At 62.7% G+C, this 111076-nt stretch carries 114 protein-coding genes, 2 tRNA genes and 1 pseudogene (2 of these 117 cut by a window edge); 62 read left to right on the top strand and 55 right to left on the bottom strand.

Annotation, left to right across the window (positions count from 1 at the left end; translation table 11 throughout):
* The 3 genes in view from QM694_RS11040 to QM694_RS11030 are tightly spaced (at most 22 nt apart) and all read right to left on the bottom strand, a layout consistent with a single transcriptional unit that may run on beyond the window.
* Positions 1–599: the 5' portion of an amino acid ABC transporter ATP-binding protein gene (locus QM694_RS11040; protein ID WP_415006984.1), read on the bottom strand. 157 nt of this gene lie to the left of the window's left edge; 599 of the gene's 756 nt are visible here — the first part of the coding sequence; its start codon is at positions 597–599; its stop codon lies beyond the left edge, outside the window.
* The gene (locus QM694_RS11035) at positions 596–1318 is read right to left on the bottom strand and encodes an amino acid ABC transporter permease (protein ID WP_415006983.1); all 723 of its coding nucleotides are present in this window, start codon (positions 1316–1318) and stop codon (positions 596–598) included. Before QM694_RS11035 ends, QM694_RS11040 begins: the two co-directional genes overlap by 4 nt.
* Positions 1319–1340: 22 nt before the next feature.
* On the bottom strand, positions 1341–2195 hold the full coding sequence (locus tag QM694_RS11030; protein ID WP_415006982.1) for a transporter substrate-binding domain-containing protein: 855 nt from the start codon (positions 2193–2195) through the stop codon (positions 1341–1343).
* Between the two features lie 214 nt (positions 2196–2409).
* Between QM694_RS11030 and QM694_RS11025 the strand changes: the two genes are divergently transcribed.
* Together QM694_RS11025 and QM694_RS11020 are read left to right on the top strand one after the other, a co-directional pair.
* On the top strand, positions 2410–3588 hold the full coding sequence (locus QM694_RS11025) for a mandelate racemase/muconate lactonizing enzyme family protein (protein WP_415006981.1): 1179 nt from the start codon (positions 2410–2412) through the stop codon (positions 3586–3588).
* A gap of 35 nt (positions 3589–3623) precedes the next feature.
* Complete coding sequence (locus tag QM694_RS11020; RefSeq protein WP_415006980.1) at positions 3624–4412, top strand: FadR/GntR family transcriptional regulator; 789 nt, start codon at positions 3624–3626, stop codon at positions 4410–4412.
* A gap of 1 nt (position 4413) precedes the next feature.
* Here the strand turns inward: QM694_RS11020 and QM694_RS11015 are convergent, their stop codons facing one another.
* Positions 4414–5199, bottom strand: coding sequence for an IclR family transcriptional regulator (locus tag QM694_RS11015; RefSeq protein WP_415006979.1), 786 nt, complete (start codon positions 5197–5199; stop codon positions 4414–4416).
* Between the two features lie 153 nt (positions 5200–5352).
* Between QM694_RS11015 and QM694_RS11010 the strand changes: the two genes are divergently transcribed.
* On the top strand, positions 5353–6450 hold the full coding sequence (locus QM694_RS11010) for an ABC transporter ATP-binding protein (protein WP_415006978.1): 1098 nt from the start codon (positions 5353–5355) through the stop codon (positions 6448–6450).
* Here QM694_RS11010 and QM694_RS11005 read toward each other — a convergent pair.
* From QM694_RS11005 to QM694_RS10980, 6 genes are read right to left on the bottom strand one after another with little or no spacing between them, the layout of a single operon-like run.
* Positions 6435–7370 (bottom strand): hypothetical protein, encoded by a 936-nt coding sequence (locus tag QM694_RS11005; RefSeq protein WP_415006977.1) that lies wholly within the window; start codon positions 7368–7370, stop codon positions 6435–6437. The genes QM694_RS11010 and QM694_RS11005 overlap by 16 nt on opposite strands.
* Positions 7370–8203 (bottom strand): carbohydrate ABC transporter permease, encoded by an 834-nt coding sequence (locus QM694_RS11000; RefSeq protein ID WP_415006976.1) that lies wholly within the window; start codon positions 8201–8203, stop codon positions 7370–7372. Before QM694_RS11000 ends, QM694_RS11005 begins: the two co-directional genes overlap by 1 nt.
* Positions 8200–8508 (bottom strand): ABC transporter permease subunit, encoded by a 309-nt coding sequence (locus tag QM694_RS10995; protein WP_415008612.1) that lies wholly within the window; start codon positions 8506–8508, stop codon positions 8200–8202. Before QM694_RS10995 ends, QM694_RS11000 begins: the two co-directional genes overlap by 4 nt.
* The gene (locus QM694_RS10990) at positions 8441–9070 is read right to left on the bottom strand and encodes a carbohydrate ABC transporter permease (RefSeq protein ID WP_415006975.1); all 630 of its coding nucleotides are present in this window, start codon (positions 9068–9070) and stop codon (positions 8441–8443) included. The genes QM694_RS10995 and QM694_RS10990 overlap by 68 nt, the downstream gene beginning before the upstream one ends.
* Positions 9071–9127: 57 nt before the next feature.
* Complete coding sequence (locus tag QM694_RS10985) at positions 9128–10459, bottom strand: ABC transporter substrate-binding protein (protein WP_415006974.1); 1332 nt, start codon at positions 10457–10459, stop codon at positions 9128–9130.
* Positions 10460–10507: 48 nt separating this feature from the next.
* Positions 10508–11284, bottom strand: coding sequence for an SDR family NAD(P)-dependent oxidoreductase (locus tag QM694_RS10980; RefSeq protein WP_415006973.1), 777 nt, complete (start codon positions 11282–11284; stop codon positions 10508–10510).
* Between the two features lie 252 nt (positions 11285–11536).
* Between QM694_RS10980 and QM694_RS10975 the strand changes: the two genes are divergently transcribed.
* The 4 genes from QM694_RS10975 (at position 11537) to QM694_RS10960 (ending at position 16027) form a co-directional block, all read left to right on the top strand.
* Entirely contained in the window at positions 11537–12403 is an 867-nt protein-coding gene (locus tag QM694_RS10975) for a Ku protein (RefSeq protein WP_415006972.1), read from the top strand.
* Positions 12404–12409: 6 nt separating this feature from the next.
* Positions 12410–14839, top strand: a complete 2430-nt coding sequence (gene ligD, locus QM694_RS10970; RefSeq protein ID WP_415006971.1) for a DNA ligase D — start codon at positions 12410–12412, stop codon at positions 14837–14839.
* A gap of 95 nt (positions 14840–14934) precedes the next feature.
* Positions 14935–15396, top strand: a complete 462-nt coding sequence (locus QM694_RS10965; protein WP_415006970.1) for a hypothetical protein — start codon at positions 14935–14937, stop codon at positions 15394–15396.
* Positions 15397–15436: 40 nt separating this feature from the next.
* On the top strand, positions 15437–16027 hold the full coding sequence (locus QM694_RS10960) for a general stress protein (RefSeq protein WP_415006969.1): 591 nt from the start codon (positions 15437–15439) through the stop codon (positions 16025–16027).
* 37 nt (positions 16028–16064) lie between these two features.
* On the opposite strand, the gene QM694_RS10955 is transcribed toward QM694_RS10960, so the two are convergent.
* The 4 genes from QM694_RS10955 to QM694_RS10940 are packed head-to-tail and all read right to left on the bottom strand — an operon-like array spanning position 16065 to position 19772.
* Positions 16065–16817 (bottom strand): N-formylglutamate amidohydrolase, encoded by a 753-nt coding sequence (locus QM694_RS10955; RefSeq protein WP_415006968.1) that lies wholly within the window; start codon positions 16815–16817, stop codon positions 16065–16067.
* On the bottom strand, positions 16817–18148 hold the full coding sequence (locus QM694_RS10950) for a glutamine synthetase (protein ID WP_415006967.1): 1332 nt from the start codon (positions 18146–18148) through the stop codon (positions 16817–16819). Before QM694_RS10950 ends, QM694_RS10955 begins: the two co-directional genes overlap by 1 nt.
* The gene (locus tag QM694_RS10945; protein WP_415006966.1) at positions 18145–18792 is read right to left on the bottom strand and encodes a cysteine hydrolase family protein; all 648 of its coding nucleotides are present in this window, start codon (positions 18790–18792) and stop codon (positions 18145–18147) included. The genes QM694_RS10950 and QM694_RS10945 overlap by 4 nt, the downstream gene beginning before the upstream one ends.
* Positions 18789–19772: a MurR/RpiR family transcriptional regulator gene (locus QM694_RS10940; RefSeq protein ID WP_415006965.1), complete on the bottom strand. Its 984-nt coding sequence runs from the start codon at positions 19770–19772 to the stop codon at positions 18789–18791. The genes QM694_RS10945 and QM694_RS10940 overlap by 4 nt, the downstream gene beginning before the upstream one ends.
* Positions 19773–19880: 108 nt before the next feature.
* Between QM694_RS10940 and QM694_RS10935 the strand changes: the two genes are divergently transcribed.
* Genes QM694_RS10935 through QM694_RS10910 form a run of 6 tightly spaced genes read left to right on the top strand, consistent with a single transcriptional unit; the run spans position 19881 to position 28829 of the window.
* Positions 19881–21674, top strand: a complete 1794-nt coding sequence (locus tag QM694_RS10935; RefSeq protein WP_415006964.1) for an ATP-binding cassette domain-containing protein — start codon at positions 19881–19883, stop codon at positions 21672–21674.
* A 17-nt stretch (positions 21675–21691) separates the two neighbouring features.
* Positions 21692–22849 carry an ABC transporter substrate-binding protein gene (locus QM694_RS10930; RefSeq protein ID WP_415006963.1) on the top strand — a complete coding sequence of 386 codons (1158 nt, stop codon included), beginning with the start codon at positions 21692–21694 and terminating at the stop codon, positions 22847–22849.
* A gap of 30 nt (positions 22850–22879) precedes the next feature.
* Positions 22880–23581 (top strand): ABC transporter ATP-binding protein, encoded by a 702-nt coding sequence (locus tag QM694_RS10925; RefSeq protein ID WP_415006962.1) that lies wholly within the window; start codon positions 22880–22882, stop codon positions 23579–23581.
* Between the two features lie 4 nt (positions 23582–23585).
* Complete coding sequence (locus QM694_RS10920) at positions 23586–24473, top strand: branched-chain amino acid ABC transporter permease (RefSeq protein ID WP_415006961.1); 888 nt, start codon at positions 23586–23588, stop codon at positions 24471–24473.
* Positions 24473–25780: an aspartate aminotransferase family protein gene (locus QM694_RS10915; RefSeq protein WP_415006960.1), complete on the top strand. Its 1308-nt coding sequence runs from the start codon at positions 24473–24475 to the stop codon at positions 25778–25780. The genes QM694_RS10920 and QM694_RS10915 overlap by 1 nt, the downstream gene beginning before the upstream one ends.
* A gap of 25 nt (positions 25781–25805) precedes the next feature.
* Positions 25806–28829, top strand: coding sequence for an aminotransferase class III-fold pyridoxal phosphate-dependent enzyme (locus tag QM694_RS10910; protein ID WP_415006959.1), 3024 nt, complete (start codon positions 25806–25808; stop codon positions 28827–28829).
* Positions 28830–28858: 29 nt separating this feature from the next.
* On the opposite strand, the gene QM694_RS10905 is transcribed toward QM694_RS10910, so the two are convergent.
* A tRNA-Ala gene (locus QM694_RS10905) sits at positions 28859–28934 on the bottom strand.
* A 107-nt stretch (positions 28935–29041) separates the two neighbouring features.
* Between QM694_RS10905 and QM694_RS10900 the strand changes: the two genes are divergently transcribed.
* From QM694_RS10900 to folD, 3 genes are read left to right on the top strand one after another with little or no spacing between them, the layout of a single operon-like run.
* On the top strand, positions 29042–29332 hold the full coding sequence (locus tag QM694_RS10900) for a YggT family protein (protein ID WP_415006958.1): 291 nt from the start codon (positions 29042–29044) through the stop codon (positions 29330–29332).
* Entirely contained in the window at positions 29329–29670 is a 342-nt protein-coding gene (locus tag QM694_RS10895; RefSeq protein ID WP_415006957.1) for a DUF167 domain-containing protein, read from the top strand. The genes QM694_RS10900 and QM694_RS10895 overlap by 4 nt, the downstream gene beginning before the upstream one ends.
* Positions 29654–30532, top strand: a complete 879-nt coding sequence (folD, locus tag QM694_RS10890; protein ID WP_415006956.1) for a bifunctional methylenetetrahydrofolate dehydrogenase/methenyltetrahydrofolate cyclohydrolase FolD — start codon at positions 29654–29656, stop codon at positions 30530–30532. Before QM694_RS10895 ends, folD begins: the two co-directional genes overlap by 17 nt.
* Before the next feature lie 20 nt (positions 30533–30552).
* On the opposite strand, the gene ppa is transcribed toward folD, so the two are convergent.
* The gene (gene ppa, locus QM694_RS10885) at positions 30553–31083 is read right to left on the bottom strand and encodes an inorganic diphosphatase (protein ID WP_415006955.1); all 531 of its coding nucleotides are present in this window, start codon (positions 31081–31083) and stop codon (positions 30553–30555) included.
* Between ppa and QM694_RS10880 the strand changes: the two genes are divergently transcribed.
* Together QM694_RS10880 and QM694_RS10875 are read left to right on the top strand one after the other, a co-directional pair.
* Positions 31082–31714 carry a hypothetical protein gene (locus QM694_RS10880; protein WP_415006954.1) on the top strand — a complete coding sequence of 211 codons (633 nt, stop codon included), beginning with the start codon at positions 31082–31084 and terminating at the stop codon, positions 31712–31714. The genes ppa and QM694_RS10880 overlap by 2 nt on opposite strands.
* On the top strand, positions 31711–32319 hold the full coding sequence (locus QM694_RS10875; RefSeq protein WP_415006953.1) for a hypothetical protein: 609 nt from the start codon (positions 31711–31713) through the stop codon (positions 32317–32319). The genes QM694_RS10880 and QM694_RS10875 overlap by 4 nt, the downstream gene beginning before the upstream one ends.
* 156 nt (positions 32320–32475) lie before the next feature.
* Here the strand turns inward: QM694_RS10875 and typA are convergent, their stop codons facing one another.
* Positions 32476–34308, bottom strand: coding sequence for a translational GTPase TypA (gene typA, locus QM694_RS10870; protein WP_415006952.1), 1833 nt, complete (start codon positions 34306–34308; stop codon positions 32476–32478).
* A 122-nt stretch (positions 34309–34430) separates the two neighbouring features.
* Between typA and QM694_RS10865 the strand changes: the two genes are divergently transcribed.
* A complete protein-coding gene (locus QM694_RS10865) occupies positions 34431–34889 on the top strand; it encodes a J domain-containing protein (protein ID WP_415006951.1) in 459 nt (152 codons plus the stop codon).
* Here QM694_RS10865 and QM694_RS10860 read toward each other — a convergent pair.
* The 3 genes from QM694_RS10860 to QM694_RS10850 form a co-directional block, all read right to left on the bottom strand.
* Positions 34886–35830: an alpha/beta fold hydrolase gene (locus tag QM694_RS10860; protein WP_415006950.1), complete on the bottom strand. Its 945-nt coding sequence runs from the start codon at positions 35828–35830 to the stop codon at positions 34886–34888. The genes QM694_RS10865 and QM694_RS10860 overlap by 4 nt on opposite strands.
* 62 nt (positions 35831–35892) lie before the next feature.
* On the bottom strand, positions 35893–36495 hold the full coding sequence (locus QM694_RS10855) for a hypothetical protein (RefSeq protein ID WP_415006949.1): 603 nt from the start codon (positions 36493–36495) through the stop codon (positions 35893–35895).
* A 106-nt stretch (positions 36496–36601) separates the two neighbouring features.
* A complete protein-coding gene (locus QM694_RS10850; RefSeq protein WP_415006948.1) occupies positions 36602–37042 on the bottom strand; it encodes a hypothetical protein in 441 nt (146 codons plus the stop codon).
* 239 nt (positions 37043–37281) lie between these two features.
* Here QM694_RS10850 and QM694_RS10845 point away from each other — a divergent pair, with 239 nt between their 5' ends.
* Positions 37282–37740 carry an Hsp20 family protein gene (locus QM694_RS10845; RefSeq protein ID WP_415006947.1) on the top strand — a complete coding sequence of 153 codons (459 nt, stop codon included), beginning with the start codon at positions 37282–37284 and terminating at the stop codon, positions 37738–37740.
* 236 nt (positions 37741–37976) lie between these two features.
* Here QM694_RS10845 and QM694_RS10840 read toward each other — a convergent pair whose 3' ends face one another.
* A complete protein-coding gene (locus QM694_RS10840; RefSeq protein WP_415006946.1) occupies positions 37977–38684 on the bottom strand; it encodes a glutamine amidotransferase in 708 nt (235 codons plus the stop codon).
* A gap of 5 nt (positions 38685–38689) precedes the next feature.
* Entirely contained in the window at positions 38690–40783 is a 2094-nt protein-coding gene (locus QM694_RS10835; protein WP_415006945.1) for an FAD-dependent oxidoreductase, read from the bottom strand.
* 259 nt (positions 40784–41042) lie between these two features.
* Between QM694_RS10835 and QM694_RS10830 the strand changes: the two genes are divergently transcribed.
* From QM694_RS10830 to QM694_RS10785, 10 genes are all read left to right on the top strand, one after another.
* Positions 41043–41984: an ABC transporter substrate-binding protein gene (locus QM694_RS10830; protein WP_415006944.1), complete on the top strand. Its 942-nt coding sequence runs from the start codon at positions 41043–41045 to the stop codon at positions 41982–41984.
* A 53-nt stretch (positions 41985–42037) separates the two neighbouring features.
* A complete protein-coding gene (locus QM694_RS10825; protein ID WP_415006943.1) occupies positions 42038–42844 on the top strand; it encodes an ABC transporter permease in 807 nt (268 codons plus the stop codon).
* On the top strand, positions 42841–43629 hold the full coding sequence (locus QM694_RS10820; protein WP_415008611.1) for an ABC transporter ATP-binding protein: 789 nt from the start codon (positions 42841–42843) through the stop codon (positions 43627–43629). Before QM694_RS10825 ends, QM694_RS10820 begins: the two co-directional genes overlap by 4 nt.
* A gap of 1 nt (position 43630) precedes the next feature.
* Entirely contained in the window at positions 43631–44401 is a 771-nt protein-coding gene (locus QM694_RS10815) for an SDR family NAD(P)-dependent oxidoreductase (protein ID WP_415006942.1), read from the top strand.
* A gap of 9 nt (positions 44402–44410) precedes the next feature.
* Positions 44411–45724 (top strand): histidinol dehydrogenase, encoded by a 1314-nt coding sequence (gene hisD / locus QM694_RS10810; RefSeq protein ID WP_415006941.1) that lies wholly within the window; start codon positions 44411–44413, stop codon positions 45722–45724.
* Complete coding sequence (locus tag QM694_RS10805; protein ID WP_415006940.1) at positions 45721–46713, top strand: zinc-dependent alcohol dehydrogenase; 993 nt, start codon at positions 45721–45723, stop codon at positions 46711–46713. The genes hisD and QM694_RS10805 overlap by 4 nt, the downstream gene beginning before the upstream one ends.
* Positions 46714–46848: 135 nt before the next feature.
* Entirely contained in the window at positions 46849–47916 is a 1068-nt protein-coding gene (locus QM694_RS10800) for an ABC transporter substrate-binding protein (RefSeq protein WP_415008610.1), read from the top strand.
* 55 nt (positions 47917–47971) lie between these two features.
* Positions 47972–48856 (top strand): ABC transporter permease, encoded by an 885-nt coding sequence (locus QM694_RS10795; protein ID WP_415006939.1) that lies wholly within the window; start codon positions 47972–47974, stop codon positions 48854–48856.
* Positions 48853–49641: an ABC transporter permease gene (locus QM694_RS10790; protein WP_415006938.1), complete on the top strand. Its 789-nt coding sequence runs from the start codon at positions 48853–48855 to the stop codon at positions 49639–49641. Before QM694_RS10795 ends, QM694_RS10790 begins: the two co-directional genes overlap by 4 nt.
* On the top strand, positions 49641–50705 hold the full coding sequence (locus tag QM694_RS10785; protein WP_415006937.1) for an ABC transporter ATP-binding protein: 1065 nt from the start codon (positions 49641–49643) through the stop codon (positions 50703–50705). Before QM694_RS10790 ends, QM694_RS10785 begins: the two co-directional genes overlap by 1 nt.
* On the opposite strand, the gene QM694_RS10780 is transcribed toward QM694_RS10785, so the two are convergent.
* Entirely contained in the window at positions 50706–51134 is a 429-nt protein-coding gene (locus QM694_RS10780; protein WP_415006936.1) for a BLUF domain-containing protein, read from the bottom strand.
* A 4-nt stretch (positions 51135–51138) separates the two neighbouring features.
* Positions 51139–51837: a GTP cyclohydrolase I gene (gene folE / locus QM694_RS10775; protein ID WP_415006935.1), complete on the bottom strand. Its 699-nt coding sequence runs from the start codon at positions 51835–51837 to the stop codon at positions 51139–51141.
* A 112-nt stretch (positions 51838–51949) separates the two neighbouring features.
* Between folE and QM694_RS10770 the strand changes: the two genes are divergently transcribed.
* From QM694_RS10770 to infB, 7 genes are all read left to right on the top strand, one after another.
* Entirely contained in the window at positions 51950–52441 is a 492-nt protein-coding gene (locus tag QM694_RS10770; protein ID WP_415006934.1) for a DUF6252 family protein, read from the top strand.
* Positions 52438–52875 (top strand): hypothetical protein, encoded by a 438-nt coding sequence (locus QM694_RS10765; RefSeq protein ID WP_415006933.1) that lies wholly within the window; start codon positions 52438–52440, stop codon positions 52873–52875. The genes QM694_RS10770 and QM694_RS10765 overlap by 4 nt, the downstream gene beginning before the upstream one ends.
* Positions 52876–52901: 26 nt before the next feature.
* Positions 52902–53324, top strand: a complete 423-nt coding sequence (locus tag QM694_RS10760) for a hypothetical protein (protein WP_415006932.1) — start codon at positions 52902–52904, stop codon at positions 53322–53324.
* A 131-nt stretch (positions 53325–53455) separates the two neighbouring features.
* A complete protein-coding gene (gene rimP, locus QM694_RS10755; RefSeq protein WP_415006931.1) occupies positions 53456–54055 on the top strand; it encodes a ribosome maturation factor RimP in 600 nt (199 codons plus the stop codon).
* Positions 54048–55652, top strand: coding sequence for a transcription termination factor NusA (nusA, locus tag QM694_RS10750; RefSeq protein ID WP_415006930.1), 1605 nt, complete (start codon positions 54048–54050; stop codon positions 55650–55652). The genes rimP and nusA overlap by 8 nt, the downstream gene beginning before the upstream one ends.
* A gap of 38 nt (positions 55653–55690) precedes the next feature.
* Positions 55691–56263, top strand: coding sequence for an RNA-binding protein (locus QM694_RS10745; RefSeq protein ID WP_415006929.1), 573 nt, complete (start codon positions 55691–55693; stop codon positions 56261–56263).
* An 18-nt stretch (positions 56264–56281) separates the two neighbouring features.
* Positions 56282–58891 carry a translation initiation factor IF-2 gene (gene infB / locus QM694_RS10740; protein ID WP_415006928.1) on the top strand — a complete coding sequence of 870 codons (2610 nt, stop codon included), beginning with the start codon at positions 56282–56284 and terminating at the stop codon, positions 58889–58891.
* Between the two features lie 123 nt (positions 58892–59014).
* Here infB and QM694_RS10735 read toward each other — a convergent pair whose 3' ends face one another.
* Positions 59015–59626 carry a demethoxyubiquinone hydroxylase family protein gene (locus QM694_RS10735; RefSeq protein WP_415006927.1) on the bottom strand — a complete coding sequence of 204 codons (612 nt, stop codon included), beginning with the start codon at positions 59624–59626 and terminating at the stop codon, positions 59015–59017.
* Positions 59627–59670: 44 nt separating this feature from the next.
* Between QM694_RS10735 and rbfA the strand changes: the two genes are divergently transcribed.
* Both rbfA and QM694_RS10725 read left to right on the top strand, forming a co-directional pair.
* On the top strand, positions 59671–60054 hold the full coding sequence (rbfA, locus tag QM694_RS10730; protein WP_415006926.1) for a 30S ribosome-binding factor RbfA: 384 nt from the start codon (positions 59671–59673) through the stop codon (positions 60052–60054).
* Positions 60055–60112: 58 nt separating this feature from the next.
* Complete coding sequence (locus QM694_RS10725; RefSeq protein ID WP_415006925.1) at positions 60113–60280, top strand: hypothetical protein; 168 nt, start codon at positions 60113–60115, stop codon at positions 60278–60280.
* 32 nt (positions 60281–60312) lie between these two features.
* On the opposite strand, the gene QM694_RS10720 is transcribed toward QM694_RS10725, so the two are convergent.
* Positions 60313–61068 (bottom strand): hypothetical protein, encoded by a 756-nt coding sequence (locus tag QM694_RS10720; RefSeq protein ID WP_415008671.1) that lies wholly within the window; start codon positions 61066–61068, stop codon positions 60313–60315.
* On the opposite strand from QM694_RS10720, the gene truB reads away from it, so the two are divergent.
* The 3 genes from truB (at position 60998) to pnp (ending at position 64551) form a co-directional block, all read left to right on the top strand.
* Positions 60998–61936, top strand: a complete 939-nt coding sequence (gene truB / locus QM694_RS10715; RefSeq protein ID WP_415006924.1) for a tRNA pseudouridine(55) synthase TruB — start codon at positions 60998–61000, stop codon at positions 61934–61936. The genes QM694_RS10720 and truB overlap by 71 nt on opposite strands.
* A 21-nt stretch (positions 61937–61957) precedes the next feature.
* Positions 61958–62227, top strand: a complete 270-nt coding sequence (gene rpsO / locus QM694_RS10710) for a 30S ribosomal protein S15 (RefSeq protein WP_415006923.1) — start codon at positions 61958–61960, stop codon at positions 62225–62227.
* Between the two features lie 167 nt (positions 62228–62394).
* Positions 62395–64551: a polyribonucleotide nucleotidyltransferase gene (gene pnp, locus QM694_RS10705; RefSeq protein WP_415006922.1), complete on the top strand. Its 2157-nt coding sequence runs from the start codon at positions 62395–62397 to the stop codon at positions 64549–64551.
* A 54-nt stretch (positions 64552–64605) separates the two neighbouring features.
* Here the strand turns inward: pnp and QM694_RS10700 are convergent, their stop codons facing one another.
* The 3 genes from QM694_RS10700 to QM694_RS10690 are packed head-to-tail and all read right to left on the bottom strand — an operon-like array spanning position 64606 to position 68109.
* Complete coding sequence (locus tag QM694_RS10700; protein WP_415006921.1) at positions 64606–66126, bottom strand: hypothetical protein; 1521 nt, start codon at positions 66124–66126, stop codon at positions 64606–64608.
* A 4-nt stretch (positions 66127–66130) separates the two neighbouring features.
* Positions 66131–67132 carry a carbohydrate kinase family protein gene (locus QM694_RS10695; protein ID WP_415006920.1) on the bottom strand — a complete coding sequence of 334 codons (1002 nt, stop codon included), beginning with the start codon at positions 67130–67132 and terminating at the stop codon, positions 66131–66133.
* A complete protein-coding gene (locus QM694_RS10690; protein WP_415006919.1) occupies positions 67129–68109 on the bottom strand; it encodes a hypothetical protein in 981 nt (326 codons plus the stop codon). The genes QM694_RS10695 and QM694_RS10690 overlap by 4 nt, the downstream gene beginning before the upstream one ends.
* An 84-nt stretch (positions 68110–68193) precedes the next feature.
* On the opposite strand from QM694_RS10690, the gene QM694_RS10685 reads away from it, so the two are divergent.
* The 3 genes from QM694_RS10685 to QM694_RS10675 all read left to right on the top strand — a co-directional run bounded on the left by QM694_RS10685 (position 68194) and on the right by QM694_RS10675 (position 70864).
* Complete coding sequence (locus tag QM694_RS10685; RefSeq protein WP_415006918.1) at positions 68194–69321, top strand: pyridoxal phosphate-dependent aminotransferase; 1128 nt, start codon at positions 68194–68196, stop codon at positions 69319–69321.
* Positions 69314–69961: a uracil phosphoribosyltransferase gene (upp, locus tag QM694_RS10680; protein WP_415006917.1), complete on the top strand. Its 648-nt coding sequence runs from the start codon at positions 69314–69316 to the stop codon at positions 69959–69961. The genes QM694_RS10685 and upp overlap by 8 nt, the downstream gene beginning before the upstream one ends.
* A 123-nt stretch (positions 69962–70084) precedes the next feature.
* Positions 70085–70864: a response regulator gene (locus tag QM694_RS10675; protein WP_415006916.1), complete on the top strand. Its 780-nt coding sequence runs from the start codon at positions 70085–70087 to the stop codon at positions 70862–70864.
* A 12-nt stretch (positions 70865–70876) separates the two neighbouring features.
* Here QM694_RS10675 and QM694_RS10670 read toward each other — a convergent pair whose 3' ends face one another.
* Positions 70877–71002: a hypothetical protein gene (locus tag QM694_RS10670; RefSeq protein WP_415006915.1), complete on the bottom strand. Its 126-nt coding sequence runs from the start codon at positions 71000–71002 to the stop codon at positions 70877–70879.
* A gap of 283 nt (positions 71003–71285) precedes the next feature.
* Here QM694_RS10670 and QM694_RS10665 point away from each other — a divergent pair, with 283 nt between their 5' ends.
* Both QM694_RS10665 and QM694_RS10660 read left to right on the top strand, forming a co-directional pair.
* A complete protein-coding gene (locus QM694_RS10665) occupies positions 71286–71744 on the top strand; it encodes a c-type cytochrome (protein WP_415006914.1) in 459 nt (152 codons plus the stop codon).
* An 85-nt stretch (positions 71745–71829) separates the two neighbouring features.
* A complete protein-coding gene (locus QM694_RS10660) occupies positions 71830–72660 on the top strand; it encodes a c-type cytochrome (protein WP_415006913.1) in 831 nt (276 codons plus the stop codon).
* Here QM694_RS10660 and QM694_RS10655 read toward each other — a convergent pair.
* The 7 genes from QM694_RS10655 to QM694_RS10625 all read right to left on the bottom strand — a co-directional run bounded on the left by QM694_RS10655 (position 72653) and on the right by QM694_RS10625 (position 79041).
* A complete protein-coding gene (locus tag QM694_RS10655; protein ID WP_415006912.1) occupies positions 72653–73348 on the bottom strand; it encodes an alpha/beta fold hydrolase in 696 nt (231 codons plus the stop codon). The two genes, QM694_RS10660 and QM694_RS10655, sit on opposite strands and share 8 nt — an antisense overlap.
* Before the next feature lie 144 nt (positions 73349–73492).
* Entirely contained in the window at positions 73493–73840 is a 348-nt protein-coding gene (locus QM694_RS10650) for a hypothetical protein (RefSeq protein ID WP_415006911.1), read from the bottom strand.
* A gap of 112 nt (positions 73841–73952) precedes the next feature.
* A tRNA-Arg gene (locus QM694_RS10645) sits at positions 73953–74029 on the bottom strand.
* Between the two features lie 89 nt (positions 74030–74118).
* Positions 74119–75036 carry a CarD family transcriptional regulator gene (locus QM694_RS10640; protein ID WP_415006910.1) on the bottom strand — a complete coding sequence of 306 codons (918 nt, stop codon included), beginning with the start codon at positions 75034–75036 and terminating at the stop codon, positions 74119–74121.
* Between the two features lie 369 nt (positions 75037–75405).
* Positions 75406–75744, bottom strand: a complete 339-nt coding sequence (fdxA, locus tag QM694_RS10635; RefSeq protein ID WP_415006909.1) for a ferredoxin FdxA — start codon at positions 75742–75744, stop codon at positions 75406–75408.
* A gap of 31 nt (positions 75745–75775) precedes the next feature.
* Complete coding sequence (locus QM694_RS10630) at positions 75776–76102, bottom strand: RNA-binding S4 domain-containing protein (RefSeq protein WP_415006908.1); 327 nt, start codon at positions 76100–76102, stop codon at positions 75776–75778.
* A gap of 2 nt (positions 76103–76104) precedes the next feature.
* A complete protein-coding gene (locus QM694_RS10625; RefSeq protein WP_415006907.1) occupies positions 76105–79041 on the bottom strand; it encodes a helicase-related protein in 2937 nt (978 codons plus the stop codon).
* A 608-nt stretch (positions 79042–79649) separates the two neighbouring features.
* Between QM694_RS10625 and rpmB the strand changes: the two genes are divergently transcribed.
* Both rpmB and QM694_RS10615 read left to right on the top strand, forming a co-directional pair.
* Positions 79650–79949, top strand: coding sequence for a 50S ribosomal protein L28 (rpmB, locus tag QM694_RS10620; protein ID WP_415006906.1), 300 nt, complete (start codon positions 79650–79652; stop codon positions 79947–79949).
* A gap of 70 nt (positions 79950–80019) precedes the next feature.
* Positions 80020–80667 (top strand): DapH/DapD/GlmU-related protein, encoded by a 648-nt coding sequence (locus QM694_RS10615; protein WP_415006905.1) that lies wholly within the window; start codon positions 80020–80022, stop codon positions 80665–80667.
* A gap of 231 nt (positions 80668–80898) precedes the next feature.
* Here the strand turns inward: QM694_RS10615 and QM694_RS10610 are convergent, their stop codons facing one another.
* Positions 80899–82011, bottom strand: coding sequence for an iron-containing alcohol dehydrogenase (locus QM694_RS10610; RefSeq protein ID WP_415006904.1), 1113 nt, complete (start codon positions 82009–82011; stop codon positions 80899–80901).
* Between the two features lie 67 nt (positions 82012–82078).
* Between QM694_RS10610 and QM694_RS10605 the strand changes: the two genes are divergently transcribed.
* From QM694_RS10605 to QM694_RS10595, 3 genes are read left to right on the top strand one after another with little or no spacing between them, the layout of a single operon-like run.
* Entirely contained in the window at positions 82079–82846 is a 768-nt protein-coding gene (locus tag QM694_RS10605) for a GntR family transcriptional regulator (RefSeq protein WP_415006903.1), read from the top strand.
* On the top strand, positions 82830–84377 hold the full coding sequence (locus tag QM694_RS10600; RefSeq protein ID WP_415006902.1) for a GMC oxidoreductase: 1548 nt from the start codon (positions 82830–82832) through the stop codon (positions 84375–84377). Before QM694_RS10605 ends, QM694_RS10600 begins: the two co-directional genes overlap by 17 nt.
* A gap of 52 nt (positions 84378–84429) precedes the next feature.
* On the top strand, positions 84430–86127 hold the full coding sequence (locus QM694_RS10595) for an alpha/beta hydrolase (protein ID WP_415006901.1): 1698 nt from the start codon (positions 84430–84432) through the stop codon (positions 86125–86127).
* A gap of 3 nt (positions 86128–86130) precedes the next feature.
* On the opposite strand, the gene QM694_RS10590 is transcribed toward QM694_RS10595, so the two are convergent.
* The 7 genes from QM694_RS10590 to QM694_RS10560 are packed head-to-tail and all read right to left on the bottom strand — an operon-like array spanning position 86131 to position 91451.
* Positions 86131–86310, bottom strand: a complete 180-nt coding sequence (locus tag QM694_RS10590) for a hypothetical protein (protein ID WP_415006900.1) — start codon at positions 86308–86310, stop codon at positions 86131–86133.
* A gap of 51 nt (positions 86311–86361) precedes the next feature.
* On the bottom strand, positions 86362–86877 hold the full coding sequence (gene hutX / locus QM694_RS10585; protein ID WP_415006899.1) for a heme utilization cystosolic carrier protein HutX: 516 nt from the start codon (positions 86875–86877) through the stop codon (positions 86362–86364).
* Complete coding sequence (locus tag QM694_RS10580; protein ID WP_415008609.1) at positions 86874–87209, bottom strand: antibiotic biosynthesis monooxygenase family protein; 336 nt, start codon at positions 87207–87209, stop codon at positions 86874–86876. The genes hutX and QM694_RS10580 overlap by 4 nt, the downstream gene beginning before the upstream one ends.
* A gap of 17 nt (positions 87210–87226) precedes the next feature.
* Positions 87227–88357, bottom strand: coding sequence for a TonB family protein (locus tag QM694_RS10575; protein WP_415006898.1), 1131 nt, complete (start codon positions 88355–88357; stop codon positions 87227–87229).
* A complete protein-coding gene (gene tolR, locus QM694_RS10570; RefSeq protein WP_415006897.1) occupies positions 88354–88785 on the bottom strand; it encodes a protein TolR in 432 nt (143 codons plus the stop codon). The genes QM694_RS10575 and tolR overlap by 4 nt, the downstream gene beginning before the upstream one ends.
* Positions 88782–89456, bottom strand: a complete 675-nt coding sequence (locus tag QM694_RS10565) for a MotA/TolQ/ExbB proton channel family protein (RefSeq protein ID WP_415006896.1) — start codon at positions 89454–89456, stop codon at positions 88782–88784. Before QM694_RS10565 ends, tolR begins: the two co-directional genes overlap by 4 nt.
* 12 nt (positions 89457–89468) lie before the next feature.
* Positions 89469–91451 (bottom strand): TonB-dependent receptor domain-containing protein, encoded by a 1983-nt coding sequence (locus tag QM694_RS10560; protein ID WP_415006895.1) that lies wholly within the window; start codon positions 91449–91451, stop codon positions 89469–89471.
* Between the two features lie 209 nt (positions 91452–91660).
* Between QM694_RS10560 and hemP the strand changes: the two genes are divergently transcribed.
* From hemP to QM694_RS10540, 4 genes are read left to right on the top strand one after another with little or no spacing between them, the layout of a single operon-like run.
* Entirely contained in the window at positions 91661–91858 is a 198-nt protein-coding gene (gene hemP / locus QM694_RS10555; protein WP_415006894.1) for a hemin uptake protein HemP, read from the top strand.
* A 10-nt stretch (positions 91859–91868) separates the two neighbouring features.
* Positions 91869–92780 carry a heme/hemin ABC transporter substrate-binding protein gene (locus QM694_RS10550; protein WP_415006893.1) on the top strand — a complete coding sequence of 304 codons (912 nt, stop codon included), beginning with the start codon at positions 91869–91871 and terminating at the stop codon, positions 92778–92780.
* The gene (locus QM694_RS10545; RefSeq protein WP_415006892.1) at positions 92777–93826 is read left to right on the top strand and encodes a FecCD family ABC transporter permease; all 1050 of its coding nucleotides are present in this window, start codon (positions 92777–92779) and stop codon (positions 93824–93826) included. The genes QM694_RS10550 and QM694_RS10545 overlap by 4 nt, the downstream gene beginning before the upstream one ends.
* 4 nt (positions 93827–93830) lie before the next feature.
* Positions 93831–94673, top strand: a complete 843-nt coding sequence (locus QM694_RS10540; protein WP_415006891.1) for a heme ABC transporter ATP-binding protein — start codon at positions 93831–93833, stop codon at positions 94671–94673.
* Here QM694_RS10540 and QM694_RS10535 read toward each other — a convergent pair.
* From QM694_RS10535 to QM694_RS10515, 5 genes are all read right to left on the bottom strand, one after another.
* Positions 94657–95181 carry a GNAT family N-acetyltransferase gene (locus QM694_RS10535; RefSeq protein WP_415006890.1) on the bottom strand — a complete coding sequence of 175 codons (525 nt, stop codon included), beginning with the start codon at positions 95179–95181 and terminating at the stop codon, positions 94657–94659. The genes QM694_RS10540 and QM694_RS10535 overlap by 17 nt on opposite strands.
* Positions 95178–96152: an esterase-like activity of phytase family protein gene (locus QM694_RS10530; RefSeq protein WP_415006889.1), complete on the bottom strand. Its 975-nt coding sequence runs from the start codon at positions 96150–96152 to the stop codon at positions 95178–95180. Before QM694_RS10530 ends, QM694_RS10535 begins: the two co-directional genes overlap by 4 nt.
* Positions 96149–98044, bottom strand: coding sequence for a cobaltochelatase subunit CobT (cobT, locus tag QM694_RS10525; protein WP_415006888.1), 1896 nt, complete (start codon positions 98042–98044; stop codon positions 96149–96151). The genes QM694_RS10530 and cobT overlap by 4 nt, the downstream gene beginning before the upstream one ends.
* 11 nt (positions 98045–98055) lie before the next feature.
* A complete protein-coding gene (gene cobS, locus QM694_RS10520; RefSeq protein ID WP_415006887.1) occupies positions 98056–99045 on the bottom strand; it encodes a cobaltochelatase subunit CobS in 990 nt (329 codons plus the stop codon).
* Between the two features lie 71 nt (positions 99046–99116).
* Positions 99117–99719, bottom strand: a complete 603-nt coding sequence (locus QM694_RS10515) for a J domain-containing protein (protein ID WP_415006886.1) — start codon at positions 99717–99719, stop codon at positions 99117–99119.
* A 60-nt stretch (positions 99720–99779) separates the two neighbouring features.
* On the opposite strand from QM694_RS10515, the gene QM694_RS10510 reads away from it, so the two are divergent.
* On the top strand, positions 99780–100049 hold the full coding sequence (locus QM694_RS10510; protein WP_415006885.1) for a BolA family protein: 270 nt from the start codon (positions 99780–99782) through the stop codon (positions 100047–100049).
* A 168-nt stretch (positions 100050–100217) separates the two neighbouring features.
* Here the strand turns inward: QM694_RS10510 and QM694_RS10505 are convergent, their stop codons facing one another.
* From QM694_RS10505 to QM694_RS10495, 3 genes are read right to left on the bottom strand one after another with little or no spacing between them, the layout of a single operon-like run.
* The gene (locus QM694_RS10505) at positions 100218–101510 is read right to left on the bottom strand and encodes an HlyC/CorC family transporter (protein WP_415006884.1); all 1293 of its coding nucleotides are present in this window, start codon (positions 101508–101510) and stop codon (positions 100218–100220) included.
* Positions 101507–102634 (bottom strand): 3-dehydroquinate synthase, encoded by a 1128-nt coding sequence (aroB, locus tag QM694_RS10500; protein WP_415006883.1) that lies wholly within the window; start codon positions 102632–102634, stop codon positions 101507–101509. The genes QM694_RS10505 and aroB overlap by 4 nt, the downstream gene beginning before the upstream one ends.
* Positions 102627–103217, bottom strand: coding sequence for a shikimate kinase (locus tag QM694_RS10495; protein WP_415006882.1), 591 nt, complete (start codon positions 103215–103217; stop codon positions 102627–102629). The genes aroB and QM694_RS10495 overlap by 8 nt, the downstream gene beginning before the upstream one ends.
* 108 nt (positions 103218–103325) lie before the next feature.
* Between QM694_RS10495 and QM694_RS10490 the strand changes: the two genes are divergently transcribed.
* From QM694_RS10490 to QM694_RS10480, 3 genes are read left to right on the top strand one after another with little or no spacing between them, the layout of a single operon-like run.
* Complete coding sequence (locus tag QM694_RS10490) at positions 103326–103469, top strand: histidine kinase (protein WP_415006881.1); 144 nt, start codon at positions 103326–103328, stop codon at positions 103467–103469.
* Positions 103447–104394 (top strand): site-specific tyrosine recombinase XerD, encoded by a 948-nt coding sequence (locus QM694_RS10485; protein ID WP_415006880.1) that lies wholly within the window; start codon positions 103447–103449, stop codon positions 104392–104394. The genes QM694_RS10490 and QM694_RS10485 overlap by 23 nt, the downstream gene beginning before the upstream one ends.
* A 56-nt stretch (positions 104395–104450) precedes the next feature.
* Positions 104451–105404 carry an acetyl-CoA carboxylase carboxyltransferase subunit alpha gene (locus tag QM694_RS10480; protein ID WP_415006879.1) on the top strand — a complete coding sequence of 318 codons (954 nt, stop codon included), beginning with the start codon at positions 104451–104453 and terminating at the stop codon, positions 105402–105404.
* On the opposite strand, the gene QM694_RS10475 is transcribed toward QM694_RS10480, so the two are convergent.
* Entirely contained in the window at positions 105401–105580 is a 180-nt protein-coding gene (locus tag QM694_RS10475) for a Flp family type IVb pilin (RefSeq protein ID WP_415006878.1), read from the bottom strand. The genes QM694_RS10480 and QM694_RS10475 overlap by 4 nt on opposite strands.
* A 150-nt stretch (positions 105581–105730) precedes the next feature.
* Between QM694_RS10475 and QM694_RS10470 the strand changes: the two genes are divergently transcribed.
* Entirely contained in the window at positions 105731–107176 is a 1446-nt protein-coding gene (locus QM694_RS10470; protein ID WP_415006877.1) for a multicopper oxidase family protein, read from the top strand.
* 275 nt (positions 107177–107451) lie between these two features.
* On the opposite strand, the pseudogene secA reads toward QM694_RS10470, so the two are convergent.
* Positions 107452–110176: pseudogene (gene secA, locus QM694_RS10465) on the bottom strand (preprotein translocase subunit SecA).
* 323 nt (positions 110177–110499) lie between these two features.
* Here secA and QM694_RS10460 point away from each other — a divergent pair.
* Positions 110500–111076: the 5' portion of a peptidylprolyl isomerase gene (locus tag QM694_RS10460; RefSeq protein ID WP_415006876.1), read on the top strand. 419 nt of this gene lie beyond the right edge of the window; only the first 577 of its 996 coding nucleotides appear in the window; its start codon is at positions 110500–110502; its stop codon lies beyond the right edge, outside the window.

Genomic DNA, 111076 nt, shown 5'->3' with positions numbered 1-111076 from the left:
ACCATGGTCATCCCCTCGTCGCTCAGGGTTTTCATGACATCGAGCACTTCGCCCACCAGCTCGGGGTCCAGCGCGCTGGTCGGCTCATCGAACAGCATGGCCTTGGGCGACATGGCGAGCGAGCGCGCGATGGCCACGCGCTGCTTTTGCCCGCCGGAGAGTTCATCGGGATAGTGACTGGCACGGTCGGCAAGGCCAACCCGCGCCAGCATTCTGGCGGCGATGCCGTTCGCCTGATCCTTGCTCATGCCCAAAGCGTGGATCAATCCTTCCGTGACATTGCCTGTCGCGGTCAGATGCGGAAACAGCGCGAAATCCTGAAACACCATGCCGAGCTTGCGGCGGACGGCGGCAATGCGTGACTCTGCATGCAGGCGAATGCGGCCATTGACGATATCGTAGTAGGCGCGCGCACCCTCGATCTCGATTTCACCGCTGTTTGGATGTTCGAGAAAATTGATGCAGCGCAGAAGCGTGGATTTGCCGGAGCCTGAAGGCCCGATGATGCAGGTCACTTCGCCCGCGCCAAAACTTTCGCTGATGCCGCGCAGCACCTCATGGGGGCCGAAGCTCTTGTGGATGTCCGTCAGCCTGATCATGGCCGCCGCCTCGCGCCATAGCCGCGCGCCACGCGCTTTTCCAGCCAGCGCACAAAGAGGGCGGCGGGATAGCCGACTGCCAGATAGAGAATGCCGGTCACCGTATAGACGGTGAAATACTGATAGGAGCGGGCGGAGATGATCTGCCCGGTGAAGGTCAGTTCCTGCACGGTGACAACGGAGGCGAGCGCCGTGTCCTTGAACAGGGAGATGAAATAATTGCCAAGGGTCGGCGTGATGAGGCGCAGCGCCTGCGGCAGGATGATGCGGCGGAATGCCGTTGCGCGGCTGAGGCCGATGGTGGCTGCCGCCTCCCACTGGTTCTTCGGCACCGCGAGAATGCCCGAGCGGTAGACCTCGCTCATATAGGCTGTGTAGTTCAGCGTGAGGCCCAGGATCGCGGCTGTAAAAGCGTTGAGGTTGATGCCGAAGCTCGGCAGCACGAAGTAAATGTAGACAAGCTGCAGCAGCAGGGGCGTGCCACGCATCACTTCCACATAGATTGACGACAGGGTGCGGACGGCGAGATAGGGCGACATGCGGCAGAGCGCCACCGGAATGGCCAGGACGAGGGCCAGTGCGATGACGATGAAGGTAAGCACCACCGTCAGCAGCAGCCCGTGAAGCAGCGCGCCGCCATAGGTGTTGATCACGTCGAGATTGAAGAACTCCATCGCCCGCCGCTCAAAAACCTGCGATGGCCGGATCAGCCCGGCCATCGCAATGCTGGTTGAATGTAGCCTAGTTCAGCGGGAAATAGGTGAGGTTGCGGTTGCTCAGGCCATATTTCTTGAGAATGGCCGACACGACGCCGGCGCCCCACAGCTCATGCAATGCAACGCCATAAGCCATGCGAAGCTGGCAATCCGCCGGCCGCACGGCGTAGCGGGCATAGCCATAGCCATATTTGAAGATCAGGTCTTCCGGCACCGCCACGCCGCCGACGATTTCAATCGGCGCACCGGCATTGGCTTTCACGAAGTCCAGCACCTTCACATCGTCTTCGAGAATGACGTCAACCTTGCCGGTGCTGATGCCGGCAAACTCCGCCGCATCTTCCTGGAAGGGCGTCACCTCGATGCCGATGGTGCGGAGATATTCGTCCGCGGCAGAGCCGGCAATCGCACCCACCTTCTTGCCCTTGAGATCGTCAAAGGACTTGATGCCGGCGGGATTGCCCTTCTGCACGACAAGCGCGGGTCCATACCACCAGGCGGGCCCGGTGAAGGTCACGACCTTCAGGCGGTCCGGCGTTTGGTGAATGTTGGAGGCCACCACGTCAATGCGGTTGGAGACCAGCATGGGGATGAGCTGGCCGAAGGGCGCCACTTCATACTTGATCTTGTCGATGCCCAGCCAGTGCAGCGCGGCTTCATTGATCTCGACATCAAGGCCGTCGGCCTTCTGCGTGTTGGGATCGAGGTTGGAATAGGGCGGGCTGGGGCTGATCCCCAGCGTGATGCCGTCTGTCTGCGCCTTGACGAGCGATCCATCGGTGCAATTCTGGAAATCGGCCTTGCCTTCGATCTGCTGCGCGAAGGCAGGCGCCGCGATCATCATGAAAACGGCCGCGAGCAGGCTTCTCCTGTTGGTCATGGTCTTCTCCCTGTGCTGCATTTTGCGGACCATGCGCGCGCGCAGCGGCCGGTCTTGAAGGCGGGCTGGCAGCATTCAGTCTCGTCCCCTTGCCAAATTATCATATTTTTTGGAACTAGCAATAAGTTCTGTTGCCGATTGCAAAGTGCTGATCCTTCAATTATCGTATTTTTGAAAAGATGAGGCCCCTAGAGTGGCCAAGAAGGACAGTCAGATGAAGATTGAAGCTGTTGATTTCTTTTATGTCGCGATGCCGCAGATCACCACCGAAGGCGATGGCAGCCAGGATGCATTGCTGGTGCGCGTGTCGGCGGGCGGCTTTACCGGCTGGGGCGAATGCGAGGCCTCGCCGCTTGCATCGATCGCCGCCTATGTCGCGCCCATGTCGCATGGTGCTTGCCGCCCGGTGAAAGTATCGGTCGAGGGCCAGGAGCTTTCCTCGCCGAAGGACATCGAGCGCATCGCCCATACCATTGCCTGGGACAGCATGGATCTGCTGCAGGCGCCGCACACCTGGTCGGGCATTGAGATGGCGCTGTGGGATATTCTCGGCAAGGCGCGGGGCGAACCGGTGTGGAAACTCCTGGGATATCGGAAAGCAGCGAAAAAGCTGCCCTATGCCTCGGTGCTGTTCGGCGATACGCCGCAGGACACGCTGAACCATGCGAAGAAAATCCGCGCCGCCAATTACCGCGCGGCGAAATTCGGCTGGGGCCCCATCGGCCGCGGTTCGGTGAAGGATGATGCGGACCAGTTTGCCGCCGCGCGTGAAGGCCTCGGCGCGGAAGGTGTGCTGCTTGTCGACACGGGGCAGATCTGGGGCGAGGACGTTGATGCCGCCGCGGCACGCCTCCCGGCCCTTCGCGAGGCAAAGGCGCATTGGCTGGAGGAGCCTTTTCACGGCAGCGCCTATGAAGCCTATGCGGCCCTTGCCGCGCAATCCGGGTCTCTTCGCCTGGCGGGCGGCGAGGCGGCGCATAATGTGTTCATGGCGCGCCATACCATTGACTATGGCAAGGTCGGCTTCATCCAGATCGATTGCGGGCGGATCGGCGGCATCGGCCCCGCCAAATCCATTGCCGATTATGCGGTGGCGCGGGGCGTCACCTATGTGAACCATACCTTCACCTCGCACCTGGCGCTGTCGGCATCCCTCCAGCCCTATGCAGGTTTGGCCGAGCATGTGATCTGCGAATATCCGGCGGCGCCCAAGCAGCTCGCCATCGACATTGCCGCCAATCCCATCCTGCGCGAGTCATCAGGCGAGATTTCGGTGCCCGACAGGCCGGGCCTCGGTATCGACGTGAACGGCGCGGTGCTGGAAAAATATCTGGTGGATGTGAACATCACCGTCAAAGGCGTGCCCCTGTTCGCCTCCAAGCATTTTGTCTAGGGTCTGGAGCGTTCACCCTGACATAGCGAATCCCAATGCCCGTTTCCGCCAAGAAGAAAGCCTCTCCCGCCAGCCGTTATAAAGGCTCCCACGGCGATCTGGTGGGCCTCAAGCCCAAGGGCATCCAGGGCCGGGTGATCAACAGCTTGGGCGAAGCCATTGTGCGGGGGCTCTACCCGGAAGGCAGCCTGCTGCCGCGCGAGAGCGAGTTGATGCGCTCCTTCGATGCCAGCCGCACGTCGATCCGCGAGGTCATCAAGGTTCTCTCTGCCAAGGGGCTGGTGGAAACGCGGCAGAAGATCGGCACGAGGGTTCTGGAGCGCGGCAACTGGAACACATTTGATGCCGACGTGCTGCTCTGGCATCCGTTTGACAACAGCAGCCACGACATCCTGCGCGACCTGATCGAAATGCGTCAGCTGGTGGAGCCGCCTGCGGCGCGTTTCGCGGCCACACGCGCGACGCTGGATGATATCGAACTGATCCGCGCCAGCTGGGAGGCGATGCATGACTCGATGGACGACATGCAGAGCTATGCGAAAGCCGATGTCCAGTTTCACCTTGCGGTGTTCCGCGCCTCGCACAACACCATGCTGCACCGCTTCGGCCATATCGTTGCGAATTTCCTGCAGATCAGTTTCCGCATCCAGCAGGAAGCGCTGGATACGAAGAAAAACCTGATCGAGGACGACTGCGCCAATCACCGCAGGATTTACGAAGCCATCAACCGCAGCGATGCCGTTGCGGCGGAGGCATTGATGCTGGAGGTGGTGCTGCACGGCAAAGCGTCGCTCCAGAAGGCGCGACGGCAGATCAGGATTTAGTTCAGCCAACCAGGCCTGAAAGTTTCCGCGCAGCGTTGATCACGCTGGCCATCAGCACATCGCGGTTGGGCCTTGCAAGCCGCTGCTCCGGCACCACCACGCTCAGGGCGGCGATGCAGCGGCCTGATGCGTCGATGACGGGCGCGGCAATGCAGCCCGCATGTTCATTGGTTTCGTTCAGTTCGGTGGCATAGCCCTGTTTGCGGAAACGCCGGATTTGCGCGGACAGCTTGTGAACATCGGTGATTGCCCTGCCAGTTGGCGACTGGCGGACGGTTTTTTTCAACAGGTCCTCCAGCGCCGCGTCGTCGAGATCAGAAACGAGAAGCCGTCCTGCCGCCGCCCAGTTCACCGGCACGCGGGAGCCGGCATTGCTGATGATGCGCAGCGAGTGAACGCCCTCTTCTTTCAGCAGCACCACCATCAGATCATCTTCGAGCACCGAGAGCTGCACGGTTTCACCGGTTTCATCGCGCAGTTCCCTGGCAATGCCGCGGCCATCGCGCAGCAGGTCGATGCTGTTGTGGTAGGCCATGCCCAGTTCAAACAGCATGCGGCCCAGAAAAAAGCCGTTGCCTGCGGGTGCTATGTATCGGGCGTCCGCCATGGTGCGCACCAGTTCATAAGCCGTGGATTTGGGAATCGACAGGCTGGCGATGATCTGCGCCACGGTGAGCGGCTTTCCTTCGCGCAGCATCAGGCCGAGGATGTCAAAGGCCCGCCGCAGGCTGCGGGAGCCGTTTGTATCATCGCCCGATGCGGGGGTTTTTGCGGTTCTGGCAGGCATCGCGTCTCCGGGTCTGGATCTTGTTCTTACGACACTTTTACAAATTCCGAAATACAGGACTTTGGTGCGGGTTTGTGGAATTTCCCCGTGAATGGCATTGACCGTCGAGGGGTGCCGCCATACGGTGTCCGGAGATCATTTGCAGGCGAATAGATGAGCTACGTCGAACTCAATGCCGTGCGCAAAAGCTACGGCGACACCGAAATCATCCATGGCGTCGATCTCAAGCTGGAGAAGGAAACCTTCACGGTCTTTGTTGGTCCCTCGGGGTGCGGCAAGTCCACCCTTTTGCGGATGATCGCCGGGCTTGAAGACATCAACAGCGGCAGCATCCACATCGGCGGCGAGCGGGTGGACCAGCTTGAGCCCGCCGAGCGCGGCATTGCCATGGTATTCCAGAATTACGCGCTCTACCCGCACATGACGGTATTCGACAACATGTCCTTCGGGCTTCGCATCGCCAGGGAATCTGCGAAAGACATCCGCGCCAAGGTGGAGCGGGCCGCCGACATTCTCCAGATATCAGAAATCCTGCAAAGGCGCCCGCGTGAACTTTCGGGCGGGCAGCGCCAGCGCGTCGCCATCGGCCGCGCCATCGTGCGCGAGCCCAAAGTGTTTCTCTTCGATGAGCCGCTCTCCAATCTCGATGCCAAGCTGCGCGTACAGATGCGGCTGGAACTTACGCGGCTCCGCCATCAGCTGCGCGCCACCATGATCTACGTCACCCACGATCAGGTGGAGGCGATGACCATGGCCGACCAGATCGTGGTGCTGAACAAGGGAAAAGTGGAGCAGGCGGGCCGCCCGCTCGATCTCTACCATTCCCCCGCCAATAAATTCGTCGCCGGGTTCATTGGCTCTCCGGCCATGAATTTTCTCGATGCAACACTGATTGCCGCCGCGGAAAAGGGCGTTCGGCTTGCGTTGAAGAATGGGGCGGAAATCGCAGTACCGCGCCGGCCCGGAACCGCGAAGGCGGGTGATCCCGTCACGCTCGGCATCAGGCCCGAAGATGTGCAGATCGGCGGCGGCGATGCGCGGGTTGAAGGCACCGTTGTTGCTGTCGAACGGCTGGGCAATGAAAGTTTCATCTATCTCGATCTTCCCGGCAGCACGGAATTTGCCGTCCACGCGGCCGGCGATGTGGCGGCAGCCGTGGGCAGCAAGATCGACGTTGGGCTGATTGCCTCTCGCTGTCATGTCTTTGACAGCGCGGGGCAGGCACTGTCTTCGCTTCAGGCGGGAACGTAAACCTTCAGCGAGATCTCCGTGCTGATTGTTTGCCCCGGTGTCAGGCGCAGCAATGTGCCGCCGCGCTCCACGGATTTGACAAGGCCGTAAGCAGGCCGCGTCGAGTTGGGTTCTATGCCGATCAATTTTGTCTGGCCATTCCAGGGCTGATTTTGATGGCCGCAGAGTTCAACCCACAGCCACGCCGTCGGGAACAGGGTATCATCCCAGCTCAGCCGCGCGGCGATGGCCTTGTCCCGCCTAGTGATGCTGATCCACGGCACCTTGAGATCATGCAGATAGGCGAGTGACGACATGCCGGGCACGGGATGGCGCAGATCGAAATCGCCGTTTCTTCCGGCAACCACAGGCCAATCCGCTTCGCCACCGGGAACCAGCGGATTGGCAGGCGAAATGACGTAGGAATCGACGGTCACCCGGCCGCCTGCGCAATCAATCTCGACCGGGCCTGCCAGGAGATCCGATCCGAACGTCGGATGATGGCCCCACATCACATCGGCAGGCTCACGGCCATGATAGGTCATGGTCTCGCGGATGGTCAGCACATCGCCGTCCAGCGCCATGATGCGCGTCATATCGGCGGCGATGGTCCGGAACGTACGATGAAGATGCAGTTGCCTATCCTTCATCCCGCTTTCCCACGGTGTGATCGAGGCCTCGCCATGAAAGCCGTGGAATACGCCGTTCACCGTGCAGGCGTCACAGGCGTTGGGAAAGAGAAGCGGCCAGCCGCCGGAGTAACGCGTCAGCCATTCCGGCTCGTCAATGGCTGCACCGGAGGGCAGCGGGTCCGCGCTGGTTTCCCACGGCACGCTGCCCAGCACCGAAAGCCCGCTTGGCTTGTGCACAATAGTTTGCACTGTGCCGCCCACAGCCGGGCTGATTTCAACATGCAAGGCATCATTTTCAAGAATAACCATCACTTGATCGCCCCGGCCATCAGGCCGCGAATGAACTGCTTCTGGAACAGGATATAGAGAATGAGCATCGGCGCACTGGCAATCACCATCCCCGCCATGGTGAGCGGCACCTGATTGTTGTAGCGGCCCTGAAACACGCTGATCCCCGCCATCAGCGTGCGCTTGGCATCATCCTGCAGGAAGATGATGGCGATCAGCAAGTCATTCCAGACGTAAAGTGAGTTTACAACCACCAGCGTCAGCAGCGCGGGCAGCGACAGCGGCAGCACGATTTTCGACAGAATCAGAAAATGCCCCGCGCCATCCATGCGCGCGGATTCAAACAACTCCTTCGGCACGGTGCGGAAGAAGGTGGCGAGAAGATAGACGGAGAAGGGCGTGATCAGTCCGGCATAAATGAAGATCGCGCCCTGATAGGTGCTGATCAGGCCAAGCTGGCTGTAAAGCACGAAGAGCGGCACGATCATCACCACCGGCGGCACCGCCATGAGGGATGTGGAAAGCGCCAGCAGCGTCTGCCGCCCGCGGAATTCCATGCAGGCGATGGCATAGGCGGCAAGGCAGGAGACGGCAATGCTGAGGAGCACGCTGCCCGCCACCAGAAGCGCGCTGTTGGCCATCCAGGACAGGAACGGGCTGTCGACCAGCACGGCGCGGAAATTGTCGATCACCGGATGGCTTGGCAGCCCCAGCTTGTCGGCGGCGTAATCATCCTCGCTCTTGAGCGCCGTCATGATCATGAACATCGTCGGCACGATGGCGAGAAAAGCCGAGAGAAGCAGAACACCCTGCTTCAGCGCGTCACCGGCCTGAAACCGTTTGGTGCGCATCATGCCTCCAGATCGCGCCGGGCGCGGAACAGCGGGAAAATCAGCGCCACCGAGACGAGGAACAACAGCACGGAAGCCGCCGCGGCAATGCCGGGCAGGCTGCTGCGAATCAGCGCGTTGAAGATATAAAGCTCGACCACCGTCGTCGATGTGCCCGGGCCGCCGCGGCCGCCGCCCATGATGTAGACATAGGAGAACACGGCGGCGAGCATGGTGATGACGCTCACCACCACATAGAATTCAATCACGCCGCGCATCTGCGGCAGGATGATGTGCCACAGCCTTTGCCACCAGTTGGCGCCTTCGATCTTGGCCGCCTCGATCAGCGATTCGTCGAGCGCCAGCAGGCGAGCGAGGAACAGGATGATGCCGAGGGCCGACTTCGCGCCAGATGATGAGGATCATGACCGTCCACAGCGCAACGTCGGATGAGCCGATCCAGTCCAGCGCCAGAAAATCGAGGCTCAGCCAGCGCAGCACTTCATTCACCGGGCCGTTGAACTGGAACATGCGCTTCATCACCACCGCGATGATGGGAATGGCCAGCACGAAGGGAATGAATACGATGATGCGATAGAGCCGCCATCCGGCGATCCTGTCGTAAAGCAAAACCGATACGAACAGCGAGATCGCCACCATCGCCGGAATGGCGAGGAGAAGCTGGAGATTGTGCAGCACCGCTTCCCAGAACACATCTTGGGTGAGGATCAGCTGATAATTGCGCAGGCCGATCCATGGCCCGTCAATGCCGCGCACCATCTTGAAGCTGAATTCAAAATTGCGCAGCAGCGGATAGCCGAACACGAATCCGAGCAGCAGCACAAGCGGCGCGACATAAAGATAGGGTTCGATCCACGTCTTGCGCTGCAAATCACACTCCCCGGAAGAAGAGGGGGAGCTTCGTGGCGAAGCTCCCCCAAGGCTTCATCAGCCAGCCAGATCGGCCGCCCATTTCTTGTAGTTCTCGACGATGTCGGGGTTGAAGTCCCGCCACTCCTTGGCAACCTTGTAGGCGAGGTCGCCCGCTTCTGCGCCGGTGATCTTGCCGCCCACCACCTGCTGCGCCGTTGGCAGCAGCGCCTGCTCGTAGAACTGGCCGGGCACGAGATTGGAGAGATAGGGAATGTTCTCGGACAATCCCCAGCGCTTCCACATGTCGAGCACCGCCGGGTCGGTGATCGCCGCGGTATCGAATGTGGTGTTGGCGGGAATCCAGCCCGTGGCCTCGTTCAGCGCCTTCAGCCGTTCCGGCGAGTTCAGATATTCAAGGAAGGCAGCGGCACCCTTGGCGTTCTTCGCCTTGGCCGGAATGCCCAGCCCTTGCGAGTCGAAGATCGGCTTTCCGGCCAGCTTGCCCTTGCCATAGACCGGCATCACCATGGTGCCGATGCGGCCCTTGCTGGTCTTGCTGTCGGCGGGCATGCGGCCGCCAACCGAAAGGCCCGACGCCACCTTGCCTGCCACGATCAGGTCAATGCCGGGATAGAGTTCGGTGGAGGACATTTCGGAATTGAGGAAGCCCGCCTTCTTCAAATCCTCAAGCTTCACCCAGTGCTCGTGATATTTGGGATCGCGGAAATCGCGCTCGCCGGTGAACAGGCCGATCACCTCCGCCGCGTTGTCGACATTCTGGCCCAGCGCATGGCCGAAATACCATTCGCCCCAATAGCCGTCCTGAATGCCGCCGCCCACTGGCGCGATGCCCGCGGTCTTCAGCTTGTCGCAATGGCCGAGGAATTCGTCCCAGGTCTGCGGCGCCTTGTCGGGGTCAAGCCCGGCTTTCTCATACAGGTCCTTGTTGTAGATCCAGATCATCGGCAGCGGATACCAGCCGAGGCGGTAGTTCTTGCCGCCGAAGACGCTGAGCTGCGTGGCGTTGGAGGCCTTGATGGTGGCGTCGCTGACGAGGCCGTTGAGCGGCTGCAGATAGCCCAGCCACACGCTTTCCATGTGATAGATGCCGTTCCACAGGAACTGGATGTCCGGCGGATTGCCGGCGGCGGCCGCCGTCTGGAACTGCGAGATCACCACCGCCGTGTCCTGCAGCATCGGCTTCACGGCGGCATCCTTGTAGCCGGCCACCGAAGAGTCGACGAACTTCTGCAGGCCCGGCAGTTCCTGCTCACCCCACCACCACATGTCCAGCGTATCGGCGGCGTGGGCGCCTTCCGGCATCAACCCGGTCAGCACCGTGCCCGCGCCCAGGATCATCGACAGCCGCAGCATGTCGCGGCGCGAGATCGTCAATCTGTTATCCATCGTCACTTCCTCCCTGTTCCTCCTCGCATCATGCGTGAGGCTTATCCGTCAGAACGTACTCATCAAACCACCGTCCACCACCAGAAGCTGGCCGGTCATGTAGCGGCAATAGTCAGACGCCAGAAAAACCACGGTGCCCGAAACATCCTCCGGCAGGCCGCTGCGGCCAAGCGGAATCTTCCGCCTTGTGATGTACCAGTCGACGAAATCCGGAGTTGTCGTTTCGTCTACGCCGTTGATGACCGACATCGGCGTCACCATGAAACCAGGCGCCACGGAATTGACGAGAATGTTGTAGCGCCCAAGTTCCACCGCCATGGACTTGGTGTAAGCAAGGATGCCGCCCTTGGCCGCATTGTAAGAGCCGACATCGCCGCTTGAGGCAAAACCCTGAATGGAGGCGATGTGGATGATGCGGCCGGAATTCTGCTTCGCCATGTGCGGCGCCACGAGCTTGCTGCCCATGTAGACCGCTTCGAGATTGACGGCGATGGTGCGCCGCCAATCTTCCAGCGTGTCAGTCAGGATCGTGGCCGGCTTTGGATTGATGGCTGCATTGTTCACGAGAACGTCAATGCGTCCGAATTCCTGGACGACGCCCGCGACGGCCTCTGCATAGGCGTCATAGTCGGTGACATCGAGGCTGTATCGCACCGCGCGGCCGTCGGCCGCGCCGATCTCATCGCAAACACGCTGTGCGGCCTCGGCATTTCTCTCGATCAGGACAGTAATTGCGCCTTCAACCGCCATTTCGAGGCTGACGGAGCGTCCCAACCCCTGGCCTGCGCCAGTGACGATACAAACCCTGCCGTCGAGCAACCCCATGCTTCCGCTCCGCACGCATCGCCACCCGCCTTGGTTCGATATGGAATTCCGAAATGGCGGACAATGATCTGGATAGGTGGACAACACTACAGGGAGGGTGAGAATTTGGTCAAGCAACTTGCGCCCGGCAGGCTAACTCTACGCTTGCAGTGCTATTCGTGACGCTGCGGAAAATTATGCCCCTCCGGGAACAAATAGCCATCACGCGCAGTTGAGTTGCGCTTATTTACGTTTGCACGCGAGGGGATGGTTATGCGCGAAAGTGTGAGGACATTCTGGAAAGGGCATCTCCGGCTTGCGCTGGTCAATATTCCAATCCGGCTCGTCAGTGCCGAGCGCGCCGATGCGGAAATACATTTTCACCAGGTTGACCGGAAATCGCACCAGCGCATCAAATATGTGAAAATGGCGCCCGGGCGCGGCGAGGTGGCGAAGGACGACATCGTCATGGCCTATGAAGTCGAGCCGGGAAACTATGTTTTCATGGAAGACAAGGATCTGGACTCGCTCAAACTCTCCAGCCGCCATACGGTTGAACTCACGCAATTCGTGGATCAGGATGAAATTGACCCGCTCTATTTCGAGCGGCCCTATTACGTGTTGCCGGATGGAGACGTGGCCGAGGAAGGCTATTCCGTCATCCGCGATGCGCTGAAGGCCAGCAAGAAAATCGGCATCGGGCAGCTCACCCTGCGCGGCCGCGAAAATCTGGTGGCGCTCTATCCTGGCGGCAATGGCATGGTGCTCGATACGCTTCGCTACGAGAGCGAGTTGAAAGACGCCGATGATGTGTTCGCAGGGCTTGGCAAGGCCTCCGTGTCGAAAGACATGGAAGAGATGGCGCAGGAGCTGATCGCCAAGAAGTCAGGGCCCTTTGATGCCTCGCGGTTCAAGAACCACTATGCCGATGCGCTGCGCGAACTCGTGTCGCGCAAACTGTCCAAAGGGCAGAGCGTGGCGGTGGAAAACGACGAAGAGCAGGGCGGCAAGGTCATCGATTTCATGGATGCACTGAAGCGCTCCCTGGGCAATGGGGAGCCGGGAGAAAAGCCAGCGCGCAAAGCCGCCCCAGCCGCGCCGAAAAAACCCGCAAAAAAGACCGTGAAGCGCCGGGCTTGAGCGTCCATGGCGCGCCGCACGGATGCACTTGAGCCTTATCTCCAGAAGCGGAATTTCGCCAAGACGCCCGAGCCTGCGCCAAAGCCCGCGCGGGCCAATCGCCAGCTTGTCGTGCAGCATCATCTGGCCGCGCGCGATCACTATGACCTCCGCCTCGAAATCAATGGCGTGCTGGCAAGCTGGGCGGTGACGCGCGGTCCATCCGCCGACCCGCATGACAAGCGCTTGGCGGTGCGTACCGAAGACCACCCGCTCTCATACCAATCGTTTGAAGGTGTCATTCCGGACGGAAACTATGGGGCAGGCGTGGTGCAGCTTTGGGAGTATGGCACCTATGTCCCGCTCAATGGCGATCCCGCCGAAGCCCTCAGGAAAGGCGAGATCAAATTTGAAGCCCGAGGCCAGCGCATGCACGGGCGCTGGGTTCTGGTGCGGATGAAAGCGGAGGGCAAGCGCGAGAACTGGCTGCTGATCAAGGAGCGGGATGAATACGCCGAAGGGCCCTCAACGCTTCTCGCGCGTTATCCGGGAAGCGTGTCCACCAACAGAACCCATGCCGAGATCAGGACGGGAGCGCCAGGCATTCCCGCCATTCCAAAGAGCGCAGATTTTTCCTTTCCCCAATTCATTGCCCCGCAATTGTGCGGAACGGCGGACACGCCGCCCGATGGCGCCGGCTGGCTGTTTGAAATGAAATATGACGGCTACCGCCTGATGCTGGCTTCGGCTGATGGCGCGGCGCGTCTCTACACGCGCAGCGGCCTTGACTGGACCGCAAAGTTCAAGCCCATCGCCGATGACGCAAAGCTCCTGTCATGCTCATCCTGCCTCATCGACGGCGAGGCTGTGGTGCTCGATGGCAAAGGCATCTCCGATTTCCCCGCGCTCGTCGCGGCGCTGGAAGCAGGCAAGGCTGGCAACATCATATTCATGGCGTTCGACGTCCTGATGATCGACGGAGCGGATCTGCGGCAGTTGCCGCTGATGGAGCGGAAAAAACGCCTTGCTGGCCTCGTGCCTGCCGGAAAGAATGGCCATATCCATCTCGCCGGAGACTGGCGGGGGGAGGGCCAGGCCTTTTTTGACAAGGCGGTTGCCGCAGGGGCCGAGGGCATCATCGCCAAGCGTGGCAATTCACCCTATCGCAGCGGGCGGTCCGGTGACTGGCTGAAGATCAAGGGCGACAGGCGCACGGATGCCATCATCATCGGCTACATGCCGTCGGACAAACATGAGAGCTTCGCCTCGCTTCTCGCCGCGGATGAAAGCCAAGGCACTCTGCGCTACATCGGGCGCGTCGGCACGGGCTACAATCAGAAAACCCGCGCTCTGCTTGCGCCTTTGCTGAAGCCTGCGCGCAAGACTCCGCCTGCCCTTCGGAACAGCGAACTTCTGCCGTCAGGTGCTATCTTTGTGAAACAGCCCTTTGCCGCCGAGGTTGGCTTTGGCGGCTGGACGCAGGACCGGCAATTGCGGCAGGCTCGCTTTCTCGGACTGCAATCGGATCGCCCCGTCCCGCGTGTGGAGACACACACCATGGCCAAGTCATCGCCCAAGCCGAAAGACGAAAAAAACATGGACTGGAGCGTCACGCATCCGGACCGCGTGTTGTTTCCCAAGGACGGAATCACCAAGAACGACATCGCGCGGTATTATGAGGCCCAGCAGGCGCGCATCCTGCCGCATCTCCTCAACAGGCCGGTCAGCCTGTTGCGCGCGCCGGATTCAATCGAGAAAGAACTGTTTTTCCAGCGCCATCCGCTTCCCGGCATGAAGCGCGGCATCGTGCCGGTCGATGCGCCACCCGGAGAATATTTCATGCTTGATGGCGCGGAGGGCCTTCACACCGCCGTGCAGTTCGGAGCCATCGAGTTTCACGGATGGAATGCAACTGTTCCCGATCTTGATCATCCTGACCGCGTGATCTTCGATCTCGATCCGGACGAAGGCCTGGCCTTTGCGGATGTCAAAAGTGCAGCGCTGCTCTTGCGCGACTATCTCACGGCGGCCGGGCTCAAGAGCTGGCCGATGCTGAGCGGCGGCAAGGGCATCCATGTCATCATCCCGCTCGACCGCAAGACGAATGACGATGACGTGGCTCTTTTCAGTTCTGAAATGGCGAAAGGCATCGCGCGGGAGAAGCCCGATCTCTTCGTGGCCACCATGTCGAAGGCGAAGCGCAAAAATCGCATTTTCATTGACTGGCTGCGCAACCGCAGCAAATCGACGGCCATCGTGCCGTGGTCGCTGCGCGCCAGGCCCGGCGCTCCGGTTGCGACGCCAGTAACGTGGGGTACACTATCGACTTATAAAAAGGCCAATGCCTTGAATATAAAGACGGCGCTTGAGGCGAAGGACTGGACGGATTTCTTCGCCACGCCGCAGAGCATCAGCAGCAAACTTCTTGCTTATCTGAAAAAGCAGGCCGCCCGATAGTCTGTCCACTATCGCTCTCAGGAACCTTGCTCTCCGCCCCGCATTGACGAAACAGCAAGTGCGCGAAATGCACTCGGGCTTAGGTGGAGAGAAAAATGAAGATCACCATATTGTCTGCAGCGTCCATTGTGGCGTTGGGATTGCTGGCTGCTCCGTCTGTCGCGGCGCCCACAGCAGAGGAATGTTCGGCGCAGTTCATTGCTGCGGACGTCAACAAGGATGGCGTGATCAGCGACAGTGAGGGCGAAGCCTATCTCGCATTTTACCGCGTTGCCAACAAACCGATCGCTGATGGCCGCATCACGCGTGATGCGTTCCTTCAGGATTGCCAAGCCGGTTTCTACACGGCTGCGGCCGTGGAGGAAGGCGCGCCGTTCAAGGGCGCCAACAGTTTCACCGAAGCACAGGCCAGGGACAGAATCGCCTCGCATGGCGGGACGGCAGTCTCCGCGCTCGTGAAGGATGCCGATGGCATCTGGCGCGGCACGGCCACGGTGAGTGGAGCGCAGAAAAGCGTTGCTGTCGATTACAAGGGAAATGTGGTGTTTGGAAGCTGAAGACTGATTTTCGAACCCGTCAAAAAATGAGGAGTTTAACATGAAAACCGTTCATCGTGTTTATGATAACTACGCCGATGCAGAACAGGCGGTCCGCAATCTGAAAGATGCGGGAATCCCGGATGCCGACATCAGCATCATCGGCAATCGCGGCGGTGTCGATTCCTACAAGGACGTTGCCTATTCGAACAAGCCTGAGGCGACAGAAGCCGGGCTTGGCGTGGGCGCGGCTGTCGGCGGCGGCGCTGGCCTGCTGGCGGGGCTGGGGCTTCTCGCCATTCCGGGGCTTGGCCCGGTCGTGGCGGCAGGGTGGCTGGCGGCGACGGCTCTGGGCGCCGTCACCGGAGCCGCGGCCGGCGGCATCGTGGGCGCGCTCGTCGATGCGGGCGTTCCGGAACAGGATGCCCACGTCTATTCCGAGGCCATCCGGCGCGGCGGCACGATGGTGACCGTGCGCTATCCCGATGAACTCCGCGACCGCGTGATTGCCGCCTTTGACGTAAATGGCTTCGTCGATATCGCCCGCCGCCGTACAGAATATGAAACGGCGGGATGGCAGAGGTTCGATCCCGAGGCCGGCGACTACAAGCCCACGCCTGCCGACATTGAACGTACAAGGCGCTACGGCTGATAGAGCGCATTGAAGCCCCCCGCTCAAATGGCGGGGGCTATTGTTTGGCGTGAAGGGCGGAAAGTGCGCGCTTCAATCGGTGAGCCCACGCCTTTGCACCGTCGGGGGTGGCGATGAGATCCTGCCGTACCTCCACCAGCACGGCATCGAGCCCGCGCGCCTCTCCGTGAATCGGCACGGTGTAGTCGCCGTCATCCTCGATCTGATAAGGCTCATTTTCCGCGATGTGCTGGCTTGCGCCGCCCAGCGCCTCAGCGAAGCTGTGTCCAAAGGACTTTGACCGGCGGTAGAGAATGCCAGCATGCCATGGCCTTGCGAAACCCTTGAACACTGGCGTGAAGCTATGGATGGCAACGATCACGGGCGTAATGCCGGCTTTGAGCCTGTCATTGATCATAGCCGTCACCTGTGCCTGAAACGGAGTGAAGTAAGATCGCTCTCGGTGTTCGCGTTCCTTTCCCGATATGTTGATGTTTCCGGGGATTTCCGTCACTTCGCTGACGTCGGGAATTGACGTCCGAGCGCCGACCGGACGGTTGAGATCGATCAGCAGCCGCGAGTAACCGGCCAGCACCAGGGGCGCATCGAGATGAGCGGACAAGGCCGTGGCCACATCCGCCGCGCCAATGTCCCATGCAATGTGCCGCCTGAGATCCTCCTCTGTTAGTCCCAGGCCCTTGTAAGAAGCCGGAATGAATCGTGAGGCATGTTCGCAGATCAAAAGATAGGGCGATGTCCCCGCCGGGTTGATTACGGAGACGGGCGGCGGAAGCTGCTCAGTAACATCCATCAATAGATCTCCGCATAGCGCCGGCACTGAGCGTCATCGAGCGCATCGCCTGCGAGCTTCAACTCCATGCGCTTCATGCCGGTGTAGGTCTCCAGTGCCTTTGGATCGAACCAGCTGCACACTGTTGAGTCCTGCAGAAGCGTGTCCAGCGCCTGCGCCAGTGTCTGTGGAAGCCTGCGCAGTCCCAATGCTTCGCACTCTTCAGAACAGAGCAGTGCGGGATCGCCGGAAAAAAGCGGTGGCGCCGCGAGCTTCGCTCTTATGCCCTCCAGTCCCGCGCGCACCATCACGCCAAGCGCCAGATGCGGGCAGGCGCAAGCATCGGCAGGGCGGTATTCGATATTGAAAGCCTTGGCGGGATCGCTTTTTCCCACCCGGTTGATGGGGCAAATCCGGAGGCTTGCCTCGCGGTCCTGATCGCCGAACCAGGTATAGCTTGAGCTCCAGTGATGCGGCTGAAGCCTCAGATATGAAATCGGGCTTGGCGCGGTGAAAGCAATCAGCGCCGGAAGATGTTTGAGTATTCCCGCTACAAAACTGGCTGCGAGATCGGATACGCCGCCCGGCTTTGCCGCGTCATAGGTTGTGGGCCTGCCTTTCGAGTCAGCAAAGGAAAAATGAATATGAACGCCATTGCCTATGCCATCGGCGCTGGTCTTGGGCGCGAATGAGGAGCGCCAGCCGCGGTTGCGGCTGAGTTCCCGAACCGTTTCGCGCAACACCACGGCGCGGTCTGCGGCGGCGAGGGCCGGGCAGGGCGCCATGGTGATTTCAAATTGTTCCTTGCCATATTCGGCAATGAACACCTCCGGGTCGAGGCCCGCCTCGCGAAGCGATGCAATGAGCGCCGGGCCAAAGGGGTCGGCCTGCCGCAAGGCCTGCAGCGAAAAGGCGGGCGCTGAATACCAGCCCGCGCCGAAAATCTGAAACTCATGCTCGAAGGCAGCAACAAGCTCAGCGCCTGTCTCGCTGCGGAGATCGTCCAGCGCGTTCCTCAGAAAGCTTCGCGGGCAGCATATCCAGGGTGTCCCGTCCAACTCCACGATATCGCTCATCACGATGTCGAGTGCCGTGGCGGAGCCTTCGATGGCGAAGCGGAAACGCGCATCGTCATCGGGCAGAAGGCGAAGATCGCCCGCCGAACCCCACGGGTTCGGATCGGCGATCAGGTCCATCGGCGTCAAGGACATGTTGGCCGGAACCCAGCCCAGCGTCTTGGCCTGGCCGGGGATATAGCTTGCGGCGGTGATTGATCTGCCGCGCGTGATGCCGGCATAGTCGGTGGTCACGAAAGTGACCAGCGGATCATGAATGCCGGAACGCTCTGTCATGCGGTTTTGCTTTCGATGGCGTTGATCCGCGATACGACCGTATCCGTGTCTGTAATCCAGCAATAGCCCTTGTAGGCGTTGAGCGCCGTATCGTGGCGTTCCTGCGTGTAGGTGGCTGAGGCATCGCCGGGCATGGACACGAGATAGCCGCGGTCCGCGGCATCTCGCACCGCCATGTCGACGCACTGGTCGGTCACCACGCCGGCGACGATCAGATAGCGGATGCCAAGATTGCGCAGCACATAGTCGATATTGGTCGAGTTGAAGACGCCCGAGGATGTCTTGGGCAGGACGATTTCGTTGCTGATGGGAGCCAGTTCATCGATCGGCGGCGCCAGGGGATGGCCCTTCGGCACAAGAAGATCGGAGAGCTTGTGATCCAGCGAGGCATCGCGGCAATCTTCGGTCAGGGATTCGATGATGGTGTGCATCACCTGAACGCCTTTGGCCCTGGCGGCCGCGAGGATGCGCACCTGGTTGGGGATCACCATGGCCTTCAGCCGTTTGAAATAATAATGTTCGGAATTCATTTCGGGGTGAGCGGGGTCAAGCCCGGGAATGCAGAACATCTTCTGCATGTCGACGAAGAGAACCGCAGTCTCGCCTGCCTTGTAATGCGCTTCGCGCCTGTCCGGGTTTTTCATGGGCTGTTCCTGATTTTGGCCGCGCGGTTGCGGGGTTGCGTTTTCATCTTGGAAGATCGCGATGAATTGTCGAGCGTCACGTGATTTTCGGTCCGCACTTCCTCAAGCCGTGCCGCGCGGTCACGCCAGTCGGCGCCGCGCCGTTCCGCCACCGCCGCCGCGATGGCTTCCACCTGAAGGAGCGGCGTCACCAGCGTGTCAAACGGCGAGGATGTGGCCGTGGGCGCGGTGATGGTGATGTCGGCAAATGCCGATATGGGTGATTTCCAGCTGTCTGTAAGCAGGACGATGCGGGCGCCGCGATCCTTTGCCTGGGCGGCAAAGCGGATCGTATCCGCCTGATAGCGCCGGTAATCAAACACAACGAGGACATGGCGCTTGCCGATCAACGCCAGCTCATCAACCATGTCAGCCGCGTTGCCGTCCAGAAAAACGGCGCCCTCGCGCAGATGGTGAAGGCAGCGCTGAAGGATGCCCGCCACGAAGCGGCTGAAGCGCCCTCCCATGCACAGAACGGTCATCCGCGGATCCGACAGAAGTAAAACCGCCCGTTCATAATCGGCGGTGGCGGTTTCCCGTGTGGCCGTCTCGCATTGCGCCAGTGTGTCGGCGAAGAAGGCGCGGTAGACGTCGGGCCGCTGGCGCGCCGCCGGAGCTTGCTGCAATGTCAGCGGCGAGCGCATGTGGGCTTCCACCTCGGTCAGCAGCGCATCCTGCATTTCCGTGAAGCCGTCGAAGCCCAATCTTTGGGCAAGGCGGAGCGCCGTCGGATCGCTGACGCCTGCTTGCTTGGCAAGCTTCGACACCGTGGTGAGGCCGGCTGCCGGATAATTGGACAGCAGGATGCGGACAACCTTGAGTTCGGACTTCGAGAAGGCGCGCCCCTGTTCCATCAGGCGGTCGCGCACTGTCCGCGCCGGCTGCGAAAGGGCCTTTGCCGGAACTGCCTTCTTGCGTGTCATTGCATGCCTGGCTGTCATGTGGATTTCATTACAACATTTGTTTTGCGCTTCGTAAACTGAAACAAATATTTGACATAACCTCCGAGGTGCGTGTTAGGCTGAAAATTCCATAACCAAGGTTTCGCAATGTCCTTCTGGACCGGAGTTCCCGCCCGCGCATGGACCAGTGCGGCGCTGCTGATCGCGGCGGTCGGAATTCTCGCGCTTGCCGTGTCGCTCGGATTCGGAAATGCCGGCGTCAACATCGCCACGCTCGTGCTGCTGCAGATTTCAGCCGTGCTGGCGCTGGCGGTGTTCAGCGGCAATTCCGGCATCGTCTCCTTCGGGCACTCCGCCTTCATGGGCATCGGCGCTTATGCGGCGGGCATACTCACCATGTCGAAGGCCGTGCAGTCCTCCGCTCTTCCCCAGCTTCCGGCCTGGCTTCAAGGCTATCAACTGTCTCTTTTCTCAACGCTGCTCATCGTTGCGCTTCTCGGCCTTGTGGTTGGGTATCTCTCCGGCATTCCGCTGGCGCGGCTTTCCACAGGTTCGGCGGCGATCGGCACGCTGGCTTTTCTCATCATCATCCATGTCACGCTGATCGGCGCCAGGGATTTCACCCGCGGCAGCCAGACCTTCTATGGCGTTCCCCGCCTCACCACCGTGGGCGTTGCATTTGCGGTGGCGGCACTGTTCATTCTCGTGGCGCGGATCGTCAAGGAAACGCCGCTGGGCCTCAGGCTTCGCGCCGCGCGTGAAAACGAGATTGCAGCGGCGGCCACGGGGGTGAATGTGCGGGCGTCGCGGCACGCCGGGTGGACATTGAGCATCACGCTGGCGCTTGTGGCGGGCGCGCTTTATGGCGGTTTTCTCGGCGCGTTTTCGCCCAAGGATTTCTATTTCGACCTCACCTTCACGCTGGTCGCCATGCTGATCGTCGGCGGCATGCTGACGGTCACGGGTGCGGTGGCGGGCACAATTCTGCTCGCCGCCGTGGTGCAGATCCTCCGCCATGCCGAAACCGGCGTTGACCTCGGCTTTGTGGCGGTGCCCGGCATCTTCGGCCTGCCGCAGCTTGGTATCGGGCTCGCCCTGCTGCTCACCATCTGGCGGAGGCCTCTGGGCCTTGTTGGGCTGGCGGAGGCTGGGCCCGACTGGCCGAAACAAGTGATTGCGGCAAGCCCCACTCCGAAGATCGAGCAGCCGCCGGGTGCCGCCCTTGAGGTCAAATCCGTCACGATGCGGTTTGGTGGCCTGGTGGCGCTGGACAACATCAGTTTTTCCGTGCCCGCCGGCAAGGTGACAGGTCTGATCGGCCCCAATGGCGCGGGGAAAACAACGCTCATCAACATCATCTGCGGCCAGGCGAAACCCACCGAGGGCGATGTCGTCATCGAGGGAAAGACGGTTACGGGCGAGCGGCCAGACCGCATGGCGGTTGCCGGCCTTGGCCGCACCTTCCAGAACATCCGGCTCTTCGACCGCATGACGGCGCTTGAAAATGTCGCCGTTGCGGCGCTTGCCAAGGGTCATGATGGCGCAGCAGCCCGAAGCCTGGCGATGGCGCGGCTCGAGCAGCTTGGGCTTCAGGGGCGCGCCGGGCATCTGGCCGGTTCATTCGCCTATGGCGACAGGCGGCGGCTTGAGATCGCGCGGGCGCTGGCGCTGGAGCCCAGGTTTCTCCTTCTCGACGAACCGGCGGCCGGCATGAACCCGGCTGAAACCGATGACCTGATCGGCACGCTGGAGCACCTGCGCGCCGCTCACAACATCGGCCTTCTGGTTGTCGAGCATGACATGCGCCTCATCATGCGGCTGTCGGACCGTATGGTGGTGCTGAACAAGGGGCAGAAGATTGCCGAAGGAACGCCGCAGGAGATCCGCAACGATCCGGCGGTGATCGAGGCCTATATCGGAACCCGGCGAATAAAACACTGAAACAGGAGGAAACAGGAATGAAGACTTTGAGGATTTCCGCCATGGCAGGCGCCATGGCGCTGGCTGCGTTTTCCGGTGCCGCGATGGCCGATGACGTCACCATTGGCCTGGCGACAGCCCAGACCGGCGGATTGGCCTTTGCCGACCAGCCCTCGCTGGCCGGTTTCAAGATGGCGGTCGATGAACTCAATGCCAAGGGCGGGCTTGGCGGCAAATACATGATCAAGCTCGACATCAAGGACACCCGCACCGATACCGCCGCCACGGTTCAGGCGGCGCAGGAGCTGGTGGCGGATGGCGTGAAGGTTCTGATCACGCCTTGCGACGCCGATCCTTCAATCGCCGCCGGCCAGATCAGTCAGCCTGCGCAGATTCCGACGCTCACCTTCTGCGGCACCACGCCGACCATCACCGACGCGGTGGGCGATTACATGTTCGGCACCTATCCGGCAGACAATGGCCAGGCCACGCTGCTGGCGGAATATGCGATCCAGAAAGGCTACAAAACGGCCTATATCCTCAAGTCACCCGACAGCGCCTACACGCTGCGCCTGCCGGAATATTTCACGGAAGTGTTCACCAAGAAGGGCGGAAAGCTCGCAGGCGAAGGCACCTATACGATGGGGCAGCAGGATTTCGCCGCCGAGGTCACCAAGATCAAGGCGCTCAATCCGCAACCCGATGTCATCATGACAGCGGCCTATGAGCCAGACTTTCCCGCTTTCCTGAAGCAGCTGCGCGGGGCTGGCGTCACGGCACCGGTGCTCGGCTCGGATGGCATCGACAGCCCGACGACAACCGGGCTTGGCGCCATTGCCGACGGCATCGTCCACACCACGGCGGGTTTCCCCGCCGAGGGATCGAAGCTCGGTGCTTTCTATGAGAAGTACAAGGCTGCGACCGGGGCTTTGCCCGAGACGGTCTATGTCGCCACCGGATATGAGATTCCCTACATTCTAGATGCCGCCGTGAAGGCCGCGGGCACCGTCGACGGACCGGCCCTTCGCGATGCGCTGGCCAATCTGAAAGACGTCGAGGTGCTGACCGGAAAGGTGACCTATGCCGGCACCAACCGGATGCCGAGCCGCGACATCACGCTGGTCGAGATCGAGGGCGGAAAGCGCAAGCTGGTGCTCACCGCCACGCCCGATCCGGCGGAGGTTCCCAAGCCTTGATGGCGGGGCGCTGTCCTGCCGGGAAATCCCATGCTTGAGGTCTCAGGATTGAACGTGAAGTACGGAGAAGTTGCCGCCGTCAAAGGCGTCAGCCTCTCCGTGCCCAAGGGGTCCATCATCGTCCTGCTGGGCGCCAATGGGGCCGGCAAGAGTTCAACGCTCAACGCCATCACCGGACTGATCCCGTCCACGGGGTCGATTGTCTTCGAGGGCCAAACCATTTCGGGGCAGCCGGCGGAAGATATCGTGCGGCGCGGCATTTCATTGACGCCCGAGGGGCGGCGGGTTTTTCCGTCCCTCACGGTGGCTGAAAATCTGCATCTCGGAGGTGCTGCGCATGCGGGCGGTGATGCGCTGAAGCAGCGGATGGAAGAGGAATTGGACCGCTTTCCCATTCTCAGGGAGCGGTTTCACCAGACCGCCGGCCTCCTGTCGGGCGGTGAGCAGCAGATGCTGGCCATCGCACGCTCGCTGATGTCGGGCCCCCGGCTTCTGCTTCTCGATGAGCCGTCACTTGGCCTGGCGCCGCTGATCGTCGACAAGGTGTTCGATCTGATCGCAAGCCTGAAAGCCAAGGGCCTCACCATCCTGCTGGTCGAACAGAATGCCTCGCGGGCGCTGGAGATTTCCGACTATGGATATGTTCTCCAGACGGGGCAGATCGTCCTGCATGGCTCGGGCTCCGAACTTGCGCAAAGCGATCTCGTGAAACAGGCCTATCTCGCGGAGTAGCGGCATGGATATTTTTCTGCAGCAGATCATCAACGCCATCAGCCTTGGTGGCATCTATGCGCTGCTCGCGCTCGGCCTCGCCGTGGTCTTTTCCATCGTGTCGCTCATCAATTTCGCGCATGGCGAGCTGATGACGGTGGCGGGCTATGGCATGTTCTTTTCCATCGCGGCGGCGCTGCCGTTTCCCTTCGCCTTTGCCGCCGCGATTTTCTTCGCCACGGTTGCGGCGCTCCTCACCGAGCGTTTCGCCTTCCGCCCCATGCGCAAAGCCGACGTGACGGGCCTTCTGCTCACCAGCTTTGCCGTGTCGGCCATCCTTCGTGTTCTGTTCCAGAACGGCATATCGGCGCGCTCCAAGGCGGTGCCGCTTCCGCCTGCCCTGTCCGGCGCGATTGATCTCGGATTTTTCCACGTGGGCGTGGTGCCGCTGCTGTCGATCATCACAACGGTGCTGTCACTTGTGGCGCTGTCGCTGTTCCTGCGGCGCACCACATTGGGCAAGGCGATGCGCGCGGCGGCAGAAGATTTTCAGGTGCTGCGGCTCATGGGCATCCGCGCCAACCGGGTGATTGCCGTGGCTTTCGCCGTGTCGGGCGCGCTGGCCGGAATCGCGGCGGTGTTGTGGGTGGCGCAGCGCGGATCGGTCGATCCGCTAATGGGCTTCGTTCCGGTGCTCAAAGCCTTCGTCGCAGCGGTGATCGGGGGGCTTGGTTCTCTCAGTGGTGCTGTGGCGGGCGGCTTTACGCTCGGCATTCTCGAGGTTCTCTTTCAGGCCTTCCTTCCCGAAGCGGCACTGCCTTTCCGCGATGCCTTCGTGCTGGGGTTCGTCATTCTCATTCTGATCTGGCGGCCTGACGGCCTCATCCCGGCACCCGTGTCGCGGCGCAGTTGATGAGCGGCGCAAACTCGATCTATGCGCGGGATGCGGCGTCCATCGCCGGGCTCCAGAAGCTGCGGTTCTTTCCGCTTGCGCTGACGGGCGGCAGCGGCGCGCATGTCATTGACGAAAGCGGCGCAAGGCTTCTCGATCTTTCCGCGGCGTGGGGATCCGCCAGCCTGGGCTATGGGCATCCCGCACTCGTCAAGGCCGTCTCTGCGGCCATCGCCAATCCGGCCGGTGCAAGCATTCTCTCGGCCACGCATCGCGGCGCGGTTGACCTTGCCGAACGCCTCCTCGTATCGCTGCCTGAACTGAAAGACCACAAGGTGTGGTTCGGCCATTCGGGATCTGACGCCAATGAAACGGCGTTTCGCGCCATTGCTGCGGCGACGGGCCGCCGCCGCATGATTGCATTCCGCGGCGCCTATCACGGCGGAACGGCGGGTTCGATGGCGATTTCTGGCCACACCGTTCAGTCCCACGCGCAGCGCGCCGACGGGCTGACGCTGATTGCCTATCCGCGCTCCTTTCACGGGGAAGACGGCGAAGACGTGATCTCGGATCTCGAACAGCAATTCGCCACAGTCCTGCCGCCGCAGGAGGTGGGCGCGCTGTTCATCGAGCCGATCCAGTCCGATGGCGGCCTCATCGTGCCGCCGGCGGGATTCCTGCGGAGGCTGGTGGCGCTCTGCCGCCAGCACGGAATTCTGGTCGTTTCGGATGAGGTCAAGGTGGGGCTGGGGCGGTCCGGCCTTCTGCATTGTTTCCGCCACGAAGGCTTCGTGCCAGATCTCGTCTGCCTCGGAAAAGGCCTGGGCGGCGGATTGCCGCTTTCGGCGCTGATCGGGCCACGCAGCATCATGGATCACGCAACCGCCTTTTCCATGCAGACGCTGCACGGCAATCCGGTTTCGGTGGCAGCGGGGCTGGCAGTGCTGGAGGCAATCGAGCAGGAAGGCCTCGCCGAACATGCAGCGAATGTTGGCCTCCATCTGCTCGAAGGTTTGACTGGCCTCAAAGCGAATCACCCGTCCATCGGCGACGTGCGTGGCCGCGGTCTGGCGATCGGCGTGGAACTTGTGTCAGGCGGGAAAACACCGGCAAAAGCATTGGCTGCGAAAACGGTGTTCCGGGCCTATGAGCTTGGCCTTGTGCTTTACTATGTCGGACTCGACTCCAATGTTCTCGAACTGACGCCGCCGCTCGTTCTTACCCGCGCCGAAGCGGATGAGGCCGTTTCCATTCTTGATCGCGCCATTGGCGATGTGGAAAGAGGTCTCGTCAGTGATGATGCCATCAGGGAATTCGCGGGCTGGTAGCCCGCCATTGCACAGGACTTGCCCCATGAACGAGATGTCGGTCTTTGATTCGCCCAAGCCTTCGCTGTCCGCCGAAGCCGCCGCCGCGTATTTGCGCCGGGATTACGGGATCGACGGTACGTTGCAGGAACTGGTGAGCGAGCGTGACCAGAACTTCCGCGTCGTATCGCCCGGCGGCGACTATGTGCTGAAGATCGCCAATGCGGCGGAGGATGAGAATTTCCTCGCGCTGCAAAATGCCGTGCTGCGCCACGTTGCGGTGAGCGATCCTGCGCTCGGCGTGCCGCGCGTCATCGCATCGGCGGGGCTTGAGGGGATTGTGCACTGGCAGGGCCACGCCGTCAGGCTGCTGAGCTATCTTCCCGGTCCGCTTTATTCCGCCGTGCAGGGCGGCAGTCCGCTGCTGGCGAGCCTCGGCGGATTCATGGGGCGGCTGTCGCGGGCGCTGCGCGGCTTCGGCCATCCCGCCGCGCACCGCCCGGGCTTTTTGTGGAATCTCGATGAGGCGCTGGCGGTCAAGCCGTGGCTTGCGGATGTGGCCGATGACCGGCGTGCGCTGGTGGGTCGCATTTTCGCACGCTATGAGGCGCGCGCGCTGCCGCGCCTTCCCCTGTTGCGCGGCGCAGTCGTGCATCAGGACGCCAACGACAATAACATCATTGTCGGCGCGGGCGACTCTCCCGCCGTCACGGGGCTCATCGACTTCGGCGACATGACCTTCGGGCGGCAGATCAATGAACTCGCCGTCACGCTGGCCTACGCGCTTCTGGATGCAAAGGATATTTATGTCTCGGCTTCGGCATTGATCGGCGCCTATGCGCGGCAATTTCCGGTCGAGGGCGATGAGGCGGAGATTCTCTTCGATCTGGTGGCCGCGCGGCTCGCCATGAGCGTGTGCATTTCCTCGCACCGCGGCAAGGAATTTCCCGACAATGACTATCTGCTCGTCTCGCAGGCACCGGCATTCCGGCTGCTGGAGCGGCTCGACCAGACCAACCCCGCCTTTCTCGCCGCCTTCGCGCGCCATGCCGCAGGCCTCGATCCGGTGCCACAGCATGATGCGGTTGTCGCGTGGCTCGCGTCCGTCGCGTGCAGGCCCGCGCCCATGTTCCCCTTCGATCTCAACAGGTCGGGCAGGTGCCTGTTGTCGCTCACCGCCGATGCGCCCGGCATGGAGCATGCGGGCGATCCGCAGGCCTATTGGGCGTGGCTGGAAAACCTCATGGCGCAGCAGGGCGCGCGCTTCGCCATCGGCCTCTATGGCGAAAACCGCGATGTCTACAAGGGCGATCAGTTCAGCACGCCCGCGTCGCCTGAGTGGCGCTCTCAACATCTGGGAACCGATATTTTTGTTGCCGCCGGAACGCCGCTCCTCGCGCCGCTGGCCGGGCGCGTGCTGAGTGCTGTCGATAATGCGCTTGCCTTCGATTATGGCCCCACCATTATTCTGGAACATGAGGCGGGGCATGGCGGCCCGCTGTTCTGGACGCTTTATGGCCATCTCTCGCGCGAGTCGCTGGCGATGGTGCAGGAGGGGCAGTCTGTCGAGGCCGGGCAGCAGATCGGGTCGATCGGCGATTCTTCCGTGAACGGAGGATGGGCGCCGCATCTGCATTTCCAGGTCATCACCGACCGGCTGGGGAAAACCGGAGAGTTTCACGGCGTGGGCCAGCCTTCGCTGTGGCCGCTGTGGTCGCGCATCTCGCCGGACCCGAACCTCATCCTGCGGCTGGCGCCGGAGAGCTATCACGCGGACGCCACGCCGCCCGATCTCCTGCTCAGGCGGCGGGCGGAGCGCCTCGGGCCGTCCCTGTCCATCAGTTATCGCAAGAAGCTCAAGATCGTGCGCGGGCAGGGCTCCTATCTTTACGACCACACGGGCCGCGCTTTTGTGGATGGTGTGAACAATATTTGCCATGCCGGCCATTCGCACCCCCGCGTGGTGGAGGCGATGGCGCGGCAGGCCTATGTCCTCAATACCAACACGCGATATCTCCATGACGGCATTCTGGACTATGCGGAGCGGCTGGCCGGTTATTTTCCCAAGCCGCTATCGGTGGTCTATCTCGTTTGCTCGGGATCGGAGGCGAATGAGCTGGCGCTGCGCATGGCGCGCACCGTCACGGGCTACCGCGAAACCGTCACGCTCGACTGGGCCTATCACGGCAACACCAATGGCCTGATCGATGTCAGCCCCTACAAGTTCAACCGCAAAGGCGGGCGCGGCAAGCCCGATTATGTGGAGATTGCCGAACTCGCCGATCCTTACCGCGGCCGCTTCAAGGGATACGGCGCGGACAGCGGCAAGGCCTATGCGCGCTCGGTGGCGGAGAAAATCGAGGTGATCCGCTCACGCACCGGCCATGGCCCGGCGGCATTGATCGCCGAAGCCATTTCGGGCTGCGGCGGGCAGGTGTTCTTTCCCGATTCTTATCTCAGCACGGCGGCGGAGCTTGTCCGCGCCTCAGGCGGGCTCGTCATTGTCGATGAAGTACAGACCGGCTTCGGGCGCGTCGGCCATCACATGTGGGCGCACGGATCGCAGGGACTTGTTCCCGATATCGTCACGCTCGGGAAGCCGATCGGCAACGGCCACCCGATGGCGGCCGTCATCACCACGCCGGAAATTGCCAAAGCCTTCGCCAACGGCATGGAATTCTTCTCGTCGTTCGGCGGCAATCCCGTGTCGGCTGCCGTGGGCATGGCGGTCCTCGACGTTCTGGAGGACGAAGGCCTGCAAGCCAAGGCGCTGGCCACCGGCGCCCATCTTAAGTCCGGCCTTGAGGCGCTTGCCGCGCGGCACAGTCTGATCGGCGATGTACGGGGCGAAGGGCTTTTCCTCGGCGTTGAACTGGTGCGTGACCGCGCCACGCTGGAACCCGCCACGCAGGAAGCCTCCAACATCTCCAACGCCATGCGGGACGCGGGCGTGCTGATCTCCACGGACGGGCCGTTCGACAATGTCCTGAAGATCAAGCCGCCGATGAGCTTCGGCATGGCGGAAGCGGACATCATGCTGGACGCGCTCGAACACGCGCTGAATGCATGAGATCAGGCCGGGTCAAATTTTGAAGAACATGGTGGAGCAGAGGGGGATCGAACCCCTGACCTCGGCATTGCGAACGCCGCGCTCTCCCAACTGAGCTACTGCCCCCCGCTGGAACGGTGCCGCTTTTAAGCGGGGGTCTTCCCGCCGTCAAGCTTGCTTGCGGAGGCTTCGCTCTCTACATGGGGCGCAGACAATTCCGAGGCTTCCTTCCCATGACGAACCCCATTCTCTGGCTCATCCTCACCCTGCTGGATATCTATTTCTACATCATCCTCGCCATGGTGATCATGAGCTGGCTGGTCGCCTTCAACATCATCAATCTCGGCAATCCCTTCGTGCGGCAGGTGGCCTATGCGCTGAGGCGGCTCACCGAGCCCCTGCTGGCCCCCATCCGCAGCATCCTGCCGGATCTGGGCGGCATCGACATTTCGCCGATCATCCTGCTGATCGGCCTGCAGTTCGTACGCTATCTCGTCGTCTACGCCTATTTCACCCTGCTATGACCTCGCCGCTCCGTCCGGGGAAGGGCGGCCTGCTGCTCTCTGTGCGCGCCACGCCCAAATCATCGCGCGATGAGGTGACGGGGCTTTACCGGGACGCAAGCGGTGCCGTGTCGCTGGCCGTCAAGGTCACGGCGGCGCCGGACAAGGGCCGCGCCAACAGGGCGGTTATCGAAACGGTGGCGGCATGGGCAGGCGTGCCCAAATCGCGCCTGTCGCTGGCCTCGGGCGAAACCGAGCGCCAAAAGGTGCTGCTGCTCGAAGGCCAATCAACGCGGCTCGAGGAACGGGTCGCGGAACTCACGAACGGAAATGGGAACTCACATGGCGAAGATCATTGATGGAAAGGCCTATGCCGAAGGGCTGCGCGGGCGCATCGCAAAGGCCGTCGCGGAGCTGAAATCAAAGCATGGCCTCACCCCCGGCCTCGCTGTGGTGCTGGTGGGCGAGGATCCGGCTTCCAAGGTCTATGTCGCCAACAAGGCCAAGCAGACGGTGGAAGTGGGCATGAACTCCTGGGAGCACAAACTGCCCGCCGAAACGCCGGAAGCCGATCTGCTGGCGCTGGTCGAAAAGCTCAACGCCGATCCGGATGTGCATGGAATTCTCGTGCAGTTGCCGCTGCCCAAACACATCGATTCCATGAAGGTGCTGACCGCCATTTCGCCCGACAAGGATGTGGATGGATTCCATGTGGTGAATGTCGGCCGCCTGTCGACGGGGCAGGAGTCGCTTGTGCCCTGCACGCCGGTCGGCTCGGTGATGCTGGCCAAAGATGCGCTGGGCAAGCTCGAAGGGCTGGAAGCGGTGGTGATCGGCCGCTCCAACATCGTCGGCAAGCCGGTGGCGCAATTGCTGCTGGCAGAGAACTGCACCGTCACCATCTGCCACTCCAAAAGCCGCGATCTTCCGGCCATCGTGCGCCGCGCCGATTTGGTGATCGCCGCCGTGGGCCGTCCTGAAATGGTGAAGGGCGACTGGCTGAAGCCCGGCGCCTGCGTGATTGACGTGGGCATCAACCGCATTGAGCGCGATGGCAAGGGCAAGCTGGTGGGCGATTGCGATTTCGCGTCCTGCGAAAAAGTCGCGGGGTCAATCACCCCGGTGCCGGGCGGCGTCGGGCCGATGACGATTGCCTGCCTGCTCTACAACACGGTGCGCGCGGCGTCGGCCATCAAGGGCATTGCGGCCCCGGCCATGTAAAGGCGCGGCGCGCGGAGAGGCTATTTCTTTTTCGCGCGCGCGATGCCTTCGAGGATCATCTGCTCGGCCTCCTTCGAGTCGCCCCAGCCGATCACCTTCACCCATTTTCCTTTCTCGAGATCCTTGTAGTGCTCGAAGAAGTGCTCGATCTGCTGGCGGGTGATTTCCGGCAGGTCGGTATAATTATGCACGTTCTCATAGCGCCGCGTGAGCTTGGGCGTCGGCACGGCGATGATCTTTTCATCGCCCCCCGCCTCATCCTGCATCTTGAGCACGCCAACCGGGCGGCAGGCCACCACGGCGCCCGGAATGATGCCGCGCTGGTTGGCGATCAGCACGTCCACCGGGTCGCCGTCGCCCGACAGGGTGTGCGGAATGAAGCCGTAGTTTCCGGGATAGCGCATCGAGGTATAGAGAAAGCGGTCCACCACCAGCGTGCCCGCTTCCTTGTCCATCTCATATTTGATCGGCTCGCCCCCCACCGGCACCTCGACGATCACGTTCACTTCTTCGGGCGGGTTCTTTCCAATCGAGATGGCGTCGATGCGCATGGGGCTTCCTTCGGATCAGGTGGCGTGGCACTCTCATGCCATGAGACGCCTGCTGCTGTCATCGCTCTTGTGCCTGTGGGCTGCTGCGGCCCCTGCCGCGGAGGTGACAGGCGCCTATTCCAAATTCGATCCGGAGAAGGATTGCCGCCTGATCGAGAAGGGCGACCAATATGTCTACGCCGGAACCTGGGCCTGCAAGGGCGTTGGCGGCGTGGACATCATCGTTTCGGAAAGCGACGACCGGGGATCGGCCGCCTTCGGCAAAGGCAAGGACGCGATGAAACATTGCGCCATGCGCAAGACCTTCCATCCCTTCAACACGCCGCTCAGCCCCGTCGAATGGCGCATCCGCAACGGCAAGCCCTTTGCGGCCATCGAGCGGTGGAGCGTGTCAAACCCGGAAGGCGACGGGCATTCCACATGGCTCGTCATCACCGCCATCAAGCAAGGCGAATCCTGCCACGCGCATTATGTGGCAGGCTCCTATCCCAATGCCAACGCCGTGGCGCGCGAGGAAGCCGATGCGCTTGCGCCGGATTTCGACTGCATGACCGACACGCCCACCGTCGATTCCAAAATCGGCCCGCCGCCCATCGATCTCATCTCCTGCATGGAGATGGAGAAGGAATGACCGGTGCGCGAAAGGCTCTGCTGCTGTCCGGCCTGATCGCTTCACTGATGACAAGCCTCGCTGCCAGAGCGCAAGACATCACCAGTACCGTTTCGGAGTTCAACAGCGATACGTGCGCGCAGGTGGCGAAGCAGGATGGAGAATTTGCCGGAGGATGGCTGTGTTCGAAGGACCAGCCGGTGCCTGTCTATTTCGCCGAGATTGACCGGCACCAGATGACGGCGTTTGGGGCCGATGCGGTGCATCATTGCGCGGCGCGGCAGACGATCAACGGCTTCAACTATGCCGACACGGGCATTGAATGGCGCATGCAGGGCGGCAAGGCGTTTGCGGCACTTCAGCTTTGGAGCGTCTGGTGGGATGGCGGCCAAATGGCCGAAGCCAAGCCATTCATCGTCATCACAAAGATCGAAGCCGGAAATTCCTGCCGGGTTGCGACCGTGAGTGCCGCCTTGCCCGATGCGATGACGCAGGCGCGTGACATTGCGGATCACCGGTCTCAAGCGTTCAATTGCTTCAGGGATGTGCCGTCCTGGTTGGACGGTGAAGGCGAACGCAAGGACCAGTCAACGTGGAATACGCCCTGCGCGCAAACCACGCCGTGAATCCTTATTGATCTCATCTCCTGCATGGAGATGGAGAAGGAGTAACGGCGCCGATTATATCTGTCATCCCGGCGTATGCCGGGACCCAGACTGTCAACCGGCACGCCAGCGGCCAAGCCTGGGCCCCGGCTTTCGCCGGGGTGACATAAGTAAAAACTACGCCGCGCTCTCGGCTTCCTTGATGCGGCTGGCTTTCTTGCGCTCGTTGGGATCGAGGATGGTCTTGCGCAGGCGGATGGACTTCGGCGTCACTTCCACTAGCTCGTCCTCGCCCACATAGGCCAGCGCCTTTTCCAGCGACATGCGGATGGGCGGCGTCAAGATCAGCGCCTCGTCCTTGCCGGCGGCGCGCACGTTCGAGAGCTTCTTGCCCTTGATGACGTTGAGCTCAAGATCATTGCCGCGCGTGTGCTCGCCGACGATCATGCCGGGATAGACCTTGGTGCCGTGTTCGATGAACATGGGGCCGCGATCCTGCAGGTTGAAGATCGCATAGGCCACCGCCTCGCCATCCGAGTTGGAAATCAGAGCGCCGGTGTGGCGGCCGGGAATGTCGCCGAAATGCGGCGCATAGCCGTGGAACAGGCGGTTGAAGATGGCGGTGCCGCGCGTGTCGGAGAGAAGCTCCGACTGATAGCCGATGAGGCCGCGGGTCGGCGCATGGAACACGATGCGCTGGCGTCCCACGCCCGAGGGCCGCATGTCCTTGAGCTCGGCCTTGCGCTCGGAGAGCTTCTGCACCACGACGCCGGTATAGTTCTCGTCGACGTCGATGATGACTTCCTCGACGGGCTCGAGCTTTTCGCCGGTTGCCTCGTCGATCTTGAACACCACGCGCGGGCGGCCCACGGTCAGTTCAAAGCCCTCGCGGCGCATCGTCTCGATCAGGATGCCGAGCTGCAATTCGCCGCGCCCCGCCACTTCAAAGGCGTCGGTCTCGTTTTCGGATGGCGTCACCTTCAGCGCCACATTGCCTTCCGCCTCGCGCAGCAGGCGGTCGCGGATCACGCGGGATTGCACCTTGTCGCCTTCCTTGCCGGCCAGCGGGCCGTCGTTGATGCGGAAGGTCATGGTGAGGGTGGGCGGGTCGATGGGCTGCGCGGCGATCGGTTCACTCACCGAAGGATCGCAGATGGTGTCGGCCACCGTCGCGGTGGTGAGGCCGGAAATGGCGATGATGTCGCCCGCTTCCGCCTCATCGACGGGCGTACGCTCAAGGCCGCGGAAGGCCAGCACCTTCGACACGCGGCCCTGTTCAACGACCTTGCCGTCGCGGGCCAGCGCCTTGACGGGCTGGTTGGCCTTGATGCGGCCGGAGCGCACGCGGCCGGTCAGCACGCGGCCAAGGAAGGAATTGGACTCAATCGTCGTCACCAGCATGCGGAAGGGGCCTTCCTCAACCGGGGGCGACGTGAAATGGCTGACGATCAGATCGAACAGCGGCGCCATGTTATCCTGGGGGCCGGTAGGATTCGTCGCCATCCAGCCCTGCTTGGCGGAGCCATAGATGATCGGGAAATCGAGCTGCTCTTCATTGGCGTCGAGATTGGCGAAGAGGTCGAACACCTCGTTCACCACCTCGTTGTGGCGCTCGTCGGGGCGGTCGATCTTGTTGATGCAGACGATAGGCCTCAGGCCGATCTTCAGCGCTTTCTGCAGCACGAATTTGGTCTGTGGCATGGGGCCCTCGGCGGCGTCCACCAGCAGCACGGCGCCGTCGACCATATTCAGGATGCGCTCCACCTCGCCGCCGAAATCGGCGTGGCCCGGCGTGTCAACGATGTTGATACGGGTGTCCTTCCACACCAGAGACGTCACCTTGGCGAGGATGGTGATGCCGCGCTCACGCTCGAGATCGTTCGAATCCATGGCGCGTTCGGCCACCTTCTGGTTGTCGCGGAAGGAGCCGGACTGCGACAGCAGGCGGTCAATCAGGGTGGTCTTGCCGTGGTCGACGTGGGCAATGATGGCAATGTTGCGCAAATTCATGTGGCGCCAAGACTTTCTTAACTGTGGGAATTGCGGGGCCGCTTAGCACGCTCATTCTGCAAAGGCAATTTAACGGTTGTTTGCGGGCTTTTCGCCATGCTGGCGCTTTCCGGGGAAATTTGATGTTCTCGAACGCCGAAAACAAGATCAGCCGTGCCTTGATCGCCATCATGCTGAATGACGGATCGACCTCCACGGTCTCGGTCAAGCTGCCGCTGTCGGGCAAGCTCTCGGAAGCCATCAACAATGCCGACCATTTCATTGATGTGATGGATTCCGACAACCGGCAGGCCTTCATCTCCAAGCATGCGATCCGCCGGGTGGACCTGATCGACGTCCCGAAGATCAACCAGTTGAACCAGCAGCGCCGCACCACCGACAAGAATCATTTCGATCCCTATGCCGTCTTGGGCGTGGAGCGGGGCGCTTCGCCCGAGGCCATCAGGGCCGCCTATCATCAACAGGCCAAGCGCTATCATCCCGACCGCATGGCGACGCTCGATCTCCCCAAGGAAATGACCGACTATGCCGCCGCCATGCTGGTGCGCATCAACCTCGCCTATGAGCAGATCGGCGGTTAAGCCTCGTCTTCACCGGCGCGGATGAAGGCATCGAAGGCGGCGAGGAACTGGTTCCGCACATCGTCGGTTTCGGCCAGCACCTCGTGCAAGGATTCGCGGATCATCACCAGCGAGACGTAGGGAACGCGGGCGGCGAAGCGGCGCATCGCATCCATGCTCACCACCCGTTCCTTGCCCGCCGCCACGATCATCACCGGGCAGGTGAGGGGATATTTCTGGCTCAGCGCGCCAAGCGTTTTGGTGGCACGCCGCGCGGCCCTGAGCCACGCGAAGGTCGGCCCGCCGGTGCCGAGTGCGGGGTATTCCTCGAGAATGCCGGAATCCCTGTCCCAGCGGGTTTGATGGGAGGTCAGCGGATTGCCGGGAAAATCTTTTCTCCCCAAGGGTCCCCGCCGGTAGCCGGGAAGGAACGCCCAGCCCAGCCCCAGCCCGTTGAACAGCGCCACCAATGCCGAAACCACCGGGCGCGGCCAGCCCTGGTAATTCAAATCGATGAGCGGCGCGATCACGGCGGCGCGCTGGAATGATTTCATGTGACGGAGCGCCAGCAGCAGCACGCCGCCGCCGGTCGAATGGCCAAGGGCATAGTAGGGCGCCGGGCAATAGGGTTCGACCACGGCGGACATCACCGATTCCAGATCTTCCGCGAAATGCGCGAAGTCGCGGATGTGGCCCCTGCGCGTGTCATCGAGAAGCCGGTCAGAACCGCCCTGTCCGCGGAAATCAAAGGCTGCCACGGCGAAGCCCAGCGCCATCAGGTCGCGCATGGTTTCAAAATAGCGTTCCATGAAATCGCCACGGCCGCCCATCAGCACGACGGTGCCGCGCGGATTGTCCACAAGCGCATACATGGCGCGCACATAGACCCCCCCCGTCGAGGCGACGGAGTGGCACACGGCGCCCGGCGGCGCGGGATTGTCGGCGGTTGGATGAAGTTGCATGAAAACGCCCCGGCCTTCTGTAGCGAAGGCCGGGGCGCGGGAAAAGCCGGGAGTTTTTGGCGCTACTGCAGTTTGCGGACGTCTGTCAGTTCGCCGCTCTTGGCGTTGAGCTTGATCGTGTAGTTCTTGCCGTCGCGGGTGGCCGCGAAGGCATAGGTCGAGCCGGTGCAGCTTGTCGATTTCACGCCGCTGAAGCCATACCCTTGCACGATGGACGTAGCCTTGTCGCAAGTCACTGGTTTCGTGGCGGGCACCGCCGCCACAGGCTTGGTCACGGGCTTCTTGGAAATGGAGCCGGTGGGCGCATCGTCAACGGTTCGGCTCGCCTGCTCGACGGGCTTGGCGGATTTGCTGCGCGAATAGGATTCGATCTGCGCCGGGCTCGCCTTGCGGTTGGCCGCCTTCAGTTTCGGCTGGTAATAATCCTCGTCGAAGCCGTTGTTGCCATATTGGTCATCATCGTCATCGCCATATTGCTCGGCGTCATACTGGTCGCTGTAATAGCGCATGTATGGATCGGCGGGGATGAAGCCGGGCTGGTTGGGATAATAGGCGGGGTAGGGCGCGCCATAGTAATAATAACGCTTGCGCGCTTCGGCCGGCGAAACGAGAAGGCCCGCCGATACGCTTAAGGCGAGGAGCGCCAACAGGGCGCGATGTGTCATGGCAGTTCCCCCAAAAAGAACTTTACGGGCCGTTTGGCGCCCGAAGAATTCCGGGCGCCAGAGTCTTGTTACAAGAGATCGGAACGCCACACCGGCGTTTCAATCCTTACCAGGGCCGCGACCAGGTGTTGCCGCTCCTGGCATTCACCGACACCAGGAACCGGCCGCCGTTGCGGAAACCCACGAAGCTGTAGGTGCTTCCGGCGCAATCGCGCGTCGAGACGCTATAATAACCCTTGGCGCGCACGATTGATTTGGCCTGTCCGCAGGACATGCCGTAGCCGCCATAAACGGGCTGCGGCGGATAATAGGCCGGCGGCGGAGCGTAATAAACCGGCGGCGGCGCATAATAGCCCGGCGCGGGGTAATAGCCGGGCCCATGGCCACAGGCGCCCGGGTGCCGCCAGCACCAGCCGTTGCCATATCCGGGGCCCCAGCCACCGAGGCCGATGCCGACATGCACGCTCGTCTTCGCGGATGCGTCAACAGCCCCGCCAACCAAACCCACCGCCACAATCGCAGCAGCGGCAATTCCCTTCGTTAACATATTCCGGCCCTCCTCAGGACACATACAGGCTCCCCAGCCTCTTGGCCCGCAATCATGGCGCTTTCATGCTGAACGAAATCCGATGGCGCCGTTCATCTGGCGTTCATGTGGGTAAGGAGGGTCTTGAAACGGGCGCGGAGAAACCCATTTCACGACAGCGGGAGCCCGACCGGTCCCGTAGTCTGAACGTCAGCCCGGCCAATCCGGCGGGCAACACCAACATTGCTCAAGGAGAGAATGTGACCATGTTTGACCTCACCCCCCTTTACCGTTCCACCGTCGGCTTTGACCGTCTGGCCCGCATGTTTGACGAGGCAGCTTCCGTCGAAGCTCCCACCTATCCGCCCTACAACATCGAGCGCGTGGGCGAAGACGAATACCGCATCACCATGGCGGTGGCCGGCTTTTCGGCCAATGACATCGCCATCGAAGTGAAGGGCAACGCCCTCACCATCACCGGCAAGAAGCCCGAGTCCGCTCCGGCCAAGACCGAATACCTCCATCAGGGCATCGCGGCCCGCGCCTTCGAGCGCCGGTTCCAGCTTGCCGATCATGTGGAAGTACAGGGCGCCGCCATGGACAACGGCCTGCTGCATCTGTCGCTGAAGCGCACCATTCCGGAAGCGCTTAAGCCGCGCAGCATTGCCATTACCAGCGGCAGCGAGCCGGCCCAGATCGAAGCCCGCAAGGCGGCCTGACGATCTGACTGTATGAATGAGAGGGGCGCTGCCTGCGGGCGGCGCCTCTTTTGTTTATGGAACTGAAACGGGGAGCCGGTTGCCTGGCTCCCCGCGAATTCAGGGGTCCGGGTACGCAGTACCAAATCCCGGCCCTCTTGGAGCATCCCCTGCATGGGCGCTGCCATGCCTGCGATCATGCCTGCACAGAGTTTCCAAACCCTTTCCGCCACGCATAAATCTTTGACAAAAAAGGGTTAACCGGCTGTGTCGCTCTGGACTGGCTGCAACCAGCGGGTGAGAAAGCGGTCCAGCCAATCGCGCACGGCGGGGTCGTGGACGAGGTTTCCGTTCAAATGCTCGGCCGCCTGCTGCGCGCCGGGCAGCACGAAGCGGTGGGCTCCCAGCACGGCCCAGCGGTGCATCAGGAGCCGCGTCACCTCCGGGTGAAACTGGATGCCCCAGGCGGTCTCGCCATAGCGCACCGCCTGGTTCTCGAAGGTATCGCCGGTGGCCAGCCGCTCCATGCCATGGGTCATGGAAAAGCTCTCCCGGTGCCACTGGTAAACAAGCGTGGGCCATGCGCCCAGCTTCTCGCCCTCGGGCGTGGGGCGGATGGGATAGTAGCCGATCTCCACCTGCTCTTGCGGGTGTGGGCCGACCGTGCCGCCCAGATGCTTGGCCATCATCTGCGCGCCCAGGCACACGCCAAGGAACGGCTTTTTCTCCTTCAGCGGCACGCCGATCCAGTCGATCTCACGGGCGATCCACTCATCGCTGTCATTGGCGCTCATCGGCCCGCCGAAGATCACCGCGCCATCATGGGCCGCCATGGTTTCGGGAAGCGCGTCGCCAAGGCAGGGCCTGCGGATATCGAGGCTGTAGCCCGTCTCTTTCAACAGATGGCCGATGCGGCCGGGCGTCGATTGTTCGGAATGGACGATGATGAGAATCGGACGGCCCATGCCGTTCAGCTGCTCCAGTAAAATGGCCCGGCACTCAATCTCGTCACTTCGCGGCGGAACAGGGGCGCGTCAGGATCCTTCGGCACGTCCATTTCCTCCGCATAGCGCCTGCCGCTCCATACGGCAGCGGCGATGGTGCCGGGGCTCAGGGCGTCGCCGATCACGCTGACGCTCTTGAGGCCCTGATCGGCCCAGTCCGCTTCGCGGACGTTCAGATCGTCGAACAGGCTGCGGCTGCTCTGGCGGGCGGTGACGAGAACCGTGGAGCAATCGCCGAACACCTCCGTCTTGCCGGTGAACGGGCAGGTCACATCGGCAGAGTCCGCGCCCACCGCCGTCACCGCATGATGGGTGATGAGCTTCACGCCGAGGTTCAGCAGGCGACCCTGCACGAAATGCTGCTCCATGGTGTTGCGCATCCAGTCGGAGACATGGCCCGCCGGCGTCACCAACGTCACTTCATGGCCGCCCTTCACCAGCAACTCGGCCAGGACGCCACCCATGTAATAGTGCTCGTCATCATAGATCACCACCTTGCGGCGCTTGGGGCGGGCGCCCGCCATGATGTCATCCGGCGTCAGCGCATCGGCATCGGGGGCAATGGCGATGGGCTTCAGGTGAAAGCGCGCCACGCCATCGCGCCGCCAGGTCGCGCCCACCGCAAGGGCTACATGATCGCAGCCCAGGCCCAGAATATCCTCCGTGGACAGATCACTTTCGCGGTAGAGTTCGATGTTGGGCATTTTTTCGATCTGCCCCAGCCGGTAATCCACGACGCGGCCCCAGGCGGAAAGGCCGGGCAGCTTCCGTTCCTTCGCCAGCCTGCCGCCCAGTTCGCGCGCCTTGTCGGCGAGGATCACCTCATGGCCGCGGCGGCCCAGCATCATCGCCGCCTCGAGCCCCGCAGGGCCTGAGCCGACGACCAGCACCTTCGCGCTGGATTGCTTCGGCCGGATGATCTCGGGGTGCCAGCCGCGCCGCCATTCCTCGCCCATCGAGGGATTCTGCGTGCAGCGCATCGGCACCTGCGTGTGGTCGCCCGCCACGCACATGTTGCAGCCGATGCATTCGCGGATGTCCTCGATCCGGCCTTCCTCGATCTTCTTCGGGATAAAGGGATCGGCAATCGACGGCCTGGCCGAACCGATCAGATCCAGCACGCCGGAGCGGATGAGCTTCACCATGTAGTCGGGCGAGGTGATGCGCCCGACGCCCACCACAGGCTTCGAGGTCAGCTTCTTGATGCCGGTCTGGAATTTCTCCTGATAGCCTTCTTCGGCAAAGCGCGAGGTCTGGCTGTCATTGTCCCAGCCGGAGAGCGTCAGGTCCCAGAGGTCGGGCAGTTCGCCCAGATAGGCGATGATGTCCTGCGTTTCCGCCGCGTGGAGTCCTTCCTCGCCCAGAAGCTCATCGACGGAGATCCGGCAGGCCACCGCGCAGGTGTCGCCCACCGCGTCCTTGGTATCCTCGATCAGTTCCTTCAGCAGGCGGGCGCGGTTTTCCAGCGAACCGCCATATTCGTCGGTGCGCGTATTATACCGCCTGGTGAGGAAGAACATGGCGCCGCCGAACAACTTGCCCGCATAGGCATAGAGAATGTTGAAGCCGGCCCGCTTCGCCCGCAACGCCGCATCGCGGTGCCATTTGCGCAGGTTGCGGATGTCCTGCTTGTCCATGGCGCGCGCCTGCACCGGATCGTTGAAGGGCGAATAGACGGGCAGTTCCGCGGGCCCCAGCGGGATTTCGCGGGAGTAGAGGTTCGCCGCGTTGGTCAGGTTGTGGCAGAGCTGCAATCCCGCCAGCGCGCCCTTGGCCTTCACCGCTTCGGCAATGCGGGCCAGCATCGGCACGTCGCTGTCATCCCAGATGCGGAGTTCGATGAAGGGCGAAATATCGCCCGAGGGATGGATTTCCACCTGCTCCGTGCAGACCACGCCCCAGCCGCCTTCCGCCTTGATGGCGCGCATCGTGGCCAGCGCCGTGGCATCGCGGTAGCCCATGCCGTTACAGTGGGGCACCTGATAGAAGCGATTCTTGGTGGTGACAGGGCCGATCCGCACGGGCTCGAACAGGATGTCGTAGCGGGGGTCGCGGGCCATTGGGGGCTCTCCGGAAGTCATGCGGCGATTCAAGGGCGCAGGCTAGCGCGGGCCCTGCCAAATCCGCAAGCCATTGGCCCTGCTTACCTTTGGGCAGCCTGCGTGAAATTGCGTCACAATCTGCAGGTGAGGCAAAATAGGTCTTTTGCTCCGCGTCCAAAAATGTTTTGTTGCAGCGCACCCGCACGGAAGACGGGATGAGGACAGAGAGGGGTCACCGATGAATATGTTTTCCAAAATGCTTTTTGCCGGCGCCGCAATGGCAGCCGGCCTTCTTGCAACAACGGCGGCTGACGCGGGGACGTTGCGCCTCGGCATGACGACATGGGTGGGCTATGGCCCGATGTTCCTGGCGCGTGACAAGGGCTTCTTCAAGGAGAACGGCCTCGACGTCGATCTCCAGATCATCGAGGACGCATCGCTCTATATGGCGGCTGTGGCCGCGGGCAAGCTCGACGGCAATGCCTCGACGCTGGACGAGATCGAGAAATACCGCTCGCCCGATTTCTGCTTCAAGGCCGTGGTGGCGCTGGATGACAGCCATGGCGGCGACGGCGTGCTGGTGAAAGACGGCGTCAATTCGCTGAAAGACCTGAAGGGCCAGCAGGTCGGCATGAACGAAGGTTCGGTGTCGCAGTTCTGGTTCAACATTCTCCTGAAGCGCGAAGGCATGACGGAGAAGGACGTGCAGATCGTCAACATGACGGCTGACGATGCCGCCGCCGCCTTCATCGCCGGGCAGATCCCCGCTGCCGTCACCTGGGAGCCGCATCTGACGCTAGTGCGCACCAAGAAGACCGGCAAGGTGCTGATCGATTCCTCGCAGACGCCGGGCCTCATCGTCGACGTGGTGGACCTCACCTGCGATTACATCGACAAGAACCCCAAGGACGTGGAAGCCTTCGTCAAGGGCCTCTACAAGGCGGTCGATTACATCAAGACCAATCCGGAAGATGCCTATGCCGTGATGGCCAAGGGCGTGGGCGGCTATCTCGAGAAGCCAGAGGATTTCGCCGAAGCCGCCAAGGGCGTGAACTTCTACGACCACAAGCGCAATGTCGAGTTCTGGGGCACGCCGGAAAAAGGCGAGGCCTATGATCTCATCAAGCTCGGCAATGAAATCTGGGGCGGCTTCCAGAAGCTCAAGATGGAAGTGAACTACGGCAATCTCGTCGATACGCGCTTCTACGATCCCAAGTAATTCCTCTCGCGGCGGCGCGGGTTTTCCCGCGCCGCTGCCGTCACGGACAGTCCATGGCTCCTCCCACCGCCTCGCTCTGGCAGCGGCTCACCACGCCGTTTGAAGATATTCCGAAAGAGATCGGCATCGCCGCCGGTGTTCTCATCTGGGCGCTGGTCATCGGCGGCTGGGCGATCGCCACCTATGGCGGCTATGTCAGCGACACCTTCCTGCCGGTGCCCGATGCGGTGGTGAAGCGGTTCATGAAACTCGCCGAGGATGGCTCGATCTGGGTTCACATCTGGTCAAGCGTCGAAGTGGTGCTGCTGGGCTTCATCATTTCCTCGCTCATTTCCGTGCCGCTCGGCCTTTACATGGGCACCTTCAATATCGTGAAGGCGGCGCTGGAGCCGTTCGTCAATTTCGTGCGCTACCTGCCCGTCACCTCGCTGGTGCCGCTGTTCATCCTGTGGATCGGCATCGGCATCGAGCAGAGGGTTACGGTGATCTTCTTCGGCACTTTCTTCCAGCAGCTGGTGATGATCGCCGATGCCAGCCGCTCAGTGTCGCGCGATCTCGTCAATGCCTCCTATACGCTCGGCACCAAGCGGAGCGAGGCGGTGTGGCATGTGATCTTTCCTGCCGCGCTGCCGTCCATCCTCGACACGCTGCGCGTCACCATGGGCTGGGCATGGACCTATCTGGTGGTGGCCGAACTCGTGGCGGCCACCAGCGGGCTTGGCTATCTGTCGCTCAAGGCCATGCGCGGCTTCCAGGTCGATACGATCTTCCTCGCCGTGGCGCTGATCGGCATATTGGGATTGATCTCCGATCTTCTGTTCCGGCTTCTCCGGCGCTGGGTCACGCCATGGGCAGCATGATGACGGATATGGGAAAAGGCGGCCTCTCGGTGCGCAATGTCTCGCTCACCTATGGCCAGGGCGAGAAGGCGGTGCTGGCGCTCAATGACGTGAGCTTCGAGGTCGAGCCCAATGCCTTCACGGTCATCGTGGGGCCATCGGGCTGCGGCAAGTCGAGCCTGCTTTATCTCGCCGCCGGCCTCAACACGGTGAGCCAGGGCGGCATGCTGGTGAACGGCCATCAGGTGGAAGGGCCGGGGCCGGACCGCGGCATGGTGTTCCAGTCCTATACGCTGTTCCCGTGGCTCACGGTGCGGCAGAACGTCGAATATGGCCCGCGCCGCAAGGGGCTCGGCACGGCGGAGCGCCGCGCCATCTCTGATAAATATCTGGCCGAGGTGGGGCTCTCCGGTTTTGCCGGCCATTATCCCAAGCAACTGTCCGGCGGCATGATGCAGCGGGTGGCCATTGCCCGCGCGCTGGCCAATGATCCCGACATTCTGCTCATGGACGAACCCTTCGGCGCTCTCGACAGCCAGACCCGCCACACCATGCAGAAGCTGCTGCTCAATGTCTGGCAGCATGACCGGAAGACGGTGGCCTTCGTCACCCATGACATTGACGAGGCCATCCTCCTGGGCGACCGGGTGATCGTGATGACGGCAAGGCCCGGCCGCATCAAGGCGGAAATCCCCATCGACATTCCGCGCCCGCGCGATCCCTCGATTGCACTCGAGCCCGAATTCATCGCCATGAAGCGCCGCATTCTCGACCTGCTCCGGGATGAAATCGACGAGGCGCATTGAGATGGCCGATCTCTCGCTGTTCGATTTGACGGGAAAGACAGCGGTGGTCACCGGCGCCAGCCGCGGCATCGGGCGCGCGCTCGCCGAAGCCTTGGCAAAAGCGGGTGCTGATGTGGCCGTCACGGCGCGGGATCAGGCCTCGCTTGCCGAAACTTCCGCCGCGATCTCCGCCCTTGGCCGCCGCGCCGTGCCGCTGGCGCTTGACGTGACGGACGTGGATTTGATCCGCTTACGGATGAATGACGCGAAGGCCGCGCTTGGCCGCATCGACATTCTCATCAACAATGCCGGCATGGAGCAGGTCAGGCCGTCACTCGATGTCGATGAAGCCCTGTGGGACATGATCCTCGACACGAACCTCAAAGGCGCCTTCTTCGCCGCGCAGGCCGCAGCCTCGCACATGAAGGAAACGGGCGGCGGCGGCATTGTCAATCTCTGCTCGCTCACCTCGGAAGTGGGCATCCCCACCGCCGTTCCCTATGGCTCGTCCAAGACCGGCCTTCTCGGCATGACACGGGCGCTTTCGGCGGAGTGGGCGCCGCTGGGTATCCGCGTGAACGCCATCGCACCCGGCTATTTCCGCACCGCGATGACGGAAGTTTTCTATCAGAACACCGGCTGGCAGGCGGCGATGAAGGCCAAGATTCCGCAAGCGCGCTTCGGCGAACTGGGCGATCTGGCGGGTACTGCCGTCTTCCTCGCGTCCTCCGCCTCGGCCTATGTCACCGGCCAGTGCCTTGCGGTGGATGGCGGATTCCTGGCATCGATCTGAGAGGGCCTCATGAGCGTTTGCAGCTTTCACGATTATGGCGCGCTTGATGCAGGCGCGCGGGCGGCCTTGCTCAAGCGGGCGGAAAGCGATGCCGAAGCCCTGTTCGGCAAGGTGCGGCCGATCATCGATGCCGTGAAAGCGGAAGGCGATGCGGCGCTCCGGCGTTTCACGCGCGACTTCGACAAGGCGGACGTCAAGGCGCTGAAAGTGCCAGAGGCCGATTTCGACGCGTCGTTCAAATCCGTTGAACCTCAGGTGATCGACGCCATCCGCTTTGCCATCTCCAACATCAGGAGCTTTCACGAGGAGCAGAAGCCCGAGCCGCAATGGCTGAAGGAGATCCGCCCCGGCGCGTTCGCGGGCGACCGCTGGACGCCCATCCGCTCGGTGGCGCTCTATGTGCCACGCGGCAAGGGATCGTTTCCCTCCGTCACCATGATGACCGCCGTGCCCGCTGTCATCGCCGGGGTGCCGGAACTCTCCATCGTCACGCCGCCTGCGCCCGATGGCGGCGTCGATGCGGCGACACTGGTGGCGGCGCGGCTGGCCGGTGTTGAAACGGTCTATGCGGTGGGCGGCGCGCAGGCCGTGGCGGCGGTGGCGCATGGCACCGAAACGGTGAAGCCCGCGCTCAAGATCGTCGGTCCCGGAAGCCCGTGGGTGGTGGCGGCCAAGCGCCTGCTGGCGGGCGTGCTCGATGTCGGCCTTCCCGCCGGTCCCTCAGAGGCGATCATCTTCGCCGATGGCACGGTGGATGGCAGGCTCGCGGCACTTGACGTGCTGATCGAGGCCGAGCACGGGCCGGACTCCTCGGCCTATATCGTCACCCATTCGCGCGATATGGCGGAAGCGGCGATGGCGGCACTTCCCGGTTTCTGGGCCCGCATGACGGAGCAGCGCGCAGCCTTTTCGCAGGCCGTTCTCAAAGGCCCGCGCGGTGGCATCGTGCTCACCCGCTCCGTCGAAGAGAGCCATGATTTCATCAATGCCTATGCGCCGGAGCATCTGGAAATCCAGTCAACCGATCCGTTCCGGCACCTGGGCCGCATCACCGAAGCGGCGGAAATCCTCATGGGGCCTTATACCCCCGTCACACTCGGCAATTTCGTGCTGGGCCCCAATGCGGTTCTCCCCACCAGCCGCTGGGCGAGGAGTTGCGGCCCCTTGTCGGTGACGGATTTCATGAAGCGCTCCTCCATCGGCTATGTAACCCAGCCCGCCTATGCGGAACTTGCACAGCATGCGCGCGAACTGGCGCGTTACGAAGGTTTCAGCTCGCATGAGAATGCGGTGTCCGCCTTGCGTGATGATGTGCTGCCATGAAGGCTGTCAGGCTCCATGCGAAGGGCGATCTCCGGGTCGAGGAGGTTGCCGCGCCATCACCGCCACTGGGCGATCAGGTGCTGCTGAACGTCTCGGCGGCGGGCATCTGCGGGTCCGACCTTCACAATTTCCGCACCGGGCAATGGATCACCCGCGCGCCCTCGACGGCGGGCCATGAATTTTCCGGCGTGGTGCTGGCGGCGGGACCGGAGGTGCGCAAATTCAAGCCGGGTGACCGTGTGGCGGCGGATTCGCGCTACTGGTGCGGTGCGTGCGGCCCGTGCCGCGAAGGGCTGCATCACCTCTGCGCGAAGCTGGGCTTCGTAGGCGAGCTTTGCGATGGTGGGTTTGCGGAGCAGGTGATCCTGCCGGAGCGCCTGCTGCATCCCGTGCCGCACGGCCTTTCAGATGAAGTCGCGGCAATGGCCGAACCCTTCGCGGTGGCGCTCCATGCGGTGCTGCGGCTTCAGCTTCAGCACAATGAGCCGGTGCTGATCGCCGGTGCCGGTCCCATCGGCGGGCTGGCGGCATTGGTTCTCGCCGAACAGGGCTTCACCGATATCCGCGTGGCCGACCGCAACGCCACGCGCGCCCAGCTCGTCTCCGCTGTAACCGGTGCGCGCGTTGTGCCGCTGGCAAAAGAAGAGGGCGGCAGGCCGCTCCGCGCCGCCATTGACGCCACCGGCAGCGTCCAGGCGCTCCGTACACTGATCGATTTTCTCGATGGCGGGGCGCGTCTTGCCATCGTCGGCATTTCGCATGGCAAGCTCGACATCGATCCCAACATCCTCGTCGAGCGCGAGATGAGCCTGATCGGCTGCCACGCCTTCCGCGATGAATTGCCGGATGCGCTTGCCATGCTTTCAGCCTGCGCAGACCGCGCCGCGCGGCTCATCGACCGCGTAATTGCGCTCGATGAGGTTCCGGACGCCTACCGCCGCCTGATCGCCGGAGAGGCCACCGGCCTCAAGACCATCATCCGGCCGTGATGGCCCCCGCGTTAACGGGCTGTCACATATAGGTCATTTGACCGTCATCTCCGTGCGCGACGAGCAGCCGCCAACTCGGAGAACATCATGAACAAGACGACGAAGATTGCCCGCACGGCACTTGCCGCGGCGCTGATGCTCAGCACCGCTCTTCCCTCGATCACCCGCGCAGACGCGATGAGCGATCTGGCGGCCGCCGCCAAGCAGGAAGGCCAGCTCACCGTCATCGCTCTTCCGCACGACTGGTGCGGCTATGGCGACGTCATCGCCGGCTTCAAGGCGAAATATCCCGAAATCACCGTCAACGAGCTGAACCCCGATGCAGGTTCGGCGGATGAGCTCGAAGCGATCCGCGCCAACAAGGACAACAAGGGCCCGCAGGCGCCGGACGTGATCGACGTCGGCCTCGCCTTCGGCCCGCAGGCCAAGGATGAAAAGCTGATCCAGCCCTACAAGGTCGCCACCTGGGCCGACATTCCCGATAACGTGAAGGATGCCGACGGCTATTGGTTCGGCGACTATTATGGCGTCATGGCGTTCGGCGTGAACAAGGATCTCGTCAAGAACACCCCCGCCGACTGGTCCGATCTTCTCAAGCCCGAATACGCCAATTCCTTCGCGCTCACCGGCGATCCGCGCGCGTCGAACCAGGCGATCCTCGGCGTCATGTCGGCCGGCATCGCCAATGGCGGCGAGCCCGGACAAGCTTCGGGCGAGAAGGGCCTCGCCTTCCTCGCCGAACTCAACAAGGCCGGAAACTTCGTGCCGGTGGCCGGCAAATCCGGCACCATCGCGCAGGGGCAGACGCCCATCGTCGCCGCCTGGGACTATAACCTTCTCGCCTGGCGCGACAGCCTGAAGGGCAACCCGCCGATGGATGTGGTGATCCCCGCGTCCTCCTCGCTGGCGGGCGTCTATGTGCAGGCGATCTCGGCTTATGCGCCCCATCCCAATGCCGCCAAGCTGTGGATGGAATATGTCTATTCCGACGAAGGCCAGCTTGGCTGGCTCAAGGGCTATTGCCATCCCGCGCGCTTCAACGCGCTGGTGGCGGCCAAGAGCGTGCCGCAGGAGCTGATGGACAAGCTGCCGCCTGCCGAAGCCTATAACAAGGCGATCTTCCCGACCGTCGAACAGCAGGCCGCCAACAAGAAGACGGTGTCCGAAGGCTGGGACAAGACCGTCGGCGCCAACGTCAAGTAAGCACGATTGAAGGCTCCTGCGCCCCTGCGGGCGCAGGAGTTTTCCAGGGGGATCTATGGCAGGCGGCGCTCAGGTACGAAGGCGGACGGGTCTGTGGGCGGTGGCTGGCTCCCATGCCGGCATCGTGCCTTTCGCGCTGTTCGCGCTGCTGTTCCTGATATTGCCGACGCTGCAGATCGTCACCGGCGCATTTCAGGGCGCCGATGGCGGATTTACGCTGTCCAATCTTGCGGGGCTGTCGGAGCCCAACATCGTCAACGCGGCGCTCATCTCTATCAAGATCAGCCTGCTGACGGCGCTTCTCGGCACGGTGTTCGGCCTTCTGCTGGCCATCGCCGTCACGCGCGGCGGGCTTCCGCCTGCGCTGCGCAACGCCACCATGACGTTTTCCGGTGTTGCCTCGAATTTCGCGGGCGTGCCATTGGCCTTCGCCTTCATCGCCACGCTGGGCAGGCTGGGACTCATCACCGTTCTCCTGCGCGATGTGTTCAACATCAATCTCGCGGCGATGGGCTTCAATCTCATCAGTTTCACGGGGCTGACGCTGGCCTATCTCTATTTCCAGATTCCGCTGATGGTTCTCATCATCACGCCGGCCCTTGATGGCCTGAAGCGCGAATGGCGCGAAGCTGCCGAAAGCCTCGGCGCCACAGGTACGCAATACTGGCGCATGGTGGCGCTGCCGGCGCTCTGGCCGTCGCTTCTCGGCACCTTCGCGCTGCTGTTCGCCAATGCCTTCGGCGCCGTCGCCACCGCCATGGCGCTCACCGGTTCGTCGCTGTCGATCATCCCGATCATTCTCTTTGCACAGGTCCGTGGCGACGTGCTGCAGGATCCGCACCTGGGCTACGCCATCGCCTTCGGCATGATCGTTGTCACTGCACTCGCCAATGTCGTCTACATCGCGCTGCGCGCCCGCGCCGAGAGGTGGGTGAAATGAAGCTGGCCCGCCTGTGGAACTGGTTCATCTTCGCGATCGGGTTCCTGTTCTTCTTCCTGCCGCTCATCGGCACGTTCGAGTTCTCGCTCAGGGCGCGGCGCGGCGTCTATTCCTTCGATGCCTACCGCAACGTGCTGTCGGATCCGCAATTCCGCGAAACCTTCACCTTCTCGGTGGTGATGGCGCTGGCCACCATCGTGTTCGGCATTCTCATCGTCACGCCCACAGCTTTCTGGGTCAGGCTCAAGCTGCCGCGCCTCAGGCCCGTTGTGGAATTCGTCACGCTGCTGCCGCTCGTCATCCCGCCCATCGTCATCGTGTTCGGCTATATCCGGCTTTACAACACGTCGAGCTTCCTGCCGCTCACCGGCTCCACCTGGGGCACCAACCTGCTGCTGGTGTTCGGCTACAGCGTGCTGGCGCTGCCCTATCTCTACCGCGCGGTCGACACCGGGCTTCGCACACTCGATGTCCGCACGCTTACCGAAGCTGCACAGGGGCTGGGTGCGGGCTGGGTCACCATTCTCGGGCGCGTCATCCTGCCCAATGTGTTCACGGCCATTCTTTCTGGCGCATTCCTCACCTTCGCCATCGTGATCGGCGAATATGTGTTTGCGGCTCTTCTCAACCGCCCGGCCTTCGGGCCCTACATGGTGTGGATGGGCGGCAACCGCGCCTATGAACCCGCCGCCCTTGCCGTCATCGCCTTCTCGATCACCTGGGCCTGCATGGGCCTCATCCAGCTCGCCACGCGTTTTTCACGCCATTCCCCGGGTCCCAACTGATGGCCTTTCTCGAACTCGAGCATCTCGAAAAATCCTTCGGCGCCACGCGCGTGGTGCGTGATTTCAATCTGAGTGTGGAGAAGGGCGAGTTCATCTCGCTGTTGGGGCCTTCGGGCTGCGGCAAGACGACGGTGCTGCGCATGGTGGCGGGATTCGAATCGCCCGACTCCGGCGCGATCCGCATCGACGGCAAGGACATCGTGGGCCTGCGCGCCAACCAGCGGAACATCGGCATGGTGTTCCAGGCCTATGCCATGTTCCCCAATCTCACGGTGGCGGGGAATGTCGCCTTCGGACTCAAGATCAAGGGCATGCCCGCCGCCGAGATCAAGAAGCGGGTGGACGAGATGCTGCAGCTCATCGGCCTGCCCGAACACGGCAACCGCTATCCCTTCCAGCTTTCCGGCGGGCAGCAGCAGCGCGTGGCGCTGGCCCGCGCTCTGGCACCCAAGCCCCGCATGCTTCTTCTCGACGAACCGCTCTCGGCGCTGGACGCCAAGATCCGCGTGTCGCTGCGCACCGAAATCCGCGCCATCCAGCGCGAGCTGGGCATCACCACCATCTTCGTCACGCACGATCAGGAAGAGGCGCTGTCGATCTCCGACCGGATCGTGGTGATGAATGGCGGCATCGCCGAGCAGGTGGGCCAGCCGCACGATATCTATAACCGCCCGGCGACGCGCTTCGTCGCCAATTTCGTCGGTACACTGAACAATATGGACGCCTTCATCCGCGATCCGGCCACCGGCCTTCTGGGGCTGGGCGGCACGGAGGTGCGGGTCGATCCCGCCAAAGTCACCGGCCATGCGGGCGAGCGGCAGGGGCTGGCGATCCGCCCGGAGGCCGTCAATCTCGGACGCACGGCAGGCGCTGATGTGGTGCTTCCGGCGGTGATCGAGGATGTGCATTTCCTGGGATCGGTGGTGCGTGTGCGGGCGCGCGCGGCAGGCACCTGGTTCTCGCTCGATACCTTCAACCGCCCCGATGCCACGCCGCCGCAGGCAGGCGCTCCGGCTGAAATTTCTTTCCGCTCCTCCGACCTGATCCTGCTCGGCGCCGCCTGATCAGCGGCTGAGGATCGAACCGGAGGCCACCAGCTCGTCGAGCAGCGCCATGGTGGCTTCGCCCGTGGCGCTGAAGGGATCGAGCACCGCGCGCTCGTGATATTTGAGCAGCAGGCCGGGGTTGATCTTCGCCATGTCCACCTGGCCCATGGTCCAGCTGTAGAACTTGCGCTCGCCGATTTCCCCGTAAGACAAGATGCGAATATGCTCATGGCGATCGTCGCGCATGATCGAGGTAAGCAAATCGCCCACCTGATCGCGGCCGCCCTCCAGCACCTGGATGAAAATGTTTCCGTTGTGGCACACGCAGAGGATTCCGGTGATGCCGTGGGCGGGGTTCTTGCGGCGCGCGGTTTCGAGGATCGAGTCCTGCGTGGCCCCGCGGATCGGGCCCTTGGAGCGGCTGGCATAGAGGCAGCGGACGAGCATCGGGCTAATCCTTGAGGTTGACGAGGGCCAGGAATTCCCGGCGGAGATTGGGGTTCTTCAGAAACGATCCGCGCATCACGCTGTTCACCATCTTGGCGCCCGTGTCCTTCACGCCACGCCAGTGCATGCAGAAATGATCGGCCTCCATCACCACGGCCAGCCCATCGGGCGTCACCTTGTTCATCAGGAGGTCGGCCAGCTGGGTGATCGCCTCTTCCTGGATTTGCGGGCGGCTCATGATCCATTCGGCAAGGCGCGCATATTTCGAGAGGCCGATGAGATTGGAATGTTCGTTGGGCAGAAGGCCGATCCACAGCCTGCCCATGATCGGGCAGAAATGATGGCTGCAGGCCGAGCGCACGGTGATGGGCCCGACGATCATCAGCTCGTTCAGATATTCGGCATTGGGAAATTCGGTGACGGGCGGCGGCGGCGCGTAACGGCCGCGGAACACTTCGGTCAGATACATGCGCGCCACGCGCCGGGCGGTATCCTGCGTGTTGTGGTCGTTCGCGGTGTCGATCACCAGGCTGTCCAGCACGCCTTCGAGCTTGCCCGCCACTTCGGCCAGAAGCGCATCGAGTTCGCCGTCGGCGATGAAATCGGCGATATTGTCATTGGCATGATAGCGCCGGCCCGCCCGCCGGATGCGTTCGCGGATGCGGGCCGAAACGGGAAGATCGCTGTCGGGCGGCTGGGTCATGGCCTCAAGGATAGCAGGCGGCCTGGTTTCGACAAACCCCGCCTTTCGCAAAGTTAATGATGCCGCCGTTTGGGGTGCATGCATTCTCCTCGCACAGCCAGGGGAGACGGCCATGCGAGTCCTTCACGTTTTTGCAGTTCCGATGGTTCTCTGTTTTGCGGCGGGTGCCGCCGCTGCCGACCCGTCATTGTCGATGACGCTTGATGGCAAGCCGTGGACGGCGGAGAATGTCAGCGCCAGCGAAACGGTGATCGCCGGAAAGCCAGTGCTGAACATCGCCGGCACGAACCTCAAGGACGGGCAGCCCGTCGTGTTCTCCACCAATCTGGCGATCGCGGCTCCCGGACAATATGCAGGCACCTATGCCTATCCGGAAAAATCCGATCCCACCGGCAATACCGCGAGCTTCAGCGATCCCACACGCGGAGACGACTTCATGGAGCAGCGCTTCCGGATGACCGGCGGCCAGATCACCGTTACGTCAGATGCGGCGGCGCATACGGTGTCCGGCACCTTCGCCATGACGGGGATCAGCCAGTCGAAGAAGACGAAGCTCTCGATCGAAAACGGCGTGTTCAAGGATATTCCTGTGGTGACGCCATGAGGCGGGCTTTTGTCACGGCGGCGGCGCTTCTTGTGCTGGCGGTGCAGGCGGGAGCGGAAGATTATCCGGAATTATCCTTTGCGCCGGAACCGCAGGGTTACACCACCTTCGCCTTGCCATCCGGCAATGTGGAATGCATCTATACGCCCGCTGGCGGCTCCACCGTCTACAAGACCGCTGACGGCGGGCCGGAACTTTCCTGCGACCGCGCCAGCCCCAAATATCTGCGCTTCACCCTCAGCGCGCATGGAAAGGCGGAGATGCTGTCTGATGTGGGCGATCAATCCTGCTGCGGGGCCAAGAACATCCTCCCCCATGGCCGAAGCTGGCGCGGCGGCCCCTTCTACTGCGAATCCGCCGAAGACGGCCTCACCTGCATGACGGATGAGGACCATGGTTTCCTGATCAGCCGGAAGAAGGTAAAGTCATATTAGGCGTGACAGGCGGCGGCCTCAGTTCCATGACGGTCAAAAAGGTCCGCAATATTTTAGGCGGCTTTCTCTTCGGTTTCGGCTGGATGACGATGTTTTGCTTTTTCTATATCGATTCTCGGTGGACTTCGGATGCCCCCAAGCTGGCAAACTCGGCCGATGGACTCACCTATGCACATAACGTCCATGGAACGATTGTCTATCTTTCCTATTTTCAGTGGCTTTCCGAAAGATTGCTTGTGTGGGGCTCTTTGGTTGCTGTCGTTGCCGGTTTCGCCTTACTGCCAAAACAACTGGGACGAACACAACCGACCGGCAAGATGTTCGTCCCGGAAGACAATCGCATTGCCAAATACGCCACTTTTGCAGGCATCATCTTCGCCCCGGCCGCCGTCTATTTCGCCGGTCCTGCGATCGTGCGGATGGCGATGAGCCTTGCCGCATTGCTTTAAGCGGGGTCTTGCGGCGGGCGCAGGATGGGCCTATATGGACGCCAACTTAGGTTCACTCACATAGCCACGAAAGTGGAGATCGAGAGTGGGTCCCGGCGCGGGGCCCGCTTTTTTTATTGCCTGAAGGACAGATGAGCGAAGAGAGACTGACACGCGAAACCGGGCCCGCCTTGCGGGTTGCCGCCCTTGCCGAGCCGGTGCTGGCCGACATGGGCTACCGGCTGGTGCGCGTAAAGATGAGTGGCACCACCCTGCAGATCATGGCGGAGCGGCCGGACGGCACCTTCTCCATCGATGACTGCGAGAAGGTGAGTCGCGCCATGTCGCCCATGCTCGACGTCGAGGACGTGATCCCGTCCCGCTATCATCTCGAAGTGTCCTCGCCCGGCATAGACCGCCCGCTGGTGCGCCCCGGCGATTTTGAAAGCTGGGCCGGGCATGAGGCGAAGATCGAGATGGCCGTGCCGGTGGCGGGCCGCAAGCGCTTCCGCGGCGCCCTTGAAGGTTTCCACGAGGGCGAAGTGCGGCTGTTCATCGAGAACCCCGAAGGGGCCTCCAAGGAGCCCGTGCTGGTGGGCGTCCCCTTTGCCGATATCGGCACGGCGCAGCTCGTGCTGACGGACGAGCTGATCGAGGCCGCGCGCCAGCGCCTGCCGCAGGCGGGTTATGGCGACGGCGCTGAAATTGACGAAGACAAGATCTCTGTTGAGAGGAGTGAAGACAATGGCTGAACCTGCCGTGAGCGCCAACCGGCTTGAGCTTCTGCAGATCGCCGATGCGGTGGCCCGCGAAAAATCGATCGACAAGTCGGTCGTGCTGCAGGCGATGGAAGAGGCGATTACCAAAGCGGCCAAGGCCCGCTATGGCCAGGAAAACGAAATCCGCGCCGAGATTGATCCGCGCTCCGGCGAAACGCGGCTGAACCGGCTCTTGCTGGTGGTCGAGAAGGTGGAGAACGAAGCCACCGAAATCAGCCTCGCCGAAGCCAACCGCCGCAATCCCGCAGCCACGCTGGGCGACTTCATCGCCGAGCCCCTGCCGCCCGTCGATTTCGGCCGCATCGCCGCCCAGAACGCCAAGCAGGTGATCGTGCAGAAGGTGCGCGATGCCGAGCGCGACCGCATGTATGACGAATACAAGGACAGGATCGGCGAGATCGTGCACGGCGCGGTGAAGCGCGTCGAATATGGCAACGTCATCGTCGACCTGGGCCGTGGCGAAGGCATCGTACGGCGCGACGAGTCGCTGCCGCGCGAAACCTTCCGCACAGGCGACCGCATCCGCGCCTATGTCTATGACGTGCGCCGCGAGCAGCGTGGGCCCCAGATTTTCCTCTCTCGCACGCATCCCGAATTCATGGCCCGCCTGTTCGGCCAGGAAGTGCCGGAAATCTATGACGGCGTGGTGGAAGTTGTTTCCGTGGCCCGCGACCCGGGCTCGCGCGCCAAGATCGCCGTGCGCTCCAAGGATGGGTCCATCGATCCGGTCGGCGCCTGCGTCGGCATGAGGGGCTCCCGCGTCCAGGCGGTGGTGAACGAGCTTCAGGGCGAGAAGATCGACATCATCCAGTGGACGCCCGATGTCGCGTCCTTCGTGGTCAATGCGCTGGCCCCCGCCGAAGTCACCAAGGTGGTGCTCGACGAGGAAGCCGAGCGCATCGAGGTCGTGGTGCCGGACGAACAGCTGTCGCTCGCCATTGGCCGCCGCGGCCAGAACGTGCGCCTTGCCTCGCAGCTCACCGGCTGGGACATCGACATCATGACGGAGGCCGAGGAATCGGAGCGCCGCCAGAAGGAATTCGCCGCCCGCACGCAGCGTTTCATCGATGCGCTGGATGTGGACGAAACGCTGGCCCAGCTTCTGGCGTCGGAAGGTTTCGATACGGTCGAGGAAGTGGCCTATGTCGAACTGCGCGAGATCGCCTCGATCGAGGGGCTGGACGAGCAGACGGCGGAAGAGCTGCAGAACCGGGCGCGCGAATATCTCGAGCGCGCCGCCGCCGAGCAGGATGCCCGCCGCAAGGAACTGGGCGTTGCCGACGAGCTGACCGAGATCGAAGGCTTGACGCCCGCCATGCTGGTGGCGCTGGGCGAGGCCGGCATTCTCAATGTCGAGGATTTCGCCGGTTGCGCCTCCGACGACCTGATCGGCTGGACGGAGCGCAAGAACGGCGAGGCGGTGAAACACAAGGGCGCCTTCTCCGATCTCGACGTCTCGGCTGAGGAGGCCAACCGTCTCATCATGTCGGCGCGCGTCAGGATGGGCTGGATTCCGGCGCCTGAGGAAGCCGAAGTGGTGGCGGATGCCGAAGCCGAGGCCGACGCCTGAGCGGAGACAGCACCATAACGCAAGGGACGGACGCGGATTTGGCCGAACGCATGTGCATCGTGACGCGCGAATGCCGTGATGAGGCAGATCTGATCCGTTTCGTGCGCGGGCCGGATGGCCAGGCCGTTCCCGATCTGGCGCGCAAGCTGCCGGGGCGGGGGGTCTGGGTGTCGTCCAAACAGGAAACCGTGGCCGAGGCCTGCCGGAAAAACCTGTTCTCGCGCGGCTTCGGCGAGGCGACGGCGGCTGATCCGGCGCTGCCGGAGATGGTGAGGGGGCTTTTGCGCAAGCAGGCGCTTTCCTATATATCCTTGGCCAAGAAGGCCGGGGAAGCGGTCACGGGCTTCACGAAAGTCGAGGAAATGCTGGGGCGTGAGCGCGCCCGCATCCTCCTGCACGCACGCGAAGCCGCCGCCGACGGATGCCGCAAGCTCGACAAGCTGGCGGTGCCGGATGTCGAACGGATCAGTCTTTTCCAACTCGATGAATTGGATTTGGCGTTTGGCCGGTCAAATGTGATACATGCTGCCGTGGCAAAAGGGGGGCTTGCCGAAAAGCTCCTTGCCGCCATCCGCCGCATCGGGATTTATGAAGGCCAGCCGGGCCTTTAAGGGTATTGAAGAGAGAGCATGAGCGACAACAACGAGAATGACCGCAAGTCCGACGCCCAGCGGGGCGGCAGCGGAACTCTGACCCTGAAGCGGCCTTCTGTCGAACAGAGCAAGGTGAAGCAGAGCTTTGCCCATGGCCGCACCAAGACGGTGGTGGTCGAAACCAAGCGGAAGCGCTTCGGCGATGACAAGCCTGCCACGGCAGCGCCCGCGCCTGAGGTAAAGCCGGCGTTCCAGCCGCAGCCCCGCGTTGCGCCCACAACCGCCGCGCCCAGCAGGCCTGCGGCGCCGCAGGGCGCCCGCCCGGGCGTGGTGCTCCGTACACTGACGGCTGAGGAAAAGGAGGCGCGTGACCGCGCTCTCGCCGGCGCCCGCGTGCGCGAGGCCGAGGACCGCAAGCGCCAGGAAGAAGATGCCCGCCGCCGCGCCGAGCAGGAGGCCCATGACGCGCGCGAGCGCGAGGCCGCCGCCAAGCGCAAGGCCGAGGATGATGCGCGCCATCGCATCGAAGAGGAAAGCAAGCGCAAGGCCGAGGAAGCCGCCCGCAAGCTGGCGCCGCGCCCGGCAACCACCACGCCTGCCGGAACATCCGCCGCAGCGCCGTCTTCCCTGTCGCCGCGCCGTCCCGCAGACGTTGAGGCGGATGACGAGCGGCCGAAGTCCCGCGCGCCCGGTGGCGTCATCAAGCGCGAGGTCAAGGTTCCGGCTCCTACCCGCACCAAGGGCGAAGCGGACAAGCGCCGCGGCCGCCTGACGGTGGGCAACGCCATGGCGGATGATGAGGACCGCGCGCGTTCCGTCGCCGCCTTCCGCCGCCGCACCGAGCGCCTGAAGAAGCAGGCGCAGGGCTTCCAGATGCCCACCGAAAAGATGAGCCGCGAAGTGGTGATCCCCGAGGCGATCACCATCCAGGAGCTCGCCAACCGCATGGCCGAGCGCGGCGTGGACATTATCAAGTTCCTGATGAAACAGGGCGAGATGCACACCATCAACGACGTGATCGACGCCGATCTGGCGCAGCTGATCGCCGAGGAGATGGGCCACAAGGTCAAGCGCGTGTCGGAATCCGACGTTGTCGAAGGCCTTGCCGCCGATACTGATACAGCCGACCAGCTCGTGTCGCGCCCTCCGGTCGTCACCATTATGGGCCATGTCGACCACGGCAAGACGTCGCTGCTCGACGCCATCCGCAAGACCAATGTGGTCTCCGGCGAAGCGGGCGGCATCACCCAGCACATCGGCGCCTATCAGGTCGAGACCAAGAACGGCCTCATCACCTTCATCGACACGCCGGGCCATGAGGCCTTCACTGCCATGCGCGCCCGCGGCGCCAAGGCCACCGACATCGTGGTGCTGGTGGTGGCGGCGGATGATGGCGTGATGCCGCAGACGGTTGAGGCCATCAACCATGCGCGCGCCGCCGAAGTGCCGATCATCGTGGCCGTCAACAAGATCGACAAGCCCTCGGCCAATCCCAACCGGGTGCGCACCGACCTGCTCCGCCATGACATCGTGGTGGAAAGCATGGGCGGCGACATTCTCGAAGTGGAAGTCTCGGCGCTCAAGGGCACCAATCTCGACAAGCTCTTGGACGTGATCCTGCTGCAGGCCGAAGTGCTCGACCTCAAGGCCAATCCCGACCGCGAGGCGGGCGGCATGGTGGTGGAAGCGCAGCTCGACAAGGGTCGTGGCCCCGTGGCCACCGTCCTCGTGCAGCGCGGCACATTGCGGCTGGGCGATATTTTCGTGGCCGGCTCCGCCTGGGGCCGCGTGCGCGCGCTCATCAACGACAAGGGCAGCCAAGTGAAGGAGGCAACGCCCTCCACGCCGGTTGAAGTTCTTGGCCTCAACTCGGCGCCGGAAGCGGGCGATCAGTTCGACGTGGTGCCGAATGAAGCCAGGGCGCGCGAAATCACCGATTACCGTGATCGCAAGCGCCGTGAATCGCGCGGCGCTCCGGCGGCGCGGTCGTCGCTCGAGCAGATGATGACACAGATGAAGGATGGGAACGTCAAGGAGTTCCCCATCCTCGTCAAGGCCGACGTTCAGGGCTCGGCGGAGGCCATCGTTCAGGCGCTGGAGAAGATCGGCAACGACGAAATCCGAAGCCGCGTCATCCACTATGCGGTGGGCGGCATCAACGAGAGCGACATCGGCCTCGCGCAGGCCTCGGGCGCCGTGGTGCTCGGCTTCAACGTGCGCGCCTCAAGCCAGGCGCGCGATGCGGCGGAGCGGGCGGGCATCGAAATCCGCTACTACAACATCATCTATGACCTGGTGGACGACATCAAGGCCGCCATGTCGGGCAAGCTCGCGCCGGAACTGCGCGAAACCTTCCTCGGCAATGCGCGAATTCTCGAGGTGTTCAACATCACCAAGGTGGGCAAGGTGGCGGGCTGCCAGGTCACCGAAGGCGTTGTCCAGAGGGGCGCCAAGGTGCGCCTCATCCGCGACAACGTGGTGATTCACGAAGGCACGCTCTCGACCTTGAAGCGCTTCAAGGACGAGGTGAAGGAAGTCCCCGTCGGCCAGGAATGCGGCATGGCCTTTGAGAACTATCAGGACATCCGCGCAGGCGACATCATCGAATGCTTCCGCGTCGAGAAGGTGGAGCGGAAGCTGGAGTAGTTCCACGCGAGTGGCGAAACGCGACGGCTGCTTTTGCTATGGGCGCGATCAGTCTGCTTTTCTGCAGACCGATCGGCGCCAAGCGTGCCACAGTAAGTTCTGGCAAGGATCCGAAATGAAGAGCTAATCACCTTCGTGGGAAGCGTGATTTGCGGCAAGTTCTCGCTTCAGTCTTACAGAGTCTCCAGACGTCGACATCCAGATCAGGATGGTTGTCAGCGAACCAATGCCACGGAGCAGCAAGCGGGACAGAAGGCTGGGGTTTCCGCTGTTCTGTTTCGCATAGGCCAGATGCGATGCTTCTTCCGCCTGAATGGAAGCAATGAGGCGTTCAAGCTCCTCATCTTTGTCAGCGAGATACAGTAACTGGTCGTCGAGATGATGGTGGACTGCATGTTCGACGGCCTCTGTGCATAGCCACACCGCGCGTTTTCCGCAAAGTGCTGTCAGGATGCCGAGAACACCACCGCCCCACGCCCACAGGAACAGCATTCTGCAGGGGCGGGCGGAGCGGGACGGCATGGCTTCAAGAAACAGTCTGTGATGTTCGATCTCGTGACCGTACATTTCATCAAGTTTGGCTGTGATGCCGGGATTGAGGATCGAGGAGATTGCGCGCTGCGTGGCATAAATGCGGATGGCGCCATGTTCCCCGGCATGATTGACCTTGAGGATGCGCGCGATAATCCGCCGCTCCCTCGCGTCAGGCATCAAGGTGGCTTTTCGCTCAATCATGATAAAATCTTGCATACCGCAGTTTGTTTTACTATTCCGGCGATATGTCACACTCTTCAACCCCCTCGCAACGCCAGCTCCGTGCCGGTGAACTGATCCGCCACGCGCTGTCCGACATCCTGTTCCGCGGCGAAACGAATGATCCGGAGCTCGAAGGCCTGCAGGTGAGCGTGCATGAGGTACAGATTTCGCCCGACCTCAAGATCGCCACGGCCTTCATCAGCACGCTGATCAAGGGGCAGGAGCAGCGGGCGCTCGACGCGCTCAACCGCAACAAGAAATATATCCGCGGCCTGGTGGCGCCCAAGGTGGACATGAAATTCATGCCCGAAATCCGCTACCGCATCGACACCTCGCTCGACTATGCCAACAAGATCGACGAACTCCTCCACCGCCCCGAGGTGGCGCGCGATCTAAAAAAGAGCTAGAATAGATTGCGGGCCAGTGATGGCGCCGCGCTGAGATACTCTGTGCCGGAGCAGGCGAATGGCAAAAACCAAGATATCGGTGCGAATCCCTGAGCAACTAGGCAAGCAAGTGGAAAATATGGCAAGGATAGGCGGCTGTTCCAAGGCGTCAATCCTGGTTGATGCGCTGGAAAATTATATCGAACGTCACTTTCCCAGTCAGGAGAGGCCGCAAGACCAGCTATAATCTCCCCGCCGTCCCGTCCATGGCTGGGTTCATCAGCGGTTTCCAACAAAATAAATATGCCGGTCCTTGTCCCACGCGTCGCTCCATTCGAACTGCATATCCGGCCATGCTTGCTTGGGATCAATGTCGGCGGGCGCATAGAGGAAGCCGGAGAACCCATCTGGAATTCCCGCAAACGTGACGAACAGGACCAGTGGGCCTTTATCCGTCATCTTGAAATAGGCAGGCCCATCGCCGAGGCTGAGATGGGAGCCTGATGACCCTGGCACCGGAATGCCGAAATATTCTTCGGCGCCTCCCTGAGGCGGATTGGCGATGACCTTGGAAAACAGTTCGGCCCGCGCCTTGCCGAAGCGCCAATCATTATACATGAGCCACCAGCCAGTCGTATTCACGAAAAGGCCCACGGCGACGGCGGCGAGCGAAATAGCAAGCGGGATGAGAAGGGCTATTCCCTTGCGCCGGAATATCAAGAACCAGAGAAACATCAAGCCGATCAAAACCGGCAGGCAAAAGATCGCCACTGCCAAAGCGGCGAGAGGCAGCATCCACCAGAAGAATATTCCGGAATCGTAGTAATTCATTTCCCAGAGCATTGGGTCGCTCAGTGCCGCCGCGGCCACGCACAGCGTGGAAATGATCATGCAGAAAATGAACGCCGGGTGCCGTGTCATGGCGCGGGATGTTAGTGAAACATGGAACCAAGAGTAAGATAAATTGAACGCCGACAGCAAAACCCCGGAAAAAAGGATGCGCCGTCCCGTCCATGGCTGGGTGGTGCTGGACAAGCCCTATGGCATGACGTCCACGCAGGCGGTCGGCAAAATCCGCTGGCTGTTCGGAGCGGAGAAGGCGGGGCATGGCGGCACACTTGATCCGCTTGCCACCGGCCTCCTGCCCATTGCGCTCGGTGAAGCCACCAAGACGGTGCAGTGGGCGATGGATGGCCGCAAGGTCTACCGCTTCACCGCCTCATGGGGTGAGGAGCGCTCCACCGATGATCTCGAAGGGGACGTCACGGCCATATCAGCCGAACGCCCGTCGCTCCCGGAGATCGAGGCCGTCCTGCCGCGCTTCCGGGGCGAGATCCTGCAGGCGCCGCCCGCCTTCTCGGCCATCAAGGTCCAGGGCGAGCGGGCCTATGATCTGGCGCGGGCGGGAGAGGCGGTGGAACTCGCCCCCCGGCCCATCCTCATCGAAGGCCTTGAACTGGTGGATCAGCCCGACAGGGATCACGCCACCTTCGAGGTAAGTTGCGGAAAAGGCACCTATATCCGCTCGCTGGCGCGGGATATGGGGCGAGCGCTGGGGTGCCTTGCCCATGTCTCCATGCTGCGCCGGGTGGCTGTCGGGCCGTTTACCGAGGCGCACATGATTCCACTGGAAATGCTGGAGGAATTGCGCCATAAGGCCCCCGGCGGAAACGCCATGGACGGGGTTTTGCAACCCATCGCGACCGTGCTGGACGGCATCCCGGCACTGGCCATCGATGCAGCGCAGGCCCAACGCCTGAGGCAGGGACAGAGTGTCCTGCTCAGAGGCGCGAATGCTCCCATAGCTGCAGAGGCGGTTCTGGTGACGGAGGGCGGAAAGCCCCTCGGCATCTGCGCCATCGAGCAGGGATCGCTCAAGCCGAAGCGTCTTTTCAACGTTTAACCCCATAAGGGAGATGGCCGAATGACCATGACCGCGGAGCGCAAGGTTGCGCTCGTCAAAGAATATGCCACGAAGCCCGGCGATACGGGTTCGCCGGAAGTGCAGGTTGCGATCCTCACCGAACGCATCACCTACCTCACCGAGCACTTCAAGACCCACAAGAAGGACAATCATTCCCGCCGCGGGCTGCTGACCATGGTCAGCAAGCGCCGTTCGCTGCTTGATTACCTGAAGCGCGTGGACGAGGGCCGTTACCAGACCCTCATCAAGCGCCTCGAGATCCGCCGCTAGGCTGATCTGTTTGCAATGTACGAGCGGGCGGTTCACCGGAATCGCCGCCCGCGTCCCCGTCACCGGGCCTGGCAATAGGGCCAGCCCCGGACATGCCCACAGGGGATGCCGTCCAGGTGTTGGTGCACGCTTTTCAAGCGGCGGCGAAGGGCAAGAGGAAATCACATATGTTCAATATCGACGTTGAAGAAATCAGCTGGGGCGGGCAGACGCTGCGCCTCGAAACCGGCCGCATTGCGCGCCAGGCCGATGGCGCGGTGCTCGCCACCATCGGCGAGACCACGGTGCTCGCCACTGCCGTTGCCGAACGCTCCGCGAAACCCGGCATCGACTTCTTCCCGCTGACCGTCAACTATCAGGAAAAGACTTACGCCGCCGGCAAGATTCCCGGCGGTTATTTCAAACGCGAAGGACGCCCCACCGAGCGCGAGACGCTGGTGTCGCGCCTCATCGACCGCCCCATCCGCCCGCTGTTCGTGGAAGGCTTCCGCAACGAGACGCAGGTGATCGCCACCGTGCTCTCCTATGATCTCGAGAACGACACCGACATCGTGGCGATGGTCGCCTCCTCGGCGGCGCTCACGCTGTCGGGCATTCCCTTCATGGGCCCCATCGGCGCGGCCCGCGTCGGCTATATCGACGGCGAGTACGTGCTGAACCCGACGATCGAGCAGCAGAAGCTTTCGTCGCTCGATCTCGTCGTCGCCGGTACCCAGGATGCGGTGCTGATGGTGGAGTCGGAAGCCAAGGAGCTTTCGGAAGAGATCATGCTCGGCGCCGTCATGTTCGGCCACCGCGGCTTCCAGCCGGTGATCGAGGCGATCATCCGCATGGCGGAACGTTCGGCCCGTGCCCCCCGCGATTTCACGCCGCCCGATGAGGAGGCGCTCTACAACAAGGTGAAGGCCATCGCCGAGGCGGATGTGCGCTCAGGCTATGCCATTCCCACCAAGGAAGAGCGCCATGAAGCCGTCGCCAAGGCCAAGGACAAGGTGCTGGCCGAGCTCACCGGCGAAGGCAAGGTTGATGCGCCGCCCGCCAACAAGATCGGCGAGGCCTTCAAGCATCTCGAAAAGGACGTGGTGCGCAACGCCATCCTCGATACGGGCCTCCGCATCGACGGCCGCGACACCAAGACGGTGCGCCAGATCGTGGCGGAAGCCAGCGTCCTGCCGCGCACCCACGGTTCAGCCCTGTTCACGCGCGGCGAAACCCAGGCGCTGGTCGTCACCACGCTCGGCACCGGCGAGGACGAGCAGTATATCGACTCGCTCGACGGCACGCAGAAGGGCACTTTCCTGCTGCACTACAACTTCCCGCCCTTCTCGGTGGGCGAGACGGGCCGCATGGGCGCCACCGGCCGCCGCGAAATCGGCCATGGCAAGCTCGCATGGCGGGCCATCCATCCGCTGCTCCCCGCGCAGGACCAGTTCCCCTACACGATCCGCGTGGTCTCCGAGATCACCGAGTCGAACGGTTCCTCCTCGATGGCCACGGTGTGCGGCTCCTCGCTGTCGCTGATGGATGCGGGCGTGCCGCTCAAGGCGCCCTGTGCGGGCATCGCCATGGGCCTCATCAAGGAAGGCGAGCGCTTCGCGGTGCTCTCCGACATCCTGGGTGACGAGGATCATCTCGGCGACATGGACTTCAAGGTGGCCGGCACCGCCGATGGCATCACCTCGCTGCAGATGGACATCAAGATCACCGGCATCACCGAAGAGATCATGAAGGTGGCGCTGTGGCAGGCCAAGGATGGCCGCCTGCACATTCTCGGCAAGATGGCGGAGGCGCTCACCAATGCGCGCTCGAGCCTTGGCGAGCATGCGCCGCGCATCGAAACCCTCAAGATTCCCACCGACAAGATCCGCGAAGTGATCGGCACCGGCGGCAAGGTCATCCGCGAGATCGTGGAGAAGACCGGCGCCAAGATCGACATTCAGGACGATGGCACGGTGAAGGTCGCCTCGAGCTCGGGCGCTTCCATCGAAGCGGCGCTCAAGTGGATCAAGTCGATCACCTCGGAAGCGGAAGTCGGCCAGATCTATGACGGCAAGGTGGTGAAGGTCGTCGACTTCGGCGCCTTCGTCAACTTCTTCGGCGCCAAGGACGGCCTCGTGCATGTCTCGGAACTCGCACCCCGCCGCGTCGCCAAGGTCACCGATGTCGTCAATGAAGGCGATGCGGTCAAGGTGAAGCTGCTGGGCTTCGACAACCGCGGCAAGGTGCGCCTGTCGATGAAGCAGGTGGACCAGGTCACGGGCGAGGACATCTCCAAGAAGCTCGGCGAAGACGCCAGCGCTTCGGATGACGCCGCCAACGGCTGATCCATCCGTTCACGGATGATTTTGAAGGCGCGGGGGACAACCCTCGCGCCTTTTTCATGCGGCGGTTTCGATCACATCGTAATCCGCAACGCCAAGCGCCGAGGCCAGCAGCTTCAGGCGGCTCTTCACCACTTCGCTGTCGGGCACGCGGGCGGCGGGCGTCACCTCCAGCCGCACACGGCCGGGCAGAATATGAAGGCGGGACGCGAGCAGCACCTCCGGCACGCTGCCCGAGAGGCGATAGCCCAGCAGCATGGCGCGGCCCAGAATCTGCGCCTTCTGGCGGAGGGCGGGTGAGAGCAGGGCGATGGCGGGCGAAAGCCACGGCGCATCGGGCTTCCCGGCGTAACGCGCATGGATCGTGGCGGCGATGAACACCCGCTCGGCATGGCTCACGCCGATGAAGGGATATTGCAGCAGCCGGCGGAATGTCTCTTCGGCGCGAAGATCGGGATGGTCGCGCCACGCCATGTCGGACAATGCGCAGCAGGCGACGCGCAGGCGCATTTCAGCAGGCGTCTCGTTGGGAAACAGCACCGCCGTCCAGCGCACAAGCGCCGCCGCGAAATGCTGAACGCGGGCCAATGGCAGGCCGGTGACGCGCGCACCCTCCACCAGTGGGTCGCGGTATTGTTCGTCCCTGCCAAGCTGCGCATAAAGCCATCCCTCGCGGAGGCCCAAGGCCGAAAAGATCACCCGCTCGGGTTCAAGCCGCTTCAGCACGCGGTCCAGCATGATGGCGGCGGAGGGCATGGTGCGGGCGCGCCGTTCGGCAAGGCCTGGCAGGCCAGCGAGCTTCGCAGGCGAGAGCTTGAGCAGATCCTTGGCGAAGCCACGTGCCTCCTTCGCCTTCAGCACATAGCCATGCACCACCTGCACCGGCGCTTTCGTCATTGTCATGTGAACATGCGCGAGTGCGCGCCAGCCGCCGCCCACCGCATAGAAATCGGGCCGCGAAAGTTGCGGCGGAATATCCTCCTTTAGCAATTTGTCGATGCGCGCCTTGGCGTGGTCGATGCCCTGCGCCAGCAGCGCCTCCACCGGCAGCGCGCCAAGCGGCAGGCTGTTCCAGCGGCCGCCCACATGGTCGTCAACCGCTTCGGACAGTTCAAGGCTGCCGCCGCCCATGTCGCCTACAAGTCCCGTCGGGCGGAAGAAGCCGGAAATCACGCCCATGGCGGCGAAGCGTGCTTCTTCCTCGCCCGCCAAGATGCGCACGGGAAGGGCCGTGGCGTCGGTGATGGCGAGGGCCAGCGCCTGCCCATTGGCGGCGCGGCGCATGGCTTCGGTCGCCGTCACGTCGATGCGCGTCACGCCCATGGCATCGGCGATGGCGCGGAATCGGCGCAGTGCCTCGATGGTGCGGCGGAAGCCCTCATCCGAAATCATGCCGGTCTGCGCGAGGCCTTCGCCCAAACGGCAGAGGGATTTTTCCACATAGCGCGGCATCGGCGCGCGGCCCAGCCGGTCATAGACGACCATGCGCACCGAGTTTGAGCCGATGTCGACGATGGCATAGGGCTTCGCATCGGCAACGCCGGACAGCCCCTGATCGAGATCAAGCGGACGCTCCATGGCTTTACTCCAGCGTATTCAGGCCCAGCGCACCGGCATAGGACAAACAATCCTTATACGGACGAATGGATGCCGATGTGGTGGCGGCATGAAGGGAGGTCGCGGCGGCGGCATTGCCAAGGTCGAGACAGAGGGCCAGCGGCCAATCCTCGTGAATGCCGAACAGCATCCCGGCATAGAAGGCATCGCCCGCCCCCACCGAGCCCACGATCTCGGATTGAGGTACGCGCACCGATCCGCGCACGGCGGTTTCGCCAGATGCGTTCACCGCCACCGCGCCATCGGGATGATGGATGGCGGCCAGCGTTGAAACGCCCATGCCCAGCAGCGCACGGCAGGCGGCGAGGGCGCTTGTCACCTCCAGCCTGCCGCCCCTGGTGGTGTCAAGACCGGTCACGGCCTGCGCTTCGTAATCATTGAACACAACATAATCGCAATGCGGCAGGCAGGGCGGCACGAGCGCGCGCAGCAAATCTTCGGCGATGGGCACCAGTTCAAGGCAGGTCTTGAGGCCTTGCGCTTGCGCCTGTTTCAGCAGCGCGGCCCAGCCATTCGCTTCATCCATCGCCCGCGCGATGCCGGGGCTGCCGAGATAGAAGAGTTTTGCATCCGTGGACGCAGGCAAAAGGCTCGCGGCTGAGAGTGCCGCATTCACGCCGGTGTGGTGGAAAAACGTCCGCCTGCCGTTCTGCGCCGAGGACATCACCATGGTGTGGCTGGTGATGCCGCCCGCCACGCGCGCGATGCCAGCAACATCCAGCCCATAGCCTGCCGCCTGCGCCACGAGGATATCGCCATAGGCATCATCGCCCGCCGCCCCCGCCAGCGTCACCGGGAAGGGTGCTTTGAGTTTCATAAGCCCTGCGGCGGCGTTGAGCGGCGGGCCGCCCGCGCCATGCTCGGTGCGCTGGATGAAGGCCACCGTCTCCTCCGCCGGCCAGTGATCGACGATATTCACAACATCGAGGATCACCGTTCCGGCGAGCACGATGCCCCGCCTTCTCATCCGCGATAGCCTTCCAGCACTTGCTCGGTAATCAGCAGATCATCGGCCAGCGGGCGCTTGGGTGCGAGATGCTTTTTCGCCAGTTCGCCATGATAGGCGCGCACCGCTTCCTCTGGCGCGATGCTGCGTTCGATCACCGGGCGGAACAGCGCCAGCAGATCGAGCGGGCTTTCGGCCAGGTTGATCTTGCGCCCGAACAGCGCCACACGCGCCCCCGCCTGCTCGGATTGCGTGAGAAGCTCAAAGGTGTCGCGCGTCGTGCCCGCCGATCCGCCCAGCACGCCGACGACGAGGCCCGGATCATGGTCGGCCAATTCGGCCAGCGCCTTCTTGCCGTTGAACACGATCTTGAGAAAGGCCGGGCGCTCGGCCTTGGTCACCCCCGCCAGCATGCGGAGTATCGAGTCGTTGACGAAGCCCGGCATTGCTTCGGCGGTGAGGCCCTGTGGCGCATTGGGGTTGAACACCTCGAGGAAGTGGCGGAACTTCAGCCGGTGCGCCTCCTCGCGGAAGCGCGCATAGGCTTCGATCGAGGCATAGTCGCGGTCCAGCACATTGTTGAAGGTCACCGAATAGAGGCCGAGGTTGCAGAACTTCTTCACATGCTGAAGCGATGCGGTGCGGAAGGGGCGCGACGGTTCCTTGCTGTAATGCGCGCCGCGCGGCAGCCAGATATCCGTCGTGTCATTGGCGCGGATGGCGGGCGTCACCGGGGACTTGTCGAAGAGCCTCGCATCGGCCAGCGCCTCGATGGTCGAGGCCGAGCCCAGCATGATGTCGACCGCCTTCTTCTTCACGATATCGCGGATGGCGTCATGGAATTTGGGCCTCACGCGAAAGCCCGTGCCGTCCGGCCCCGGTCCCGCGCCACCGGGCCCCATCGCCATGTCGCCATCCTTGGCGTCGGCGATGATGAAATCCTGCGGCTTGTAGTTCCCGGCGTTGATCTTGCGGAGCTTGGCGTCGAGGCTTTTCATGAATGATCGTCCTGGTTGCTGAACCCTGTGATCGCCGCCGGGGCGGGGCTTGTCAAGAAACACCGGCTTCGGGCAAATGGCATCATGCAACCGCCCTTCACGCCGCTCGCCGAAAGCCTGCCCTCCACGGTTCCCTTCGTCGGGCCCGAGGCACTGGAGCGCCGCACCGGCACGGTCTTCCGGGCCCGCATCGGCGCCAATGAAAGCGTGTTCGGCCCGTCGCCAAAGGTGATCGCGGCGATGCAGGCGGCAGCGCCCGATGTGTGGCGCTACTGCGATCCGGAAAACCATGAGATCAAGGCGGCGCTGGCGCGGCATCTGGGTGTGGAGCCGGACAACGTCACGGTGGGCGAGGGGATCGACGGCCTGTTCGGCCTCGCCGTCAGATTATTCGTGGAACCGGGCGTCACGGTCGCCACCTCGCTCGGCGCCTATCCCACCTTCAACTTTCACGTCGCGGGCTTCGGCGGGCAGCTGGTCACCACGCCCTATGTGAATGACCGCGAGGATCCGGCCAGCGTGCTTGATCTCGCCCGGCGCGAGACGGCGCGGCTCATTTATTTTGCCAATCCCGACAATCCGATGGGAAGCTGGTGGAGTGCGAACGAGATTGCAAAGCTCATCGCAGGCGTGCCTGAACATGCGGTGCTGATGCTCGATGAAGCCTATGGCGAATTCGCGCCAGAAGGCACGCTGCCGCCGCTCGATGTGTCGAACCCCCATGTGCTGCGCTTCCGCACCTTCTCGAAAGCCTATGGCATGGCGGGCATGCGGGTGGGTTATGCGGTGGGCCATGCCGGCCTGATCCGCGCCTTCGACAAGGTGCGCAACCATTTCGGCGTCACACGGCTGGGGCAGCAGGCGGCCATCGCGGCGCTGGATGACCAACACCATTTGCAGGATGTCATCCGCAACGTCGATGCGGCGCGGAAAGAGATCGCCCGCATCGCCATCGCCAATGGCCTCAAGCCCCTGCCATCGGCCACCAATTTCGTCGCCATTGATTGCGGGCGTGACGGCGCGTTCGCCAAGGCGGTGCTTGATCATCTCGTTGGGGATGGCATCTTCGTGCGCATGCCGGGTGTAGCACCCCTCAACCGCTGCATCCGCGTCTCGGCGGGAACGCCGGCCGATCTTGCGCTTTTCGCCGAAAGCCTGCCCAGGGCGCTCGCCGCCGCACAACATACCGGAACAGGAGCTGCCCATGGCTGACACGGACCTGCCCAAGAACCTCACTGTGGTGAATCACCCGCTGGTGCTGCACAAGCTCACGCTGATGCGCGACAAGCACACGCCCTCCGCCGTGTTCCGCCAGCTCCTGCATGAGATCAGCCTGCTTCTCGCCTATGAAGTTGCGCGCGACCTGCCGATGACCACCCAGACCATCGAGACGCCCGTTGCCGAAATGGAAGCGCCGATCCTCAAGGGCAAGAAGCTGGTGATCGTGTCGATCCTCCGCGCCGGCAACGGATTGCTGGAAGGCATGCTCAACCTCATGCCCTCGGCGCGCGTCGGCCATATCGGCCTCTACCGCGATCCCAAGACGCTGCAGCCCGTCGAATATTACATGAAGGTGCCGGATGACATTGCCGAGCGCCGGGTGATCGTGGTGGACCCGATGCTGGCCACCGGCAATTCCGTCGTGGCCGCCCTCACGCGGCTGAAGGAGAAGGGTGCGAAGGACATCCGCCTCGTCTGCCTGCTCTCGGTGCCGGAGGGCATCCGCCGGGTGGCCTCAGCCCATCCCGATGTGCCGATCTATACGGCGGCGGTCGACAGCCATCTCAACGACCATGGCTATATCGTGCCGGGGCTGGGTGACGCGGGTGACCGCATGTTCGGCACCAAGTAGGGCTTAACCCCGTATTAGCCATCCCGCCGATTGCGGCTTCGATGCAACCTTTCGGCAAGACCCGAATTCCTAAAATGCTTCTCAAGCATTTTACGAGGGTTACCGAGCGTGATGTCAGTTGCCATGCCCGAACAAGCGGCCCCGCCACGTTCGGCTCTGGTGCTGAAAGGCCCCGGCGGGCGGCGTCCGCGCCTGCTTCTGGCCGAGGATTGCGATCCCATCCGCGTCGTCACCACGGCCATGCTCAAGGGCATGGGCTGCGACGTTGACGCGGTGATCCATGGCGAAGAGGCGGTGCGCCTTGCCACCGATCACACCTTTGACGTGATCGTGCTCGATATTGAAATGCCGATCATGGATGGCATCACGGCGGCGCGCTTCATCCGCGATATGCCGGAAAAGCGCGGCACGCCCATCATGGCGCTCTCCGCTTTCGTGGCCGATGCCATGCAGTCCGGCCAGCTGAGCGACACGTTCGATATCGCACTTCCCAAGCCCGCCAACCGCAACGAGCTTCACGCGGCGGTGCAGGCGGCGCTGGATTTCCATGAGCCGGAAGCCGTCTCTTCAAAAGACGAATCGCCGGTTGTGTGCGAAGCGCAATGCGCAGGCCTGAAGCGGGCGCTGGGGGCTGAGGCATGGCGCGGGCTGGTGGCCATCGCCTGCGCCGACATTGAAGCCAACATGCAGCGGCTGGAAGAGATCGTCTCAGGCCGGATGGCGGGATCGCGCAGCGTTCCGGCACGGCGGCTGGCGGCTCTGGGGCGGACTTTCGCGGCGCCCAAGCTCATGGGCGTGGCCGTGCTGCTCGATCAGGTGATGGGCGCGGACGAAGAGCTTGCAATCGTGCGCCAGCTCAAGGCGGTGGCGGCGCAAACGGTGGCGGAACTCCACCGGTCTTGAAATCCGGAAAAATCAGCGCGGGGTGCGCGGCGTGGTGAGCTGCGTCTCGAGGGCCGCCAGCATGTGCAGGAATTCCGACAGGTCGGGGCTCACGGCGGGCTTGCGATCGGCTGATTGCGTCTGGGTCTTGGTCTTCATGGCGTCACCTTGGGGGTCTGGCGTTGCACTGTAAGGCGTTGAACTTAAAGCCACGCTAAAACCTCCACGCTGAACACAACCGGAAACACCCATTCACCCGCCGTTCACTTACAAATTGACTGAAATGCGTGGCTTCAGCGGGCCGGAACGGCGGCTTCTTGGTGACATGGTAAAGGCCCGGTTACGCACGCAAACGTGATGGAATAAATCCCGCCATAATTCTGTAACCTCCTCCATGGGAGACTTCCCGCAGGGTAGCCAAAAGCCAACGAGGAGAACGTGCATGGGCAGAGGGATGATGCTGGCAGCCGCGGCTGCGGTCGTGCTGGGAATGGGAGTGAGCGGCGCGCAGGCCGCTTCGGTGGATGAGATCATCACCGCGCGTCAGGCCTGCATGAAGGCCAATGGCAAGATGATGGGGGCTTTGGCCGCCATCGTGAAGGGCGAAAAGGATTACAGTGCCGACGCCGTGCATGAGGCGCTCGCCACCGACGAGAAGGCCTGCGCCGACTGGGCCAACTGGTGGGGGCCGGACACCGCCAAGGGCGACAAGGTCGAGACCTATGCCAAGCCCGAAATCTGGACCGACATGAAGGGATTTGAAGCGGCGGGCGGCGCCTTCGTGGAGAAGGACAAGGCGGTCGCTGCCACCACCAGCCTTGATGAGCTGAAGCCTGCTGTCATGGCGCTGGGCGGCGCCTGCAAGGGCTGCCACGAGAAATTCCGCCGCCCGAAGGAATAGGATTCTGCGGCCGGGGGTAAAACGGACGCTCAAGACCCTGGCGCTGCTTGCGGCGCTGGGGTTCGCCGTCTTCTGGGTGGCCAGCATGCCGCGGCCCATCCCGGATTCCGCCATTCCCCAGCACACCGATGATCTTGCAAATGGCAAGCTCATGTTCAATGCAGGCGGCTGCATGTCCTGCCACAAGCCGGGGCCGGACCTCAAGGACGTGGATGCGGGGCTTCCCGCCGGCGGCACGCCACTCAAGACGCCCATCGGCACCTTCTATCCGCCCAACCTCACGCCCGACCGCGAGACGGGGATCGGCGCCTGGACGGATGCGCAATTCGTCAACGCCATGCAGCGCGGCCTCGCCCCAGGCGGCTTTCACCTGATCCCGGCCTTTCCCTATACGTCCTATGCATCGATGAAGATGACGGACGTTCTGGACATCCGGGCCTATCTCGCCACACTCACGCCCGTCCATGCGCCGCAGAAAGCGGCTGACATTCCGGCGGCCTTCATCCTGCGCCGCGGCATCGGGTTGTGGAAATGGATCGGACTCGATACCGCCGAATTTCAGCTCGATCCGGCGCAGTCCGAAAGCTGGAACCGGGGCGCCTATCTGGTGAATGGCCCCGGCCATTGCCAGGAGTGCCACACGCCGCGCACCCTCTTCATGACGCGCGACACGTCAAAGGCCTTCGCGGGTGGGCCGCATCCGGAAGGCACCGGCAGGGTGCCGAGCCTCCGCGGCCTGATCGGGCGCGGCAAGTTCAAGGATGCCGCCGATCTCGCCTCCGCTCTCGAATATGGCGAGACCATGGGCTATGACGGCCTTTCCTCGGGCGGCATGGGCGACGTTCAGACCAACCTGTCGAAGCTGCCTGAATCGGATCTCCGGGCCATCGCGGAATATCTCGTCACGCTCAAATAAGTCCGCTGTTGGCCAGCCAGTGCTGGAGGATCGCCGCCGTCTCCTGCGGAAATTCCAGCGTGGGAAAATGCCCGCACCCCTCGATTTCCGCATAGCGCCCGCGCGGCATGGCGGCAGACATGGCAAGCCCGTCGGCTGCGGGTGAAAACTTGTCATGCACGCCCCACAGCATCAGCGCCGGACAGGCGATGTCTTTCAGGTGCGGCTTCCTGTCAACACGGCCCGCCAGCGCATCGGATTGCCGGGCCATGCGCTCCGCCCCCATGTCCCGCCCCATGGAGACAAAGAGATCGCGGGCCTTGGGGCCATTGGGGCCGGGCAGATGCGAGACCATATCGCCCATCTCGGCCAGCACGTTTTCCATTTCGCCCGCGCGCAAACGGGTGGAGCGGCGCAACCCCGCCGCCTTGTCCGCCACCGGCCCCGCGCCCGAGCCGATGATCACCAACCCTTCGACGCGCTCCGGCGCGGCAATCGTCAACTCCAGCGCGCAGCGCCCGCCGAAGGAGGTGCCGAGCACCGTGAACCGCTCCGGCGCTGATGCGAGAATTTGCTCCACGCAGCCTGAGAAACTGTCGCGATCAGCCACAAGCACGAGAGGGTGGATGACCGGAGCCAAAGCCTCCGCCACCTCGTCATAAAGCCGGTGATCGCAGCCAAAGGCGGGAATGAGGATGAGAGTGTGCATGGGGCTTCATAACCTGCAGAAACGGCACGCGCCACTGGCCCTCTCCGTCACCCTGGCGAAAGCCAGAGTCCCGCTTTGGTGAAGAGGCGTGAGATGAGTTTGGAGTGAGAAAAGCTTATAATCAAAAGCAGAAATTTAACTCAGCTATAAATTATCGGTGAATTTTTCTAACTTTACATCTTCATATCCACCACTTGGATTAGAAGATGTCAGAATCTTAAAGTTTTTGAAGCCTAATTTATCTTTGAAGTGATTTATACATTCGAAAAAATTCTTTTCCTCATATGGAATGTGAGAAAAACTACTGCTCTTTACATTGGGTAGTGTTCTGCTGTGAAAAGACAGTTCTTGTGGATTATCAGTATATGAACGCGCTCCGTAAACAACAGTATCAAATGCTATCTCATAAACATCGCCTTCATAATAATAGTCATAAAAGCCATGTTCATCTTGTTCGCCTTTATCCAGAAAATGTTCTTTTTTAATTTCCACTTTAAAAATATTTCTCAGCCAATTCAGAGGCTTGCGTGTTAATAATTGGCGGCCCCGGCCGGATTCGAACCTGCGACCCCAGCCGAAGCCCAAGGGACAAAGAAGCGGGTATTGGCGGCCCCGGCAGGATTCGAACCTGCGACCCCCGGTTTAGGAAACCGATGCTCTATCCAGCTGAGCTACGGGACCCGCGCGGCAAGCCTTATACCGGCAAGCGCGCCCAAAAGAAAAGGCCCGGCGGGTGAGGCCGGGCCTTTGGCGTTTGCAGGGGATAATCCTTATGCGGCTTCCTCGGAGGCCACGTCGTCCTCGGCCTTGTCGCCGGTTGCGGCCGGGCGCTTGGCGTTCTTGAGGAGGTAATCCTCGAGCTCCTTGATCGCCTGGTCGTCGTCGATCTTCTTCACGGCGGCGATTTCGCGGGCCATGCGGTCCAGCGCCTGCTCGAAGAGCTGGCGTTCGGAGTAGGACTGCTCGGGCTGGCGCTCGGAGCGGTAGAGATCGCGCACCACCTCGGCCACCGAGATGATGTCGCCGGAGTTGATCTTCGCATCATATTCCTGGGCGCGCCGCGACCACATGGTGCGCTTGATGCGGGCGCGGCCTTTCAGAACCTTGAGGGCCTGCTCGATCTGCGCCTTGTCGGAGAGGCGGCGCATGCCCTTCTGCTCGGCGCGGCCGGTCGGCACCTTGAGGCGCAGCTTCTCCTTCTCGAAGTCCACGATATAGAGTTCGAGCTTGGCGCCGGCGATTTCCTGCTCCTCGATCTGCGTCACCCGGCCCACGCCGTGGGCGGGATAGACGATCAGCTCGTTCACCTTGAAGACCAGCTTCTTGGCCGAGGGCGTGGCCACCACCGGGCCGTTCATCATCGGGCGCGAGGGCGGCGGCACGGGCGCCGCGGCCACCGGGGCAGGGGCAGGTGCAGCCGCCGCGGGGCGCACCGGCGCATGGCGCACCGGCGGCTTTTCGGCGGGCTTCACGGCGGCGGCAGCCTGCGGCTTCGCCGGCTTCACGGGCTTGGCGGTGTGCTTTTCAACCGTCTTGGCGGCGGCCCTGGGGGCCTCAACCTTGACCTTTGCCTTGGGCGCCGGAGCCTTAGCCGTGACCGGCTTCGACACTTTCTTGGGCGCGGTTTTGGTCTTGGCCTTGGCGGCCGGTTTCTTGGCAGGGGCTTTCTTCTTGTTCGGCTTGGTCATTTTATGTTTTGCCTTTCCCAACTGCGATCCTTTGCCGGATGGTTCCGGCAACGGCAGGCCCCGGCAGCGAAAAAGCCGCCCAAAACAGGGTGTTTGCCGATTGCCGTTCCGCCCTGTTTCGTCCGTTCACCTGAAGCGCCGCCCGCAGGGGCTGCTTCCGTCACCGTGAACGCCGGACCAGCGGCGCGAAAAAACCGGGCTTTGCGGCCCGGGTCTGTCATCCAACTAGGTAATCATGCTCATCAAAATTATCTATATCACAAGTTTGGCAAAAATTAAAGCATGGCATGTCCGTGTACGGCGCAATTTTGCACCGCACGCAGCGAATACCATACGGCAAGGTTAACGCCGGGATTATAAATTGATGGATCAGTCGCCCTGGCCGGGGGCGGCGGAGAAATACTTTTCCAGCTTGCCCTCCACGCCGTCAAATTCCTTGGCGTCGGCGGGGGCGTCGCGCTTCACCGTGATGTTGGGCCATTTGGGCGCATATTCGGTGTTGAGCTTCAGCCAGGATTCAAGCCCCGGTTCGGTATCGGGCTTGATGGCGTCGGCCGGGCATTCCGGCTCGCAGACGCCGCAATCGATACATTCGTCGGGGTGGATCACCAGCATGTTTTCGCCCTCGTAGAAGCAATCCACGGGGCAAACTTCCACACAATCCATATACTTGCACTTGATGCAATTGTCGGTGACGATGTAGGTCATGGCGCCTGCTGTTCTTTATTCCGAACGGTGTCTAGCAAAGTCCGCTGCCGGGTGCATCCCCTTTTTCGGCGGATGCGGCATCGCCGCCCGGCATGGCAAGGTCCGTATAAAGCAATTGGGCTGAGGGTGCGCCGCCCCGCCGTGGTGCCAGCCCGTCCACCTTCAAAACCTTCACGCCGCCGTGGAGAGTGATGGTCAGAACATCGCCCACCTTCACGTCATGGCCGGGCTTCTGGGTGCGCTGGCGGTTGATCCGCACATGGCCTGCCTCCACCAGCTCCTGCGCCATGGCCCTGGTCCGCACGATCCGGGCAAACCACAGCCACTTGTCGAGGCGCTGGCGGGTGTCCTCGCCCAAGCCTACTTCTTTCCCGCCATCTGGGATTTGAGCGCCGCCAGCACGGCGAAGGGCGAATTGGGATCGATGGGCTTCCCGGGCCGCGCCGGGCGCTCTTCCCGCCTTGGCTTCCGCTCGTCGCGGCGGGGTTTCCGGTTCTCGTTCGCCGGCTTCTCGCCTTCCGGTTTCGAGTCGCTTTGCTCAGACGGTTTCGAGTCCGAACGATGGCGTTGATGATGGCGCTGCGGCTGTTCTTTCTTCTCCTGCCGGTGGCGGAAGGGGCCGGTGTCCTTGGGCCACCAGACCTCGATTTCAACTTCTTCGGTTGCAGGCGCGGGGGCGGCTTCTTGTGCAACGGCCGGAGCCTCTGCAACAGCTTCCACCGGGGCCTCCGCCGTCACAGCCTCTTCGCTCACCGGAGCGGCCTCAACCTCGGGCACCGGCTCAGACGCCGGAACCTCGGCTTCGGCCACGGCAGGCGCTTCCGCCGCCACTACCACGGGCGCCGCCACCACCGGGCGCTGCACCTTCTTTTTCTGCATGCGGAAGTCGAGGCTTTTGAGAATCCCCTGAAACTCCTCGCCCGAGCAGCCGACGAGCGACATCATGTCCGGCACGATGGTGAAGCCGCCGCCTTCGGCGGATCCTGCCGGGCGCGGTTCTTCCGGGTAACGCGGGCGCCAGAACACCCGGTCGCGGATCAGGTCGGCCAGCCGCTCCAGCATGTCGATGCGGACGACGCGGGTGCCGCAAATCCGATACCCGCACACGCCATAGAAACCCCTCGGCGTCGAACGGTCGAAGACGGCGGAGGTCAGCCCCTGTCCGGGCGGCGGCGGCACCTGTGCGACGGGCAGCTTTCCTTCCTTCTGCAAATTCAGCGCCCAGAGCAGCAGGCGGAGTTCGGTCGCCGCCGGTTTCAACAGCGTGGGGATGAAAAGATGAAATGCGCCGAAACGCACGCCCAGCGCCCTGAGCTTGGCGCGGTCGTCCTGGCTCAGCGCCTTCACATCGTCGCCCACCTGCTCGCGCGGCAGCACGCCCAGCGTTTCAACGAGGCGGAAGGCGAGACCCCGCACAAGGCCTTCCAACCCTTCAGCCTCTTCCAGCTTGATAAGCGGTTCGAGAGTCGCGGCAATATGGCGGTCGAGGAATTTCTGCAGACGCGCCTGCACCTCCTCGCGCTCGGGCCCTGAGAGTTGATCGCCCGCCAGCACCACGGCGCGCGGCTTCAGCAGCGTTGCGCCCGCTTCGGCGCGGCCCACCTCGGCATGGTTCCAGATGATGTTGCCGTCGCGCGTGAGTTTCAGGTCAGGGTCGGCTGAGACGGCCACCGCCTTGGCGCGCGCCAGGATTTCGCCCGCCACCGCCTGCAAGGCCGCCGCCTTCAGCGTGCGCGCTTCAGCACCTTCGGAAACGCCATCGGGAATGAAATGAAATCCTCGGATGCGGCCAACATATTCGCCCTCAACACGGATCGCGCCTTCCTCATCGACTTCCGACATCAATTCTTCCTTCTGGGCCAGGCGCCGCATCAGCACGCTGGTGCGCCGGTCGATAAAACGTTGTGTCAGCCGCTCATGCAAGGCGTCAGACAGCCTGTCCTCTATCTCTCTCGTGCGCCCTTGCCAATAGATGGGCGCTTCCAGCCAGTCCACCCGGTTGGCGACAAAAGTCCAGGTGCGCACATGCGAGATGCGGGTGGAGAGCGTGTCGAGATCGCCTTCGGTCGATTCACAATGGCGAAGCTGGCGCGCGAACCAGTCCTCGTCGATCACCCCCTTGGGCGATTGCAGGAACTGGTAGATGCGCCCCACCAAATGGGCGTGCTCGGCGTTGGAGATGTTGCGGTAGTCGGGGATCTGGCACACCTCCCACAGGCGCTCCACATCTTGAGCACTCGCCGCCAGCCCTGCCGTCTCGCCATCGCGTGACACGGTTTCAAGCGCGATCACGTCAGCGCCCGATTGGGCACGCGTCAGGCCTTCGAGCTTCGGCAGCGCCGAAAGGCTGCGGCGCAGGCGCTCGAGATTTGCGAAGTCGAGATCGCGGTTCCGCCATTGCAGCACGCGCACGGTATCGAAGTGATGGCTCTCCAGCCTTTCAACCGTTTCCTGGTCGAAGGGATCGGCCTCGCCCGTCACGCCGAAGGTGCCGTCATTCAGATAGCGCCCGGCGCGGCCCGCCACCTGTCCCAGTTCGCCGGGATTCAAATTGCGGAACTGGAAGCCGTCGAACTTGCGGGTGGAGGAGAAGGCCACATGGTCCACGTCCATGTTCAGCCCCATGCCGATCGCATCGGTGGCGACGATGTAATCGACGTCACCTGACTGGTAGAGCGCAACTTGTGCATTGCGGGTGCGGGGGCTCAACGCGCCCAGCACCACGGCGGCACCGCCCCGCTGGCGGCGGATCAGTTCGGCCACCGCATAGACCATCTCGGCCGAGAAGGCGACGATGGCGGAGCGGCCGGGCAGGCGGGAAATCTTTTTCTGCCCCGCATAGGTCAGCTTGGAAAAGCGCGGCCGGGCCACGAAGCTCGTGCCCGGCAGCAGGCGCTCGAGGATCGGCCGCATGGTGGCGGCGCCTAAGAACATCGTCTCCTCGCGGCCCCGCCGGTGCAGAACCCGGTCGGTGAAGATATGGCCGCGCTCGAAATCGGCGCAGAGCTGCACCTCGTCGATGGCGAGGAAGGGCACGTCGATATCGGCGGGCATCGCCTCGACGGTCGACACCCAATAGCGGGGTGCTGCGGGAATGATCTTCTCTTCGCCGGTGATCAGCGCCACCGCCGCATCGCCGGCGCGCTTTCGCACCCGCTCATAGATTTCGCGCGCCAGAAGCCTCAGCGGCAGGCCGATCATACCGCCGCCATGGGCCAGCATGCGCTCCACGGCGAGATGCGTCTTTCCCGTATTGGTGGGGCCCAGCACAGCGGTGACGTTGCGGGCGGGTGGCATGAAATCTTTCAAACGCTTGCGTTGCAGCAAAAGTGGGGAAGGGCGGGGCGGCGGTCAAGGGAAACGTCCCGTTTCAGGCCGGGTTGTTCACAGATGGAGTGAAGCCGGAACGAAGGCCGCCCGAATCGCTGACTCTCAACTTTTGCCGGTTTGTTCCCGCGCAATTCAGCGAAAACGGCGGCGCACAGCCATGCCGGGCACCCGCTGGAAACTGCCTTTCAGCCCCCGCAAAGGTTAACACAGGGCCGTCTTGGTTAAGGGATTCTTGCCCGACCGCCCGGCTATCCCGGTGCAATTTTAAGGATTCGTTCCACAGCGGAACGAATCCCGCCCGAATCGCGGATGGCCTTCTTTTCGCGCTTTGTTCTCGCAAGATGTGGTGGGAGGCTATCGCAGATACCACAAGGCGGCACACCACAAGCCTCCCGGGCTGCTGGCGATCCGGTATTTTCCGCTGCCGCCATTAACCTTCTGTGCCAGAACGGGAACGCCGGAAAACCCTTAAAAAATGCCCATCCAGACTTGACCACACCGGAACGCCTCTCTATAGAACCGCCAACCACGCCGGAGGCCCCGCTTCCGGCCCTCATTTTGTATGGAGCAATGCAATGGCGCGCCGTTGTGAGTTTACGGGCAAGGATGCGCAGGCCGGCAACAATGTCAGCCATGCCAACAACAAGACCCGCCGCCGGTTCATGCCGAACCTGTGCAATGTCAGCCTGATCAGCGAAGCCATGGGCCTGTCCTACCGCTTCCGCATCAGCTCCATCGCGCTCAAGTCGGTGGAGCACCGCGGCGGCCTCGACGCCTTCCTGCTGAAGGCCTCGAACGACGAGCTCTCCGCCAAGGCGCTGAAGCTCAAGCGCTCGATCGCCAAGAAGCTCGACGCGCAGAAGACCGCCGCCTGATCCCTGGGCTTCGTGTCCGCGTTTCAAAGCCGCTCCAACCGGGGCGGCTTTTGCGTTATGGCTTCCTCTCATGAGTGGAACGGAGAATGACCGCATCTCGGCGGCCCTGTCGCGCGACGGGAGGCCCAAGGTTCACGCCAGCGCCAGCACGCGCAATGCCGTGCTCGGACGCTTCACCGAAATCAAGGAGCGTGTGCAGTTCTGGGATGCCGAGCTTGGCGACTATTCCTACGTCGAGCATCAGGCGACGGTGATCTATGCGCGGATCGGCAAGTTCACCGCCATCGCGGCGGATGCCTGCATCAACGCGTTGACACATCCCATGGAGCGGGTGAGCCAGCACAAGATCACCTATCGGCCCAATGAATATTTCACTGGTGCCAAACTCGACAAGGGCTTTCGCGACATGCGCCGCGCCAGCGTGGTGGAGATCGGCCATGACGTGTGGATCGGCCACGGCGCCATCATCATGCCGGGCGTCAAGATCGGCTCGGGCGCTGTGGTGGGGGCAGGGGCGGTGGTGACAAAGGACGTCGCGCCTTATGTGATCGTGGCGGGCGTTCCGGCGAAATCCATCAAGCGCCGCTTTTCCGAAAAGATCAGTGAACGGATGATCTCGCTGGCCTGGTGGGACTGGGGCCATGACCGCCTGGCGGCAGCGATTCCCGATATGCAGGCGCTGAGCGCCGAGGCGTTTCTGGAGAAGTATGGGGAATAGAAGTATGGGGGATAAAGTAAGTCTCCCTCCCCGAGTTTCGGGGAGGGCCGGGGTGGGGCGGCGAGCTGCTGGATCATCCTCCTTCACCTGTCATTCCGGCGAACGCCGGAAACCAGGCTTTCAACCCGCGCGCTTCTTGCCAAGTCTGGGTCCCGGCTTACCGCCGGGATGACAGATAGAGGATAGGCCCTTATGTCTTCACCCTGTGCGAGCGGGGCGAGGACATCGCGGTCAAAGCGACTCCTGCAGCATCGCGTAATAATCCTCTTCGGTGGCGATCCGCGGATTGGTGGCGTGGCAGTGGTCCTTCAGCGCGTCTTTCGCAACGTGCCGCATCATCTCGTCCGTCACGCCCATGGTGGCAAGGCCCTTGGGCATGCCGATGCGGGCGTTCAGTTTCGCAATCGCCACGTCGGGCGCTTCGCCGAAGAATTTCTCCAGCACATCCCACTTCGCCCCGATCACCGGACGGTTGAAGCGCAGCACGGCGGGCGTCAGCACGGCGTTCAGCGTGCCATGATGCAAATTCAATTGCCGGATAGCCCCAAGGGGATGGGTCAAGGCATGAACGGCCCCCAGCCCCTTCTGAAACGCCATCGCGCCTTCCAGCGCGCACACCATCATGTCGTTGCGCGCCGCTTTATCCTTGCCATCGGCCACCGCCTTTTCCAGCGCCCGCCAGCCGCGCGTCAGGCCGTCCATGGCAATCGCATCGGCAGGCGGATTGAAGGCCGAGGCCATGTAAGTCTCAAGACAATGCGACATTGCATCCATGCCGGTGGCGGCGGTGAGGCCGGGTGGCAAGCCATAGGTCAGTTCGGGATCGCAGATGGCGATCGACGGCAGCATGTGCGGCGAGATGATGCCGAGCTTCCGCCCCTCAGCCGTGATGATCACTGCGGCGCGGCCCACTTCCGATCCCGTGCCGGAGGTCGTCGGAATGGCGATCATCGGGCAGATGCGGCCATGGATGCGCTGCACGCCGCCCGCCACCAGCGTATATTGGGCCAGCGGCGGTTCATGCCCCGTCAGCAGCCGCACCGCCTTGGCAAGATCAAGCGCCGAGCCGCCGCCCAAGCCGATCACGCCATCGCATTTTTCACTTTTGTAGAGCGCGGAGGCCGTCATCACCGCGTCCTCGGTGGGGTTGGCGGGCGTGCCGTCGAACACCACCGATGCACCCTCGATCAATCCGGAGATGCGCGCCACCAGGCCCGTCGCCACCAGCCCCTTGTCGGTGCAGATCAGGGGCCGCGTGACCCCCAGGAGCTTGAGAAACTCCGGCAGCCGCTTCACCTCGCCTTCGCCGAATTCGATGCGCGTCAGATAGGTGATGGTGCTCATGGCATTTACCACTTGTTTTAAGAACTAATATATGAGTTACTAGGCGCAGAAGCGGGGCTGCCTGTCAATGCCCCTTGAGAGCGCAATTTCCAGCCAGCCCATGTTCGAGCGAGCTCCCGGAAAGTCAGACCAGATATATGAGTCGCTGCGGCGGCTCATCGTCCGGCTGGATATGGCGCCGGGCTCCGCCGTCTCTGAAAAAGACCTGTGCGCCAGTTTCGAAGTGTCGCGCACCCCGGTCCGAGAGGCGCTGCAGCGGCTGGCGGAAGAGGATCTCGTCAGCATCTATCCCCATTCCGGCACCTGGGTCAGCCGCATTTCCTTTCCCGTGGCGGAAGAGGGCTTCGTGCTCCGGCGGGCGCTCGAGGTTGAAAGTGTGCGGCGGGCAGCGGAGCGGCTCACGGATGAGGACGCCGTGCATCTCGACGGACTTATTCTCCGTATGCGGAGGATTTTGCGCGAGGGGCGGCTTGAGGATTATCTCGAACTCGACGACGAGTTTCATTCGGCCATCGCCAGGGTCAGCGGCTTCCCGCGCATCTGGAAATTCATCACCCTGGCGAAGGTGCATCTCGACCGCATGCGCCAGCTCAGCGCGCCGGTGCCCGGCCATCTCGCCGATGTCACCGAACAGCATGCGGCGATCGTCCGTGCGCTGGTGAAGCGCAACGCCACGCAGGCGGAACTCGCCATGCGCGTTCATCTCGATTCCTCCTTCGAGGTGATGGCGGGCATGTATCACGACAAGGCGGCGCTGTTTGAAGACACCGACAAAACGCCCGGCCGGGCAAGGCGGCGAACGGGCGAGGGAGCATTGCATGACAGAGGCGCGTAAATCCTATGATGCCGTGGTGATCGGCGCGGGCGTCGGCGGCGGCGCCATGGCGAACCGGCTGGCGGAGGCGGGCATGCGCGTGCTGGTCGTCGAACGCGGCATCAGGCTTCCGCGCGAGGCCGATAACTGGAGCGTCAAGGCGGTGTTCCACGACCGCAAATATTCCACCCGCGAAACATGGCGCGACCGCGAGGGCAAGGAGTTCACGCCCTCCACCTATTATTATGTCGGCGGCAATTCCAAATTCTTCGGCACCACCACGCTGCGCTTTCGCGTGGAGGATTTTGAAGACCTCGAGCATGAAGGCGGCGGCATCGCGCCGGCCTGGCCGATCCGCTACGCCGAACTCGCGCCCTATTACGACGTTGCCGAAAGGCTCATGGGCACCCATGGCACGGCGGGCATGGACCCGTGCGAGCCGCCGCGTTCCGGCCCCATGCCCTATCCGGCCATCGGCCATGAGCCGGAGATCGAATATTTCAACACGAAGCTCAGGACCAAGGGCCTCAAGCCCTTTCCGCTTCCCGTCGCGGTTGATCTTCATCCCGGCGGCAAATGCATCCGCTGCGCCACCTGCGATGGCTTTGCCTGCAAGCTGGGCGCGAAGAACGATGCCGAGGTCAGGCTGGTCGATCCGGCACTTGCCACCGGCAATGTCGATCTCATTCTCGAAACCCATGTGAAGCGCCTCATCACCGATGACACGGGCCGCAAGGTCACTGGCATCGAGATCGAGCAGAAGGGCCAAAGCGCCATCATCAACGGCGACCTGTTCATCTCGAGCGCCGGGGCGATCAATTCCGCCGCGCTTCTCCTGCGCTCGGCAAACGCAAAGCATCCGAAGGGCCTCGGCAATAATTCATCGGATCAGCTGGGCCGCAATTACATGGCGCACAACAACACCGCCATGATGGCCGTCAATCCGCTGAAGAAAAATCACGTGGTGTTCCAGAAATCGCTGTGCATCAACGATTTCTATCTGAAGAACGATGTGAAGCCCTATCCGATGGGCAATGTGCAGGGGCTGGGGAAACTTCAGGGCGGCATGCTCACCGCCAACATGAAGATCGTGCCGGAATGGCTGATGAGCTGGTTCGCGCAAAGAAGCGTTGACTGGTGGATCATGTCGGAAGACCTGCCCGATCCCGACAACCGCGTCAGCGTCGACAGCGACGGCAAGATCCGCGTCGCCTATACGCCCAACAATCTCAAATCGCATGGCGAACTGGTGAAGCACTGGTCGAAGCTGGTGCGCGCGCTCGGCTATCCGCTCATCATCACCCAGAAGATGGACATCACCGTCGCCATGCACCAGTGCGGCACGGCGCGCTTCGGCAGCGATCCCGCAACATCGGTGCTCGATCCCTTCTGCCGCGCCTGGGATGTCGACAATCTCTATGTGATTGACGCGTCCTTCCTGCCGTCCTCCACCGCCATCAACCCCTCGCTCACCATCGTGGCGCAGGCGGTGCGCACCGCCGAGCATCTGGTTCGCGACGTGTTCAAGGTGTCAGGCCGCAAGGCTGCGTGAGGCTGGATCATCCGTCTCTGCCGTTCTAGGGTTTGGCCCGAGGGAGCGCCTGATGGCATTGATCAAAACATCCGGGCGGTGGCTGGCGGCGGAGCTTGACCGCCTGTCGATCACCGGCCTTCTTTGGGGCGTCCTGTTTTTCGCGGCGGCGCTCACGCCCTCCATGGTGCCGCGAAGTTCGCTGGTGCAGGGCGGCGTGGCCGGAGGCTGTCTCGCCATCGGCTATGGCCTGGGGTTTCTCCTGGCACAGGCGTGGCTGTTCCTCGGCCTGCCCAATGCGCAAGACCGCCCGCGCATCACGCTGCGCTGGATCATCTTTGTGCTGTCGGCGGCGATCCTGCTCTGGGCCTTGTGGAATGCCCCGGGCTGGCAGGACGATGTGCGCGCCGTGATGGGCCTGAAGCCTCTCGAGTCATGGAGCTACGCATTTGAGGTTCTGGCGGTGGCGCTGTTCGTGCTGCTGCTTCTGCTGACGCTGGCACGGCTGATTGGCCGCCTCATCCTCGCGGCGTCGGCGCGCGTCTCGCGTTTCGCGCCACAGCGCTTTGCCGTGCTGGTCAGCATCATCATCGTGGCGCTGGTGCTGTGGTCGCTGGTGAATGATTTGGCGGTCCGGGCGGCGTTCCGCTTTCTCGATTCCTCCTTCCGCGAATTTGATGCGCTCATGGAGCCGAACCGCCCGCAGCCCTCAAGCCCCCTAAAGACGGGAAGCGTTGAATCCCTCGTACACTGGGATCAGCTTGGCCGGGCGGGGCGCGAATATGTGGCCGATGCGCCGACCGCCACCCGGATCACGGAGGAAACAGGTTTCGCGGCGAAAGAGCCCATCCGCGTCTATGTGGGGCTGGGCGGCGGCGATACGGCGGAGGCGCGCGCCAGGCTCGCTCTGGAAGAATTGAAACGCCAGGGCGGCTTTGATCGCCCCGTGCTCGTCGTCATCACGCCAACCGGAACGGGGTGGGTTGATCCCGCCGCCGCGGATTCACTCGAATATCTCCTGCATGGTGATGTGGCGAGCGTTGCCGTTCAATATTCCTATCTCAACAGCCCGCTGTCGCTGCTGGCCCAGCCCGAATATGGGGCCGAGCAATCGCGCGCGCTGTTTCTGGAAATTTACCGCTATTGGGCCGCGCTGCCGAAAGACCAACGCCCGCGCCTTTATCTCCATGGCCTCAGCCTCGGTGCGCTCAACTCGCAAAACTCGGCTGACCTGTTCGAGATGATCGAGGATCCGATTTCCGGCGCCCTGTGGTCGGGGCCTCCCTTCGCCAGCAGGCTGTGGCGCTCGGTTACCAACGCGCGCAATCCCGGCACGCCGGAATGGCGGCCCGAATTCCGCGATGGCCGCATCGTGCGCTTCAGCACGCAGGATGGATCGCCGGTGCCAAGCGATGCGCCATGGGGGCCGATGCGCGTTGTTTATCTGCAATATGCCAGCGATCCGATCGTGTTCTTCGCCTTCTCCGATCTCTACCGCCGCCCGGCGTGGATGAACGCGCCGCGCGGCCGGGATGTCTCGCCGTCCCTCCGCTGGTACCCCATCGTCACCATGCTGCAACTGGCCGTGGATATGGGCATCGCCACCGCCACACCCATGGGCTACGGCCATGTCTATGCGCCCGAACATTATATCGATGCGTGGGTGAGCGTGCTGGGCGTCAATGACTGGCCGCCGGACCGTCTCGCCAAACTCAAGCACGATCTGGGCGAGGCTATGCGCGCTGAAACGGAAGACGACCGCGGCGGATGACGCTCAATAGGTCCAGTGAAAATACCAGGCCGCCAGCAGCATGGCGATCACCACGCCGCACAGGCTGAAGCCAAGCACATAGCGCACGCCATGGCCGGTCACGCCCTGCCTCGCGCGCGTGGCGCTGTTGCTGGCCGGAGATGATGGATCATTGCCGCTGCCGGGGCGGTGATAATCGGTCATTGAACTCTCCCTTCGCAAATTCAACGCCGCGAAGGGAGAGAGGTTCCGGTGTCAGGCGGCGGACTGGAACATGGCGCCGCTCTTCAGCGCCTCGAAGCGTTCAAGCTGTTCGGGCAGCAATTGCCGCTCCTTGTCGCGGCGCACGAAGACCTTGAACATGGCATTGCCGTCGCCGTTCAGGAACTGCACCGAGCAGGAGCGCTTGCCGTGGAAGGGCCTGTCCACCACGGCGATCTTCGCGCAATTCGACGCCTTGATGTGGCCGCCGATCGGGCTGTCGCCGTGAATGTTGAAATAGCCATGGGCGCTCGAACCTTCAGGCAGCGCGCCCACGCATTCCAGCACGATGTCGGCCGTGTGGACGATGAACAGCACCTCGCCCCATGTGGTGAGCGTCGCCCACAGATTTTCAAACGCGCTGCCCTCGAACAGCCGCACCTGGTCTTCCGGCAGGCAGGCGAACACTTGCGCCAGGCTCGCGTCGCATTTCGCCGCCACCGCTTCGAGAACGCCATCGGGCTTCTCGGCCAGCGCCGCAGCGATCTTGCCTTTCAATTCAGCGTTCATGCCGCGGACCGTTCGGTCGATGTGATGGTCTGCACCGCCTCGAAGCCTTCGAACTGCGGATGCTCGAGATGCAGGCGCGGGCCGCCATTGCCGGCGCGGGCGTGCGCCTTGCGGAAGGCTTCGGACTTGGTCCACGCCTCGAAATCGGCCTTGCTCGCCCACACGGTGTGCGAGGAATAAAGCACATGGTCCTCGCGCTCGGGGCCTTTCAGCAGATGGAAGGAGATGAATCCCGGCATCTCGTTCAGATAGCTGTCGCGCTGCTGCCACAGCGTTTCAAAGGCCGCGCCGTCTTCCTTGGCCACCTTGAAGCGGTTCATGGCGATATAGATCATGGGTCTCTCCTCAGTCAGTCGATGTTGAATTGAACGGGAACACGGAAGGTCATCTGCGCGCGGTTCATGCCGGGCGGAAAGGGGGGGAAGGGGGCAGCACCGCGCGCCATCGCAAGGGCCGCTGAATCGAGCACGGAATAGCCTGACCCATTGGTGATGCGCGCCGAGGTCAATTGCCCCGAGGCGCTCACCGTGAAGGTCAGCACGGCGGTGCCCTCCAGTTCCTTGGCGCGCGCCGCATCGGGATAGCGCTTGGCGCTTCTCAGCCGGGCCAGAATCTTGCTCTTGTAATTCTGTTCCGAAGCCTTGCCATCGGTCGAGCGGATGCTGCCGGTCGAACCACGCCCCGCCGCCAACGCCGCCGTCTGCTTCGCCGCCTGTTTCCGCGCCTCGCGCGCCGCCTTGGCCTGTTCCTTTTTCGTAACGGCGCGGGCGGTGTCCTTGCGCTCCGGCGCTTTTTCCTTCTTCTTCGGCGGCGGCGGGGCTTCGGCCTTCTTCACCTCTTGCGGCTGCGGCCTGGGGTCTGGTGGCTTTTGCTCTGACGGCCTGGCGGTCAGATCTGGTGGCTGGAGAACGGGCTTGTCTGGCGCGGGATCAATTTTTGCCCCGGCGATTTTGGTGACTTCGGGCGGAATGGCAGGTTGCGCACTGGCCAACCTGTCGCGTTCCGCGAAGACGGGCGGCGGCGGCGCAACCACGGCCTCGCTGACATCGGCCATCAACTGTTCGACGGCGGTGGTGCTCAAATCGGGTGCCGCATCGAGCGGCACCGGCAATTCGGGCACCGGCAGCTCCACAGGCTTCTCAGCCTGCGCAGTCTTTACGGGGGCGGGCTCTTCCGCCTTGGCGTCTTCCGACGTCATGTCTTCCGTAGGCTGAGGATCGATCTCGGGCGTATCCGGCGGGTCGGCCTCCGCCTTCGTCATGTCCATGGGCTCGGGTGTTGCAGCCTCGGGCGTGGCCTCAGCTTCAACCGGCTGCTGCTCCTGTGTGGCGGCGGCGTCGATCACCATTTCAAGATCGACGGCGATCGAGGGAATGTCCTCAACCTTCTGCTCGGGGAGAGCAGCGACATGCGCCGTCACGGCCCCCAGCACACCCAGATGCAGGACGGAAGAAAAGATCAGGCCGCGGCCGATCTTCATGGCGTCACGGGGTCAGGTTTTGGCGCCGCGATGAGTCCCACACGCGTAAAGCCCTGGCTCGTCAGCCCTTCCATCACCTGCATGATTTTTTCATACGGCACGTCGCGGTCGGCGCGCAGGCGCACGCGCTCAGCCCGCTGCTCTTCCGGCAGCGCCGCGAGGCTGTCTTTCAGTGCCGCATCGGCCACCGGCTGGTCGCCGAAAAAGATGCCGCCGTCCCTGCGGATGAAAATGTCGAGCGGCTTCTGCTGCTCGGGCGGCAGTTCGGAAAGCGCCGCCTTGGGCAGTTCCACCGGCACGCCCACCGTCATCATGGGTGCTGCCACCATGAAGATGATCAGCAGCACCAGCATCACGTCCACGAAGGGCGTGACGTTGATCTCGCTGTTCAGGCCATCGCCCGAAGCATTGTCCTGAAGGATGCTCATGCGGCCTCCTTCAGCGTGATGCCGCTGCCCTTCAGCGCAGCCTCGCGCGTCAGGCCGATCATGATCTCCTGCCCAAACTCCTGCAGGATGTTGACGGAGCCATTCACCTGCGCGGTGAGCCTGTTGAAGAACACGGCGGCGGGAATGGCGGCGAAGAGGCCAATGGCGGTGGCGAGCAGCGCCTCGGCGATGCCCGGCGCCACCACGGCGAGGCTGGTGTTCTGGCTGGCGGCGATGGCTGTAAAGCTTGCCATGATGCCCCACACGGTGCCGAACAGCCCCACGAAGGGGCCGGCTGATGCCACGGTGGCGAGAAAGGGAAGGCCCATGCGGCGCTTCCGCTGCACTTCCGCCAGCACGAGGCGGAAGCGGCCTTCAACGCAGTCCTTGATGAGGCTGCTCCACGGCGCACCCGAAGCTTCGCGCGTCATGGCGCCCAGAAGCCTGGCGGCGGCGGAAGAAGAGGGTCCGGAGCTTTGCCCGTTCTGGAAACGGGAGATGAAAGACCGGTCGGCGCGGGCTGCGAGGCCCAGCGCCAATGACTTTTCGATGATGATGGCCCAGGAGGCGAGCGAGGTCAGGACGAGGCCGATCATGATGGCTTTCACCACCGGATCGGCCTGCCAGAACATATCGAGATGGCCCGTTATGTTATGCGTCCCGTTCTCCAACGCCTGTGCCTCCTAGCCGCCCAGCCGGGTGGTGAGCGTGAACAGGAAGGTGCGGCCCGGCGAGTTCGACGAGTCGAGATAGGCGCGGTAGTTCTCATCGAAGATATTGTCGACGTTGAAGCCGAGCTGCAGGTTCTCGTTGTAATTATAGTTCGAGAACAGGTTCACGACATTGTAGGCCTCGCTGGTGGGCGAGCCCGCGGGCACACGATCCTGCTTGGCCACCGCGAACCAGCGGGCGCCGAAGGTCGCCTTCTGGTCGAAGGCGCGGAAGCCCACCGTGGTCACCAGCTTGTCGGCGGGCACGGTGTCCAGCCAGTCGCTGTCGGTGCGGTTCTTGCCGCGCACCATGCTGCCGGCGATGCCGGCGAAGAATACGCCCGCGTCATAGGCCACTTCGCCCTCGATGCCATAAAGCCTCGCCTTGGCGATGTTCTGATACTGATATTCGTTCAGCACCGGATTGTAGACGCCGCCGATATAGTCGGAGACATTGTTGCGGTAGACCGAGGCGCGCATGGTCAGCGTGTCATCGGTGAAGAGATTGCTGAACGATCCAGTCAGGCCCGCTTCGAGATTGTGTCCCACTTCCGGCTTCAGATCCGGATTGGGCACGAAATAGAACACGGCCGGCGGCGGATGCATGCCGCTGATCAGCGTTTCGGTGATGGCGGGGGCGCGATAGCCTTCGGCGTAGCTGCCGTAAAATTTGAGGCCTGCCAGCGAGGTGTCCTCGAAGGGCTTCAGCACAGCCATGGCCTTGGGCGAGAAGCGCGAGCCGCTGCTGTCGGTGCCGCCGCCTTCGAGCTCATAGGTGTCGAAGCGCCCGGCGCCGGTGATCTCCAGCCATTTGGTGATGTCCACCTGGTCCTGCACGAATGCGCCGCCCACGGTGCGCTTGCCCGATGGCGTGAAGAGATCGGCGGTGCCCGCCGGATCGACCACCTTCACCTTGTCCTGGAACACGTCGGCGCCCACGGTGAAGGTGTGCTTCAGCCAGCCGGTCTCGAAGCGCGATGTGTTGTAGACGTCGGTGCCATAGGTATCGATGTTGAAGTCGCGGGTGTTGCCGCTCACGATCGCTTCCTGGCTCTGCTCCGTGCTCGTCCAGTAGGCGCTGGCCGTCAGGTTGAAATAGGGATTGCCGTTGCCATCCCAGTTGTATTTGGCCGCCAGCGTGTCGGCGTCTACCGTGTTGTCGTAAACGGTGGTGGTGCCATTCTTGAAGGTGTCGTGGTTCTTGATATAACTGATGTCGATGCGCTGGCCGTTGCCGGGCGTCAGCGTGCCCTTCACGAGGCCGGCGATGATGTCGCGGTTGGTGTTGTAGACGCGGTCGCCATTGCCGTCCTTGTAGCTGCCGTTGTCGCGCACGATGATGTTGCCGAGGAGGCCGCCATATTCGCCGAGGCGCACCGCGGCGATGGTGCTGCTCAGCAGCGAGTCGCCGTTGGTGCCATAGCGGAAGCGCTGCTGGATGGCGGCGTTCTCATCGGCATGAAGAAATGACAGCGCATCGATGGTGTCGAAGGAGACGACACCGCCGATGGCGCCCGAGCCATAGACATTGGCGATCGGCCCGCGCGTCACCGTCACCTGCTGCATCATTTCAGGCTCGAAGTAGAACATGCCGTTGGCGTTGTGGCCGCTCCGCTGGAAGTTCTGGCGGGCGCCGTCGATGGTCACGGCAACACGGCCGAAATCCTGCAGGCCGCGGATGTTCACGGCGGTGGCCGGGTCATCCGGGTTCTGGTCGGTGGCGACGCCCGGCATCGGGTCGAGCACATCGCTCACCGTCTGCGACGCGTCACGCTCCATCTCCTTGCGGGTGGTGACGCTGATGCCGCCCACGGCATCGTTCAGCGCCTTCTTCACCTTGTCGATGGTGACGGTGATGACGTCGAGATCTGTTGCCTCATCGGCGCGCGCAGCAGATGCGCCGGCGATGAAAACGGTTCCGCAGAGCAGTGCCCGCGTGAATGTGGAAAAACGCATGAAGCCCCCAAGAGAAAAAAACCTGCATTTGGGCTGGCTTCGGGCGGCACGCGCCTTCGCTGGCAGGCCGGGAGCGTTTTCTCCCGGCATTCGACGCTTGACTCCTACTAATATCCGACTTAATTAGTCAACTACTATCTGTCGTTTGCTAACACATTGAATTCGTTCGGAGCTAGCTGATTGCCACGTTCCGCGGCACGGAGTCCGCTATGCTTGTCAAAACCAGCGACGTTTATGAGCCTCATCAGCAGCAGGAGCCGCGCGAGACGCCAAAGGCTGCTGCCGCCGTTCCCAGCTATTCCAGCCAGGCGCTGTTTCACGGCCAGAAGGAAATCCTGATCGATCATCACGGCTGTTCCTACCGGCTGCGCATCACCCGCTCGGGCGGCATGATCCTCAACAAGTAGGCCTGTAGTCATGTCTTCGCCTTCCGTGCTGTCGCGCCGCCATGTTGTGTCGGCGATCCTGTCGATCCCTGCGCTTTCCGTTGCGGCGCGCGCGGGGACCATCACCGATTTCTCCGGCCAGCCGGTTACCGCCACCGGCGTCGAGCGGATCGTGTCGATCGGCAGTTCGGTGACGGAGATCATCGTCGATCTGGGCGCTGCGAAGAAGATCGTGGCGCTTGATACCACCAGCGTCGCCGTGCCTGGCGCGCAAGGCCTTCCCGACATCGGCTATCTGCGCACGCTGTCGGCGGAAGGCGTGCTGTCGCAATCGCCGCAGCTGATCTGCGCCACCAATGAAGCAGGCCCGCCCGGCGTCATCGACACGCTCAAGCAGTCGGGCATTCCCTTTGCCATCATTCCGCACGTCCCGACCGTCGAGGGCATCCTCAGCAAGATCGCGCTGATCGGAAAGCTGCTCGATGCGGAGAAAGAGGCCGCGACGCTGGCGGCCGATGTGCAGCAACGCGCCTTAGCCCTCAAGGAGCGCGTTGCGAAATTCGCGGGCGCCAGACCCAAGGCGCTGTTCATCCTCAGCCTCGCCGATGGCCGTTTGCTGGCTGGCGGCGCCGCCACGGGCGCTGACTCCGTCATCACCATGGCGGGCGGCGAAAATGTTGCCTGCTCGATCAACGGCTACAAGCCGCTCTCCACCGAGTTCCTGCTCGAGAATCCGCCCGACGCCGTCATCATGATGGGCGGCACGGGTCTCGCGCCCAAGGTGGATGAGGTGTTCCAGAATCCCGCGCTTGCGCAATCGCCGGCGGCGAGGAACAAGGCGCTGCGCGTGTTCGATGGCGCGGCGCTGCTGGGCTTTGGCCCCCGCACCATCGCTCAGGCCGAAGACCTTGCGGATTTCCTGCACAAGGGCTCTCCGGCGTGAGCATCGCATGGGCAGGTGCGGCCCAGCGAAGCCGCGCCGCCTCGGTGTGGCTGGTCGCGGGGCTGCTCATCGCTGCGCTGATCGTGGCGATGATTTCTTCTCTTTTTACAGGTGCCGTGGCGATCAGCCCGTCGCAGGTGGTCACCGCCATTTTCGCGCCCAGTGAAGCGGGCGCGCGCGATGCCGCCATCATGTGGGCGGTGCGCCTGCCGCGCACCTTCATGGCCATGCTGGTGGGCGCGTGCCTTGGCGTGAGCGGCGCGGTGATGCAGGGCCTGTTCCGCAATCCGCTGGCCGATCCGGGGCTGATCGGCGTGTCGTCCGGCGCAACGCTTGCCGCCGTTTCAACCATCGTGCTGGGGCAGAACATCTTCGGCATGGACGCCACGCGCTTCCTGCCCATCACCGCCTTCATCGGCGGGCTGGCCGTCACGCTGCTCCTCTATGCGGTGGCGACGCGCGATGGCCGCACCTCGGTCAGCGTCATGCTGTTGGGCGGCATCGCGGTAGGCGCACTCGCCATGGCCGTCACCGGGCTTCTGATCTTCATCGCCAGCGAGCAACAGCTCCGTGAACTGACGTTCTGGAGCCTCGGCAGCCTTGCTGGTGCAAACTGGACAAGGCTCGGCAGCATCGCGCTCTGCATCCTCATCGCCTGCGCCGCCCTGCCGCTTCTGATGAAGACGCTGGACCGCCTCGCGCTGGGCGAGGCCGAGGCGCGCTACATGGGCGTCAATGTGGAGCTCAGCAAGGCCGCCGCCATCGGCGTCACCTCGCTGCTTACGGGCGCTGCGGTCGCGGTCAGCGGCACCATCGGCTTCATCGGCCTCGTGGTGCCGCATCTGCTGCGCATTTCCGTCAGCCCGTCGCACCGCTTTTTGCTGCCGCTCTCAGCCTTGCTCGGCGCGCTCTTGATGCTGGCGGCGGATCAGATCGCGCGGCGCGTCGCAGCACCGTCCGAGCTTCCCATCGGCATCGTCACGGCGATGATCGGCGGGCCGGTCTTCATGTGGATCCTTCTCAAATCAGCGCCGGACCGGGTGTAAAGCGATGATCGAGGCACAGGGCGTCAGTTTCAGCCATGGCTCCGCGGTCGTCGTCCGCGATGCCAGCATCTCGCTCAAGGCGGGGGAACTCACCGTCGTCGTCGGCCCCAATGGCGCCGGCAAAAGCACGCTGCTGAAACTCTTGGCCGGCCAGCTCATGCCAACGAAGGGCAGGGTGGTGATCGAGGGCCGCGATCTTTTGCACTGGAACGCCGCCGATCTGGCGTCGCGCCGCGCCGTGCTGTCGCAGGCGGTCACGCTCTCCTTCCCCTTCACCGTTACCGAGATTGCCGAACTGGCCCTGCAGCATCTTCCCGCCGCGCGCCGCCAGGCGATTTCGAGCGCGGTGCTGCATGAGCTTTGCCTCGATGGCTTCGCGCCGAAACTGGTGCAGCAATTGTCGGGCGGCGAGCAGCAGCGCGTGCATCTGGCGCGGGTGCTGTGCCAGCTCCGCGCCCAGTCGCATCACGGGCGGCAATTTCTCTTCCTCGACGAGCCGACATCGAGCTTGGACATCAAGCATCAGGTGGAAGTGCTCGACATGGTGCGTCGGCGCGTGTCGGAGCAGCTTGGCGCGCTGATCGTGCTGCATGACCTGAACCTCGCCGCCTCGCTCGCCGACCGGCTGATCATCATGCGCGATGGCGGCATCATTTCCGATGGGCCCCCATCGGCCACCATGACGCCGGAACTTTTGTCGGAGATTTACGGCATCGGCATGCGCAAGATCGATGTCGGCGGCAGGCCGCATTTCGTGCCCGGCCCGCTCACCTCGCGCGCCACGATGCGGGCGGCCATTCCCTTCTGCCACTGGTGGCGGCGTCACCGGTTCAGGGGCGCAGCCTGAGCTCCAGCAGCAGCGCAATGTCGCCGTGATAGCGCGCCAGACCCCTGTCAATGAATCCCATCTTGCGGGCCAGCGCGAGGGACGCCTCATTCTCCGGCGCGATCATGCAGGCAACCATATCTCCCGCGAGATTGGCCTTCGCCCAGTCAAGAATGGCGGTGAGCGCCTCGGTGCCATAGCCCTTGCGGTGATGGCGCGATGAGAGAACCCAGCCCATCTCCGGCGTATCGCCGAAGGAAGGCTCCATGTCGCGGCGGTAATTGGCAAAGCCCGCCTCGCCGATGAAATCGCCCGCCTTGTCCTCGATCGCCCAATAGCCAAAGCCGAGCACGTCCCAGTGGCCGATATAGCGCAGCAGGCGGCCCCACGCCTCCTCGCGCGTGGCAGGCTTGCCGGTGATGTGGCGGTAGACTTGCGGCTCGCTCCACAGCGCCTGCACGGCGTCGTGATCGCTGCCACGATGCGGGCGAAGGCGCAGCCGTGCGGTTTCGATCACCGGCGCTGTCATGGCGTGTCGAGCGTGAATTGCAGCAGCAGCGTGCGCTGGAGTGCTACGTTGAAATTGTCATCCGACACGATGGTCAGGCGCGTCTCGCCGTCCCGCTGGCACACGCTCAGGCCCTCCATGTTGTCGATGGCATAAAGCGGCGCCGCGCCTTCAAACACCGGCCTTGGCTCGACGAGGCTACCCATGGCGATGCCCTTGGGGTCGAAGCGCCGGATCGCCATGGCGGGGATTACATCGGCCGACAGCGCGCGTTCGAGGATCAGCACATCGCCATCGGGCAGCAGCGCCGCATCGGTGATGGCGAAATCGCCGTTGGCCCTGATGGTGAAGGGCACGGTCTTCCATGATTTCCACAGCCAGCCGCGGATATTGCCTTTGGCATCGCGGAAACTTTCGGAGAGCGCCATGTCATAGCCCGCCCATGGGCCGTAAGAAAAATGCACCAGCCCTTCAAGCTCATGGTTGAAGGGCGCTTCGGTGATCGATTTGGGCGAGGGAAAAATCTTCATCGGCGCATTGAGGCCCTTCGACAGGTCATAGGCGCCAATGCGCGGGCTGCTCTCGAAGCCGACGTGATATTTTCCATTTCCGAGACTTGCCAGCGCCTCGGCATCGCTGGTGATCTTGAAGCGGAAGGGCTTGCCCTTCTCATCCAGCATCGGCGCCCATTGCACGTTGGAAAGGCCCGCCAGCTTGCCATCGGCATAGGTCAGCGACGCACGGAACCAGAAGCCGCCATCGCTCACCGCCGTCAGCGTGCTGCAATCGGGCGAGAGCGAAAGACCGGACAGCCCCCCGAAGCTGCTGCCGTGGCCCACCAGATGAAACCCGCCGCGCCACGTCAAACCGCCAAATTGCTCCGTACCCGGAATTTTACCGAAAGCCGGCAGCGGCTTTGTCTCGATGGCCAGCGGCCCGGCGTTCGCCGCACCCGCCAGCAGCATGAACAGGCTGGCGAGGAAATGCCTCACGCCAGCGCGCGCTTGGCCGGTTTCTGCGGCTTGGGCGCCACGCGGGGTTCCGCCCGTGCATTCTCGGCGAAAAGTTCGGCCAGCTTCTCGGTCATGGCGCCGCCCAGTTCCTCGGCGTCGATGATGGTCACGGCGCGCTTGTAATAGCGCGTCACGTCATGGCCGATGCCGATGGCGATCAGCTCCACGGGTGAGCGGTTCTCGATGTCGGCGATCACCTGCCGCAAATGGCGTTCGAGATAATTGCCGGAGTTGACCGAGAGTGTGGAGTCATCCACCGGCGCGCCATCGGAAATCACCATCAGGATGCGCCGCTGCTCAGGCCGTGCGAGCAAACGGTTATGCGCCCAGATCAGCGCCTCGCCGTCGATGTTTTCTTTCAGCAGCCCCTCGCGCATCATCAGGCCAAGGTTGCGCCTGGCCCTTCGCCATGGCGCATCGGCGGATTTGTAGATGATGTGGCGGAGATCGTTGAGGCGGCCGGGGTTGGCGGGCTTGGCCGAAGCCAGCCAGCGTTCGCGCGCCTGGCCTCCCTTCCACGCCTTGGTGGTGAAGCCCAGAATCTCGGATTTCACGCCGCAGCGTTCCAGCGTGCGGGCCAGAATATCGGCGCAGGTCGCCGCCACGGTGATGGGCCTTCCGCGCATCGAGCCCGAATTGTCGAGCAGCAGCGTCACCACCGTGTCGCGGAATTGCGTGTCCTGCTCTTCCTTGAAGGAGAGCGGATGCATGGGGTCGATGATGATGCGCGTCAGGCGCGCGGCATCGAGCACGCCTTCCTCGAGATCGAAATCCCAGGAGCGGTTCTGCTGCGCCATCAGGCGGCGCTGCAGCCGGTTGGCCAGGCGCGCCACCACGCCCTGCAGGCTCGCCAATTGCTTGTCGAGATAGTTGCGAAGCCGTGTCAGCTCCTCGGCATCGCAAAGGTCTTCGGCGGAAATCTCTTCGTCGAACTGGTTGGTGAAGACCTTGTAGAAATCCTCATTCGACATCGAGGAGAAGGGAAGCTGCGGCCGCCACGGCTCCTCGCCGTCCGATTCCTCATCGCCCTCTTCGCCATCGGGCTGCTCGTCGGTCTCCATCTGGCGGGCGTCCATTTCGGCGGCTTCGGTTTCGCCTTCGGCGTCCTCAAGCTCCTCCATGGCCTGCTGCTGGCTTTCCTGCTCCTCGCCGTCCGGGCTTTCCTGCCGCTCGCCCGCATCGGGCTCGGCCTCGTCGCTGTCATCGCTGTCGCTTGACTCGTCCGGGTCGTCGCCCAGCTCATCGCTCATGTCGAGGGCGGCGATGATGTCGCGCGTCACGCGGCTGAAGGCGGCCTGATCGTGGATCGAGCCGTTAAGATCGACAAGCTGCTTCGCCGCCTTGTCCTCGATCCATTGCCGCCAGAGTTCGACAAGGGGGCCAGCGGATTGCGGCGGCGGCGCGCCGGTCAGCTTTTCGCGCACCAGCAGCGCCACGGCGTCTTCGAGCGGCGCTTCCTTGCGGTCGCTGTAGCGCGTCACGTCCTTGCGGCGGTAGCGTTCCTCCAGCATGGCGCCGAGATTGGCGGCCATGCCCGGCATGGCATTGGCGCCCAGCGCCTCGATGCGCGCCTGTTCCACCGCCTCATAAACGGCGCGGGCATTCTTGCCCTGCGGCTGGTAATGCGCGTGCACCTTGTCGGAGTGGTTGGAAAGCCTCAGCGCGAAGCTGTCGGAAAGCCCGCGGGTAATCGCCAGTTCCTTCGCCGTCATCGTGGCGGCCACCTGCGGCAGGCGCGCCTTGTTGCCGGAAAGGCCCGGCTGGTCGGTGCCGAAGGTAACGGTCAGTTCCGGATCGTCGGCAAGCGTCTTCATCGCGATCGTCAGAACGCGCTTGAAGTCGCCAGATGGCTGGTCCTTCTCGGCGGCCATCGGCTTGGCGCTTAGGCCACGGCGATGTGGGCGGAGCTTTCCGGCAAGTCCTCGCCGAAGCAGCGCTGATAGAATTCGGCCACCACGGCGCGCTCCAGCTCGTCGCACTTGTTGAGGAAGGTCACGCGGAAGGCAAAGCCCACGTCGCCGAAAATGTCGGCGTTCTGCGCCCAGGTGATCACCGTGCGCGGGCTCATCACGGTCGAGAGGTCGCCCTGCATGAAGGCGTTGCGGGTGAGGTCGGCCACGCGCACCATGTTGGAAATCGTCTTGCGGCCCTTCTCGGTGGCATAGCTCTTGTTCTTGGCCAGCACGATCCCCGCTTCCTGCGCATGCGGCAGATAGTTCAGCGCGGTCACGATCGACCAGCGGTCCATCTGCGCCTGGTTGATCTGCTGCGTGCCGTGATAGAGGCCGGTGGTGTCGCCAAGGCCGATGGTGTTGGCGGTCGAGAACAGGCGGAAGGCCTGATGCGGGCGGATCACCTTCGACTGGTCGAGCAGCGTCAGCTTGCCCGAGCTTTCGAGAATGCGCTGGATCACGAACATCACGTCGGGGCGGCCCGCATCATATTCGTCGAACACCAGCGCCACATTGTGCTGATAGGCCCAGGGCAGGATGCCCTCGCGGAATTCCGTCACCTGCTTGCCATCCTTCAGCACGATGGCGTCCTTGCCGATCAGGTCGATGCGGCTGATGTGGCTGTCGAGGTTGATGCGGATGCACGGCCAGTTGAGGCGCGCCGCCACCTGCTCGATGTGGGTGGATTTGCCGGTGCCATGATAGCCCGTCACCATCACGCGGCGGTTGTAGGCAAAGCCTGCGAGAATGGCGAGCGTGGTTTCGCGGTTGAAGAGATAGTCCTCGTCGAGATCGGGCACATATTCGCTGGTCTGCGAATAGGCGGGAACCTCGATATTCGACTCAAACCCGAACAGTTGCTTCACCGACACCTTGGTGTCGGGCATGCCTGTCAATTCGCCATTGGCCTTTGCGTTCATGAGACCTGTTTTTCCCTCTGTGCGGCGCGGTTTTAGACGGTCAAACAGCGGCGGGCAAGCGCCGAGCTTGTTCAGCAGAAGCCGCTGTCGCGCAAATGGTCATAGGCCTGGATCACGGCCTTCAGCGTGTCTTCATTGGCTCTACTTCCGCCATTGGCGTCAGGGTGAAGCCGCTTCACCAGTTTCTTGTATTGTGCCTTTACGGTTTCGGGCGTTGCCGTGTCGTCCAGCCCCAAGGTTTGCAGGGCTTTCAATTCAGTGTTGCGCAGGGCGCGGCCCGAAGGATGGCGGCCCGCCTGTTTTTCGCCCACGCCGTTGAGATCGAAGGGGTCCTTCGACATGTTCACGGCCTTGCGACGGATACCCGAGACATTGGCGAAGGAATTCTGCCCCATGCGCCAGGTGGGGCGATGGCCGGTCTGGGCGTCCTTCTGGAAGCCCGCCACCTCGTCGTCCTTCATGCCCTGAAAATAATTGTACTGCTTGTTGTACTGCTGCACATGCTCGGTGCAGTAGTTGAAGAACTTGCCTTCATTGCCGCGGCCCATCGGCGCCTTGTGGGGGCCGGGGCGCGGGCAGCCCGGCCAGTCGCATTGCGGCACCGTGGCGCGCTGCTTCTGCTCGGCGCTCGGCTTCACGCGGATCTTGTCGAAATATTTTGAATCGAGCTTCATCGCGCGAGTATAAACGCCCAGACCTTAATCTTCCACCGCTTCATGCGAGTCCCTCCTGCAATGACGCTCGGCCCCGTCGGACAAAAGATCGCAGCCCGCCTCACGGCGGCCTTCGCGCCTGTCGACCTCATGGTGATCGATGAATCAGCACAGCATCATGGCCACGCCGGGGCGCATCCACAAGGCGAGAGCCATTTCCGCATCAAGATCGTGTCTGAAGCCTTCAAAGGCAAGACCCGCGTGGAACAGCACCGCATGGTGAACATGGAACTGGCGGAAGAACTGAAACACCGCGTCCACGCCCTGGCGATCGAGGCCAAAGCGCCCTGATCGTCTTCGCCCCGCTGCCGCGGGGCGAAGACAATAAGCGCATGTTCCCTCCATCTGTCACCCCGGCGAAAGCCGGGGCCCAGACTTGGCCGCCAGCGTGCCGGTTGAAAGTCTGGCTCCCGGCATCCGCCGGGATGACAGAAAAATGCGGGGAGGGAGACGTGAGTCTCACCCGCTCTTCTCTTCTCCGGCCTCGCGCTTTAACGGCGTCACCTTGATCTGCGTCACCTGATGCCTCCGCTTTTTCAGCACCTCGAACTGGAAACCGTGGAAGTTGAAGGCCTGGCCGATCTCCGGGATCATCCGCGCTTCGTGGATGACGAGACCAGCAAGCGTCGTCGCTTCCTCATCCGGCAGCGTCCAGTCGAAGGCGCGGTTCAGGTCGCGCACCGGCACGCTGCCTTCGATGATATAGGATCCGTCCGGCTTGGGCCTGACGCCCGTCGCCACCGCGTCATGCTCGTCCTTGATGTCGCCGACGATCTCCTCGATGATGTCTTCCAGCGTAATCAGCCCCTGCACCTCGCCATATTCGTCGACGACGATGGCGAAATGCACCTTGCGCCTCAGGAAGGCGTTGAGCTGGTCGGGAATGGCGCGCGTATCCGGCACGAACCACGCCGGGCTCAAAATGTCCTCGATCACCACCCTGGACGCATCGCCGCCCGCCTTTTGAAGCGCCGCGAACAGGTTCTTGGCATGCAGTACGCCGACGATGTTGTCGGGCTCGTCCTTCCACACGGGGATGCGCGTGTGGCCGCTTTTCAGAACCTTGGCGACGATCTCGGAGGCGGGCTCGCTGCCGTCGATCAGCGTCATGCGGGTGCGGTGAACCATGAGGTCTGAGACTTCGAGGTCCTGCAGATCAAGGATGCCGCCCAGCATGTCGCGGTCTTTCTTCACCACCGCGCCCTCTTTGAGATGCAGGTCGATGGCGCCGCGCAGTTCGTCATGGGCGGAGAGAACGTCCTGGCCGCTCGCGATGTCGACGCCAAAGATGCGGAGCGTCACCTTGACGATCCATTCCACCGCCATCACCAGCGGCCCGAACACCGCAACAATCACCCGCACGATGGGCGCCACGCGGATGGCCGATGTGTCGGGATAGGCGATGGCATAGGTCTTGGGCATCACCTCGGCAAAAATGAGGATCAGCACGGTCATGATGGCCGAGGCAATGACGGCGCCGGTGTCGCCGAACATCTTGACGAGCACGGCGGTGGCCAGCGCCGAAGCCGTGATGTTGGCGACATTGTTGCCGAGCAGCAACGCGCCGATCAATCGTTCGCGCATGTTGGTGAGCGCCAGCGCCATGGTGGCCCTGCGGCTGCCGCGGCGCTCGATTTCGGTGAGTCTCGCGCGCGAGGTGGCGGTGAGGGCGGTTTCGGAGCCTGAGAAAAATGCCGAGAGAATAATGAGGATCAAAATGGCGGCGGCGGTGAAGCCGAGATCGAGACTCATCGCTGTTTCATGTCCTCCTTGAGGAATTGCGTCACGGCTCCGGCATCCACATCGCGGGCGATGAAGGCATCACCGATGCCATGCGCGAGAATGAAGGTGAGAGTGCCGCTCACCGCCTTCTTGTCCTGCCGCATGATGTCCACGAGTTTCTCCGGCGGCGGCAGCGCACCCGGAATCTGCGAGGCGTGAACGGGAAGGCCGGCCTCGCTCAAATGCTTCGCCACGCGCTCCGCCGTGCCCTCTCGGCAAAGGCCCTGACGTTCGGAAAAGCGGAAGGCTTGCACCATGCCGATCGCAACGCCTTCGCCATGCAGCAGGCGCTGCGAATAGCCGGTTGCAGCTTCAAGCGCATGGCCAAAAGTGTGGCCAAGGTTGAGCAGCGCCCGAACGCCGGTTTCGGTTTCATCCTCCGCCACGATGTTCGCCTTCATCTCGCAGGAGCGGCGGATGGCATGGATGCGCGCCTGTGAATCGCCGCGCATGATCTGCGGCGCGGCAGTCTCGAGCCACGCGAAGAACGAGGCATCACCCAGCAATCCGTATTTCGCCACTTCCGCATAGCCCGCCGCCAGTTCACGGGGCGGCAACGTGTCGAGAAGCGACGCATCGGCGATCACCGCCAGCGGCTGGTGAAAGGCGCCAATGAGATTCTTTCCATGGGCCGAATTGATGCCGGTCTTTCCGCCCACGGAGGAATCGACCTGCGCCAGAAGCGAGGTCGGGATCTGGATGAAATCCACGCCGCGCCGGAGAATGGCGGAAGCAAAGCCCGCCAGATCGCCGATCACCCCGCCGCCAAAGGCGATCACCCGGTCACGGCGCTCCACGCCCGCCGCCAGCAGCCCGTCGCAGAGTTCGGCCAGATATTTATAGCTCTTGGTGCCTTCGCCCGGCGGCAGCACGATCGCCGTGCTGGCGATGCCTTCCGCCGCAAGCGATACCTCCAGCGCAGCAAGATGCGCCTTCGCCACATTCTCATCCGTCACGATGGCAGCGTATGGCCGCTTCAGCAGCGGGCGGATGATCTTCCCCGCCTCTTTCAGCAGGCCCTCGCCGATTGCGATGTCATAGCTCCGCTTGCCCAAAGAGACGGGCACGGATTCGCGGCGGGGATGGTCAGTCATGTTTCTCAAAGCGGCTCCAGCCGTCCCATTGGGCCAGCGCCCGGATCACGTCATTCACCATGTGGCCATGCTGCACATCACGGCTCTCCACCGTCACATCGGCCTGTCCATAGACGGGGTAGCGCGCCTCGATCAGCTTTTTCATGACGGCCTCGGGATCATCGGCCTTGAGCAACGGCCGGTCCTGCCGCTTCATCACCCGCTTCATCAGCAGGGGAAGCGGCGCGTTGAGCCACACCGAGACGCCATTGTCCTGAATGCGGGCCCGCGTCTCATCATTGATATAGGCGCCGCCGCCGGTTGCCAGCACCTGCGCGCCATTGCCAAGGAGTCTTGCGATCACCCGCCGCTCACCCTCGCGGAAGTAGGGCTCGCCATGGTCGGCGAAGATTTCGGAAATGCTCTTGCCCGCCGCCGTTTCGATTTCATGGTCGGCGTCGACGAAATCGAGTTTCAGCTTTTCGGCAAGCCTCCGGCCCACGCTGGATTTACCCGCCCCCATCAGCCCCACCAGCACGACCGAATGCCGCCCCAGGCGTTCCCGCACGGCTTCGGCCTCCCTGGCAATCGATCGGCGCGCCATTTTCCCCATTCCATGAACAGCGCGCGGTTCTATCGCTTCGGGCAGGGCTCCGCAAAGACTTTCAGGATCAGGCGGTTCGCGGTATCCTCTGGCGATGGATAGGATTCGATGCCGGACACCGTTCGCTTTCTGTTAATCATCGCGTGTTTGGGTGGCCTTGTTTATGGAACCGCCTGGGCGCTCTCCTCCTATCCGCCCGAGCAGACGGAGATCGTGAAGCCGCTGCCGCATGACAAGCTCCGCCCCAAATAACCCGCGCGATGCAAGGCTGGCCCAGCGCTTTCTGGAGATGATGGCCGCCGAGCGGGGTGCTGCCAAGAACACGCTTGCCGCCTATGGCCGCGATCTCGATGATTATGACGCCTTCCTCACCCGCGCCGGTAAGAGCCTGAAACAGGCCTCGCCCGATCACATCCGCGACTATATGGCGGAGCTCGATACGCAAGGCATGGCCCGCTCCACGGCAGCGCGCAAGCTCTCGGCCATCCGGCAGTTCCACCGCTTTCTGCTGGGTGATGGCCTCTCTCCGGATAATCCCGCCACCGCCATCGACAGCCCGCGCATCGGCCGCCCGCTGCCGAAGCTGATTTCAGAGGACGAGGTCAAAGGCCTCATCGCCGCCGCCCGCGCCCGATTGTCTAAGAAACAGGGTAAAGCCCGGCTTAAAACGCTCCGCCTCGTGGCGCTGCTCGAACTTCTCTATGCCTCGGGTTTGCGCATTTCCGAACTTGTGGGATTAACCATTGCGGCAGTTTCCGCCGAACGCGACTTCATTCTGGTGAAAGGCAAGGGGGGCCGCGAGCGTCTGGTGCCCATCTCCAGCGCCGCTGAAACAGCGGTTTCGGCCTGGGTGAAGGCGCTCCGGGCGGAAACCGATGACCCGCCCAAATGGCTGTTTCCGTCCTCGGGCGCTCAAGGCCATCTCACCCGCCAGCACGTGGCGCTGGAGCTCAAGGGGCTGGCGGCCGAAGCCGGGCTCGATCCGTCACGGCTTTCCCCGCACGTGCTGCGGCACGGATTTGCCAGCCATCTGCTCGCCGGCGGGGCGGATTTGCGCGCCGTGCAGCAGATGTTGGGCCATGCCGATATTTCCACCACCCAGATCTACACCCATGTGCAGGCCGACCGGCTGCGGAAGGTGGTGGAGAGCCATCATCCGCTGGCCAAGAAAAGTTGACTTTGCCCGGCGCGACCGCCACTTTCGCGCCCAACCTGACAGGCAATTGAGTTTTCATGGCGTCCTATCTCGATTTTGAAGCCCCCGTCGCTGAACTGGAAGGCAAGATCGCGGAATTGCGCGCGCTGGCGGCCTCCGACAAGACCATTTCGATTGCTGATGAAGTCTCGGCGCTGGAAAAGAAGGTCAACAAGATCCTGTCCGATCTCTACCAGAACCTCGATCCGTGGGACAAAGCCAAGGTGGCCCGCCACGAAGAGCGCCCGCATGCGGTTGATTTCGTGGGCGGATTGATCACCGATTTCACGCCCATGGCGGGCGACCGCGCCTTCGCCGAGGATTTCGCGGTGATCGGCGGGCTGGGCCGCTTCAATGGCCAGCCGGTCATGGTGATCGGCCAGGAAAAGGGCAATGACACGGCCAGCCGCCTCAAGCGCAATTTCGGCATGGCGCGCCCGGAAGGCTATCGCAAGGCCGTGCGCCTCATGGAAATGGCCCAGAAATTCAACCTCCCCGTCATCACCTTCGTCGATACGGCAGGGGCATGGCCCGGCATTGACGCGGAAGAGCGGGGCCAGGCGGAAGCGATTGCCCGCTCCACCGATTGCTGCCTGGGATTGGGCGTGCCGCTGGTGTCGGTCATCATCGGCGAAGGCGGTTCCGGCGGCGCCATCGCCATTGCCACGGGCAACACGGTCCTCATGCTGGAACACGCGATCTACAGCGTGATTTCGCCCGAAGGCGCTGCCTCGATCCTGTGGCGCGATTCGGCGCGCGCCAAGGATGCGGCAACCGCCATGAAAATCACCGCGCAGGATCTGAAAAAGCTCGGCGTGGTGGATGAGATCATCAAGGAGCCGGTGGGTGGCGCCCAGCGCGGGCGGGCGGAGGTGATTGCCGCAACCGGCGAGGCGATCGGGCGGACGCTCAAGGCGCTCAGCGGTCTTTCGGGCGATGTGCTGCGGACGCAGCGGCGGGAAAAGTTTCTGGCGATTGGCCGAAGCCTCTAGAACAGGCTGAAATACTCATTCACGCGGGTATAGAGTGAAGCGACTCCCGAAGTCGTGTCGACCAGCACCGGCACCAGTGCAATGCCCAAAATAGACGCAATCAAGGCATATTCGATGGCCGTGGCGCCATCCTGATTTTTGATCGCAGCGCGGATATTGCAGATCAGGGCTTGCACGGCGGATACGCTCCCAAAAGCGCCGGGTCTCAGTTTTCCGGCTGTGGGCAATAGACCACGGCGCAAATCAAGGAGGCGTTAAACATCGTCTCCAATTCGTCGCAATTTATTTATCATCTCGTAAACCATCCCATCGGCACGAGGGCAGGCATGAAAAATATCTTGGTTAACAGGCGCGGCATGCTCGCCGGTTTCGCAGGCGCTGCGGCTCTCGCAGCCACCGCCCGCCATGGCATTGCGCAGAATATTCCGCTGCTCCGCGCGGTCAGGCGCACGCTCGACGTGAACGGAAAGGCGGCGTCTGTTTTCGGCCTCATCGGCCCTGATGGAAGGCCCGGCCTCGATTTCCAGTTTGCCGAACCGTTCCGCGCCCATCTCCAAAACGAAACCGGCCTCGAGACGCTCATCCATTGGCACGGGCTTACGCCGCCCACGGGCCAGGATGGCGTTCCCGATATTTCGCAGCCCGTTTTGAAAGACGGTGAAAGCTACGACTATCATTTCGGCAACACCCGTACCGGCACGCATTTCATGCACTCGCATGTGGGCCTGCAGGAGCAGCAGTTGCTGGCCGCCCCGCTCATCGTGCGCGAGACGAAAGAGCCGGTCTTCGACGAGCAGGAGCATGTGGTGATCGTCCATGACTTCACCTTCCGCGTTCCGGCGGAGATTCTGGCGGAGCTGCAGAAGGGTGGCGGCATGCACGCGCACCACACCATGACCGGCGGCACCATGGATCATTCCAAGATGCCGGGAATGACCATGCCGATGCCCGGCATGGAGATGCTGAACGACGTCGCCTTCGATGCCTTTCTCGCCAATGACCGCACGCTGGCCGACCCTGAGGTGGTTCAGGTTGAGAAGGGGGGCCGCGTGCGGCTGCGCATCATCAACGCCGCCGCCGCCAGCAACATGTGGATCGATCTCGGGAGCCTCACGGGCGAACTCATTGCCGTGGATGGCAGCGCCGTGCGTGCCGTGGCGGGCAACCGCTTTCCGCTCGCCATCGCGCAGCGCGCCGACATCCGCATTCTGTTGCCGCCCGAGGGTGGCGCGTTTCCGATTCTCTTTCAGCCGGAAGGCCTGACGTCCCGCACCGGCATCGTGCTGGCAACATCGGGCGCGAATATCGTCCGCGTGGCTGCTGATGCTGAAAAAGCCGCCGCGGCGCTCGATCTCTCTTTCGAGAAATCATTGCGCGCCGTGGGCCAGCTCCCGCCCGAACCGGTCACCCGCACCGAAATGCTCATGCTCACCGGCGGCGAGCAGAACTATCAGTGGGGCCTCAACGGCAAGCCGTCGATGCATGACACGCTGTTCACCGTGCGCCAGGGCGAGCGCGTCGATCTCATGATGCACAACATGACCGGCATGGCGCATCCCATGCATCTGCACGGCCATTATTTTCAGGTGGTGGCGGTAAACGGCGAGAGCATCAAGGGCGCCATCCGCGACACCGTGCTGGTGCCGCCGTCAGAAACGGTGACCATCCGCTTCGACGCCAACAACCCCGGCACCTGGGCGCTGCATTGCCATCACCTCTATCACATGAATTCCGGCATGATGGGCGTCATGGCCTACAGCAGCGCGGCGTAGCGTTCTTCGTCTTCCCCTCCGCGCCAGCGGGGGGAAGAAGGGAACCCATCGCGTGAGCGATGGGGGAGAAGAGGGGCACCCGGTCTCTTTGTGAGAACATCCGTTGGCCCCTCTCCTCCCCGTTGCTGCCGCAACGGGTCCCGTCCCTGCCGCTACGCGGCGCTCGCGAGGGCTCGCCCTCTCCCTCTCTGGAGGGGTGAGGACGTTCCGCGCAGGAATGGCAACGTAATTAAATCCGAAAGGCTTAGCAAAGCAAGCCTGTTCGGCGTTTTTACTTACGCATAGGCGCCGTGGCAGTGTTTGTATTTCTTTCCCGAACCGCAGGGGCAGAGGTCGTTGCGGGCCACCTTGCCCCAGGTGGCGGGGTTCTTGGGATCGGCCTGCGGGCGCTCGCGCGGTTCCGCCGCCATCAGCAGGCCGCCTTCGCCCACGTCATCGTCGCCGGTGATCATGTTGATGTGGTGCGCCTCCATGCCGGGAAGCTCATCCTCGTCCGGTAGCATTCTTCCGGATTGCGCATCTGGATTTCGACGCGCATGAGCTGGCCCGTGGTGTCCTCGCGGAGCTTGTCCACCATCGTCTCGAACAGCGTATAGGCTTCGGTCTTGTATTCGTTCAGCGGATCGCGCTGTCCGTAGCCGCGCAGGTGGATGACCTGCCTGAGATGATCGACGGTGATGATGTGCTCGCGCCAGAGATTGTCGATGGTGCGCAGCAGGATCGCCTTCTCCACCTGGCCCATCACGTCGGGCGTGAAACGCTCGCGCTTGGCCAGATAGATTTCATCGGCGGATTTGGTGACGCGCTCGGCGATCTCGTCGTTGGCGATGCCTTCTTCCTTGGCCCATTCGTCCACCGGGAAATCAATGGCGATCACCTCGCGGAGCCGGTTCCTCAGGCCCTCGGCGTCCCACTGTTCGGCATAGGAGTTCTCGGGGATATGGGCGGCGACCAGATCCTGCACCGCGTTGTGGCGCATGTCGTCCACGGTCTCGGCCACATCGGTGCCGTTCATGATGCCGATCCTCTGCTCGAAGATCACCTTGCGCTGGTCGTTCATGACGTTGTCGAACTTCAGCAGGTTCTTGCGGATGTCGAAGTTGCGCGCCTCCACCTTCTGCTGCGCTTTCTCAAGCGCCTTGTTGATCCACGGATGGACGATCGCCTCGCCTTCCTTGAGGCCCAGCGTCTTCAGCATCGTATCCATGCGCTCCGAACCGAAGATGCGCATGAGGTCGTCTTCGAGCGAGAGATAGAACAGCGAGCGGCCGGGATCGCCCTGGCGGCCGGAGCGGCCGCGCAGCTGGTTGTCGATGCGGCGGCTTTCATGCCGCTCGGTGCCGATCACGAACAGGCCACCGGCACTCAGCACCTTCTGCTTGTTGGCCTCGATCTCGTCCTTGATCTTGTTGGTGCGCGACTTGCGCTCGGCCTCGTCGGTCACGTCGGCGAGTTCGGTGGCGACGCGCATGTCGAGATTGCCGCCCAGCTTGATGTCGGTGCCGCGGCCCGCCATGTTGGTGGCGATGGTGACGGCGCCGGGAACGCCCGCCTGGGCAATGATCGTCGCTTCCTGTTCATGGAAGCGGGCGTTCAGCACATTGTGCGGAATGTTCTTCTGCGCCAGCAATGAGGCGAGCAGTTCGGACTTTTCAATCGACGTCGTGCCCACCAGAATCGGCTGGCCGCTTGGCGCGCGCCTCGTTGATGGTTTCGATGATCGCTTCATATTTCTCGCGCGCCGTGCGGTAGACCTGATCGTGCTCGTCCATGCGGGCCACCGGCACGTTGGTGGGGATTTCGAGGACATCGAGCTTGTAGATGTCCATGAACTCTTCCGCTTCGGTCGAGGCCGTGCCGGTCATGCCGCCCAGCTTGCCATAGAGGCGGAAATAGTTTTGGAAGGTGATCGAGGCGAGGGTCACATTCTCCGGCTGGATCGCCACATGCTCCTTGGCTTCCAAGGCCTGGTGCAGGCCATCGGAATAGCGGCGGCCCGGCATCATGCGGCCGGTGAATTCGTCGATGATGATGACCTGATCGTCCTTGACGATATAATCCTTGTCGCGCTGGAACAGCTTGTGGGCGCGGAGCGCCTGCTGCACGTGATGCACGATGGTGACGTTCTCGGCGTCATAGAGATTGTCGCCTTTCAACAAGCCCGCCGCGCCCAGCACCTGCTCCAGATGCTCGTTGCCCTTTTCGGTGAGCGTGCAGGAGCGCTGCTTCTCGTCGAGCTCATAATCTTCCGCCGTCAGCGCGGGGATGAACGTATCGACGGCATTGTAGAGGTCGGACTTGTCATCGACAGGCCCGGAGATGATGAGCGGCGTGCGCGCCTCGTCGACGAGGATCGAAGTCCACTTCGTCGACGATGGCGAAGGCGTGGCCGCGCTGCACCATCTCCTCGAGGTGATATTTCATGTTGTCGCGGAGATAGTCGAAGCCCAGCTCGTTGTTGGTGGCGTAGGTCACGTCGCAGGCATAGGCCTGGCGGCGCTCTTCGTCCGAAAGGCCATGAACGATCACGCCGGTGGTGAGGCCGAGGAAGCCATAGATCTGGCTCATCCAGCCGGCGTCGCGGCGGGCGAGATAGTCGTTCACCGTCACCACATGCACGCCGTTGCCGGCCAGCGCATTGAGGTAAACGGCGAGGGTGGCCACCAGCGTCTTGCCTTCGCCGGTTTTCATTTCGGCGATCCGGCCTTCATGCAGCGCCATGCCGCCGATCAGCTGAACGTCGAAGTGGCGCTGGCCCAGCGTGCGCCTGGCGGCTTCGCGCACGGTGGCGAAGGCGGGCACCAGAATGTCATCGAGCGTCTTGCCCGCTGCGAGCTGCGCCTTGAAATCAGCCGTGCGGGCTTTCAAATCTGCGTCGCTCAGCGCCGCCACCTCCGGCTCCAGCGCGTTGATGGCGTCAACGCGGGGCTTGTACTTCACGACCTTGCGGTCATTGTTGGAGCCGAAAATCTTCGAGGCGATCTTGCGCAGTCCGAGCATGTGATTCGTTCCTAAGTCTGGGCGGGGCGCCCTGGGTGGCCGGTACATAGTCAACTTGACGTGCCGGAGCAATCAGGAGGCCTGGTCAATTTCCCGAAATGGCGCTGTGAAAGTGGCTTTTCAATGTGTTGCGCCAGAGCAACAGGCGGCGCAATCTCACACCCGCCCCTTGCGCCTCCATACGGGGCAGACCAATGTCCGCCCGAATTGGCACCCCCTTTTCCGGAGGCGTTGAGGCATATTCTTGCCTTGTTTTCCGAGCAAGCAGCGCAGCATCGGGCCTGGCGGGTTCGTCTGATCGGATTATTGACACGGTGGATTTGATGCTGCGCATCCGGACTCTCCTCTCCACGACCCTTCTTGCCGTTTCGTTGGGCACAGGCCTTCTCAGCCCCGCGCTGGCGCAGGATGTCGTCCCGGCAACCCCTGCCGACGACAAGACCATCGCCATCGTCAATGGCCATGAGATCAAGATTTCGGAAGTGCAGATGGCCACCGATGATATCATCGGCCAGCTGCCCGACCTGCCGCCCAAGCTGCGCTATCCCTTCGTGGTCGAATATCTGATCGAGCGCCACCTGCTGGCCCAGCTCGCCGTCAAGGAAGGCATCGCCGACACCGATGAATACAAGCGCCGCCTTGCCCTCTATCAGGCCAAGGCGCTGCGCGATGCCTATTTCTTCCAGAAAATCCGCCCGATGGTGACGGAGGAGGAAATCAAGGCCGCCTATGACAAGGAAGCCGCCAAGGTGGCGCAGACCGAGCGCATCCGCGCCCGCCACATCCTCGTCGGCACCGAGAAAGAAGCCGAGGACATCGAGGCCCGCCTCAAGAAGGGCGAGAAGTTTGAAGACCTCGCCAAGCAATACAGCCTCGACGGATCGAAGGATTACGGCGGCG

The sequence above is a fragment of the Aestuariivirga sp. genome, from assembly GCF_047602625.1.
Classification (GTDB): Bacteria; Pseudomonadota; Alphaproteobacteria; order Rhizobiales; family Aestuariivirgaceae; genus Aestuariivirga.
The sequence above is the reverse complement of the archived record's forward strand: the minus strand, read 5'-3'. Positions and strand labels throughout refer to the sequence as shown.

Coding starts and splice junctions, on each gene's coding strand:
- QM694_RS10915 (WP_415006960.1), top strand. CDS start 24,473: ATGAGCGGCGCAAACTCGATCTATGCGCGGGATGCGGCGTCCATCGCC.
- cobT (WP_415006888.1), bottom strand. CDS start 98,044: ATGGCCGCCGAGAAGGACCAGCCATCTGGCGACTTCAAGCGCGTTCTG.
- QM694_RS10940 (WP_415006965.1), bottom strand. CDS start 19,772: ATGACAGCCAGGCATGCAATGACACGCAAGAAGGCAGTTCCGGCAAAG.
- QM694_RS10875 (WP_415006953.1), top strand. CDS start 31,711: ATGACCGGTGCGCGAAAGGCTCTGCTGCTGTCCGGCCTGATCGCTTCA.
- QM694_RS10655 (WP_415006912.1), bottom strand. CDS start 73,348: ATGCACACTCTCATCCTCATTCCCGCCTTTGGCTGCGATCACCGGCTT.
- QM694_RS10920 (WP_415006961.1), top strand. CDS start 23,586: ATGGATATTTTTCTGCAGCAGATCATCAACGCCATCAGCCTTGGTGGC.
- QM694_RS10690 (WP_415006919.1), bottom strand. CDS start 68,109: ATGAAAAGCCTCGACGCCAAGCTCCGCAAGATCAACGCCGGGAACTAC.
- QM694_RS10985 (WP_415006974.1), bottom strand. CDS start 10,459: ATGGATAACAGATTGACGATCTCGCGCCGCGACATGCTGCGGCTGTCG.
- QM694_RS10790 (WP_415006938.1), top strand. CDS start 48,853: ATGAAGCTGGCCCGCCTGTGGAACTGGTTCATCTTCGCGATCGGGTTC.
- ligD (WP_415006971.1), top strand. CDS start 12,410: ATGGCGCGCCGCACGGATGCACTTGAGCCTTATCTCCAGAAGCGGAAT.
- aroB (WP_415006883.1), bottom strand. CDS start 102,634: ATGACTGACCATCCCCGCCGCGAATCCGTGCCCGTCTCTTTGGGCAAG.
- upp (WP_415006917.1), top strand. CDS start 69,314: ATGGCTGACACGGACCTGCCCAAGAACCTCACTGTGGTGAATCACCCG.
- QM694_RS11005 (WP_415006977.1), bottom strand. CDS start 7,370: ATGGTTATTCTTGAAAATGATGCCTTGCATGTTGAAATCAGCCCGGCT.
- QM694_RS10975 (WP_415006972.1), top strand. CDS start 11,537: ATGCGCGAAAGTGTGAGGACATTCTGGAAAGGGCATCTCCGGCTTGCG.
- QM694_RS10665 (WP_415006914.1), top strand. CDS start 71,286: ATGGGCAGAGGGATGATGCTGGCAGCCGCGGCTGCGGTCGTGCTGGGA.
- QM694_RS10660 (WP_415006913.1), top strand. CDS start 71,830: ATGCCGCGGCCCATCCCGGATTCCGCCATTCCCCAGCACACCGATGAT.
- QM694_RS11010 (WP_415006978.1), top strand. CDS start 5,353: ATGAGCTACGTCGAACTCAATGCCGTGCGCAAAAGCTACGGCGACACC.
- QM694_RS10960 (WP_415006969.1), top strand. CDS start 15,437: ATGAAAACCGTTCATCGTGTTTATGATAACTACGCCGATGCAGAACAG.
- QM694_RS10590 (WP_415006900.1), bottom strand. CDS start 86,310: ATGACCGATTATCACCGCCCCGGCAGCGGCAATGATCCATCATCTCCG.
- QM694_RS10695 (WP_415006920.1), bottom strand. CDS start 67,132: ATGAGAAGGCGGGGCATCGTGCTCGCCGGAACGGTGATCCTCGATGTT.
- QM694_RS10865 (WP_415006951.1), top strand. CDS start 34,431: ATGTTCTCGAACGCCGAAAACAAGATCAGCCGTGCCTTGATCGCCATC.
- QM694_RS10935 (WP_415006964.1), top strand. CDS start 19,881: ATGTCCTTCTGGACCGGAGTTCCCGCCCGCGCATGGACCAGTGCGGCG.
- QM694_RS10880 (WP_415006954.1), top strand. CDS start 31,082: ATGGGGCTTCCTTCGGATCAGGTGGCGTGGCACTCTCATGCCATGAGA.
- QM694_RS10735 (WP_415006927.1), bottom strand. CDS start 59,626: ATGATTGAGCGAAAAGCCACCTTGATGCCTGACGCGAGGGAGCGGCGG.
- infB (WP_415006928.1), top strand. CDS start 56,282: ATGAGCGACAACAACGAGAATGACCGCAAGTCCGACGCCCAGCGGGGC.
- QM694_RS10470 (WP_415006877.1), top strand. CDS start 105,731: ATGAAAAATATCTTGGTTAACAGGCGCGGCATGCTCGCCGGTTTCGCA.
- QM694_RS11030 (WP_415006982.1), bottom strand. CDS start 2,195: ATGACCAACAGGAGAAGCCTGCTCGCGGCCGTTTTCATGATGATCGCG.
- QM694_RS10700 (WP_415006921.1), bottom strand. CDS start 66,126: ATGGAGCGTCCGCTTGATCTCGATCAGGGGCTGTCCGGCGTTGCCGAT.
- QM694_RS10560 (WP_415006895.1), bottom strand. CDS start 91,451: ATGCGTTTTTCCACATTCACGCGGGCACTGCTCTGCGGAACCGTTTTC.
- QM694_RS10480 (WP_415006879.1), top strand. CDS start 104,451: ATGGCGTCCTATCTCGATTTTGAAGCCCCCGTCGCTGAACTGGAAGGC.
- rimP (WP_415006931.1), top strand. CDS start 53,456: ATGAGCGAAGAGAGACTGACACGCGAAACCGGGCCCGCCTTGCGGGTT.
- fdxA (WP_415006909.1), bottom strand. CDS start 75,744: ATGACCTACATCGTCACCGACAATTGCATCAAGTGCAAGTATATGGAT.
- folE (WP_415006935.1), bottom strand. CDS start 51,837: ATGACCCAGCCGCCCGACAGCGATCTTCCCGTTTCGGCCCGCATCCGC.
- ppa (WP_415006955.1), bottom strand. CDS start 31,083: ATGCGCATCGACGCCATCTCGATTGGAAAGAACCCGCCCGAAGAAGTG.
- QM694_RS10640 (WP_415006910.1), bottom strand. CDS start 75,036: ATGACCAAGCCGAACAAGAAGAAAGCCCCTGCCAAGAAACCGGCCGCC.
- QM694_RS10505 (WP_415006884.1), bottom strand. CDS start 101,510: ATGAGTCTCGATCTCGGCTTCACCGCCGCCGCCATTTTGATCCTCATT.
- QM694_RS10945 (WP_415006966.1), bottom strand. CDS start 18,792: ATGAAAAACCCGGACAGGCGCGAAGCGCATTACAAGGCAGGCGAGACT.
- rpmB (WP_415006906.1), top strand. CDS start 79,650: ATGGCGCGCCGTTGTGAGTTTACGGGCAAGGATGCGCAGGCCGGCAAC.
- QM694_RS10515 (WP_415006886.1), bottom strand. CDS start 99,719: ATGAAGCTCGATTCAAAATATTTCGACAAGATCCGCGTGAAGCCGAGC.
- QM694_RS10540 (WP_415006891.1), top strand. CDS start 93,831: ATGATCGAGGCACAGGGCGTCAGTTTCAGCCATGGCTCCGCGGTCGTC.
- QM694_RS10490 (WP_415006881.1), top strand. CDS start 103,326: ATGCCGGACACCGTTCGCTTTCTGTTAATCATCGCGTGTTTGGGTGGC.
- QM694_RS10550 (WP_415006893.1), top strand. CDS start 91,869: ATGTCTTCGCCTTCCGTGCTGTCGCGCCGCCATGTTGTGTCGGCGATC.
- QM694_RS10535 (WP_415006890.1), bottom strand. CDS start 95,181: ATGACAGCGCCGGTGATCGAAACCGCACGGCTGCGCCTTCGCCCGCAT.
- QM694_RS11015 (WP_415006979.1), bottom strand. CDS start 5,199: ATGCCTGCCAGAACCGCAAAAACCCCCGCATCGGGCGATGATACAAAC.
- QM694_RS10760 (WP_415006932.1), top strand. CDS start 52,902: ATGACGGTCAAAAAGGTCCGCAATATTTTAGGCGGCTTTCTCTTCGGT.
- hutX (WP_415006899.1), bottom strand. CDS start 86,877: ATGAACGCTGAATTGAAAGGCAAGATCGCTGCGGCGCTGGCCGAGAAG.
- QM694_RS10835 (WP_415006945.1), bottom strand. CDS start 40,783: ATGGCCCGCGACCCCCGCTACGACATCCTGTTCGAGCCCGTGCGGATC.
- tolR (WP_415006897.1), bottom strand. CDS start 88,785: ATGAGCATCCTTCAGGACAATGCTTCGGGCGATGGCCTGAACAGCGAG.
- QM694_RS10895 (WP_415006957.1), top strand. CDS start 29,329: ATGACCTCGCCGCTCCGTCCGGGGAAGGGCGGCCTGCTGCTCTCTGTG.
- QM694_RS11025 (WP_415006981.1), top strand. CDS start 2,410: ATGAAGATTGAAGCTGTTGATTTCTTTTATGTCGCGATGCCGCAGATC.
- QM694_RS10860 (WP_415006950.1), bottom strand. CDS start 35,830: ATGCAACTTCATCCAACCGCCGACAATCCCGCGCCGCCGGGCGCCGTG.
- QM694_RS10725 (WP_415006925.1), top strand. CDS start 60,113: ATGGCAAAAACCAAGATATCGGTGCGAATCCCTGAGCAACTAGGCAAG.
- rpsO (WP_415006923.1), top strand. CDS start 61,958: ATGACCATGACCGCGGAGCGCAAGGTTGCGCTCGTCAAAGAATATGCC.
- QM694_RS10780 (WP_415006936.1), bottom strand. CDS start 51,134: ATGCTCGTCCGCTGCCTCTATGCCAGCCGCTCCAAGGGCCCGATCCGC.
- QM694_RS10820 (WP_415008611.1), top strand. CDS start 42,841: ATGATGACGGATATGGGAAAAGGCGGCCTCTCGGTGCGCAATGTCTCG.
- QM694_RS10850 (WP_415006948.1), bottom strand. CDS start 37,042: ATGTTAACGAAGGGAATTGCCGCTGCTGCGATTGTGGCGGTGGGTTTG.
- QM694_RS10950 (WP_415006967.1), bottom strand. CDS start 18,148: ATGACAGAGCGTTCCGGCATTCATGATCCGCTGGTCACTTTCGTGACC.
- QM694_RS10600 (WP_415006902.1), top strand. CDS start 82,830: ATGACAGAGGCGCGTAAATCCTATGATGCCGTGGTGATCGGCGCGGGC.
- QM694_RS10815 (WP_415006942.1), top strand. CDS start 43,631: ATGGCCGATCTCTCGCTGTTCGATTTGACGGGAAAGACAGCGGTGGTC.
- hisD (WP_415006941.1), top strand. CDS start 44,411: ATGAGCGTTTGCAGCTTTCACGATTATGGCGCGCTTGATGCAGGCGCG.
- QM694_RS10785 (WP_415006937.1), top strand. CDS start 49,641: ATGGCCTTTCTCGAACTCGAGCATCTCGAAAAATCCTTCGGCGCCACG.
- QM694_RS10675 (WP_415006916.1), top strand. CDS start 70,085: ATGCCCGAACAAGCGGCCCCGCCACGTTCGGCTCTGGTGCTGAAAGGC.
- QM694_RS10765 (WP_415006933.1), top strand. CDS start 52,438: ATGAGGCGGGCTTTTGTCACGGCGGCGGCGCTTCTTGTGCTGGCGGTG.
- QM694_RS10855 (WP_415006949.1), bottom strand. CDS start 36,495: ATGACACATCGCGCCCTGTTGGCGCTCCTCGCCTTAAGCGTATCGGCG.
- QM694_RS11035 (WP_415006983.1), bottom strand. CDS start 1,318: ATGGCCGGGCTGATCCGGCCATCGCAGGTTTTTGAGCGGCGGGCGATG.
- QM694_RS10605 (WP_415006903.1), top strand. CDS start 82,079: ATGCCCCTTGAGAGCGCAATTTCCAGCCAGCCCATGTTCGAGCGAGCT.
- QM694_RS11000 (WP_415006976.1), bottom strand. CDS start 8,203: ATGATGCGCACCAAACGGTTTCAGGCCGGTGACGCGCTGAAGCAGGGT.
- QM694_RS10965 (WP_415006970.1), top strand. CDS start 14,935: ATGAAGATCACCATATTGTCTGCAGCGTCCATTGTGGCGTTGGGATTG.
- QM694_RS10485 (WP_415006880.1), top strand. CDS start 103,447: ATGACAAGCTCCGCCCCAAATAACCCGCGCGATGCAAGGCTGGCCCAG.
- QM694_RS10795 (WP_415006939.1), top strand. CDS start 47,972: ATGGCAGGCGGCGCTCAGGTACGAAGGCGGACGGGTCTGTGGGCGGTG.
- QM694_RS10615 (WP_415006905.1), top strand. CDS start 80,020: ATGAGTGGAACGGAGAATGACCGCATCTCGGCGGCCCTGTCGCGCGAC.
- rbfA (WP_415006926.1), top strand. CDS start 59,671: ATGTCACACTCTTCAACCCCCTCGCAACGCCAGCTCCGTGCCGGTGAA.
- QM694_RS10930 (WP_415006963.1), top strand. CDS start 21,692: ATGAAGACTTTGAGGATTTCCGCCATGGCAGGCGCCATGGCGCTGGCT.
- QM694_RS10770 (WP_415006934.1), top strand. CDS start 51,950: ATGCGAGTCCTTCACGTTTTTGCAGTTCCGATGGTTCTCTGTTTTGCG.
- QM694_RS10800 (WP_415008610.1), top strand. CDS start 46,849: ATGCTCAGCACCGCTCTTCCCTCGATCACCCGCGCAGACGCGATGAGC.
- nusA (WP_415006930.1), top strand. CDS start 54,048: ATGGCTGAACCTGCCGTGAGCGCCAACCGGCTTGAGCTTCTGCAGATC.
- QM694_RS10925 (WP_415006962.1), top strand. CDS start 22,880: ATGCTTGAGGTCTCAGGATTGAACGTGAAGTACGGAGAAGTTGCCGCC.
- QM694_RS10825 (WP_415006943.1), top strand. CDS start 42,038: ATGGCTCCTCCCACCGCCTCGCTCTGGCAGCGGCTCACCACGCCGTTT.
- QM694_RS10980 (WP_415006973.1), bottom strand. CDS start 11,284: ATGGGGTTGCTCGACGGCAGGGTTTGTATCGTCACTGGCGCAGGCCAG.
- QM694_RS10910 (WP_415006959.1), top strand. CDS start 25,806: ATGAACGAGATGTCGGTCTTTGATTCGCCCAAGCCTTCGCTGTCCGCC.
- hemP (WP_415006894.1), top strand. CDS start 91,661: ATGCTTGTCAAAACCAGCGACGTTTATGAGCCTCATCAGCAGCAGGAG.
- QM694_RS10840 (WP_415006946.1), bottom strand. CDS start 38,684: ATGGGCCGTCCGATTCTCATCATCGTCCATTCCGAACAATCGACGCCC.
- QM694_RS10900 (WP_415006958.1), top strand. CDS start 29,042: ATGACGAACCCCATTCTCTGGCTCATCCTCACCCTGCTGGATATCTAT.
- QM694_RS11020 (WP_415006980.1), top strand. CDS start 3,624: ATGCCCGTTTCCGCCAAGAAGAAAGCCTCTCCCGCCAGCCGTTATAAA.
- QM694_RS10670 (WP_415006915.1), bottom strand. CDS start 71,002: ATGAAGACCAAGACCCAGACGCAATCAGCCGATCGCAAGCCCGCCGTG.
- QM694_RS10625 (WP_415006907.1), bottom strand. CDS start 79,041: ATGCCACCCGCCCGCAACGTCACCGCTGTGCTGGGCCCCACCAATACG.
- typA (WP_415006952.1), bottom strand. CDS start 34,308: ATGAATTTGCGCAACATTGCCATCATTGCCCACGTCGACCACGGCAAG.
- cobS (WP_415006887.1), bottom strand. CDS start 99,045: ATGAACGCAAAGGCCAATGGCGAATTGACAGGCATGCCCGACACCAAG.
- QM694_RS10510 (WP_415006885.1), top strand. CDS start 99,780: ATGACGCTCGGCCCCGTCGGACAAAAGATCGCAGCCCGCCTCACGGCG.
- QM694_RS10805 (WP_415006940.1), top strand. CDS start 45,721: ATGAAGGCTGTCAGGCTCCATGCGAAGGGCGATCTCCGGGTCGAGGAG.
- QM694_RS10575 (WP_415006898.1), bottom strand. CDS start 88,357: ATGAAGATCGGCCGCGGCCTGATCTTTTCTTCCGTCCTGCATCTGGGT.
- QM694_RS10830 (WP_415006944.1), top strand. CDS start 41,043: ATGGCAGCCGGCCTTCTTGCAACAACGGCGGCTGACGCGGGGACGTTG.
- QM694_RS10495 (WP_415006882.1), bottom strand. CDS start 103,217: ATGGCGCGCCGATCGATTGCCAGGGAGGCCGAAGCCGTGCGGGAACGC.
- QM694_RS10595 (WP_415006901.1), top strand. CDS start 84,430: ATGGCATTGATCAAAACATCCGGGCGGTGGCTGGCGGCGGAGCTTGAC.
- QM694_RS10955 (WP_415006968.1), bottom strand. CDS start 16,817: ATGGATGTTACTGAGCAGCTTCCGCCGCCCGTCTCCGTAATCAACCCG.
- QM694_RS10685 (WP_415006918.1), top strand. CDS start 68,194: ATGCAACCGCCCTTCACGCCGCTCGCCGAAAGCCTGCCCTCCACGGTT.
- QM694_RS10610 (WP_415006904.1), bottom strand. CDS start 82,011: ATGAGCACCATCACCTATCTGACGCGCATCGAATTCGGCGAAGGCGAG.
- pnp (WP_415006922.1), top strand. CDS start 62,395: ATGTTCAATATCGACGTTGAAGAAATCAGCTGGGGCGGGCAGACGCTG.
- folD (WP_415006956.1), top strand. CDS start 29,654: ATGGCGAAGATCATTGATGGAAAGGCCTATGCCGAAGGGCTGCGCGGG.